Genomic DNA, 115,343 nt, shown 5'->3' with positions numbered 1-115,343 from the left:
AGATTTTGGGTGAGTAAAGTTATCAAAACTTGCCTTCCCGTGATACGCTTTTACCCCTGATGAACCAACACCGCCAAATGGTAAATGTAAATTCCCAACATGTGTAATCGTGTCATTAATACATCCGCCACCGAATGGTAATTCCTCTAAAAAGTACTGAATAGCTTTCTCATGCTCTGAGAAAAAATATGCCGCTAAAGGCTTTGGTAACTGACGAATTTGGTGAATAGCAAGCGGCAAATCATCATACAACATCACAGGTAAAATCGGACCAAATAGTTCATCCTGCATTGAAGGATTTGACCATTTCACATATTCAACAATTGTAGGCTCAATATATAAATCATCTCGATCTGTTCTACCACCAAACGTAATTGCATCACGTTCTTCCGTTATTATTTGCTGTAATCGATCAAATTGTCTTAAATTCACAATACGACCATAGTCAGGGCTTTTTAATGCATTTTTACCATAGAAGGCACGAAGCGTTTCTTTCAATAATTTCATAAATCGGTCATAGACATCTTTATGGACAAGGACATAATCTGGTGCCACACAAGTTTGTCCGGTATTTGAGAATTTACCCCAAGCAATTCTTTTCGCTGCTACTTCTAAATTGGCTGTTTGATCGACAATTGCCGGACTTTTCCCACCAAGTTCTAAGGCAATCGGTGTTAATCGTTCTGCAGCTGCCTTTGCAACAACCTTCCCAACTGCCACACTTCCTGTGAAAAATATATAGTCAAAGGATGCATGAATAAGTGCCGTCACTTCTTCTTTTTCTCCTTCTACAACACGCACATAGGAAGGACTAAACGTTTCTTCAATTATTTTTTTAACAATTACTGCTGTATGCACAGATGTTTCGGATGGTTTTACAATAGCCGTATTGCCACCAATAATTGCACCGATTAATGGCTCCATTACGAGCTGGAATGGATAATTGAATGGGCCAATAATTAATGTCACCCCATATGGCTCTCGAACAATAAAGCTTTTCCCCATCTGAAATTGAATTGGTGTTTTTACAACTTCTGGTTTCATCCATTCTTCAACATGCTTTACCATATAAGAAATACTATCTAAAACAATACCAACTTCTGTTGCATATGCCTCAAACTCACTCTTTCGTAAATCTAAATGTAAAGCATTCAAAATTTCTTTTTCATATTTTAAAATTGATTTCTTCAGATTTATTAATTGCTCTTTTCGAAATTTTGTACTCTTAGTCGCTCGTGAAAAATAAAATTGACGCTGTTCTGTAATCATATTCTCTACGTCTTGTGGCGTAAAATTCATCATAAAGCACCCCTTTTTTAAAAATGGCATACATAGTTTTTTCATTTTGAAACAAACTATCTTTGTCTATACGATACAACATTGAAAGCAAAAATTCCTCTTTCTTATATTAGTTATGAGGTGATGAGGTAATGAATGTAGCTAAGATGGTTTGTGATTTTTGGAAATTTACAACTACATATTGAAAAAGAAACGGGGGCGTAGATGAATGACAACAACAACAGGAACTTGGTGGGAGTCTATTTTTTCTGGACCATTAGCGCACGGTATTAGTGAAGAAAAATTATTGCTATTGCAAGATGAGGCTTTCTTATATCTCTCTACAACATCAGTTGAGAAAAACCAAGAACTTGATACAAATTAAAAATAGCGCATTATAGGCGGTTATTTCCTATAATGCGCTATTTTGTAGACTTGATACTTATTTCTCTTAAATGTATTTTTAGCCGTCAATTTTCTACTGTGCTCGCTCTATCGTCTCATTTGCGACAACGATTCCCAACTTTTAGTGATGGATCCTTTTTAGTTTACTAATACAATTTGCTGTAACTGCTTTAATTCTACGTCAAGTCGATTGATCGCTTCATCCTCGATGGCAAAGCTTCCATCTTCAAGCCGAATGATTTGTTTATCCACAATATATACCGAATGCGAAATAGTGGTAGCTCCTAGTACAGCTAAAATTGGTTTCAATGCATATTCTAACGCAAGTAAACGCCCGATAGAACCTCCTACAGCAATTGGTAAGATTATCTTTCGATGCAATGCTTTTTGTGGCAACAAATCTAAATAAGTTTTCAAAATCCCTGTATATGAAGCTTTATAAATGGGCGTTAATAGTACGATAATATCTGCTTCTTCCACCTGTTTATTTTCTAAAATGATGACTTCACTTGCAAAATTTGCTGTAATTAAATCTTCTGCAGGTAATTCATGCACATAATTTGTATGTACCTCTATTCCTTGTGTTTTGAAATAGTTCTCTACCTTTTCATGAATCGCCGTAACGCGTGAATTTCTCGAATTGCTGCCATTAATAATAACTGCTTTTGTCATATTAGCCACTCCCTTTAAGCTATCTATTTGCCTCTAAAAAATTAAAAAAGCCTCTATGTTTACAGACGGGTGCATATCCCGTTACGTAAAATAGAAGCCTCTAGATGTCTAGTCAACTCAAGTTTTAATACCAAGTAATCTTATGAATTTAATTTAACATACTAACTTGTAAAGTCAATAAATTTTAAACTTTTATTGATGAATGGCTTTGTCAAAAAAAGCTTTTGCAGCATCCCCAATATGCTCTGAAACTGTAGGGTGTGGGAAAATCATATTTGCGAGCGTATGGACAGTGCCTCCAGCATTTTTAGTAGCTAAAATAGCATTTAACATTTCTGTTGCCCCATCAGCAACAACACATGCTCCTAAAATACGTCCTTCCTTTTTCGTTGCAATAAGCTTAATAAAACCTCCTGTATTCCCTTCCATTAATGCTTTAGGATTTGTCTGTAAAGGCATTTGAGTCACCGTATAAGGTTCTTCAACCTGCTCTTCCAGTAAACCAAATGTTGCAATTTCAGGATGTGTATAAACACAACGAGGAATCAACGTTTGATCAATCAGTGCCGGCTTATTTCCTAAAATATGATCCACAACATGAATTCCCTCTGCACTCGCTGAGTGAGCTAGCTGGTAACCACCAACTAAGTCGCCAATGGCATATATGTGTGGCTGACTTGTTTCAAGATGCTCATTGACAGCAATCAATCGACCATCGAATGCTAGACCAAGCTGCTGAGCGATTTCTGTATTTGGACGTCGACCTGTTGCAAACAAAAGATTTTCATATGTATAAATGCCTTTAGATGTATGAATTTCGTTACCATTAAAATGCTCGAATTGAAAATCTGTTACAAGCTCAATACCCAGCTTTTCCATCTTTTCGCGAATAACCGGTCGTGCATCCGGTTCTTCTGTCTGTAAAATATCTTCACTATGATTTAGCATCGTCACCTTCGTTCCTAGTGGTGCCAGGCTAAATGCCATCTCCACAGCAATAACGCCACCACCAATTATTGTTAACTGCTTTGGCAACTCCTCAATATCAAAAAACGTATCCGTTGTAAAATATGAAGACGTCTCTAAACCTTTAAATGGCGGGACAAATGGTTTACTTCCTGTTGCTAAAATGATATCCGTTGCAGTAAAGGACTCACTTCCAGCAGTTACAGTTAAATCCTTAGCTACTGCTGCTTCTCCTCGATAAAAGGTAATTTGATTGCTCAAAATATAATTCTCAATATTCGTTAAAAGCTCATCAACAATAGCATCTTTACGTTTCATTAATCGCGGGAAATTCACATGTACTGTAGGAGTTTCAATTCCCCAGTCATTACCACGTTTTATTTCCTGAATAAGCTTGCTATGCTCCAATAAAATTTTCGAAGGAATACAGCCGACATTATAGCAGGCTCCCCCTACTTTATCGCGCTCCACTAAAGCGACCTTCTTGCCGCATTTTGCTGCATGAATGGCTGCCACGTATCCCCCTGGACCTGCGCCAACAATTGCAATATCAAATTTTTCCACGAAATTCACCTCATTTACCACCATATCATTTACAAAATTTGAATGCAATGCCATATAATTGGCTCATCACCATAACGTGTGGTTGATTTCCGTTCCGACTGGGCGCTTTGTTGCTGTCGCTTCGCTTTCGCACAGATAAAACATTTGCCGCTGACGCTTCGCTTTCGCGCAGAGCAGAGCTTCCTGGGGGCGTCCGATGAGCCGCTTCACTCGCGTTGCTCGCTCCAGGGTCTCGGGCCAACACGATGTTGGTCACGAAGGCGTTATCACAGGATGTGATGCTCTTAGCCTTCGTTCCTCTGACGCTGATCCCCAAGGAGTCGCCCAGTCTCCACTCCAATCAACTTATATACAAGGCATACGTCTTAACAAATGTCACCCACAACTTTTAGTGATGAGCCATATAATTTGCAGGAAATTTAGCAACATTTTATCTACTTCAAGCTGTTATCATAAAAGGAAAATTTGTATGGCCTCAGATATTTTTATTGTCAATCAATCATACCTCAGCATCATTGCGTCTGGAATCGGCTGAAGGCATGAGTCCAACAGATGTTTTTTGTTAAAACGTTAAGGTACAACATTCAAAAATCTCTCATTATTCTTTATTGAACAACGAGAGACTTAAATTTTCACCATGATGGATGAAGTATTTCATAGAAAATCTAAAGCAAAGGTTTTCGATAGGGTACCGTACCTTTACGCGGATATTTACTGTGCTTTCGCGGATATTCCCTTGCTCCGCGGGTTAATAAATATTTCGTTGCCAAAAGCGTTGCTGGGCAATGGCATCTACAAATTTTTTAGCGAAATCTTTGTTGCCAGTTGCCAACACAATTCCTGGTCCTACATTAGCATTGGACATATTAAAAAATATAGTACCAGATGTGGCAATGCCGATCGGTTTATAATGTCTATACGCTTCATTAATATAATTTACAATATACGAATTAAACTTTGCCTGATTGTTTGCCTTTACACCTACAACATATAATGAATCAAATAGTACCGCATCCGTCGTAATAAATGTGTCACTTGCTGTTAACTGTACGCCATCACTGCTAGTAACGACCCCTAATCTGTCAGAAATAATATTGTACCGAACACCTTGTCTTGTTAAATATTTCAGCACTTCTCCGACTTCATTTGCGTCAAATCCATCACCTATTAGTACACCTACTTTAAGTGTTTGTGGCACTTTTACTGTATTAGCTTGGCTAAGTGCAGGTGATGATAACGTGACATTTATTTGCTCCCCTTTTGGCCGATTAACACCAATATTATCAGCTACAGTTGTTGCCATTTCTTTATCCACTCGAACGAACATATCAACAACCTGTTGGCGTACTGACTTACTTTTCACCTTCCCTACCTCAAAGCTGAAGGCATCGATGATATGTTGTTTTTCAGGAGGTGACATACTATTCCAAAAAAGCCTTGCCTGTGAGAAATGATTATCAAAAGATTTACTGCGTGCTCGTGTAATCCGTCCTTCAACCTTTTCTTCATAATGGACATAGCCGCCCTCCCTTGCAGTAGAGGTAGAAGGTGTATTATTTGCGAGAGAATTTTTATGATAGCTTACTCTCCCAACATTAATAGTTTGTCGACTAAAGCCATTGCGTTGATTATTATGAATTGGACACACAGGTCGGTTAATTGGTATTTCACTAAAGTTTGGTCCACCTAATCGTATGAGCTGTGTATCTAAATAAGAAAATAGCCTTCCTTGTAGAAGTGGGTCATTCGTAAAATCTATGCCTGGCACAACATTGCCGGGATGGAAGGCGACTTGCTCTGTTTCAGCAAAAACATTATCTACATTGCGATTCAAGGTCATTTTCCCAATCTTTTTAACTGGCACTATCTCCTCCGGCCAAAGCTTCGTTGCATCCAATATATCAAAATCAAATTTAAATTCGTCCTCTGGCTCAAGCATCTGTATACCCAGCTCATATTCTGGATAATCGCCAATCTCAATTGATTCCCACAAATCACGTCGGTGAAAATCTGGATCCTTTCCAGCAATAATTTGCGCTTCATCCCAAACAAGCGAATGAACACCTAGCACAGGCTTCCAATGAAATTTCACAAATCTGGACTTTCCTTTATCATTGACGAAACGGAAAGCATGAACACCGAAGCCTTCTATCATTCGAAAACTTCTAGGTATTGTTCGATCAGACATATGCCACATAATCATATGTGCAATTTCCTGATTGTTCGCCACAAAATCCCAAAATGTATCGTGCGCTGAAGCTGCTTGTGGCATTTCATTGTGAGGCTCAGGCTTTACCGCATGAATTAAATCAGGAAATTTAATGGCGTCTTGAATAAAAAAGACAGGTATATTATTACCAACTAAATCATAATTGCCTTCATCCGTGTAGAATTTCGTCGCAAACCCACGAACATCTCGTGCAGTATCCATCGATCCTAAGCTGCCAACTACAGTCGAGAATCTGACAAAAACAGGTGTTTTCTTATTTGGATCCTGTAAAAAACCCGCCTTTGTATATTCTTTCATTGACTCATACAGCTCAAATTCCCCATGTGCAGCAAAGCCTCTCGCATGTACAACACGCTCTGGAATACGTTCATGGTCAAAATGTGTCATTTTTTCTCGAAAATGAAAATCCTCCATAATGGTTGGCCCACGAACTCCAGCCTTCAACGAATCCTCATCATTCGAAACTTTTAACCCCTGATTCGTTGTCATCTTTTTTCCTTCATTATCGACACGAAACGGCTCCAGCTGCTGATCCTTTACATTCTCATCTGAATTTTTGCGCTGATTCGAATTAGAATTATCCACGCAATCCCCTTTCATTCCAATACTCATAATTCTCAATATACACTATATGTTTTTTTGGAATAAACATGCTTCAAGATTGTTGCTATAGCAGAAATACGACCGGCACTAAGGGCATGCCGAAAAGTGGAGGTTTCAAAAAAAGTCCGCTAAACAGTGACTTAAAGTTACTATCGAAGTGGTTATAGAATAATTTCTATTAATAAATAAAACCTTGATTGGCAAATGAAGTAACCCCAAAAGTTAAATTGTTTGTCTAACAATCCGGGATCTGCCTCAAATTAGCCTATCAAGGTTTTTTATCACTATTCAGCTATCTTTTAAATCCAACCTATTAATCTAATTATTTAAACGCTTGAGCAGCTGTCACAGCTTTTTTCCAGCCTGCATAAATTTCCTCACGAAGTGATTCATCCATATCAGGTGTGAATTGACGTTCTAAATTCCAATACTCACTAATTTCATCTGTTGATTTCCAGAAGCCAACTGCTATCCCCGCTAAATATGCAGCACCTAAAGCAGTTGTTTCGTTAATAACCGGACGATCAACGGGAACATTTAATAAGTCTGCTTGGAATTGCATTAAGAAATTGTTTGCAACAGCGCCACCATCTACACGTAATTTTGTTAGTGGAATATTTGCATCTGCTTCCATTGCGCTAAGTACGTCTTTTGTTTGATAAGCTAATGATTCTAATGTTGCACGTACAAAATGTTCTTTAGATGTACCACGAGTTAAACCGAAGACAGCACCTCGTACATCAGAATCCCAATAAGGCGTTCCTAAACCAACGAATGCAGGAACTACATAAACGCCATCAGTCGACTCCACACGTTCAGCATATTGCTCAGAATCAGTAGCAGAGCGGAACATTCGTAAGCCATCGCGTAACCATTGAATAGCAGAGCCAGCTACGAAAATACTTCCTTCTAAAGCATAAGTAACCTTACCATCTAAGCCCCAAGCTAGCGTAGTTAATAAGCCATTCTCTGATTTTACTGCCTTTTCACCAGTGTTCATCAACATAAAGCAGCCTGTACCATAAGTGTTTTTTACCATGCCTTCTTCAAAGCAAGCCTGACCAAATAGAGCAGCTTGTTGATCACCCGCAGCCCCAGCAATCGGAACAGCAGAACCGAAGAACAGAGCTTCTTCTGTATAACCATATACTTCTGAAGAAGGGCGAACCTCTGGAAGCACGGAAGCAGGAACGCCTAAAATATTTAATAACTCCTCATCCCATTTTAAATCATAAATGTTATACATTAATGTACGAGAAGCATTTGAATAATCCGTTACATGTACTTTACCACCAGTCAACTTCCATATTAACCATGTATCAATTGTGCCGAATAGTAAGTCCCCTGCTTCTGCTTTTTCACGAGCACCTTCAACATTGTCTAAAATCCATTTTACTTTTGTGCCTGAGAAATATGCGTCGATTAATAAACCTGTTTTATCACGGAATAAGTCATTGTAACCATTTGCTTTCAATTCTTCACAAATAGCATTCGTTTGGCGTGATTGCCATACAATTGCATTATAGATTGGCTTCCCTGTAGTTTTATCCCAAACAACTGTTGTTTCGCGTTGGTTTGTAATACCGATCCCAGCAATTTGATTTGAATCAATATTTTTTGCAGAAAGCGCTGTAGCGATACAAGACAGAATGGATGACCAAATTTCTTCTGCATTATGTTCAACCCATCCAGATTGTGGGAAATGTTGTTGAAATTCTTGTTGTGCACTATGGAGAATGCTCCCTTTTTCATCAAACAAAATAGCACGTGAGCTTGTTGTACCTTGATCTAAAGCTAAAATATATTTTTTTTCTGACATCGGTCATACCTCCAAATATTTTTTAATTTCTTTCAGCAAGTGTTTTGGTAGCGAAAGCGAAGCGTCAGCTACAATTATTTTCTGTAGCGAAAGCGCGTCAGCTACAATTATTTTCTGTAGCGAAAGCGCGTCAGCTACAATTATTTTCTGTAGCGAAAGCAAAGCGTCAGCTACAAATATTTTCTGTAGCGAAAGCGAAGCGTCAGCTACAATTATTTTCTGTAGCGAAAGCGAAGCGTCAGCTACAATTATTTTCTGTAGCGAAAGCGAAGCGTCAGCTACAATTATTTTCTGTAGCGAAAGCGAAGCGTCAGCTACAAAAGTCCCCTACCTCTATAGGTGGTGAGATGAATGCGGATTTAAGCTACTTTTCAGCGGATGTCACGGAATCGGAAAGGAGTTCTTAAAGGATGTTAGCCTAAAATCATCGCATCCATGCGATAACGGCTAACTGACCTGCATCGGTAAAAACGCCACGTCCTGTGGCATTACCGAAATGACCGACATCGTGTCGGCCCTCGTGCAGGCCTAAGCACAAAGGCGATTTCGGACGCAATTATGCTGAGGCATAATGATTTACGCTTCACTTTTAACATTTTTCACTGTCATTTGAGCACCGATAAAAATAATAGCTACGATAATAGCAAGCAACCAGAATGCAATACTATTTTTCCCCTCAAAAATTTGTTGGAAAAATAGGGCACCGAATGTACCACCGATCATTGGACCAACAATTGGCACCCATGCATATGACCATCCCGAGTCACGTTTTCCTGGTATTGGTAAGAAAAAGTGAGCGATACGTGGACCTAAGTCACGTGCAGGGTTAATTGCATAACCAGTAGGCCCCCCTAATGCCATCCCAATAGCTACAATTAGCATACCAACTAGAAACGGGTTTAGCCCATCTGTAATTGTGTTTGTACCTAATGCTAGAATACCTAAAACAAGTATAAATGTACCAATCATTTCGGAAACTAAATTTGATAATGGATGTTTAATGGCAGGCATTGTAGAAAATACAGCCAGTTTTGCATCTGAATCTTTCGTACCTTTCCAATGTGGTAAATACATAAAATAAACAAGTACCCCACCTAAAAAACCACCAATCAATTGTGCAACAATATAAGCAGGTACGTCTTCCCACGGGAAATTACCAATTGTAGCAAGTGCGATTGTTAAAGCAGGGTTTAAATGAGCACCACTAATACCACCAACAGCATATGCAGCCATCGCCACACCTAGACCCCAAGCGAATGTAATCACCACCCATCCACCGCCAAAACCTTTCGATTTGTGCAGTGATACACCCGCAACAACACCACCACCGAATAAAATAAGAATCATCGTGCCGACAAGTTCCGCTGTTAATACAGACATATAAAAAACCCCCTTTGTTTTTAATACACCTAAAAAAACAAACCCACACTTAAACAAACTGCATACTAGCAGTTGAATAAATGTGGGTTCCTTTTCCTAACCACGCGCTTGAACTTACGTACATTCTAGAAAAAGTAACCCACATAATCAACTTATTGTTTAAAATTTTCCCATAAATCTTTGTTTGATGGCGTAATGGCCACTGCACCAGCTGATAGCGCCTCCTCTATACTTTCCACTGTGCGAACTAGTCCACCTGTAATAACAGGGATTTTTGTACGTTGATGAACTTCAGAAATCATTGAAAGGCTTTTTTCAAACGCAATCGTATCAATTAAAAAGACACGCTGAATAGCCATAATTCCACTAGATTTCGCCTTTATTAACATATTCGATTGAGTGGAAATAATGCCTGCCGGACGGATATCATTGCAAAAAAAATCAGCTGCAAAATTATCTGTTTTTAATTAAATCTGCATGAATAATTAACTTTGTAGCGTTACGATCTGCCTCGCGCCTGATTGACATAAGTAAACTAATATGCACTTCTAGTAGAACAATGTATTCGAATCGACTATTTAATACCTCCTCAAATTGCTTTACTGTACGTGCAGCGGGAATAATTTGTTGATTATTAAAATTCATTTGATTACCCCTCTGTATAAAAAGTCCGTCATAAAATATCTAGCCTATTTGTATACGGTAAAATCCTTCTTACTTTCCGCGGCAAGGCAAAAGCACATCGCTGTACTCCTGCCGCTACGTTTCTCTCATGCTTTGTCGCACATACAAAAGTCTACGTGGATTTCCACCAAAATATATCTACTTTTAGGACAGCTCCTCATTTTTTTATAATGCAGTTGTGGCTCTTGTTATTTCTGTATTTAAATCTTTTTCATATTGCTCACGTTGCTCAGTAGACCAATTTAATTGTTTTGCCATTTCATCTATTACTGCATCTTTGTACTTCTTCACAAGCGCGATATTAAAGAACATATAGGCTGTACGACGAATTATAAAATCGTTTGGATGAACAACCATTTCATGATGAATCCCATATAGTAACTGAGCATAGAGCATTTGAGGTAAAACAGCATGTTTTTCTTTTACATATTCAAAAACAATGTCAACATTTGACCCGTAATGATGTGCTAAATGTTTTGCTTCCGCTTCAGATAATCCCATATCAATGCCCATTTTTGTTCGTTTAGATGCGAATGCATGGAAGTTTTTGGAGCCACCAACATCTCCACCAGAAATATGAATATGCTTTGTATAACATGGTTTAGATGTAACCCCAAATTGTTGTTCTAAATCTTGCGTAATCTTATTTAAGACAATTTCAGCCATTTTACGATAACCTGTTAATTTACCGCCAGCGATTGTCACAAGTCCTGAAGAAGATTCCCATACTTCGTCCTTACGAGAAATTTCAGAAGGGTTTTTACCGTCCTCATGAATTAATGGACGAACACCTGCCCAGCTTGATTCGATATCTTCATCAGTAACTTTAACTTTTGGAAACATGTAATGAATTGCCTTCATCATATAATCACGATCTTCTTGATGAATATCCATTTTACGTGCATCGCCTTGATAAAATGTATCTGTCGTTCCAACATATGTTTTCCCATCACGAGGGATCGCAAATACCATGCGGCCATCAGACGTATCAAAATATACAGCTTGGTGTAATGGGAATTTGGATTTATCAAAAACGATATGCACACCTTTCGATAAAATTAAATGTTTACCATTTTGTTTTCCTTCGATATGACGAACATCGTCTACCCACGGACCAGCAGCATTAACTACCTTTTTAGCACGAATCGTAAACATGTTATAGGCAATCAAATCTTGTGCTACGATTCCATTAATTTTCTTCTGGTCATTGTATATAAAGTTTTCTGCCTTTGTATAGTTTACAAGTGTAGCTCCTTTTTCGATGGCTGCTTTGGCAACTTCGACTGTCAGACGCGCTTCATCTGTACGATATTCTACATATACTCCTCCGCCACGTAATTCCTCAGCTTTGACCAAAGGTTCTTTTTCAATGGTTTTTGCAGCATTTAACATATAACGACGTTCAGAACGTTTAACACCTGCTAAAAAATCATAGACACGTAAGCCAATATTCGTTGAGAATTTGCCAAATGTGCCTCCTTTATGGAACGGGAGTAGCATCCATACAGGAGTTGTTACATGAGGTCCATTTTCATAAACAATCGCACGCTCTTTTCCTAAATCTGCAACCTCTTTTATCTCAAATTGTTTTAAATAACGAAGCCCACCGTGTACTAATTTTGTCGAGCGACTAGAAGTACCAGCGGCGAAATCTTGCATTTCAACTAATGCTACAGATAAACCGCGGGCAACTGCATCAAGCGCAATACCACATCCTGTAATACCGCCACCGATGACCAATAAATCGTATTCTTTACTTTGTAATTCCTCAATCGATTGTTGACGTTGTATTGCTGAAGCTGTGCTCATAATGAATTTCCTCCTTATTAAGAACGAAAAAAGAGACCATTAAAAGCATATGCACGAAATGTACAAATGTTTTTAATGGTCTCTCAGTCGCTCAAAACTTTTATTAACTTGTAGTGTGTTTAAATAGGAAAGGCAAGTTAGATAATCGGAAGAATAACGACTAAAAAATATACTTTTCAATCATTTATGGGGGTCAAGATGTATCATATGTTCAGTTCAGTTGTCATAGCTTTCTGATCTTATTTATTCCCGAACACTAAAAATTCATGTTAAAAATTTCAGAGGTTGTTAATCTACAGGATGATCAATATTAGAGGACTATAAAAAGACTACCTCCAGCTTTTGATGAAAATCTACAACACGGCTGGTCCTCTATTAGATCCCCAGAAAATCTGCTGTTGACATTAAAATATGTATTGAATCATTTCATGTATGTTGCAATATGGGTTGTCACGGTTTTCTGTCTTGCGAAGTGCCATCATTTCCGTGCAGTTTTTTATAGCGACCTCATGCCGTAATGCGATGGGTGCAATAACTGACTCATCCGCTTTATGTCGGAAATAACGTGTTATCCCTAGATGTTGCTCCATCTTATCATTTAAAACAGCACGAGGATATTTTTCCGAAATATCGACCTCTTCAAAATGTAACAGTAACCATAATTCAAATGCCTCATTTGAGTAAGCAATATGAATATTTTTCTCCTCACAAAAGTCATTCACTTCTTCTAACTGCTTTTCAGTTAAATCATCCTTATCAAATACAATCCAAACTTCATCAAAATATTGATAGCTCGAATCTCGATAGGCATGCTGAGCTAGCTTAATAGCTGAGCGTTTCACGTTTTTAATTTTGACACTTACCAATTTTGAGCGCTTTAAAATACGCATTTGCTCAAAATAAATGCGCTCAGTTTCACCTTCACAATAAATTAAAATAGTTTTACGTAGTGTTCGGTTTCCTTGTTGACGTACTCTCACAGCTCAGATACCTCCACTTTATCTAAATATTGATTGGATAAGTATTCATTAATAACCGGTGTTGCACCAAACTCGCCCTTTAAGTAACGCTTGGCATAGGAAATATCTCCTCGTTTCTTCTGCAAATCTACAAAATCAAATAAGGAGTATAACTCGGATTCATTTTTAAAGCTTTTATTGACAAACCAAATTTGATCGGAACGTAATGGCTGATCCAATAAATCAATTTCATGACTTGTTACAACAAATTGATTACTGGCGTTACGTTTGCTGTTCATTATAGCCATTAAAAATTCACAAATCGATACATGAAATGCAGTATCAAATTCATCTATAAAGATCGTTTTTCCTTTATTATATGCATCTACCATAACACATGCTAAATGTAGCATCCGTACTGTTCCCTTTGAATCCATCGTCCAATTAATCGTCTCTGTACCGATTGGCGCACCTGCTTCATCGAACGATAAATAGTGCAAATCAATATCCACCTCTTGAATAACCTCCGAAGTGTCAAACTCATAAATAGTATTTTTCTCTCTGCGCTCAACATGTCTTGCTGTCACATTTTGAATAGAAAAGTCTGCAATTTTAAGTAGCTTAATGACTTCATTCTTAAAGGGTTCCTCTTCAAGTTTACGAATCAGTGGATGACTTGATAACCGGTTTGCTTCATCGAGGAACAGAATTTTATGTAAAAACCAATCAAATATTTTCGTAGCATCGGGGTCATTAAAGACATTTAATACTGATAAGAAAGCCGTATTATTACGCGTATATTTTGTCAGCTCTAACGCTGTGTTTTGGGCAGTTTCATACAAATATTCTGTCCCATCCCACTGTCTGATAAAGAGCTGTTCTTTCATGGACGTTGTCGTTTTAGCGAGGCATTCATAAAGAACCTGCGATGCATTATACTGTACCTCATAATCATACAGTACCCCATCTAGTAATAATGAAATCATAAATTCTGTCGGTTGCCCTTGCTGACCTCCTAGCTTAAACGGTTGGTAGGGCAAGCGCAGTTGTTTGACATTATTAAGGTTTTCAAAGTTAAACAACAAAGAACGTAACACTTTAATAGCTGTGAATAAGTTCGATTTTCCACTTCCATTTGGTCCAAAAATAAAAGCGCTTTTCACAAGACGAAACGATTCAAAATTCATTGTATGTGTGTCTTTTAGTTTTCGAATACGGTTTCCCGCGACCATAGAAAATAATGTTTCATCTTTATAACTTAAGCAATTTTTCACTCTAAAATCTACTAACATGTGTAAGCCCCCCGTTCAATTCCACAGCATTCCTTTAAAAATAATCAGGTGTGTTGAAAAATAATTATACTATAGACATAAGAAAACACTATTTTTAACCCGTGTAATACCAATTACAAAATATGTCAATTTACTAAATAGCAATGAAAGATCAAGCATGGTTTTGACGCTTGAACGAGGGTCTATATTTATTTGCTGATGAATGATTAGTTTCCCTCTCTCAATAAGTAATTGAAAATATAAAAAGAGGATTTTCTCCTTAAAGCAGGGTAAATCGTCTTAGATAGGCCTTTCAAACAATATATACTCATAAAACCTGTAAACGGCAAGGATTCGATGTGTCTTCCCTTTACGATGCAATTAGATTTTGTCATTTAAATAAAAGCGTTCGCCCATGCTGGGAATCAAAAGTTTTACTTAAATTCATTATTGTAAATATAAAAAGACGATTTTCCCTTTGGAGTAGGGTAAATCGTCAAATATTACACTTACAAATCTTCATCTTCATATTTAATGAACTAAGCGAGGTCCTGTACTTAAATTTCAACGATTTTTTCATTTTGTAATGCTTGCAATGTGCGCTCTATGCCTTCCGCAAAAGAAGTTTTTGGTCTCCACCCCATTGCTTTTGCCAACTTGGCATTATTTAAAAACGAATGCTCAATATCTCCCTCTCTTGCAGGAGCATATTGAATTTCTAAAGGATGATTTAAATGCTGTAATAATAAAATGACTTGATGAATCGACCACGCCTCATTCGTTGATACATTATAAATGCCTTGTAATTTAGCTTGCACACCGGCATAAATAGCATCTGCAATGTCATCTACATAAATGAAATCTCGTGTCTGTTCTCCATCTCCATAAATCGTAAAGGGCTTTCCTTCAATACTGCTTTTTAGCATGCTAGGAATAACCGCCACTTCCCCCTGCATACATTGTCTTGGGCCGAATACATTAGCAAATCTGTAAATTAATGTTGGTAAACGATAATCCTTTTGCCATTTTTCACAGTATGTTTCACCAATGCTTTTATTTAATCCATACATTGAAATGGGCTCACTAACATCCGTTTCTTCTAGTGGTGGATAGTGACTATCACCGTAAACAGCCGCAGACGAGGCAAAAACAAAATGCTTTACTTTATATTTTGACGATAAGAAGAGCATCTGACTTAGCCCTACAATATTCGTTAAAACGTCCTTCACTGGCTCTTGTATCGATTTTCGGACACTTGTTTGCGCAGCACAATGGACTACCACATCAAATGATATTTCCTTAAAGAGATGCTCACAAACCTCATCTTCTACATTCAAAAGATACGATTTATGCTCAAAGTCGACATTACGTAAATGGCCTGTGCTTAAATTATCAATAATATAAACATTTGCACCTTCCTTAAAGAAACGCCTTGCCACTGCACTGCCAATAAAACCATAACCACCTGTCACTAATACATTCATCCCATCGCCCCCAAAAACAATATGATGATTTATATGCAGTAATTACTAAAATTATGCAAGTAACTTAGTTATTGGGTTATTTTTATAAAATAACCCTAGTTTTGACTCATCACTATATCGTGTGGTTGATTTTTGTTCCGACTGGGCGCTTTGTTGCTGTCGCTTCGCTTTCGCACAGATAAAACATTTGTTGCTGTCGCTTCGCTTTCGCACAGATAAAACATTTGTTGCTGTCGCTTCGCTTTCGCACAGATAAAACATAAAAAACTGTGCCCGACTATATTCGAGCACAGTTTGCATGTTTAAGCTGGATTTACTTCTAGTTCAACTGTAATTTTAATGTCTTTACCAACAAGAACACCACCAGTTTCCAAAGCAGCATTCCAAGTCAAGCCAAATTCTTCACGATTGATTGTCGTTTCAGCTTCAAAGCCATAAACTTCTTGGCCCCATGGATTTGTCCCTTTCCCATTAAATTCAGTATCAAATGTTACTGATTTTGTTACGTCTTTAATTGTTAAATCACCTGTAATGGCAAATTCATTATCTAATTTTTTTGTAATGTTCGTTGATTTAAAAGTGATTGTTGGATATGTTTCGGCATCGAAGAAATCTGCTGCTTTTAAGTGATTGTCACGATCTTCGCTACGTGTGTTAATGCTTGCTGCATCGATTGTAAAGTCAATATTGGCTGTTGTTAAATCTCCAAGATCCGCCGCTTCTATATCTGCTGAATAAGTATCGAACACACCTTTTACCTTTGATACCATCATGTGTTTTACTTGAAAGTTAACTGCTGAATGTCCTAAATCAATGTTCCATTTTGCCATTTTAAATTCCTCCATTTACATTGTTGTTTATCTCGAATTCGAGATATATGTTAAAATATGAAGTAACTACATTAATTATGTTCAAGATAAAACATGAGTAGTTACTTTGAATACACTAGTTACCAAAAGTAATTGATTACTTTATGTAACTTACTATATATTAATAATTAATTTACGTCAAGTGATAAATTAAAACTTTGCTACCTTAGCAGTTTCCCCACACTGGCAGCCGAACTTTCTCGGTCTTTAAAATTACAATTTATATAAAACTCATTATTGTCCGTTTGCAAAATTGAATTATTAAGCTTTGTGCCATCGATTGAAACTCAACCAAATTCACCCTTAATATATTGAAATTTTCTATTAAAAAGGAATATCACGAAAAAATTCCTGATATCCCCTAAATCCTCTTAACAACGCCACTTATTTAACTAAACATTTCCAATATACCAATAATTAAAAGTAACAAACCAGATATAGCTGCAGAATATTTTCCAATAAATGTTTTAGTTAGTAAACTTCCAAAATGACTACCAACACCCACTGTTATAAATGAAAAAATGCCGATAGAGATTACTGTCCATAAGACTGATATACCGTTTGCGCCAATAGCAATACCTCCAGCTAGACAGTTGGCAGATAAGACAAAACCAAGTGTCATTGATTCTCTGAAAGAGATAATGTAATTTTTATCTTCATCAAATAATTCAGGTTTTTCTGCAATTCCTTGCTGAGAAAAACGATTTGACACTAAAGTCCACAATCCTATAGTAACTAACAGTAAACTACCTAACAAATTAGCTGTATGTGGAGAAATGAATTCATCAATCGTACTCCCGGCTGTAACTGCAACATATGTGACGATCATGGAAATGACCGCTATAGCCGCGTTCGATAAAACGGGGATCTTTACACGTTTTATCCCATAGGCAAGACCTATACCTAAATTATCTAAGTTTGCGGCTATACCTATAAGAATGATGGTTACCCAATGCATACTTTTCCTCCTCAAAATATTTGAAGCATTTGCACATATCATATGAGGAAAAAAATATTTTGTTCAGCCATCTTTGTATGGAATTGAATCGTGAAAAACTTGGGTTTTTTACGATTCAATGTCATTTACAAGCAAAGCACTGATGAATACTAATGTTATCACTTCAGTTATTAATGTATTAAAGTACTGGGCATCTTCTTCATATTGAATTCCACTTTTTTTGAAATAATTCATAATCAGGTGTTACTTTTATTTTTATAAAATTTCAATTTGCTCCTCCAAGTAAATTGAAATTTTTTGAATTATAAAATTCGTTTAGTAATCATCGTTAAGTAGTCTAAAATGAGGTTGTTTCAGTATTATTTCATATATTATTCAGCTGAATACTCGACATTTATTTTAGAATAATGCTATTTTCACCTATTACTTTTTCTATAAACACTTCTACTAAATTAGGATCAAACTTAGTGCCCTTCTGTTCTTTTAAATATGAAAGTGCCTCTTCTTTTGTCCAAGATTTTTTATAAGCTCTACTACTAACTAAAGCGTCATATACATCTACTATGGATATAACTCTCGCTTCAAATGGAATTTCTTCTCCTTTTAATCCCATGGGATATCCTGATCCATCCCAATTCTCATGATGAGATTTAATAATATTCCTTGCTATTTCTATATCTTCAAAGAGTTTATTGTTCATTTCATCAGATATTTTATTTAATACATCGATACCGATCAGAGGATGCATCTCCATGATTTTCCTTTCATGAATTGTTAATGTACCCGTTTTATACAGTATCGACTCTGGAATTCCGGATTTGCCAATGTCATGCAATACACTGTATTGAATAATTTTATTAATATACTCTACAGATAAATTATATGTTCTATCTTCAAAGAGGCTTAGCAAGAGTTTCTCTGATAGCTTTTGCACATTTAAAAGATGCCCTGCGATATCTACATCGCGCATTTCACTTGATAGAGCTAACAATTTAAATAATTCCTTTTGATCTATTTGTTTCTGATTCACTTCTTCTATCAATAGTTGTTCTGCCACGCGCATTACTCCTACATAATAAACAATTCCTTTTATTTCAATTGGAGTAATCGTTATAAATGAGTACCTTTGCTCTAATGATTTGTTAACATTAATCATCGTCCCAGACCATGTTTTACCATTTCTCAATGTATTTTCTATCGATTTATACATAACAAATGGTGTTGCACTCGATTTTAAACACCCTACTGGTAATCCAATTAGAAATTCTCTTTTATAGCCAGTGCTAATTTCATATTGTTGATTCACATCAATAATTAATTGATCTTCATCAACAATTACAACAGCATCACCCAGTTTTAAAAAATACGTTAATTCTTTTGGCATTTTTTTGCTCATTCGGAAAACTCCTCATCAATTGTTTAATTCATTAGCAAAACTAGCAGGTCGATCAGCCGACAATGCAACTTCATCAAATGCTTTACCCAATTCTTTCACGACATCAACAAAAATTTCCAATTCTTCTTGTGAATATTTATTATGTTCTTGTGTTTCCTTCATAGATTGTAAGATTTGTTCAAAAAATATGTCTGTTTGTTTCATAATTTCATGCCCGTCATGAACGGATTGGTTTATCATGTCAAGTGAAGATGATAACTTTTCCACATTAGTTACGGTGGATAAAATTAAATGAGCTACATTTGAGACTGATTTTTTCGTTACTTCTGATAGTTTCTTAACTTCTTCTGCTACAACTGCAAATCCTCTGCCATGTTCGCCAGCCCTCGCTGCTTCAATTGCTGCATTAAGAGATAATAAATTTGTTTGATCGGTTATTTCCTTTACAATATCTATAATGCCTTGGACTTCCTTTGTTATCTTTAACAATTCTTTTATATCATTGGAGATTATTCGGACTGCCTCATGAACTTTCATCATATTACTATTCTGTTTACTCATTTGAACTTTTCCATTTTCAGCCCGCTCTTCTGCTAAAGCAGATAACTCTTTTCCGGCATTGACGATCTCCATCATTTCTGTGCAAAGAATATGTAATTCCTTAAATGTCGCATTAGTTTGTTCTGAAATAAATACTAGATTTTCAGTTGAATTGACAACTTGAATTCCAGTTTTTGCTGCCTGTTTATTTGATTTTTCTTTAATTTTACTTGTCTCTTTATCGTATTCTTCAAGAACTATTTGTTCCTCTAAGTTAAATAATTTTGAAAGTGCTTTTACATTAGAATAATAAAGCTCTTTATCAGAAAAATTCTTTTCGATCATCTCAATAACTGTTATAAACAAATTTTGAAAGGCGCATAAATACCATTTTGTCTGTAGACCAATTTTTACATGCATTTGCGCTATTCTAGCTCTTTTTAAAAAATATTCATCATCAATTATTCCCGAAAACATTTCTAAAATATGTAATTTTAAAGTTCTCTTCAAAGCATCCACTGAACTATTTTTTTTAATAAGAGTCAATAATGAATCTTCCAATTCTAGATTATTGTAAAAGTGATCAACAATGTCATCTATTGCTTCTTCAATAAATGGTTGCAAGTTTTTAATTACTTGTAAGTCTTTTATTGAAAAATTAATCATTTTTATTTGCTTCTCTATTTCACTGCCATTTTGAATATCCATCATTATATTACTATCGAATAATATAATGCCGTTGTCTATCTGTATATTTTTATATTTCCAGCGCATGAATCAACCTCTATTCTTAAAAAAGCGAATATTTTTCTTTAAACATCACTTAGTAAAGTTTTCAATAGTAACTTATTTGGCTGTTGATACTTTTTAAAATAGATCTCCTGTAGCCTTTTTCCTAACCTTTCATAGTCTCCTCTCGAAGGAACTGAATTCCAAACAAATATATCTTCTGTTTTTTTTTGAATATTTAAGTATAAGCGGTCTGCTATGATTAACTCTGCTTCTTCATCTTCAGAACATAACTCAACATGGACAAAAACACGTTTTACTTGATTGAATAGATAAGGTATATCATTTATCATTGAAAATATTTTTATTTTAATGGTATCTCTATTAATAATACTTAATGTTTGTTTTAGTAATTTATGATATCGACCGATTAATACTTCTCTACGTTTAAATACGATAGCAAAGTCTTTATTTTCTAATAGCCGATCATAAAACTGATTCATGATTTCGATTTGAGCAGTTTCATGCATTTCTAATCGCTTCTTATAAAGATCTTCTTTAAATAAACTAGCTGGACCTGAAAACGTTAATATAAAATAATGAAGATGTAGTAAATTTATAAAAAGTGCCCCATATTCTTCTACATCTAAGGTAACGGAAAAATGTTCCATAAATATTTCCATCCAATATAAAGTTACTTGTATAAAGAGCTCCTGATTATGGTGCTGAGCAAAATTCATCAATAAACTTGCGTCATTATCTTTCTTCTGATAATGACGCATGCAGCAAGTTACGGAAAATGAAAACATTGTTTCTAATTCAATTTCTTCTTCTGATAAAGTTGTAAATTCTTCGAAGATATACTTGATTTTTTCCGATAATTGCTCATAGTTATGATGATGTTTTGTAAAGTTTGCATACATTGGATGATATTCAATTAAGCAACCTAATTTTGCACGTGTTAGGCAAATGGCAAGCCAGTATAAAACGGGTTCGGAGTATTCTATATTTACTTCCTTCATTCTTTCTAGAATTTCTTCTCTTGATACGAGAGTAAATGGCCATACTTCCCCCCAACACGAGTTCCAATAGAACAAGAAGTAGAAATAACGAATTTGTTTTTCCGCACCTTCAAAAATGACCGTTTCAAGGGATGTATACTTTAAATGAAATTTACTTAACAAAGGTTTAACTTTTTTTATACGTCGATATATGGAGGGTACACTGGTGAAATTTTCTAAGGCAAACATATTAATATCATTAAAATTATTGTAAAAAATCTGATCAAAAGCTCTATATGTTAATGACTTTTGTAAATAATATCTTTCTACCGTTTTAATAGAGAAATTGTCTTTGTAGTCCAATTGAAAATACTTATGCTCTACTTTTTGGATAACCGCAGATTCTGTAATAAATCCCAAATCATTCGAAATTCCCTCAATTATTTTTATAATTGTTCTTTCTGACAGAGACATCTTTTGAGCTAACTCTAAACTTGAATACAGTCTCTGTTCTTTATACATATGATGTAAAACCTTTATTTTTTGTAAAGCTAAACGATCTAAAAAATTATACATAAAAACACCTCAATGTCTTACGCTAACAATTTATAGCTGTGTCAATAATAAACTATTAAAATTAGATAAGTTTATATAGCTCTTATCATTAAATTCTATTCCCGTTTTTCACGACACTAAACATCAAAAAGCGTTTTAATCAATACTTTTTGACTATCACAGAGGATAAACTTTATAACAAAACATACGTTTGGTGTATATTTCACTCCCATCAAATACTCTTTCAAACAACAAAAAAATCTTATTTTAATCAAATTCACTCATTTTGAGCAACCATGAATAAAGTCTCTTATTTTTCAGGATATGTAAACTATAACAAGCAATTTAAAATATGCAAAATCACTATTTGTTCGATTTTATGCATGATTTGATAATCCTAATATCCTTTCAAAACAACTTTTTCTCGGACATTTTTAAAACGATAATACTTTTTCTATTTCCAGACAAATCATTTTTCCTATGTAATTTATTATCAATAATATCGGTGTGTTGATTGACCATTTTTTTCATCCTCATTTGAAAAAGAGATATATCAAATTACGATACATCTCTATCAATTAGTCGTGTGATTTTTTCTAGTAGGGATGACTTTCCAGGACATCCGAAATTGATGCAACTTGTCGCATTGGTGTTAGTTGTTATGCACGATCAATCATAATAATTACCACGAGCTGACGTTCAATCGTATCATTTGCATCGGAAAGTACCGTCAGGATAGCCTTTAACAATACATCTATGAGCAATTTCCTCAATCGTATCTTTTGCCCCGTTCATTTCAATATCTTTGAAAGTAAAGTTACAGCCATTACTCTCCTTCTTCCATTGGGCATACAATGTTATGTATTCTGTCACTTCACATTTCGCAAAATCCCATACTTTTGTGAAGTCATTATTTTTATATCAGCCACGATTGTGTAGTCTTCCTTTTCTGGATTTGTAGGGGCTTTCACAAAAGCTTTATGTACTACCGTAGAATCGATGTACAACTATAGCATTATCTACGAATTTTATAAAATCAATGTTTGTTAGTTTTCGAGCAAATATTGATAATCATTTTATAATTAAAGACGGTTCGTCCTAGGTTAAGGATATACTGGCTCTTACAATGAAGTGATTTAATGTTATTAACTGGCATTGAACCAGGAGCAAATATGACGGCAACAACCGAAAATGCTTATAAGGAATATAGTAACCTCAAAGGCTGGAATGTACCTACCTCTTCTGCAGGCGCAATGACAGCAGCACTTAGTCAAGCGATTGCCAAAAAAGAAGAAATCATTGTTACAGGTTGGTCTCCTCACTGGAAATTCAATGCTTTTGATTTAAAATATTTAGACGATCCTAAAGGTATATATGGAGCTGAAGAATATATTGGCACATTTGCACGTAAAGGATTGAAAGAAGATAATCCAGAAGCATATTGTGTTCTCGATAACTTTCACTGGACTGCAGGAGATATAGGAAGTGTGATGTTTGATATTATGGAAGGCACTAATCCTAAAGAAGCAGCTAAAAAATGGATTAAAGAAATTGATGATAAAGTTTCAGAGTAGACAAAGGATGTAAAATAATACAAAGTTACTTTACAAGCAAGTATAGCTATAAATTGGATACTAGAAGATAAACAAAACGTCAAAAACATACATTAAGCAGATTTAATCTAAAAAGTCGATTCCGAGTACAATAAGGAATCGACTTTTAAAATTTTTTTATGCCTCCATCGCATCCAATTGTTGGTTCTGTTTAAGACGCTTCGCACCTAGTATAACGAGTGATACAATGATGCCCCCAATAATCATCATACCGATAGAGATTAAGACACCAAGTCCAGGTACTGATTCATGGTAGATTATGATTGGCGGTACTCCATATTGATTTGGCGAGACGACAAACCTCATGATTTCTAAATATGCAAGGTGAAAACCTATTGTTGTCCAAAGACTACCGGTCCATAGACGGAGTAACTGCAAACATATTCCAAAACATAGAATTAACATGATATAAAAGATATTTATAGATACTCCGGGAGTAAGGCCAACAAGCGCTTGAATAAAGGCAACTGCAACAGTGACAGATACAAATAGTAAGGTTTGAAATAATACCGATAACCAAGCTGAGAATCTATGGCGTAATGCATCATATAACATACCTCGCAATCCAAATTCCTCTGGCAAAGCTTCATAAAAAATAGCAAATAAAATATTGATTAGTAGCGCACCAAACCACTGATCAGGGGTTTGCCAGTCTTCAATGACTATCCACCCTTGAAGACTGGCTATAATGAATCCCAATGAAGCCAGTGCAGTTGCCAAGAGAACCCCGGTAATAAAGTGATTTAGCCTTTTCCAAGAATACACCGGCACCTTAGGTTTAACTCCTGTCATCTGATAGACATGCTTATATAAGTACAAAATAATAGGAACAACTAGCCCGCTCATCACAAGACCCTGAATAAAATATTGAGAATATCTTGATGAGTCGAACAACTGTGCAGAAACTTCACCGGAAAGAGAAGCTAGGAACAAACTGGCGACTAATGTTGACCATCCAGCGAGCATAAGACTTATCCATTTCATATATTCATTTCCTCCCATAAACTTTTTAATTGAATCTTTAAGTGTGTCTTTAAACTTTTGACGTCATCGTACTGTTTTACGAACGATATCTCGCTAAAGAAAGTGATACTCTTTTATGAGTTAGCGAATAGAAGGAAGCAACTGACCTTCTTGTAATTCACCTATTAAGAGTAGCTTTCTAACTTGAGTTAAAATTGGCTCTTTTAAGCTATTGAAACAATAATTTGTATGTAAACACCTCCACATCCAATATTGTATATACACTTTATATACAATATATACAAGGAGCGTAAAATTTGCAAGCTCAACTATTATCGAAATTGAAATTTGCCACCTGCTTCCTTCAGATTTAGGTCACCGCGGACACCCTTGCACTTGGCTGCCATTACTTTTGTCTTAGTGGTTCGGGACTTGCCCTCTATAGATTACGTCCACGCTGGGCGCACACGAAAAAAATCCATTCACTGAGTAATGAGTAAGTGGATCTTTTCATGTTATTTTAAGACTTCCAGATGGAAATCCTCTTTTCGGAAGCGATTTTGAAGTGATTTTATCTGACCAATTATGTACTTTTGTTTTTCCCATCTTGCTGAATTTCTCTAAATTCAACCACAAATGAATCCATTATTAATGTTCGTACTTCCTTTCCCTACAATACTTTCTTTGTATTTAATATTACATTTCCATTCCCATTTATTGAAAAATACGTGCTTTTTTTGTATGTTCGATATAATATCAGTAGAAAATATTATTATTTTAGGAAAGAAGGGGCATTATGAATTATTCCTTATTATTAGTAGATGATGAAAGAGGCTTATTAGATGTACTAGAGTTAGCACTAAGAAAAGATGGGTTTCAAAATATACATACAGCTACAACTGGAATAGAAGCTCTAAATAAAATTAAAAAGCAATCTTTCGATCTTATTATTTTAGACATTATGCTACCCGATATAGACGGTTTAGAAGTATGTAGGCAAATGAGGACACAAATAAATACGCCTATTATATTTCTAACTGCTAAAGGAACTGACATGGATAAAATTTTGGGGTTAACTATTGGAGGCGATGATTACATAACAAAACCTTTCAATTCTTTAGAGGTCATTGCACGTGTAAAAGCAAACTTAAGAAGGCAAGAATTCATAGCTAATGAACCAAACAAGTTTGAAGAAAAAAGATTTCACCTAAACAATAACGTTCAAGTATTAGAAGAATCTGGTGAAATTTATGTTGATGAAAACCTTATTGAATGTCCTGCTAAAGAATTTGAGCTCCTAATTTTTTTATGTAAGCATCCTAATCGTATTTTTAGCGTTCGGCAATTATATCAAAAAGTTTGGGGAGATTTTTACCTTGGTGACGAGAAGACAGTGGCCATTCATATTTCTAGATTGAGAAAAAAGATTGAAGCAGATCCTAGAAAGCCCTCTACCATAGTAAATGTGCGGGGATTAGGCTATAAGTTAATTTTAAAAGACAAGGAGCAAAAAGATTGAAAATATTTTTGCGTTTTATTTTTCACTTCATAAGTGTCATTAGTTTATTAGCATTCTTTATGCTTTTTATCTATATTTTATTAGCGCAACTAATAACTAACTTTATGATATCACCACATTATTTCCATATTTACGCTGCTATAATATTTGGTATTTCATTCGTCATTTTTGCAGGTTTGTATAGTTGGTATGTAATTCAACCTATGATTTATTTAATTTCTTGGATTAAACATCTATCTCAAGGAAAGTTAGAAAAACCGTACAAAAAAACTTATTTGCCTTCCTTAAAAAAAGTCATACCCAAATGGCTGAGGAAGTCAACTCAATACTTTGAAGAGTTGGAAGATCATATGGAACAACTAACCTATACTTTAGAGCAGAACAAAAGGTTGCAAAAGCAATTAGATCAATCTAAAAGAGAATGGTTATCCGGTGTATCTCATGATTTAAAAACCCCCCTTTCTTATCTTAAAGCTTATTCTAGTTTATTATTATCATCTGATTACAAATGGTCAGAGGAAGAAAAGTCCAATTCTTTAAAAATTATTTATGAAAAATCTCTCAATATAGAATCACTTATTGAGGATATGAATCTTTTATTTCAATCTGAGAATGGGGATTTATTAGTTTCATTAAAGGATGTTAATATCATAGATTTTGTTGAAAATATTGTAATTGATATGGCCAACAGCCCCTTTGCAGATGGTTATAATCTAAGCTTTGAAACGAACATTTTTTCCTTACATATGAAGATAGATAAAAAACTGATGAATAGAGCATTATCTAACCTGATATTAAATGCAATAGTTCATAATCCCCCAGGTACAGATATATCAATTAGTATTTCTTACAATGAGGACATGAATATATATATAAAAGATAATGGAATCGGTATGGATGAAGATACTTTAGAACATTTATTTGAAAAGTATTATAGAAATTCTACATACAATCGTTCCCATAGCAGTGGTTTAGGCATGAGTATCGCTCAATCCTTCATAGTTTCTAATGGAGGTAAAATTAGTGTTATCAGTAAAATCAACGAAGGAACATCAATCAAAATTAATTTGCAGGATACTAATAATTATTAGTATCCTATTTATTTTGTGTTTACCTCCTGTTTACTTACGTTTAGTAGTATATACGCGAGGTGAAAGATATGGATGAATATATTATTAAAACAAGCAACTTAACAAAAAAGCATGGAAAAGTAAATTCAGTTAACAGCTTGAACTTAGAGGTACCTGAAAGAAGTATATACGGATTTCTAGGACCTAATGGAGCAGGTAAAACAACCACCATTAAAATGCTATTGGGTTTAATTAAACCTTCTAAAGGCAATATAGAGATTTTTAATAGGGATTTATTAAAGAATAGATCTTCTATTTTATCTAAAGTTGGATCTCTAGTTGAATCTCCTTCATACTATGGACACTTAAGTGGATACAAAAACCTAGAAGTAATAGCTACTATGTTGGACATAAAAAAAAGCAGAATTGATGAAGTGCTGAGATTAGTGCGCTTAACAAAGGAAGCACATAAACCTGTCAAACATTACTCTCTAGGTATGAAACAGCGATTAGGTATTGCCTCTGCATTAATTGGTGAACCAAAATTACTAATATTAGATGAACCAACTAATGGTCTAGATCCTTCAGGAATTCAGGAAATAAGAGAATTAATTATTGAAATGCCTAAGCAGTTTGGTATTACCGTGATGGTTTCTAGTCATTTATTAAGTGAAATTGATGCCATGGCTACACATGTTGGAATTATAAATGAAGGGAAATTAGTCTTTCAGGATAAATTAGATGTTTTACAAAATAAAAATAAATCTCAACTTTATCTTGAAGTCGGTAACTCTGAATCGGCTTATTCACAATTAAGAAATCAAGGGTGGGAAGTAGATCATAACTCTAATGGTCTGTTAGTAAATTCCATTTGTCGTGAAGATATCGCTAAAATTGTTGAATCTTTAGTAATGGAGAAGAATCTCATTTATAAAGTTAATGAACACAAAAGTTCATTAGAAGATATCTTTCTAAATTTAACTAAAAAGGGGCAAAGTTTATGATACTTCGCCTTTTATTAGCAGATTGGCAAAAACTAAAGAAGATACCTGTATTAGGAACTATATTAATAGGAATTATAGGCTTATGTGTTGTAATATCTGTTCAATCGTATTTTTGGAGCGATAAAGTAAGCGAATCAAAAGGCATTTTTATAATCGCCATTTTAAACTTATTCCTCCATTTTACTCTAATGGTTATAGCCACTCTTTTATCATCAATTATTGCAGGAAATGAACATGATTCTAATAATTGGAAAAAGATTTTCTCACTTCCAATATCTAAAATCCAACTATTTTTTAGTAAAGTCATTTTAGTAATTTCATTATTAGTGATTACAAGCCTCTTAATAGTAGTGGGTTCTATTGTTATCTGGTCAACCTTTGTAGGCTTCGATCAAATAATTTGGACTTTACTCTTGAAACAAATCGCTTTTTCATTTTTAGCTTCTCTACCTACTATTGCTATTCAATTATGGTTGTCACTAAGTATTAAAAATCAAGCCGTACCAATTTTAATCGGGATCATTGGTGCAGTTTCAAGTTTATTTTTAGCACGTTCTTCTTCAATTATGATTAATTTTTTACCTTGGTCATATCCTCCTTTATCCACTCCATTATTACCAAATTCTATAGATTGGGTTTGGAAAGGATTATTAGTAGGATTATTAATTTTTATTTTAGGAGCAGTAAAGTTTTCTAAACAAGAAACTCATTAAGAAAAAGGGAGTAAATAAATGTTTATACGCAGCCTTAATTCAGAAAAAATAAAAATTCAATGGTATTTTTTCTTTCTATTAATCATTTGTGAAACATTAATAAATAGCTTCTTGTCTTTTATTGCCGTAGGTCAAGACTTCGCATTAAATTGGAATAATTTCTATACTTATGCAGCTAATTTTCACTCAATGTTTTTCTTTCCTTTATTAGCTGGTTTATTCACGACATTGTTGTATCGTTATGAACATAACAATAGTAATTGGAAAAACATTCTAACAGGATCTATACCTAAACATTATATTTATTTATCAAAAATGATATGGGTCTTTTTATTTTTAATCATTACTCAATTGTTCTTCTTTCTATGTTATTTCCTAGTTGGCCAAATTTTAGGAGTAGAAGGAACGTTACCTTTATTTTCTATTTTTAAAAGTTTAGTTGGAGGTATTATAGCTATTATCCCCTTGTTAGCATTACAATCGTGGATTTCTATATATATTAAAAACTTTGGTGCATCCTTGGTAATTGTACTAGGTCTAATAATTCCAAATTTATTATTAACAGGAATGCACTCTAATTTAGGTAGCTGGTTTCCTTCTACAATACCTTTTTACACAATGATGCCACAAGGCACGCAATTTTCTCCTAGAGTCAACTTATCAAGCCTTTATACAATTGTTGCTATAACTTCAACTGTATATATATTAAGTGGCTCAATTTCTTTTCGGAAAAGGGAATGGTAATGATCGATTAAAGGAGTACAAACAAATGTTATAGAAAACTTTTTACATTAAATAATAGGTATTTTAAGAATGAACGTAATTATTTGAAATACCTATTATTCATATAATATGTGCAGTGAAAGATGTTTTTATTTTGTATCTTCGAACTTAATATTTTTCGAATTCTCCTTTTGAAGAATTAATCTAATGAAACATTATCTAGATAAAAAAGCCTGATTACAATACGCTCTCAAAGAGTTTATAAAATGGATCGTTGCATTTTTTCGTTCCCATCGATTTTTATAATTGGACTTGGCTTGGTCTCTCCCTCTAATTCTAAGTTCCACTTGAAGAATGTCAGAATAGGTTAAATCGAAGTCCTTGATTACTTCTTCACAAGCCAGTTCCTTTGACGTAATCTTTCCTGTTTTCAATGTATAATACACTCGACATAAGGTTAAGACAATGAACTCAATCCAAGAATCGAATAAAAACAAATAACTTCGGGAAGCTTTGTTCGCTATATAATGGTTAAGATTGTACTCCATCTCCTGCATAATATCCTGCCAATCTATTCTTGAGTAGTATGTAGAAAAGTTAGGGCCGTAAACAACATATGAATCGTGAACGAGCTGATAAACCGCAACTTTCATAAGCCTTCTTTCCCTCCTATACTTTGTCCCCTCAAAAAAAGGGAAAGATTTATCTAACTCCAATTGGTTTTGCTCATTCAAGGATAAGTACTCACATTCAAATTTTTTGACTAACGGATTTCTAGCTCTAACATTCTTATGAAGGTACGATAGTTTTTTTAACTCTTCGCCCGTCAATTCTCGACTAAAAACTGTCACAAAATCAATATCACTGCTCTCGGGATGAAAGGCATCTAAAACAGATGAGCCATATAAATAGACACCAAGAACTTGATTGGGAAACATTTCATTCAAGCTGCTACTATAGAGCATCATTACTTTCTTGACTTCATTATTGACCATGCTTCTTTAACCCCTTTATGTTTCGAGTACTTAACTCCTTGCTTTACGATTCCTTCCCATAATGGATATTTTTCAGGTTCAAGCATAATCATTGTAAATCCACTTAAGAAAGATAAATAAGCCCACGTTTTATCGCGAAGTTCTTGTTCGGTTTCATTTAAATTAGAGCGCTCCATCAACAATCCAGTCATTCTCTCCACAAACTCATATGTGATGGAAACGGCTTCTTGCTCTAGCTCTGGAAATCTCCCAGCTTTGGAAAACAGGTATTGTAAAATTCGTAGGTTTGTTGGATCTTCACGATACTGCCTCACGTGATGCCTCACCATCAGCTCTAATTGCTCTGATTGTTTTAAGCTATCTGGTAAATAAAGTTGTCCTTCTCTAGTTTCTTGAAATGCTTCTTTGACGGTATTCTCAAACAAATCCTCTTTGCTAGGAAAATAAAGTAAAATTGTAGCAGGATTAATACCGATTGCCTTCCCTATACTAGAAAGAGTAGTCTTAGAAAAACCCTCTCTTGGAAATTGCCTTTTTGCTTCTTTTAATATGGCATTTCGTTTTTCTAGTCTCTGTTGATTGTTGACTGTTCTTGCCATCATTATCCCTCACTATCAATTTCGCCTTGGCGTAATTGCGTCCGGATTTTGAATTGTGCACGCACAATTCATTCCTTTCAAAATCCGTGACATCAGCCGGGGCTTTATCTTCAGTAGGCGTTTGGACACCCACTGAAAAGAAACCACATCCGCTTCCATCTCACCGCCTCCAGAGGTAGGAGTCTTCTGTAGCTGACGCTTTGCTTTCGCTACAAAAACATTTGCTGAATGAAAATAAATAAATAAACGTTTATTTATTTTAAATGGATTGAACTTGGAAGTAAATACCTTTAAACACACAGATTTATTGTCTGCAATAATTAAATCATTTGAATCCATCCATTCATCTTAGTGTATTTTTATACTATGTCTAATCTCTAATATTAATAGCTGGACACTTCCCTTTGTAAAGTAATAGATCATTTAGGTATATCGGAAAATAATAATTCTCCCCCACGATTGGTAAGAAAAACCTAAAATTACTATTCTACTGTGGAATGAAAATGGTACATTAATTATTAAAAGTAATACTAGAAAGATATTGAGGTGCAATAAATGATACATAATATACCGGATCTTCATACAAAGAAAATTCTTATAGTAGATGATGAAGAAGAAATTTTGAATTTGCTGGAGGATGTTTTAAAGAAAGAGGGATTTCAACATATTTATACGTATACAACAGGAGAAGATGGCGTACGGATGTGTAGGCAAATACAGCCAGATCTTATTTTATTAGATATTATGCTTCCAGATATAGATGGATTTACTGTTTGTCAGCAAATTCGACAGTTTACATTCGTTCCAATATTTTTCTTATCGGCGAAAAATGAAGATTTAGATAAAATACTTGGATTAAGTATAGGTGGCGATGATTATATTACAAAACCTTTTAGTCCAAAAGAAGTAGCATATAAGATGAAAGCGTTTTTTAGACGTAATCAATATCAAGAAAAGGTTCAGTCTATATATCAGTTTGGAGACGTTACGATTGATGAAGCACAAGGGACAGTGTTGAAGGGGGATACATTACTAACTTTAACAGCAAAAGAATTTAACATCTTACTATTTTTAGTAAAGAATCCAAATCAAATTTTCAGTAAAGCCCGATTATACGAAGCTATCTGGGGGGAATCATACTTAGGCAATGATAATATTCTGATGGTGCATATGAGGCATTTAAGAGAAAAAATTGAAGATAATCCTTCCAAACCACTTTATCTTGTAACAGTAAGGGGACTAGGATATAAACTTCATACAAAAGGTGAATTTAGATGAAGTGGAAGGTTACAGGTCTCTATATCGCATCATTAATTGGATTAACTATGTTTATCCTAATCGCTCTATTTTTTGCTTTTAGTTATTTAGTATTTTCTTATAACCAAGAAGGAATGGACGATCCTGAAGGCTTAGTAGTAGCTTTTCAAAAAGAAATTATCGTAGAAGATAAAAGTGTTTCGATAACGAATAAAGGTAAAAAGTTTTTACAAGAGCACGGCGCATGGTTGCAAGTATTAAATCATAATAGCGATGAAGTATTTCAAATGTATAAACCAGAAAATACACCTACCCACTATTCCCCTAGTGAGCTGATTTTACGCTATAAATACGCCGTTGGGGATTATACAACGTTTGTGGCTAAGTTAGATAATAGTACACAAGCTGAAAGTTATATTATCGCTTTTCCGTCAAAACAAGCATTGCGAAAATCTGTCTATTTTAACTTTAATAATTTTACTAGTTTATATCCATATGGAATTTTAATGTTAATAGGAGTAACAATCCTTTGTATTTTATTATTTGCTTACATAGTAGCAAGGTATATGTCAAATCCTGTTGTTACGATAATTGAACATATTAACAGACTAAAACAAGGTCAATATAAACAAGTATCCAAAAAAAGAGGTATTTATGCAGATGTTTACGCAAATTTGAATCAGTTATCACATCAATTAGAGGATATTAATTTTCAAAGAAAAAAGCTAGATACGATGCGAGAAGAGTGGATTGTCAACATCTCTCATGATTTAAAGACACCACTTTCTTCTATTAAAGGATATAGTGAAGTTATAGCGAATCAAGATTATAAAATAACTGCACAAGAAATGTACAAATATGCAGAAGTAATTCAAAATAAAACAGTTTATATTGAAAAACTAGTTAATGATTTAAAACTAACCTATCAATTGAAAAATGCGTTGTTGCCTATTAAAAAAACTACAGTAGATATTATAGATCTTACTCGAGAATCGATTATTGAATTTATGAATATGCCTAATTATAAGGATCGATTGATAGAGTTTGAATGTTCTCAGGAACAACTACTTATAATAGCAGATCCGGGTTTAATTCAACGCGTGCTAGTAAATTTAATAAATAATGCGCTCATTCATACTGATATAGACACATACGTACAAGTTTATATTAAACAAACACCCACACACGCTGTTGTTACAATTATAGACAATGGTGACGGCATAAATAAGAAAGATTTACTACATATTTTTGATCGATATTACCGTGGTACAAATACTGATCCCAAAAATAGTTCAGGTTTAGGCATGGCGATTGTCAAGGAAATCATTGTAGCTCACGGTGGAGAAATTGTAGTTGAAAGCAGCAAAGGAGACGGTACTAAAATTACATTTCAGCTTCCATTAGAAGAAAATTAAGCGAAACTTAAGGTCATCTCAATTGAGGATTAAGCAAGAGCTTTCATAATAATTGATAGCTTAATCAAAAAAGAGGTGCCGATAATGGGAACTTATATTGTTGAAACAGAAAATCTGACAAAGTCATATGGAGCTGGAAATAGTGTGAGTCAGCTACATATGAGCGTCCGTGAAGGTGAAATTTATGGATTTCTAGGACCAAATGGAGCTGGAAAAACGACGACAATTAGAATGTTACTAGGATTAATAAAGCCGACTACCGGTAATATTAAAATATTCAATAAAGATTTGAAAACAAATCGATTAGATATTTTAAGAGATGTTGGTTCTCTTGTTGAATCACCATCTTATTATGGGCACTTAACAGGTTATGAAAACCTAGAAGTAATTCGGCAAATGTTACAAGTACCGAAAAAGAATATTGACGAGGTATTGCGTATCGTCCGATTAGAAAAACAAAAAGATAAACTAGTCAAACAATACTCACTTGGCATGAAGCAGCGCCTCGGCATAGCAATGGCATTACTCGGTAATCCCAAACTATTAATTTTAGATGAGCCCACAAACGGATTAGATCCTGCCGGAATTCAAGAAATTCGTGAACTCATTAAACAACTACCAAAGCAATATGGTATGAGCATTATTATTTCTAGTCACTTGTTAAATGAGATGGATCAAATTGCAACACAAGTGGGTATTATTAACAGTGGCCAGCTTATTTTTCAAGATAAAATTGAAGTATTACGTCAAAAAAGTCAGGCATTAATGAAGATACGTGTAAATGACGTAGTAAGAGCACATCAGCTTTTAGAACAGCATCAAATTCATCTTAGAATAGATGGTGATTATCTTATTACGCATCAACAAGAAGATCACTTTATTTCCCACATAAATCATTTATTAGTCCAGCAAAATTTATCAGTGTATCGGATTGAAGAAGAAAAACATACGTTGGAAGAAATATTTCTAAATTTAACGGAAAAAGGTGGTGTTCTATAAATGATCGCTACCTTAAAAAGTGAATTAATGAAATATAAAAGGAAGAAATTACTTTTAGTAGTATTTTTAATACAGTCTTTGGCATTACTTTGGTTATTTGCCATTGTGTCACAAGAAAAAAAGGAATTTCTAAATTGGGAATCGCTTCTTTCAAGAGTAAGTATGATAAATGCTTTATTTTTACCTATAATGATTGCAATCATTACTTCCCGAATAATTGATTTTGAAAACAAAGGGAATACATGGAAGCTATTGTGTGCAATTCCCACATCAAGACAGCAAGTATATATGTCTAAAATTATTTTTAGTATCGTTTTTCTTATCTATGCAGGTGTAATTTCTATTTCTGCACTTATAGTAATAGGAAAAATCTTTAATTTTGAAAGTGGAGTCCCAGTAATTTTATTGCTGAAATACGGTCTTTTTACCATTATAGGATGTATTCCTATGGTTATTTTGCAACTCTGGATATCTTTGATCGTGAAAAATCAAGTATTTGCTTTAACAGCAGGCGTAATAGGCTCATTTCTCGGATATTTCGGGCAGATGTTTCCTTGGAAAGCATGGATAATTTGGACTTATTCCTCAATGACAAATCCTATCTCTTGGGCGTTTTCCAATGGAAAAATAGTATTTTTCCCAAACCAAGAAGTCATGATGAGTCTTTCGTTAAGTTTAGGAGTTAGTTTATTACTTATCATTCTTAGCACTGTTCATTTTTCACACAAAGATATTCATTAGGAGGATGCAAATATGTTATTAAACTCATTTCGATGTGAACTATTAAAATTAAAACGTTCTAAAATATGGATTGTAATGACACTCCTTCCGCTTTTTTGTATTACGCTTGGACTCATAAACTTTCGAGTAAACTATGATGTCTTAATGGACAGCTCAACAAATGAGTGGGAGCAAGCTTGGACACAAGTTGGTTTAATCTATGGATTATTTTTATTTCCTGTCATCGTAAGCATTTATTGCGCATTTGTATGCCGCTTTGAACATAGTGAAGGGAATTGGAAAAAAATTATTTCTTTACCCGTTCCATTTCGAAACGTCTACCTTGCAAAGTTATTAGTCATCTTTTTGTTAACTTTCTTGACTCAAATATTTTTTTTATTTGCTTATATCGTAATTGGTACGCTACTAGGTATTACAAGTCCTATCCCTTGGTTTTCATTATTAAATTGGTCCTTTAATGGATGGATTGGTACATTTTCAATTGCTGCTCTACAATTATCTCTTTCGTCTTCAATAAAAAGTTTTGCTGTTCCAGTTGGAATGAGTTTTGGTTTTACGTGTATCGGAATGATATTTCATTACTTAAATATTCCGTATATATGGCCATTCGCGCAACCAGGATTTGCAATGGATCCAATTCATTTAGAAGGCTTGCAAACTTTCCTTCAGTTCAGTGGATTTTATTTGTTAAGTTTCTTATTTGTTATGATCTTTACTTTTGTTGGCGTTCGAAGATTTACCATAAAGGATATTATTTAAATATGAGGACATGAATAAAAAGAGCCGAATTTGGCTCTTTTTATCGTCGCTAACGCTATCACTTTAAATCGACTGGTTGTTGTTGTGTCACACAATGAATCATACCACCATCTTTATAAAGCTCCCTTACATCAATACCTATTACCTTACGATCAGGGTATAGTTTTTGGATGATATCGTTCGCTATTTTATCATTAGGATCATTATAATTCGGAACTAATACAACTGTATTCCCAATATAAAAATTCACATATGAACCTTTGTATTCCAAATTCTTTCCGTTATCTAAAATTACATTATTTTTACTGATTGGTAAATACACATACTGATAAGGTTCGTTGAAGGCATTCTTTGCATTCATTAATGTTTGAATATCCTTATTGGAGACACCCCATTCTTCTAAATCATCTTGTCTCAAAGTAATGATTGTAGACTTATCATAAAATTTTGCAAAGCCATCAATATGAAAATCGGTTATATCTAGATTCGGCACTCCATCTAACCAAATAAAGTTAGTAGCACCGAGATTTTCTTCTATATACTCCTCAATTTCTGATTTTGATAAATGAGGGTTTCGATTTTTATTGGTAACAGCACTATGTGTCGATAAAAAAGTGCCATTACCATCTAGTTCAAATGCTCCACCTTCAAGTACTACACTATTTAAATTAATTCTCTCCATACCTAACTGCTTACTAAGAACACTTGGTATTAATGCATCTTTTTTGTATGGCGTTTTCTTCCCCCATCCATTAAATCCCCAGTCCATGAGTTTCATATTGTTATTTTTATCGTATACAAAAATTGGTGCAGTATCTCTTGCCCATACATCGTCAGTAGGAACAATATAAAAATCAATTTTGTCCATATTTATGCCCTCAGCATACAGAAGATCATAAATATAGTTCTTTTCATATTCGTCATATGCGATAATATGAACATTTTCTCCTTCGCTAAGGGCAGCTGTCATCTCGATCCAAATTGGTTCAACCTTTTCTTCATAGTCTTTACCATATGTAAAGCTATGGGGCCATTGCAACCACGTACCTTCATGTTTGCTACTTTCATCAGGCATCGTGTATTTACCTACATATTGTTTTTCCAATTGACTCCCTTCAACTTCACTTGGGTTACATCCCCCCATAATGATTCCAGCCGTTAATACAGCGCCTGTGCAAAGTACAATGATCTTTTTCATATCCAAGATCTCCTTTTATTGTGATAGCTTTCTCTTGGAGTAGAATAAGCTTTGACATAGTGTCAAAGTCAAGCAATTATTGCGTTGCTTTTTTGATGATAGGAAAACTAATTTGCGTCACATACTCCTCTACATGACAGTCACATTCTGAACCCTTCAAGTAGGTTTCATAAGGCGGGCCATCCAAGCAGTAGCCGTTGTTTTCTGTCCACTCTTCAAGGGCCATATGTGCGTATCCGATATAGTCATAACTTCCGATATGCAAGGTAGTAGCAACCATCTTTTGTGGGAGTTTTTTTATTTGCCATTCCTTCGATATTTTTTCATCATTCCTATGAATAATCGGAATCATTATTTCAATATCGCAATGATCAGGGATAAACTCTTCATCAAAAAAAATGGCAGATGGAACACTAAGTAACTGAATATTATTTTCTTTCGACTTATCGTAAAAGGTATCAATGTACCTGTCCATGTCATCAATATTAATCTGTAATCTTTGACTTACGACACTGATCTCATTTCGCATTCCAAGCCATATATCATAAGATCTTCTTTCTGCTTGTATTAAATCTACTTCTTTTTCAATCAGTTCTTGCATTTCTTCAATGATCTGTCTATATCGACTCATCTCGTTTGATATTTCATTTATTTTCGCGTATATCATTTTGCTAAACAATGCGCTGTCTGACGACTGAAGAATTGTTCTAATTTCAGGAAGGGAAAATCTATATTCTTTCAGTTTGTTGATTAGTAATGCCGTTTCTAATTGGCTCTTTTCATAATATCTGTACCCGTTTGTCGTATCTACATGTACTGGTTTCAAAAGTTCTTCCTTGTCATAGTGTCGTAACATGCGAGTACTCATTTTGCAAAGCTGTGAAAATCTGCTGATCGTGTACATATGTCTCCCTCACTTATTGTGATGATATTCTTTAGGCAAAATCGGTAGTAGATCTTTTTGAAACTTATGATAGCGATACCCTCTCGCAAAAAGCAATGTATGCTTCAGGTAGTTCGAATCCTTCTTGGATTAGTGTTCCCCATTACTTCAATAGGATTGCAATATTTATCATCGGAACTTTCTTCAAAGCTACATAAAATAGGAAAAAGCCCTTTATTCATTAAGGGCTTTTTCCTGTTTACAAACGTATCAACTATCAATGTTTATTGAATAAGCAACATCTTCGAAACTCTCCAAGTTAAGAGATTTCTCATCGCCGTGTGTTTATACTACGGCTTTCGAGTCGATTTTCTGTTTCCGTATATTCTTATTCTTTTTCTTATACCACCACATATAGACACCTGTGAACATCAATATAGATGGCGTAAGACCACCGATTGCATACAAAATTTTAGTAAATAAACCACCAAAACTACCTGTATGTAATGGAAAGTGCCATGTTTGATACACAAGTCCACTATCAACATGTGGATCTAGCTTGCCCACTACTTTTCCGCTATACTTATCTAACCATACTTTTACATTTCCATTCCCTGGATCGAATGAATCGCTGAGACGAAATTCTACTGCGCCTTCGGGAGTTCCTTTTTCCGCCTCTCCGGGCATTCGAATTTGCATAACTGTTCCCTGAGGTACTTCTTTTTCAGCCATACTTATCAATTTATCAAGTGGAAGCTTACCACTAGGAAGGGCTGTTGAGATAAGCTGCTCTTCTGGAGGCATCACCTTTGCTTTTGCACCAAACCAACCAAAAATCACTTCATCATATACAAAAAGTGCTCCTGTTAACGAAACAACCAATAAAAACGGAATGGAAACTCCACCAATGACTTTATGTAAATCATATTGTCGTATAAAAGGGTTGGCATTTCGTCTTAAAGTAAACCCACGTGCCAATTTTTTTATCCCCGGCCACCATAAATATAATCCTGATAACGTAATGAAGAAGAAAATAAATCCAATCATACCGATGATTTGCTCACCATTGAAATCTTTTAATAGCAGCTTTTCGTGAAACTCCGCTATTAGACTAAATAATGCTTGATCCCCTAATGTTCCATTTATATTTCCTGTTCCTGGATCGACGAATATCTTTTTTTGTTCTTCGCCTTCTTTAAGACGGAATAGGTAAACTCCTCTAGCTTTAGGTTCACTTGGCGTGTATACACGGTCAATTTGACCATTTGGATATGCTTCTGATACAACTTCCAAGGCTTGCTGGTATGTAACTTTTTCTCCCTCTGTTACTTTATACAAATTAGGATGTAGCAAGTTGTTTAGTTCAGGTTCAAAGACTAGCAAACTTCCTGTTAAGCCAATCAGTACTATAAAAATTCCCGCTAGCATACTAAGCCATAAATGAATTTTTGAGATGATTCTACGTGTTTTAATAAAAATTGCCTTCTTTCCAAAAATAATATGAAATTATAACGTAGTTTACTATAAAGAGAATGATTATCATTGTCAATATAAAAATACTAAAATTATGTTAATATATTTATCGTCATTTACATTTAATAATTATAAATACCTAAATAAACAATTGACGAATCAGTAAAATAGTTTTATTTACCGTTTCATAAGGTTGGATATGCTTAGTCATGGAAATCGTTTTCTAAGTACATTTCTTTTTCTTCAAGTTATAGTTTATATAGATTGAGGGAGTTTGATCTTTTGTTAAGTGGTTATAAATGTGACACTGACCTTTCCAATTTTGATTAGCCATATCTATCTAATCGATTAAGTAAAGGTCAAATGCTTATGAAGGATTTTCATGTCAATAGCTACTGTTAGAAATGTGTGAGGATATAGTGAGGAATGCGAGAGAAGGTTATGTAGCGAGTGGATTAACACTAGGTATATCTTATAGCAAGCATGCCAAAGAAAGGCTTTAATGTTATGCCTTTTTCTTGGCTTAAGTTTAATGTGGCAATTAACTTCTTTATAAAAAAATTTGATTATTTTTGAAATCCTTGTTGCACTAAAGCCTCCGTTAGTTCAACAAGAAGTTCCTTTTAAACTCCAGTTTATAGCTTTTTTAACTAATTCGTTAACAAAAAATTCTTTACCTTCTTGATACTTATGAATATCATTTGGAAACTGTTTAGCTAATTTTATTTTTAAATTCCCGTAACTTCTTGCGTCCTCTGGGTTATTAATTAAGTATTCCTTGAAATATAAATGTATCCTAATATTTTCATTTCCCTCTTGATAGACATGTACGTGGTGGGTTCTTCTTTCCTTACCCTTTGGAAAATACCTTCTACCTGATATGCCATTTTCACCTCTAGGGTCATACCCTATTGAAGCCATTTTTTCGTTGTATAAATCAACTTTCTCAATATCATTTACAATAACCAAGATGTCTACAATCGGTTTAGCAAAACCAATGGTCGGTATAGATGTACTCCCTATATGATGAATTCCAAGCAATTCATCTTTAAAAGTATCTTTAAGTATAATTTCTTCTTTATAAAATTGTTTTACCCAATCCTCTGTCCAAGGAAGTATTTCAGTTTTTCTCATCGGCAGCCCTCATTAACTTAAAATTTGATTTTATTTTGGTGATTCCTTCTTTCACTAAACTGCGTCGTTAGCCATCCATGAAATGTAAAAATCAGCACTTCACCACAGAAAATGAAAGATGATTAAGTTCTTTCATGGGAGTTTTATAACATATTGTTGAGCTGACACAAACCGTGAATCGAAAAGTTATTTATCAGAAAAACAGGGTTAGAAATCCATTATTTATAATTAGTAAGCCAGTCAATTAATTGTTCAAAGTTACTTGAGAACATTACGTTGCCTTTAGTATTAGACTTTTCAAGATGAATTAGAATATCCCCTTCTTCTAATAAAAAAGCGACTGCAATAGAGTTCTCTAATATATTATTAGAGAATAATTTATCTTTCCACAATTTTTGTACAGAATAATGCTCTGGAGTATAACCTTTACGATTAACTAACAACTTAAACTTTTTGTCTTGTTTAATAAATGAATAGCACGTTTTTTCAAATGAATTAAACCATGTGTTTACATCAGCAAGAGTTATGTAACCTGTCAAATTAGTAATAATAATATCTTCAGAAATGGATGTACTTACATTTTTAACATTCAATAAAAAAACAACCCCTTTCCGTCATTATAAACCAAATAATGTAAGTTTGGTATGTATTTTAATATTGCATAGTTCGAAGACATTACGCTTGTTAAATTAACCTGCAGCGTTAGCACAAGAAGCGATTGCTCTATTGAACAATCGCACCCCGTTAGCCATTCATGAAGGCGCAATAAACAGCACTTCATCACAGAAAATGAAAGATGATTAAGTTCTTTCATGGGAGTTGAATATCACTATCTACTAATATTTGATAAAAGCTTAAAGTACATTGGGTATTCTAAAACAAAACCATCGTCTTTCACTAATATATCTGATTCAAAAGAACCGCTACTGTATTTGAATACATTTTTGGTTAAATCATCATTGATTAATGTATAAGTTTGTTTAGATTTCTTTACACTTAAATTGTTTGCATCTATATAGGCCATCTCAAAGTTTTTAGGTTCGTCTTTTGTCCAATTACACCTATTAATAGGAAGAGTATTTGTAAAAGGTGTACAGGTTAAATCAATATCAATTGCACCAGTCAAGTGATCTAACACTCTAGACTTGCCATCAATCCATTTGTTATTACTATCTCTACTTAATACGAGTTCATTTTCTAATTTATCATTTTTTAGCTTTAGCTGAAGAAAACTCCAAGTATTTGTTAAAGTAACTTCGTATTCAATCTTATTAGTTTCCAAAGTATCAATAATTGTACTTGTTACAATTATTTTATTAGAATATGTCTTAACCTTCAGATATTCAAACCCCTTATTCTCGATATTTTCCCATATATAAACTTGCACAAAATCCCTCCGATAATTGTTTATATTATATCATCACCTTATTTTACCATTCTGCTCCGTTAGTTTAAGTGAAAAGAATCACAAACTTCATCGCTTATTTTTTAAAAATTCAGTTTACACTGTAACATTTAATAAAGTAAGTCCTTTTACAACGAAATATCCCCTTAGACAAAAATCCAAAAGGAAAAAAATTTGCGACTTTGTTTTAAATATCGCCTACTTTTTATCAAACTTTAACTCTAGCTGAACAAAATAGAATATAGTAATATCAATGTATCAAGTTGTTCGTTATAAGTTGTTTAATTAAAGGAGTCGATACATAATGATTTTTGGTTATGCAAGGGTTAGTTCTTTTGATCAAAATTTAGATCGTCAGCTGAAGGAGCTTGAAGCTTTTGGATGTGAGAAAATATACACAGAAAAAAAGTCAGGAAAGGATTTTTCTCGTTCAGTTTATCGTGAAATGCGATCCAAAATGCGGTTCGGTGATGTGTTAGTAGTCCATGATTTAAGCCGTTTTGGCCGTAATTAACAAGAAATCCTTAATGAGTGGAAACAAATAATCGAAGATGAAATAGACATTGTTGTTTTAAATATGCCAATCCTTGATACACGGAAATATAAAGAATTAGAAGGAGTCGGACAGTTGGTGTCCGATTTAGTTTTGACACTTCTTTCATGGATGGTTGAGGAAGAACGTAATCGAATTAAAACGGCACAGCGAGAAGGTGTTGCTATTGCAAAAGAGCGTGGAGCTTTCAAAGGGAAGCCTAGAAAATATCATGCTGAAGCCAAAGCTAAAGATCGGCTTGTTTACAAGGAAGTTGTGCGCCTTTTAAAACAGAATGTGTCAGTCATGAATATTCACCGTGAAACAGGTCTTGCTAGAAACACAATTTATGCTATAAAAAGAGAAATAATGAAAGATGAATGTTCGGATTTAAAATGATTCAGGAATTTTGGCCAATTGTAGCTTTATAATAAAGTTTGATTAAAAACCACGATTTAAGCTTAATTTCATTACATATAAAAAGCTATCATTTTGAATATAGATTGATCAAAGTGATAGCTTTCTTTAGGCCCTTATTATACAGATAGGTAAGCCTTTGAAGTTATCGCCAGCTTTTCCCCCTGTTCACACCGTACGTGCGACTTTCACCGCATACGGCGTTCCAACTAATCCCATTCAATTAATCATCAACACTGCTGATATCAGAATACCTTCTATGTCTCAATTCTTCCGTTTCAATAAGTCGGTGCCTCCCTTGGGAGGTGAACCTCTTTTAGTCTCACGAGAACCTTATTAACCGATAAAGATTTGGCATGCATGATTAAGTGATTCTTCATTAGTCTAGTGGCTATCCCTCCACGTTCATTACACGCTTCAACGGTACTATACCACCACTTTCACTGATATAAAGAGAAGTTGTACACTCGCTAATTTCACGATTTTTTTTTTTTCCTTCTCAACGCTTCATCAAGAGTAAGCTCTCCACGTTATCAGCTTACCACGTTGAATATTATCTATTATCGAATAAACTTAGGTGCTTCCTATGGACCTGTTAGCGTTGCATATGCCTGTAACATAAGATGGACTTTCATATAGTTGATTCTTACTCATCCACAGCTAACCCTACATATAGTAGTTAATACATTTCTATATTATGTGCGTCTAGACCCGTACATTCGGAAGTTCGCCAGTAGTACACTAATCTTATGTGTCTTTCATACATTCTCACCATATCTATTCAACCCAAGCATTATGATTTACACCACCCCATCGGGTAGGCTTTCGTCAGCCGAACTGTTACGGTAAATTCTTACGCCTATTAACCGAGCTTATAACACGCTTTTCCTTACTAAATAGCGTGCTATTCGATGCAGGGGGAGCCTTTCTGAGCGTTACCTCATCATTCGACTCCTCGATAATATCCTTCAATTTAAATCATAGATTGCCTGACCTTTACCGAGATTGTGTTAACCACAACTCATTTGAGCCAGGAACGTGTCGCACGAACAATCGCCCCCGATAGTTTAAGTTCATTTATTCACAAACTATCTGCTTTTACATATATTAACTCTTTTTAGTTATTACAGGAATGCTGTCCCGTAGATTTCGATATTGCTCCAGTTACTAAAGTTTAAAGAATTACGCCTGATACATCTCCTTTCAATACTTCTTTTTCATTCTCATTTTTACATAAAAAGGATGCAACAAACACTGTTCTATTATTTTCTTGCCTTTCGTATTTCTCAATTTTAACTATACAAACTATTGTATCACCTGTAAAAACAGGTCTTAAAAACTCAAAACTCGTACTACGAGCCAGTACGTTATTATCTCCAGCTATTTTTGTTGGCAGAGTTGCCGTTAATAATCCTTGAATGACAAGTCTTCCTTGTTCATCTGGGGTTATGTGATGGATCCCTGCATCCCCTGAAATCTCAGTAAATAATTCAACATCCCTTACTGTAAAAGTTCGTTCAAACGTAATTATATCTCCTGCTTTTAATGACATTTTAAACTCCTCCCACTGTCTGGTTAATCACGATGTGAAGATTACATCAATACCAGACTTTTTAAGGTAATATATTCCACGAAAAGTCCAAAAACCCTTCTTCAACTAACCTTTCCCTTCATTTATGAAGAAAAAGGCTCTACCCATTATGAAGTAAAGCACTCCGTTAACCATCCATGAAGTGCTGCATCTGCAAAAATAGATTGAGAAGGACCTTTTGCAATAATCTCTTTCCAATCCCCACAAATAAATTCCGCTTGGTTATGTCTAATATGATCCGCAATAGCTTCAATTTTTTCTTTTGAATTATCCACCGTAATAAATTTTACTGTTGGAACAATGGAAGAAAGTATCCAAGAACTCCCTACACCAATACCAGTTCCAACCTCAAGAATTTCCCCTTGTGTTATTTGTCCAACGAGAACTGATAATAGTCTTCCAGCTTCATCTGAACAGGAATTTTTTACAAAACTACAAATTACAATAATTTGCTTAAATAAAAAATGGAGGAATTAAGCGAACTCAATTTCTCCATTTTTCTATTCGAAGTCAGCTATACACTAGTCTAATAAACCTACTTACAAATAATGCAGCTTTATTTTAATAATTCTTATATCATCTAAGAAAAAAATCACTTACTATTAAAAGGTCCATCCATCTTATCTTGTAGCTGGAATAAACCCAGCAGCTTCGGCTTCTTCTTCAGTACAGAACACTTCTTCTGCTACTGTATTGTCATAATCACGTTGTCCAGGCATATGGTAAATTTTATTACCTTTTGAATTAATATTACCTTTAATTACACAACTGTTTTTATTAGCCGTATTAGATTCGTCATTTTCTGTTTTAGAATTATCTTTTGTTGCAGCATAATATGCATCTTTATCATAACCACGATTTGTTACATAGTCTTCAACTGACCAAATACCAATAGCAGATTTTTGCGCAGTTTTTTGAATCGATTTAAACCAATCTACATGCTTCGTATTTGGATCATAAATATATGCCACGCGAGCTAATCCATTTTTCAATAGTTGCTCTTGAACGCTAATACCATCTTTAGTATAAACATATGCTAGTAACCTTTTATATTTATCACGATATGAAACGTCGAATTCTAAATAAACCGTATCTTGACCAGCTAGTAGCTGCTTTGTAAATTCTTTAGCTTCTGGCCCATAAGGTTGCTCTCCTAACGTTTCGTGATTAGTTTCAGGGGTATCTACAAGAAGAAAACGTACTTTTTCTGGGCTACCATTATATTTTATTCTTATTGTGTCGCCGTCAATTATATCTTGTAGTTCGTATTCTTCAAATTTACTCACATCGTGCTTTTCAGCAGTTTCCTTTGTTGAAGCTACAATTCCTTGTATATCTTCAGTTTCAATAATATCTGTGCTAGTTTCTTCCGTACATCCACTTATAAGCAATGTAGAAAAGAACAAAGCCAAATAGAATTTTTTCAAATCAGTATCCTACTTTCTTAAAGATAAAATATATTATTTATTTTCCTTATGTATCATTTTCTTGAATTTAAATTCTACGATGGCTCATCACCATAACGTGTGGTTGATTTCCGTTCCGACTGGGCGCTTTCCTGGGGGCGTCCGATGAGCCGCTTCACTCGCGTTGCTCGCTCCAGGGTCTCATTTGTGACGCTGATCCCCAAGGAGTCGCCCAGTCTCCACTCCAATCAACTTATATACAAGGCATACGTCTTAACAAATGTAACCCACAACTTTTGGTGATGAGCCTCTACGATTCCAAGTTAGACAATGGCTCCGTAATAAACCAATCTGATACCTTTAGTACTTCAAACATTTTAGTTTGCCACTTTCTGATCCTACCTTTTCATAAAATCAAAAATCCCCAGTTAAATGATAAACTGAAGACCTAAAAATTTATCTGAATATTAAATACAACACAACAGCAAAAATAATTGTTCCGCTAGTGATTAACGTCTTAATATCTTTGTCACTCATTTTCAGTACCTCTCTTCTTACTACTTTATTTAAATCTATTATCAATAAAGTCCACTAATATCACAATGAATTTGATTTGTTTTTTTCTGAAGAATTTTTCAATAGTGATTAGCGTATTACCCTAATCATAAAAAAAACTTCAGTTTCAAAAACCGAAGATCATAATAACTATATAATTAAGCTATATTTACACATCACAACTTGGTACATCATTATTCTACATTAGTTAAAATGTACACCTTCATACAAATATAATTAATCAAGATATGGCTAAAATAGTTCCCTTACAACTTTTCATCCTTATTACACTTTAAAGAAGCTTTCTAACAGTATTTTTAACTAATCAAAAGTCCTAAAGAGTTTCAAGATGTTTGTTTCTATTGTAAAATATCAGGCTACTACATTCAAGCTATGTAGGTGCAAACAACTCAATGATTTTTGGATACTTCAACTGGCTGACTATTTACTATCTCATAACGTGTTTGTATATTTGCTGCTTCCATATATTTTTGCTTTTCTATCATCGGATCTAATTTTAACGATTACGTATAAAGATTCCGTGTGTGAGTATACAAAACAATTGTCTAAGCATACTAAAAACAGAGCCACTAAAGTTAATGAGGAGGCTCTGTTTTATATAGTAAAGACTTTGTTAAATCTCATTATGTGATTTTGGTTTTGGTCCTAGCTCTTCTGGCTCAATATCAGCAAATGTCTCGCCCTCTTCTTCCAAGTCACGCATACGATGTGCAATACGTGATGCGGCAGAAGCTGCGATACTGCCAACTAAATCATCTAAAAACGTATTTACATGATGTCCAGGTTCTGTATCTAACTTTTTAATAATACCGATTTTTTGCTTGTCTAAGTGTCCGAAAGTTGTAACTGCTATGCTACCATATGTAAAAACAGATCCAAGTGCGATTGTTTCATCCACACCAAATAAACCCTCGTCAGATTCTATTATTTGCTGTAATGGTGCAGATAATAACTTTTTCTCTGCAAGTTCATCTAATTCAATACCTACTAATAAAGCATGTTGAACTTCACGCTTACGTAATACACGCTCGACAGAATGAACACAGTGTTCTAATGTTAAGCCTTCATTATAGGTTTTTTGCATTTCATAAACTATTTTAGCAATATCCTCTAGCGATACACCGCGACGAATGAGTGCAGCTTGGGCTGCCTTCGCTACTTCATCAGAATGTATGCGAGTACTTTTATTATGCATAACCAACCCTCATTTCGTTTTTTTTGCTAATAAAGTGCTAGCCTAACCTATTATACCTTTACTTTCGTATATGGTACAATTTTGTTACAAACACATGAAGGAGTGTCATCATTGGATAAGGGAACTGTACAGGATTTAAAGTTCTATAGTGAAGCGTTGCAGGAGGAATTACAGTTATATATTTATGTCCCTGCAAATTATTCCCCACTATATAAATATAATATTTTAATTGCATCAGATGGTAAGGATTATTTCCAACTTGGAGGAATCACAAAACTTGCTGATGAACTTATCGATGACTATGAAATCGAAAATTTAATTATCGCGTTCGTTCCATATAAAGATATAAAGGATCGACGTCACAAATATATCCCTAGTGGAGAGCAACATGAAGCTTATCTGCGTTTTTTAGCACATGAGCTTGTGCCATATTTAGATGCTGAATTTGCAACTTACCAAATGGGCATGAGCCGCGGAGTGATAGGTGACTCCATGGCTGCAACTGCTTCCTTAATGGCTGCTTTAAAATATCCAAGTATTTTTGGTAAAGCCATTTTACAGTCACCATATGTCGACGAAGATGTGCTTAAAGCTGTTGAAAATTTTAAAGATCCAGGAACAATTTCTATTTATCATATTGTCGGAAAAAAAGAAGACCAAGTGGTGACAATGGACAAAACAATAAAGGATTTTTTAACACCGAATCGTCAATTGCATAACCTTATGTTAAGCAAAGGATTTTCTACATTTTATGATGAGTTTGACGGCAATCATACATGGAAATATTGGAAACCTGATTTACGTCGCGCATTAATTGAAAATTTCAATTAATTTGGGCGATTCAAATTACGAAAAGAGAAATTTCTGTTATACTTTAATAGTAAATTTGTTTATTTTCGGGAGGTAATGGACTATGAAGTACGGTATTGTGGCATTTCCATCAAAAAAATTGCAAGATTTAGCTAACACTTATCGCAAACGTTATGATCCGCATTATGCGAAAATCACACCGCATATGACATTAAAAGACAGCTTTGAAGCAACAGATGAAGATATTAACTCTGTCGTAAAGCAATTAGATGAACTTGCTGCCAAATATGCACCCTTAAACATTCATGCATCACGCATAAGTTCGTTTTTCCCTACAACAAATGCAATCTATTTCCGCATTGATCCGACAGAACAATTAGAAGCATTTCAGTATGCACTAAAAGAAAAAATTCCGTTTGGGGAAACTAAACATGTTTTTGTCCCACATATTACAATTGCTCAAAAAATGACAGCCTCAGAGCACGATGACATCTTTGGGCAATTACGTATGACAGGCGTTGACGAAAAAGATACGATTGATCGCATCCATCTTTTATATCAATTAGAAGACGGCTCTTGGACAACTTTTGAAACATTCCGATTGACTGGGGCTGAGTAAAACTTGTATAAAGTTAAGATTGTTGAAACGACAAAAGAACATGATGATGCGATTACAGTCCGCAAAAAAGTTTTTGTAGAAGAGCAAGGTGTGCCGCTTCATCTAGAATGCGATGCTGAGGATGCATCCGCAACGCATTTCATTATGTATGAAGGTAATGAGCCAGTAGGTGCCGCACGTTTGCGTAGTATTGAAAACGATGCTGCAAAAATTGAACGTGTCTGTATTTTACAAGACCAGCGTGGCAAAAAACTAGGTGCTTTAATAATGAAGGAAATGGAGAAGCATGCCATTTCAATTCATAAGAAAAAACTAAAACTCCATGCACAAAGCTATGCTATTCCTTTTTATGAAAAGCTTGGCTATTCGGTAACATCTCCTGAGTTTATGGACGCAGGTATCCCACATCGTGCTATGGAAAAGAACATTTAACAAATGGGTGTTACGAAAATGCTGATGCATATCGTAACACCCTTTTTGTAAAAGTTGAATGATAAATGAACATCCATTTAACCAACCTTTTTGATATTGCTTTGCATAGTGGATATATCATACTATTTCATCATTTTAGTAATTTTATCGAAATCTAATGAATCACCATCTTGAATAATAGATTGTACTATTTTATCCTCAAGCTCTTGCGTAATTTGTCTTTTGGATATCTTACTTACACGTCGTACAATTTTTCTTACTTGTTTTTCATTTGTGAAATCTGCATGTTGAATTGCATTTGCTAATGCAAAGATTTCCTCCATTGATACCCCAGTTTTTTGTTCAATTGAATTAAAAAACCCGCGGTGCATGTTCCCCCTCCTATCAGTTAAAATTTTATTTTTTTCCACCGTTGTTTTCATACAAAACATTTAACAATGAGTGAAGGCTTTAAACTTTATTCAGATAATGGGAACTCTGAAGAAAAGCTAAAGCCTTTTATCTACTGTCACATTTAATCAATTATTGCGTCTGCGATGTTAAATTACATGAAAGTAGCGCCGACAATAATTAGAAGAATGAATAGGACAACAATTAGGACAAATGTTGAGCTATTGCCATGACCACAATAGCCGCCGTAGTAATCGCCTCCACAATAACTAGCGTTATAACTACCCATATTTCCTCCATACTGTTGTGCGCACCAGCCTTGATATCCCATAAAAATACCCCTCCCTTCTACAACCTATAATATGTTTCGTTGTAGAAATGGGTGGGGTATTCGTCTAGTCAATATTTCCTTTTGGTTTAAAAATTAAAGCTCCGATAAAGCCAAACACTATAGCAGCACTGATTCCTGCACTTGTTACTTCAAACATTCCACTCAACACGCCTACAAGACCGTGTTTCTCTGCCTCAGCCATTGCACCATGCGTTAATGAATTGCCAAAAGATGTAATAGGTACTGTTGCACCAGCACCTGCAAAATCAATTAGAGGTTCATACAAGCCCATCCCGTCTAAAATTGCTCCCACTACGACTAGCGTACTCAATGTATGTCCGGGTGTTAATTTACCAACATCCATTAATAATTGACCTATAACACAAATAATGCCTCCTACAATAAATGCAAATACAAATGACATAACCATAGCTTTTACCTCATTTCATTGTAATTTCAATTGCATGTGCCGTACATGGAATTGTTTCACCCTGTTGAAACGAAAGCGGGGACAGTAATGCTCCTGTTGCTACAAGAAGTACTCGCTTATAGGTACCTGCTCGCATTTGTTGGATCACATAACTAAAAAAAATTGCTGCCGAACAGCCTGCACCACTTGCACCAGATTGGAATGATTCATCCTGTCCATAAAATTCAGCACCTGCATCACGTAAAAGTGTTAACTCCTCATTCTTTACGCCACTTTCAACAAGCATTCCTTTTAGAAGTTTCAAGCCAAGTTGACCTAAATCACCGGTTAAAATTAAATCATAATTGTATATTTTTTGATTACGCTGCTCTAAATGTGATTGAATCGTTTGAAAAGCAGCTGGTGCCATTGCTGCACCCATATGAAACGGGTCATCCATACCATAATCAATTGATTTTCCAACTGTTGCTGCTTCAATAGAAGGATATTCCTCATGATGCTTCCCAATTAGCGCATAACCAGCAGCTGTTACCGTCCATTGAGCAGTTTGAGGTTTTTGCGAGCCATAATCGACTGGATAGCGGAATTGTCGTTCAACTGCATTGTGTTGACTAGATGCACCAGCTAGCGAGAAATTTGCGGCACCTACTTCTGTTAAAAGGCTCGCAACGATTACTGAAGAAACAGAGGTAGCACACGCAGAGAACAATCCAATAAAAGGAATAGCTAAATCTCTAGCTGCAAAATTGGTCGGTGTCATTTGATTGACTAAATCCCCACCCATAAAGTAATCAATGTCCGAATTTTTCACGCCAGCTTTTTTCATGGCAAATTCACAAGCCTCTTCAACCATTTTTCGATGACCCTGTTCATTTGTTTTCATTTCCCAACGCTCGTCATCATAAGTCGCATCAAAATATCGACTAAATATACTACGTTTCTCTAGCGGGCCTGCTACCACACCACCCGCTAGTAAGGACGGTTTCGATTGAAAGACAATTACCATGAAACCACTCCTATCGCCACAAGAATATATTTAATAAGGCCAACAAAAAAAGCAGATACAACACCAAATAATACAACTGACCCCGCTAATTTAAATAAATTTCCACCAACACCAAGCACTAATCCTTCAGATCTATGTTCAATGGCAGCTGAAATCACAGCATTCCCAAACCCTGTAACAGGTACAGCCGATCCAGCTCCAGCAAATTGACCGATTCTCTTATATAAACCAAAGCCCGTTAAAATCATGGCGAAAAACACCATTGTTGCAACTGTCGGATTTCCTGCTGTCGCTTCCGTAAAGTTAAAGAAAATCATATAAAAAAGTGAAACAGCTTGTCCGATTGTACAAATAAGACCTCCTACAAAAAAAGCCTTTGCAACATTCTTTAAGTAGGGTGGCTTCGGTGTGACATTTTGTTCTAGTTTTTTATATTGCTCTTTCTCCATTTATGACTCCTCCTTTGCAAGCTCTTTCAATTCCTTAATTTTATCGCTCAGTTTATTATCTTCAATTTTATCCTTTTTTATTTTATTGGCTTCATAAAATATTTTATAATCAGCTGAGACCAAAACGTCTTTGTTTGGATATTTTTCATCAAATTCCTTTTGCAACTTTTTCTCAAATTTAGCCTTTTTCCACTTATCCCATGGTTTAATTTGAACTGCTACAAGCATACTATCGTCATATTGGATAACCGTTGTTTTATCAACAAAGTCATGTTCTTTTAAAATGGCTTCAACTTCCTCTTCATTTTCCGGTGAACCGTAGACAATAAATTTTTCTTTCTCATTGCAACCACTTAAAAGCGACATACTAACTAATAGAGGTAACATTATTCCTAATAGCCTCAAGGTTTTACCCTCCTTTTCTTTACAGTTTCTCCTTAGATAAAAAAACTATTCACCTAACAAGATATACGAAAGGCGAAAGCCCGTGTCCATTTTTCATGGGTACATATTGTATAAGTAGTAACGAGGAAAGGAGGTGACAATATGGGTTGTGGCAAGCCAACAAATCCTATTGGACCAATCCATTCAGCAGGCTGCGTTTGTGACGTAGTACGCGCTATTTTAGACATTCAAAATCAAGCGGTGAGAGAAGAATGTCAACCATGTACAGCTAACTGTTTCTTAGAACCACTTGGAGGCATTGTAAGTCCTTCACGCTCTCATGCAGATACACGTGTATTCATGTTAATTACCAAAGATGGTACTCCTTTCAAAGCATTCTTTAATTCTCCAACAGCAGATCCATGTATATGTACATCAGTATTTTTCCGTGTAGAAGATATGTTTGATGAGTGCTGCGCTACTTTGCGTGTTTTAGAGCCTTTATGTTCATTTGACTCTAGTGAAAGTACAGTAGACCTATTAAGTCGTGATGGTTGCTGTGTCAACATGAAAAAAATATGTAAAGTAGATGATTGGAATCCAACTGAGAGCTGTATCACTGTAGATTTATCATGTTTCTGCGCTGTACAATGTATTGCTGATGTTGACTTAGGGATTTGTAACTAATCTTTTCTCCTTTGACACACTACACATAAAAAAAGTGTACAGCATCCTCTGCTGTACACTTTTTTCATAAGGTAGGTAATTGTTTGCCTCGCCATAATATGTGCGCTATATCCTCAAAATAGATAATCTCTTGTGTCTTTAATTCTAAAGAAGTAAGCATCAATGAATCAGTCTGTACATCCGATGCATTACCGTGTAATTTCCTACCATCTTTCAAAGATATTACTAACGGTTGATAGGCTTTTTGTCGAAACGGCTTTTCTAAAAATTGAAGTTGCTTTAGTAAATACGGATCTATTAGTAATTCCTCTACCACTTCTTCTTTTTCTTCCATTTTTTGTTCATTGAAATAGCCGTCCTTTACATACACTGATGTACTTTCACTCAAATCAAGTTCATGTAGCACCTTAGAGATATTTAGAAAATATTGTGGTGATTTTATAAACAAGCGTGGCTCTCGATCCACATTACTCACTTCCCTTTTTTCTTACAATATGCAAAAGAAAGGGATTTGGTTCTTAGCCTATCTGACTTAAAAAAACTGTCGCTAAACCTAAATAAATTAAAATACTTGTAATATCATTTAATGTTGTAATAAATGGACCTGATGCAACAGCCGGATCAATTTTCAAGCGATGCATAAGCAGTGGGATAAAAGAACCTGCAACTGTAGCCACTAAAATAGAACCACATAGCGCTGCACCTACCAGCATTCCAAGAATAAGCTCTTGTTTCCAAATATAGACGATGCCGATAACAATCAGCCCACAAACAATTCCAGACATTAAGCCTGTTCCTGCTTCACGTAGTAGTAATTTGAGCTTACTATGATCCTCGACGTCTCCTGTCGCAATTCCTCGAATAGCTACCGCTAGTGCCTGAGTTCCACTATTCCCAGAAGTACCTGAAATAAGAGGGATAAACACCGCAAGTAACGCTACTTGTTCTAACGTTGCTTCAAACTGCCCCATCAAATTTGCTGTTAACATTCCTAAAAATAGTAATATGACAAGCCATGGTAAGCGTTTTTTAGCTGCTTGTAACGAAGTCGTATCAAATTTATCCATATCGGAAATACCCGCTAATTTAGAGTAATCCTCCGATGCTTCCTCATCAATAACATCAATAATATCGTCGACTGTGATAATCCCTAGTAATTCTCCCTTATCGTCGATAACTGGAGTTGCTAAGAAATTATAGTCCTTCATAATTTGAGCAACCTCTTCTTGGTCATCCCCTGCATGCACCATCACAACACGTTCATTCATAATTGAACGTATAAGTGTATCTTCATCAGCAATAATTAAATCGCGAAGTGAAATAACGCCTGTTAATCGATGTGCTTCGTCAACGACAAAAATATAATAAATTGTTTCGGCATCCGGCGCCTCTTTTCGTAAAATCGCCATTGCTGAACGCACAGTAGAATTTTCTGGGATCGCTACATATTCTGTCGTCATGATGGAACCGGCAGTATATTCATCGTAGCTTAATAGTTCATTAATTTCTTCAGCTGTTTCCTCATCCATCATGCCTAAATAGCTTTCACGTTGCTCTGTATCCAACTCATTTAAAACGTCTGCTGCATCATCTGCATACATATGAGAAAGCATTTCTGCACCATATGACGGAGCCATCTCAGCTAGGTACGCTGTGTACTCATCATCATCTATTTCGATTGCCTCAAAAATATCAGCCATTTCCGTCGGAGACAAGAACGAATAGATGATCTTCCTTATATCAGGTTCCACCTTCTCATAAAACGTTGCCTGATCATACGGATGAAGCTCTAAAAACTCATCGCGGAATGCGTCAATATCATGTGCTTCGAGCATTTCTCGCAAACGTGCCTCGTCGAATTGCACATCATCCTTTTCATTTCTTTCCTCTATCATGCTTGTCCCCTCCTTTCGAGAATCAATGCTTTCGGTACAGAAAACATTTGCTGAAATAAGTTAAATCATTGATACGGACAATGCCGTAAATCTACCTTTTATATAATAGAGTGTATTGTACCTTTTCTGCAAACCCTTTTTTTAATTCCTAATAACCTGCGACATTGCCACAATCTAATTGGATAAATCTGCGTATGAATATTTCTATTTTCCACCTTTGCTGAATAAAAAATGGCTAATAACCAAAAGTTGGAGAAGAAATTTATTATAACGTATGCCATGTAAATGAGTTGATTGGAGTGGAGACTGGGCGACTCCTTGGGGATCAGCGCAAGAGGAACGAAGGCTAAGAGCATCACGTCCTGTGATAACGCCTTCGTGACCAACATCGTGTAGGCCCGAGACCCTGCAGCGAAGCGAAGCGGCTCATCGGACGCCCCCAGGAAGCTCTGCTCTGCGCGAAAGCGAAGCGTCAGCGGCAAAGCGCCCAGTCGGAACGGAAATCAACCCCACGTTATGGTAATGTACCTAAAAAACCCTCTACTTTACTATACCCTACAATCACTTTCTTTTCTGTTACCGTGCTGCTAAGAAAACTTTCTTACTAGAGATAAAAAATGATAGAAGGAGATGCCCGTTTGTGCGAACATCTCCTTAAATATATAAATTAGTTTTCACAATTAGTGAACTAAAGACTGTTTAGATAGTCTTCGTCATAGTATAGTTTTTAAAAAATAAAATCTATACTTTAAGCTAAGGAGTCATTCAGTAATTGCTGCATATCTTCGTTTAAGTCACTTGTGAAGTGTAAACACTCACCTGTTAAGGGGTGGAGCATCTTTAAAGATACACAATGTAGGGCTTGTCTATTGATATGGTCGCGACTTCCACCATAAAGTGCATCTCCAACAAGTGGATGTCCCACATAAGCCATATGCACACGAATTTGATGTGTACGCCCTGTGTGTAACTTTAGTTGTATATGTGTCATCGGTTCATCATGTAAATAAAAGTGTCTTAAAACTGTCACATCGGTATGCGCAAATTGACCGTCTTCACGTACCTCTCGCTCAATAATACTCGTCTCTTTGCGTCCAATAGGAGCAATGATTGATTGTATATCTTGAGCTACATGTCCATGCACAATTGCTTCATATTGTCGAGAAATTTCTCCATTACGCTGTGCAAGCCCCGTTAAATGGTGGATATGAGCATGTTTAGCGATGCATAATAAGCCAGAAGTATCACGATCAAGTCTCGTGACGATATGGGCAGTAGACGCTAGACCTTGCTTCTGAAAATGACCACACACTAGATTAGCTACGCTAAGTGTTGGATGCTCTCTCGAAGGGATCGTACTCTGATGCGCTGGCTTATTAAGCACTAAAATAGCTTCATCTTCAAAAGTAATAGCGAGTTCACCATGTTCAACAGCAAGTCCTTCACTTTTTTCTTCTGGAGGGAATTTCACTTCAACTCGATCCCCAACGTGAAGAGGATGTCTAACATTGCGTTCGACATCATTCACTGTCAATAAACCTCCATCAAATTTAATAGCTGTTAAAGCTCGCTTGGAGATTCGCCATTCAGTTAAGGCTTCCCTTAGTAGTTGACCTTCCTTTTCTGCTATAAAATGCAGTGTAAACCTTGTATCCATCTTACTCATTTGCCACGAACGATTCATGGACTCGTTCCCAGAATGGGAATGGGCGGAAACGAGCAAAACGTACTCTTTCATTTGCTACATTAAAAGCAATCGACTTCACATCGCCTTGCGTAACTTGTAAATGATCAACCGTCATATTAAAGTTTTGATCATTAACTGGACGTAAAATACAGTGATGGTGGGCTGGTAAAATGAGTGGTGAACCAACTGTACGGAAGACACGGTTATTGATAGATGCTATTTCTGTAATTTGGAATGCAGCTAAAGTCGGGTGAATAATCGCTCCACCGAGGGCTTTATTATACGCTGTGCTACCCGAAGGAGTCGACACACAAAGTCCATCTCCACGGAAACGTTCAAACTGATTGCCATTTAACTCCACATCCATAACAAGCGTGACATCAGGTGATTTCACAGTCGCTTCATTTAACGCTAAATACGTATTGGACTCCGCATTATGATGCTCCACCTTCACCTCTAGTAATGGATACTCCACAACGTTAAAGTCTTTCTTAGCAATCGACAAAACAAGCTTTTCTAATTCAGATGGCTTCCAGTCCGCATAAAATCCTAAATGTCCCGTATGGATACCTACGAAGGCAACCTGATCTAGCAAATGAGAATATCGATGAAAGGCATGTAATAATGTTCCATCTCCTCCAATAGAGACTACGATTTCAGGCGATTCTTCATCATAAGTTAGCCCAAAATCCTGCAAATATGTTCTTGCTAGCTCCATTAATTCGTTCGATTGTGCATCTCTACGTGATTGAATGGAAAATTTCATTTTATGTCACGCTCCTTCTCTGATAGTAAATTAGGATTCGATGCTTCTTTGTACTCGCTAAAATAAGCTTGTGCTTCTTGAATCTCACTGCGAATGGACGACATTTCCTCATCCAATCGGAAGGCCGCCTCTGCAGCACTTTGAAGGCGGTTTTTTATTTCCTCTGGGAACATGCCTTTATATTTATAATTTAATGAATGCTCAATAGATGCCCAGAAATTCATAGCTAGTGTTCTTATTTGAATTTCAGCTAATACCAATTTTTTCCCTTGAATCGTCTCAACGGGATATTCAACAATCATGTGATATGAGCGATATCCACTTGGTTTATTATGTGTAATATAGTCTCGTTCTTCTACTACGCGCATATCTTTTCGTTGACGGATTAGCTCCGTAACTGTTGAAATATCATCTACAAATTGACACATAATACGAAGGCCAGCAATATCACCTAGCTCATCACCCAGTTGTTTAGAAGGCTCAAAGGAAAGTCCTTTTTCTAATGTTTTATCGTATATACTTGCTAAAGGTTTTACACGCCCTGTAACAAACTCGATTGGTGAATTTGCATTAACAATACCAAACTGCGAACGCATACCCTTTAATTTTACTTTTAACTCATCTACTGCTTGTTTATAAGGACTTAAAAATATTTCCCATTGTCCCATCACAAAAACCTCCCGACATTCGGTATCGAACAAAACCAACACCGTCTGTTCGTTTTGTCTTTTTATTCAGCGAGAATTGTCTTGAAGTGTTGTTCCACTGCTTGGACAAATTCCGCCCCGTAATTGTAATTTCCTTCAATATTATACACGAGCATTTCTAATTCATCGTAAAAATTGGTAAGTTCAATAACTTCTTCACCTAGTAGCAGCTTTGGATTTTTCTTTTTTTGTAAAATATGTACAAGTTGATCCCAACTACTCGGTGGAAAACGCAAGTAATGATAATTTTCTCCTGCATCAAGTAAATAAATAAACGCAAAGTCATCAGAATCTGCAATTAGTTGTGCAGCAGGTTTTAACTGTAAATTTTCATCAATGTCGTTTAAACTAAAATGAAGTTGCTCGTTTTCAAAATTCAATGTTTCTATTATATAAATTTTACGCACAGGCCGTTCCCCTTTTTTTCATACTCTTCCTCTTATTTTAGCATACAGGGTAAATAGTTGCAGTGTGTAAATATTAACGAATTAAACTTTTCTTTCTTCTAATCAACACATTTGAAAAAATTTAAACTAAACAGGTGATCATATATGGCACAACAACTTGAAATAGAATTTAAAAACCTCTTAACAAAACAACAATACGAGCATTTATTGCAAGAGTTCAACATTCCCGAAAATGCTATTCATCGTCAAACAAATCATTATTTCGACACACCTTCCCAAGCTATTCGGAAATTACAAAGCGGGCTCCGTATTAGACAAATCGACAAATATTATGAATGTACATTAAAAGAAAAAAGTGCAGAGCATGCACATTTAGAAACAACAGATGAAATAACTGCTGAGCAGGCAAACAAAATGCTTGTAGGAGAAGGTTTTTATGCCAAAGAGGTAGCAAAAAGACTAGCACTATTTCACATTCCTTTAGAAAATTTGGAAGTTTTCGGTTCACTGACAACGGATCGTGTCGAAATACCTTATAGAGATGGTCTTCTAGTATTTGACCACTCTTTCTATTTGCAGTGCGACGATTATGAGGTAGAATATGAATCAAAAGATGCAATAAAAGGAAATGCAATCTTCGACGAATTTCTACAGCAATATGGTATTGAAAAACGGTCTGCAGATAAAAAAATCGCACGTTTTATGCAAGCATTACAAATGGATAAAAAATAATACTAATAGCTTAAGAAAGGGTGACCAACTCCTTGGATATCCAATCAATCAGAACTTTACTTGAAATTCAAGCATTGCAAACACTAGGCTCTACAGAAAATTCATCGTCTAACAATCTTACAGACAGTAATTCTATGTTTTCAGACATGATTAGCGAATTGCTTGGCGGTGTAACAACTGCTAATAGTGCAAAATTGTCCAGTTTACTCGGAAGTGCATCAAGCGTCTCTTCATCGATCAACCAATTTAGTAGTTCAAATGAGTTGTTTGAAAACATGCAAAATAGTGGGTACCAATCATTGCTCTATAATGGTTCTAATGCCGTCTATATCCCTGATTCTGTACAGGCAGCATTAGCAAACACACAATCTAGTACAAAACTAGACACCTATGTTTCAGATAATGTCATTGGTTCAACAGCGTATGCTAATGCATTAACAGGAGCGAACCAATATGCTTCGATTATTGAAAAGGCAGCAGCTACATATAATGTACCCGAGAAACTTATCGCTGCCGTAATCAAGCAAGAGTCTAATTTTAATCCAACAGTGGTTAGTCACGCTGGAGCACAAGGTTTAATGCAATTAATGCCAAAAACAGCACAGTATTTAGGGGTTACTAACGCTTTTGATCCTGAGCAAAATATTATGGCTGGGGCAAAATATTTACGCCAAATGCTAGATAAATTCGATAATGATCCAACGTTAGCATTAGCTGCCTATAACGCAGGAGCTTCTCGCGTTACAAAGTATGGTGGCGTTCCTCCTTTCAAAGAAACACAGAATTATGTCAAAAAAGTGATGAATTACTATACTGCTTAATCGCATAATCACTGTTATTACAATCTTTTTCAGCAAATTTCACCCTCTGTGGTGAAATTTGTTCTTTTCTAGCGAAAAACAATTCCAAAGAGCGGTTTGTTTGTGTTAACGAAAAGACGTTGATAGAATGAAGGTAGTCACAAGAAATTCACATTTTTGAAGATGACCGAGTATAAAATTGTACTTTACGATATAAAGACTTGAAGGAGCATTTAACTTATGAGTAGAAAATACACTGTTCCTTATGAGGAGCTGGGAGCTGAAAAACTTTCAGAGCTAATTCATGCATTCTATAAAAGAGTTGCTCAGCATCCTGATCTTATTCCAATCTTTCCTGAAGATTTGACAGAGACAGCCCGCAAGCAAATTCAATTTCAAACACAGTATTTAGGTGGACCAAATCTTTTTACTGAGGAACATGGACATCCAATGATGCGTGCACGTCATATGAATTTTCCAATTACACCCGATCGTGCTCAAGCATGGCTCGAATGTATGTCCGAAGCAATGGATGAAGTTGGTTTAGAAGGGAAGTTCCGTGAAACTTATTATCAACGTTTAGTATTAACAGCTCATCACATGATTAATACACCAAATGACGATGAGGGGGAATTGTTACGTGAATAATATTCAAATGTTGCAAGCACCAACTCCTGAGATTTCTACTGCTAATAAGCCAATTGAATTGTATATTTTCGTAGATCCACTTTGTCCTGAAGCTTTTAATATACAAGCCATTCTTCGTAAATTACAGCTAGAGTATAATCATTACTTTACATGGCGCCTTGTGCTAAGCACAGAGCTTACCTCTTTAAATTGTTTAAGTAAGCGCGTAAAGGGGTGTGTATCAGGCATTGAACTCGACATAAATCACCCTGTTTTACCATCTATCGCTATTAAAGCAGCAGAGTTACAGGGCAAACGTGCCGGAGCGCGCTATTTGTCGAAACTACAAGAATATGTATTACTAAACCATCAAGATGTTAATTCCTATGCTACGCTGTTAAAAATTGCAGAGGATGTTCAATTAGACATGAATGAATTTTCTGTAGACTTTGGGTCGAAGGAAACAGCACGTGCCTTCCAATGTGATTTATATATGAAACGTGAAATGGAAGTTGATGAAGTGCCTAGCATTGTATTTTTCAATGAATGTATTGAAGATGAGGGACTTAAAGTTAGTGGTAGCTATTCCTATGACGTATATGAACATATTTTACAAGAAATGATGGATGAACAGCTTGTGCGTCAACCATTACCAACAATGGAAGAGCTATTTATAAGATTCCATACACTTTCAACACATGAAGTAGCTTTTATCTATTCTTTAACAGAACAAACAGCAGAACGCGAATTAAAAAAACGTATGCTACAACAAAAGATTGAACGAATTCAGACAGATGACGCTACATTATGGCGTATTAAATAATGCAATTATACTCTTATTCTAAAAAATAGAGAGCTTATCCGATAAGTCCCTAAAAATAAAGCAAGTGAAGAAAACTACTCGTTTCCTTCACTTGCTTTTGTTTGTTGTCCTAATAATTAACTTTCTCTCGGATTATTCAAACTCAACGAAAATAAATAAACAACCTCATCTATCATCTCATCAATATCCGGATTAATATCTCATTTAGATCTGGTAATGTCAATTGGAAAACTAAAATTGGCGAAAGCAATGAATAGAAAAAATTCGCTGTATATTTAAAGTTCCCTTTTTATACCTGTATTGTCTTTTCCACGGCTTATCACCATAACGTGTGGTTGATTTCCGTTCCGACTGGGCGCTTTCCTGGGGGCGTCCGATGAGCCGCTTCACTCGCGTTGCTCGCTCCAGGGTCTCGGGCCAACACGATGTTGGTCACGAAGGCGTTATCACAGGATGTGATGCTCTTAGCCTTCGTTCCTCTGACACTGATCCCCAAGGAGTCGCCCAGTCTCCACTCCAATCAACTTATATACAAGGCATACGTCTTAACAAATGTCACCCACAACTTTTGGTGATGAGCCTTTTCCACCCTCATTTATAAGCTGCTATTACAGTCCACTGGTATTTTAATTCCTTATCACTAACATTAGCAAATTCTAATAAACCTAACAAATATTTTTTATTAATAGCATTCTTCCCTTTTCTGTTACCATCTATGAGCCGGCTATTTTTTCTCCCTTAGGCTGGCTGCTGTTGGCGTCCGGTTCGACAGTGATACCGATTTGATCAAAAATCTGCCCTTCAGCGAGCTGGTAGGTCAGTATGCCGGATCCGTTTTCATCTGGCTTGAATATGCCGCTATTTTCCCTTGTGCCATTTTTCAGCAGCCAAACCTGGTAAACCTGTGAGCCTTCGACGCCTGGTAATTCGTGAACCTGCACCACCAAATTTTTCTCAGATCCCTGCTGGACAATATATGCCATGCCGTTTGTTCCCGTGTGGCTTTGATTCGCTGCTTTTAAGGGAATGGTCGTTAAAATCTCAATGGGTATATTTTCAGCATGGCGATTTTCCCCCTGTACATTCGCTATTCCAAGGCCAATAATAGCGAACAACAAGACGACCAAGATACTGGTTGAAACTGGAGTGAAATGGCTTTTGAGCTTCATCGCAAGCTTACTCATCTTAGCCATGAATGTTTCCGTATCGCTTTTCGTTTTTTGATCAAAAACAAACCCCAGCACCTCGCCTTTTAGCGATTCAGGCACCGCGATTTCGGTATAATCAAACGGCAAAGCATGCCAGGCCTGGGACAATTCCTGATATTCTTTCTTACATTTCGTACAATTCTTTAAATGTTCAACAAAGGCTATGCGTTCGCTCTCCTTGAGCTCATTTGCTATATATGGAATTAAATGATCACAATCCCTTCTCATTTTATATCCTCCAGTTCCAGATGCTTCCTCAAACCTTTAAGTGCTTGGTGCAACCTGCTTTTAATCGTGCCGAGCGGCTCTTGTTCCAGCTTGGCGATCTCTGAAAGAGAATAGCCTTTCCAATAAAGCAAATCGATTAATTTTCTTTGCGCCGTCGGCAATTTGTTTTTCGCCATCTCAATATCATTCGTATTTACTCGTTGCTCGATTACATTGGCAAAGTCGGCGATTTCTTCATGTTCCTCTTGATAGTGTTGCGTATGCCTCTTCTCTTTGCGGTGGTAGTCAATGCAAATATTGCGAGTAATCGTGAGGAGCCAATTGACAAAGCTGCCTTGAGCGGGATCGTATTGGCTGTTTGTTGTCCATAGCCTCAAAAAGACCAACTGAATAATCTCTTTCGTCTTATCCTCATTCCCATTACAAAACTTCATTACAAAGCCGTAAACAAGCTTTATATATCGATCATACAGCTCCTCTAATGCGTGACCGTGTTTTTCGTTTACCAATATCATTAATTCCGCATCGTAATTTTCTTTCATGTGGCACTCCCTGCTATTGGATAAAAATATATTCTTTCGGTACAAAAGACACTTGCTGAAAGAAGTTAAAAGTAAAGATGGGAACGACCGCGATCGATCGTTCCCTGGGCAGGCTTACTTAAATTCTGTTTTGCTATTTACGATAAACCATACATCTTTTACTCCTTGTCCATTTACATCCCCTTTTTGCTGGTCTTTAGCAAAATAATACAGAGGAAAGCCTTTGTAAGTGACTTGCTTCTTACCGTCGTCTGCTCTTGTGATTGTACCGAAATCCTTTTTGTCAAAACCTTCTGGGACACCGAAATCTTCCTGAGTAAATGCCGGCCAAGTTGCTATGCAGTCTCCATTACAATTGCTTTTTCCTGCTTCATCCTTCTTAAAGTAATACAGCGTCTTTCCCTGTGAATCTGCTAGGTATTCTCCAACTTTGTCATTCTTCAAAAGCTGAAGGCTGTCAGCCGGGGCTTGTTCCGATTTAGTTTGTTCCGTTTGGGCTTGATCGGGTTGATCCGTCTCTGTTTTTTCCTCAGTGCTTTTTCCGCAGGCAGCCAAAACAAAAATAATCGATAGTAATGTAAGGGTAAAAATTCCTTTTTTCATGTATGTTCCTCCTAGTTTTTTAGATTTCAGGATCTTCACCATAACGTGTGGTTGATTTCCGTTGCGACTGGGCGCTTTGCCGCTGACGCTTCGCTTTCGCGCAGAGCAGAGCTTCCTGGGGGCGTCCGATGAGCCGCTTCACTCGCTTTGCTCGCTCCAGGGTCTCGGGGCAACAGGATGTTGGTCACGAAGGCGTTATCACAGGACGTGATGGTTTTAGCCTTCGTTCCTCTATCGCTAATCCCCAAGGAGTCGCCCATTCTCCACTCCAATCAACTTATAGACAAGACATACGATTTAAAATGTCATCCACAACTTTTGATGATGAGCCAGATTCCGGTATTTCCCTTATTTCCATCCCCATTTTTGAAAGATTTGATGACCTTCTTCCGTTTTTAAATACTCAATAAATTGCTGTGCCTCTTTTTTCTGATCGGTGATTTTCGTCAAGGCGATCGGCGTTCCACGATAGAGCTTCTCTTCTTCGGGAAGTTCAACTAGGTCGGTCACATCCTTAAGTCGGTAATGCCATGATTCATAAGTAATCCAGGCGTCTAGGCTAGAATTCGATTTCCATAGTTCAATGGCTTCAGCACTCGACTTTACAGAAAGGTTAATATTTTGAGAAATACCTTCGATTATCCCTTTTCTTCCTGCCATGTCTTCCCACAAGCCGAGCTGACCAGCTCCATTCACATCGAGTATTTTGACTCCATCTTTCGTTAAATCCTCCAGGCTTTCAATCTTCTTTGGATTTCCTTTCCTCACCAATATTCCTGCAGCACGCGGGTAAAGCTCCGTTCGTGATTTAGTGTCAATCATTTCGGGATGGTTAAAGATGAAGTCCTGCAGCATATATTCGGAGCCACCGAAAATAATATCTGCATCTTGCTTTGCCTGGCTGATCCATTTGCCCTCTGGTCCGGCTGTTACTTCCACCTTTATTCCCGTTTCAATTGAAAAATGTTCAGCAGCTTCCTTGATTGGTCCAAGTGGTCCGCCTGGTCCGTACACCCGGATAACATGATCACTTTGAACGGAATTTGGTGTCGCCTGGGACGCCTGCTTACTGTCCATTTTTGCATTGGCTGACAATCCGGTAGTCGCAATAACAAAGAGCAGTAAAGCTGATAGAAACAAGGTCTTCTTCATGATGATTCCTCCATTTTATATATGTTTTTGAACGGTACTATCAAAGGAAACGAAGGGAGGCTGCAATCGGTTTGATTATAATTTCAAATTAGTTAGAAAGTTTCATAAATAAGATCAATTATACTTCGGCATATTTCGTCTGGAATCGGCCTTGTGCTTTTTTAAATCATCGCGGCACTTACAGCGTATGATACTGCCTCTAGATGGCTAACAGGGCAGAATAGTTGAAGAAGGATTTATCTATTCTTAGGAGAACTTATATATTTAATAGTAAAATTATTTAGCCAAAGATGGCTCTTCACCGAAAGTTGTGGATGACATTTGTTAAGATATATGCCTTGTATATAAGTTGATTGGAGTGGAGGCTGGGCGACTCCTTGGGGATCAGCGTCACAGATGAGACCCTGGAGCGAGCAACGCGAGTGAAGCGGCTCATCGGACGCCCCCAGGAAAGCGCTCAGCCGGAACGGAAATCAACCACACGTTATGGTGATGAACCCCAAAGATGGTATTACTATCAAATCTTGTATACGTTACCAGTTTTCATTCCCAATCTTACACACTATATTTTGATAAGCCTTTTTTAATAGACAAGGAGAAAAACTATGAACTTTGAACAGTTACTATATATTGTTGAAGTGACAAAACACAATTCACTCTCTATAGCAGCTCAGAATCTTTATGTGACTCAATCAGCTATTAGCCAATCCATTACTAGTTTAGAAAAGGAATTGGGACTAAAAATTTTACATCGCTCAAGGGGACACGGTGCTGTGCCAACCGATGAAGGTAGAATCATTCTGAAACAAGCCTACGAAGTGTTAAGAAAATTGGAGGAAATCAAAGAGACCGCCCACTCATTTAATTCCATGGTAGAAGGAGAACTAAAAGTATCTTCAATACCAGGATTGACAACGATTCTAGTAAAGGCTTTGGCTGCTTTTAAACAAGATTACCCTCAAGTAAATGTAGAAATAAACGAAAAAAGCAGCTCTTCCGTGATTGAAGATGTTCGCCAGCATCAGATCGATATCGGACTGATTGCCTATTCACCAGACTGGAACATAAACATGGAAGGAATAGCTTTTGAATCACTATTTGAAGGAAAACAGAAAATCTATGTTTCTAAACATTCTCCTTTAGCGTTTACAGGCGCCATATCTTCACATGAGATACTAGATCAAACGCTCGTTACATATTATGGTGAATTTATGCAACACTTTGTTCATGATTTTTTTAACAAATACCAGCCCATGAAAATCCTATTTACATCAAACAATTTGGACGGCATTCTCCAAGCTATCAATGAAAGTTTGGCTATTACATTCGCTCCTGATTTCATCATGAAAAATTATCCCCCCGTCATAAACGGAGAGATAATCCCCGTTGATTTGGTAAATCATAGAGGTCTCAATATTTCTTTTGGATTAGTTCTATCTGAAGATAAACATATATCCATTTTACTAAACAAGTATATTCATTATCTAAAATCTGAAATTACGAAAATATAAGAGAAAAAGAGTTGCCACTTCGTCTTATGGAAGGGCTTCTCTTTTTTTATCAATCTAACTAATCAATTATGCCTCGGCATAATTGCGTCTGGAATCGGCTTTGTAGCTGACGCTTTGCTTTCGCTACAAAAGACACAAAATACATTTGCTGAAAGAAGTTAAAATTGAGTCACATCTATAGGTGTAATTCCCTCAGCTTCACAATGATCATGGTATTTTTCCAATAATGACTTCCAATTATCTCTAGCAATAATTTCTCCATTTTCATTCACATAGTCTAATGTTGCCTCAACAATATTTAACGTAATAACCTCTTCATCTCCTAGAGATTCAGGTGTGTGTTGGGATCCAGCAGGCTCATAAACTACATCCCCAGCGTTAGAAACCCAATCATTCTCCATATATCTCCAAGAACCACTAATGGTATACACAATAACCGTTCCAGGATGGAAATGTGTAGGAAGCTGTACCCCCGCAGGAACTTTTAACAGAGTAATAGTTTGTCCTGTTACTGGATTAACTTTTAGTAACTTAAAATGAGCCACCCCAAAATAAGAAACCCACGGTAAATCATCTGGGCAAATATTACCTGCATCATATACTTCTACAGCTTTTACATTACTCATTTAAAATCCCCCTCGTCCAATGTAAGTTATAAAATTCGCACATTGATAATGTTTACACTAGGAAGCTCACTAACTATTGCGAATTCGTAATTTTTAGTATATTTATAATTATCAATTTATTCAAATTATGATTTTTAATGTGCAGTTTAATTACATTAATATATACATGCAATTCCCTTACGATTATCATAATGGCTTTTTGATTTGGGCATTTCCTAATTTGAATGTATACCAATACCGATTGCTATAGTTGAACCGGCAATTGAAACTTACGCTGAAGCGTTGTGGTGGGGTTTGATTACAATAACTACAGTTGGATATGGAGATATTGCGCCTGTTACCGTATTAGGTAGATTAATGGCTACTGTATTTCTAATGGTAGGAATTGGGATGATCGATATATTATGATTTGCAATAATAGCGTCTAGCTGGAACGGAAATCAATCCCTCGTTTTGCCGAAGAGCCATACTTTATTTAATACGACACCTTAAATCGACATAAAAAAACAAAAAAATAAAAGAAGCGCCACTATCCTCGACAGATAGTGACGCCTCTCTTTCACAAAGGGGATGGGAGAAATGTTCACGTTCAAACAAAGGGGTGTATGTTTGTTTTGTGATTTATTTCACAAGAACCACTTTATCACGGAATAATTAATATAGCAATGATACTGATGCTAGATTCACAAATTTGTCAAATAGAAAGCGATTACAGACAGTATTTTTCCAAGATGAGCGCTTTTAAACTTATAGAAATCAAAAAAAATCATTATCCATTATTTTTTTAACGCGCCACTTATCATAGAAAAAAGGCTGTAGTAAAATTCCTACAGCCTCGCTAATTAATTATTCAACAATAATTTTTCTAACTCATTTAGGCGTTCTTCAAATACTTTACATGCATCATCAATCGGTTTTGCCACGTTCATGTCAACACCTGCCGCCTTTAATACATCAATTGGGAAATTAGAGCAACCTGCTTTTAAGAAGTTATTAATATAACGTTCTACAGCTGGTGTACCCTCTTCTAAAATCTGTTGACTTAATGCGGTTGCCGCTGATTTACCTGTAGCATATTGATACACATAGTAATTATAGTAGAAGTGTGGAATACGAGCCCATTCTAAGCCGATTTCCTGATCAACGACGATATCCTCACCAAAGTACTTTTTATTTAAATCATAGTAAACCTCTGTTAAACGTTCTGCTGTTAAAGATTCACCATTCTTATCCATTTGGTGGATAAGGTGTTCAAATTCAGCAAACATTGTTTGTCTGAAAACTGTACTTCTGAAACCGTCTAACCAATGATTCAATAAATAAATTTTCTGTTGAGGGTCTTCAATTGTTTTCAGTAAATAATCATTTAACAGTTCTTCATTACATGTTGAAGCCACTTCAGCCACAAAAATAGAATAATCGCCATAAACAAACGGCTGGTTTTTACGTGAATAATAACTGTGTACACTATGACCAAATTCATGAGCTAGTGTAAACAGGTTGTTAACATTGTCTTGCCAATTCATTAAGATGTATGGATTTGTCCCATAGGCGCCTGAAGAGTACGCACCACTGCGTTTCCCTTTGTTTTCTAAGACATCTACCCAACGGTTATCAAGACCACTTTGCACAATATCTTGGTATTCCTCACCAAGTGGCGCTAAAGACTTTACTAAAATATCCTTCGCTTCGTCGTAAGTGACTTTCATATCGACTTCCTTAACGAGCGGAGCAAATAAATCCCACATATGCAGTTCGTCCACACCTAAAAGTTTCTTTCGTAATGAAATATAGCGCTGCATAGCTGGTAAATGCTTATGGATTGTTTCCACTAATTGATCATAAACATTTTCTGGAATAGAATTATTAGACATGGCAGCATGGCGAGCAGAATCATAATTACGAATACGTGCGCTGACATTATGTTTTTTTACATTGCCCGTTAATGTAGCAGCAAATGTATTTTTAAAGTTGCCATAAGTTTCGTACATAGCTTTAAAGGCATTTTCACGAACAGTGCGATCTTTGCTTTCTAAGAACTTAATATAGTTACCGTGTGTTAGCTGCACTTCTTCCCCCTCTGCATTTTTCACCTTAGGGAATACCATATCAGCGTTATTTAACATACTAAATGTATTTGAAGCGGTACCTGTAACCTCAGTCATTTGGGCAAGTAATGCTTCCTGCTCAGCCGGTAATACATGCGGACGTGCCATTGTTATTTCTTTTAAAGATTGCTTATACAGTTGTAAATCTTTATTTTCTTCTAAGTAACTTTCTATTGTTTCTTCATTCAATGATAAAATCTCTGGTGTTAAAAACGATAGGGCAGCTGAGATACTAGTCGCCAATGTTTGAATACGACTATTCATATCCTGGTAAGAGCTATTTGTCGTATCTTGGTCATTACGCATATGGGCATACGTGTAAAGCTTCATTGTGCGTTCATAAATATCATCGTGATAAGTAAGAACCGCTAATAAAGCATTTGCACCATTTTTTAATGTACCTGCATAGCTAGATGCCTTTTTGGAAATTTCCGCTACTTCCTTGTACTCCTCTTCCCATAGAGCGTCCGTTGCAAATATATCCTCCAAGCGCCAAGTTAATTCTTCTGGAACTTCATTTCTTAATAAAACTTTATTGCTGTTACTAGCCATATGCCAGCCCCCTTTATATGTGAGTTTTTCCTATACTCTCATATTTTCTCAGTATATTGTGGCAATTGCAAATAAATGTGCGTACACTTGCTCACAAATATCCGGAAAACAATCATTTTTTTGATAACTTTTCGCTATCACTATTCCATAATTTTTAATGGCCTGTACTGCACGATCTGTAATCTCTACATTTTGTTGGCGTAAAAATAATCGAATATCTCTCTCATCCATCTCATGAGGTAGTAATTGCAAACCTCGACAAAAATAATGTAAAATCGTTTGCCACTCAATAGGAAATAATGGAATCGCTTCCGCATCTTTCACAGGAACACCTACGTAATCAGGCATTGCCGTTAAAGACAAGCGCAACTCGTAACTACATCGTAAAAATGAATCTCGCGCCCCTTTTTTACTATGTATTAATCGCTGATACACGAATTGCTTACAATGCTTTTTATAAAGCTGCCAATAAAGACGAAATTCCTCTTTCGTTATTGATGTAGGCTGATAAAATGGAAAATGTTGCTTGTGAATAGCTAATTCCTGTACTTTGCCTATAAAAGTATGCCCATGAACATGAAGAAGATTCGTCCAATAAATAAATCTCGATGTCTTTGCATCATAGCTCACTAAATAAGATAAGCCTTGCGCTGTAGTAGTAATCATTTTTTGCATAATGGGAGAAATAAAAATCTTTTGTATACCTTGTGTGGATTGTCTTTGAGGTGTTTGAAAAAGCCACAATGGCTGTATAGAATTTTTCTCATATCCGGATGTACGTAATAGCCACTTTTCATGAGAAATTGCACTACATTGAAATTCAATAGCAATTTGCTGTTGCTCTTTTATCAAAAGCAAATCTGGTCGCTGTGAAAGCTTCGGTAAATAAGGCTCCAACTTTACTGTATGCCCGAGTTTTCTCAGCCATTCAAATAATTGAATTTTTCCTTGATAATGCAGTTTTGATTCACCCTCTGAAAATAACTGTACACAGCTCTTATTAGCAATATGAGCAAAATGAGGAATATTATATTTACCTATCTTTAATTGGACAGGCTGTAGGCATTGGGGACAATAAAATTTCATCTGTTGCCTAGACTGTTGTAAAGCTTCCCTTGAATATTGATATGGGAGAAAAAGCTGCTGTTGCTCATTATAAGCACTAAGCATAAAATCATCTCCTTTTTGACTAATTGTAAAGGAGTGTTTTTATAGCAACAAATAAATAACGGCTTTTTCTTGAAATTTTAAAAATGCCACCTTATCAATCATGCCTCGGCATAATGGCGTCCGGAATCGGCCAGAGCTATTAGGCCAGCAGATGTTTTTGCGCGAAAGCGAAGCGGCCGCGGCAGATGTTTTTGCGCGAAAGCGAAGCGGCAGCGGCAGATGTTTTTGCGCGAAAGCGCAGTGCCAACGTAGCGTCAGCAACAACACGGTTTTGTCTGTGCGAAAGCGTAGTGTTAACGTAGCGACAGCAACATGGTTTTATCTGCGCAAAAGCGAAGCGGCCGCGGCAGATGTTTTTTGTGCGAAAGCGCAGTGCCAACGTAGCGTCAGCGGCAACAACACGCCGTTGGTCACTCAGGCGTTTTCATAGGATGTGAAGCTCTTAGCCTGAGTTCTTCTATTTCAGCAGGAGTATCGGAGCTTCATCATAAATTGTATTGTTATCTAAACAAATATTAAAATAAAAAGACTGTAAACAATCTTGAATCTCATCAAGTTTGTTTACAGTCTATGCCTCTGAATCAGAGGGAAATTGGTTTAAATAAAATATTTTCGTACTGTTTCAAAGCAATTAAACTCCATAATTTTTTCGCCATATTCCTCTAGGCGATGGATTGTGAAATTCGATGGTATTAAAAATTCTTTAATGACTGCATTTCTATCGTGGCGATTTAAGTCATCATCTGCGTTCGCAAAGTCTACTACTAAGTAGTACCAACCTTCATATTTAAATAATGAGGAATCCACTAATTCATCTGTCATGCGTTTCGCTACAGGGATTAACTCATCAATGTCTTTAAATTTATAAACATAAATGTCTGTATCCATAAATAATTCTGACTCATCTATGTCACCAAATTGAGTTAGTTGACTGAGAAGATCCTCTCCAACGTCGTCGAATGGGCCAAACATATCTTTGTGTTCATCAAAATGTGACTGACCATCTAAGGATTCACCGTCTTTTAAAATATGTGCACGTGTGACAATGATTTCCAAGCCTACTTCAGACGCATTGATATGAATCCAAATCGGACCCTCTACATCAAAATAATCCTCCGTGTTTACTTCATCAATCATATCCCAAAAAAGTTGTTCACCCTTTGCTCGATTGTACCAAATTTCTTCACGACTATAGCCGCGATCCTCTATATCATTGTACGTAATAAAGAGCTTGAGTGTATTTTCGTTTACACGTTCGATGTCCACTAGACCTCATCTCCCTTCACTGTCATTTGTCGAAAAACAGTTTTGTTCCATTAGTATGCTATTATTCATTGTTTTTAACCTCATACTCCATTTTGTTTTTCAACCTTTGACCACACTACAGTAAAACCATAGAGCAACCGAAATCAAAAATAATTGTCCACAGTTGCCTCTAATTCTATTGTATGCTGTTCTGTCATAAAATGAAAAGGATATACACCGTTTCACAGAAGATATTTGAATTATTGAAATTGTAGTAAACTATTAAATTTAAATCAAGTTTAACATACTTTTACGGAAATATATGACTTTTCCCTACTAATTATTATACTTTATATAGATGGTTTTACATAAGTAAAACATAAAAAAATAGATGTCACAATATGCTTGTTGCATTTGTAACACCTAATATTTATATTATGCAGAATACGGAATTATTAGTTCACCATGCGCTGTGCTTCTTGTAATTGATAAGCCCGAACCTTACGAGGTAGGAAACGACGAATTTCATCCTCGTTGTAACCAACCTGTAGTCGTTTCTCATCTAAAATAATTGGACGACGTAATAAACCTGGATACTCTTGAATTAATTCATACAAGCGTTGTAATGGTAAACTTTCAACATCAACATTTAATTTTTGGAAAATCTTCGAGCGAGTTGAAATAATTTCATCCGTACCATCCTCTGTCATACGTAAAATTTCTTTTATTTCACGAATGCTTAACGGTTCGGAAAATATATTACGTTCTGTATATGGGATTTCATGTTCCTCTAACCATGCTTTCGCTTTTCGGCAAGACGTACAACTTGGTGATGTAAATAAAGTTACTATCATACTGACACATCCTTTCCATTTAATCATTATCTATAGACCAGTGTGTTAAATTAGAATTAATGTAATGTAAATCTACATACCCATTATACAGTACTCCATTGTATTTGAATATAGTCCCAATAAAAAAAAGAATAACTTTATCACTAAATATTCTGTCTATATTTACACATCATGCAAAGTAGTTCCTTCATTGCATGGCTAATGTGCTACTACTAATATTCCCATTCTCAGCGCATTTTAAACACCCTTTAATGAATGGCTCTTGTTCTCATTTAAAAATCTTAAACGAGAATAATGTCAATTCAGTGTGTACAAATCTAGACATATATTTACTAAAATTGGTTGCTTTTCTAACACAAAAGAACAGTAAAAATAGCATATAAGCTTTTTTCGAAAAAAAACACCGCCAAAAGTCTGACTTTACACACTTGCAATCCACCGAGCCTTTATAATATAATTCTTTGCAACAAATCAATAATGTCTTTTGCGAATTCACTTCGCTATCTAGACAGTTATTGTATTAGATAAAAAACGCTGACGAAGAGTAGTACATATGCAATTTGCACGTTTAGAGAGTCTGTGGTTGCTGCAAACAGATCGTGTAAGCATATGGAATGGACTTCTGAGTTAGCTTTGTGAACGACTAAGTATCCTTACTTGCGTCTATTAGCAAAGCTCGTCCCTTCACGTTACGAAGCAAAGTGGCCGTTTTAGGCAAGCTGGGTGGTACCGCGGATTCAAACATCATTCGTCCCTTCATTAGAAAAACTAATGAGGACGCATGATGTTTTTTATTTTGGATATCGAATATGCCTCGGATGGGTACTTATGTAACAGACAAATGACTGCCACTGAGGTGACAAATTCAAGGAGGAAATGACAATGACAACTATTTTTTCAGGCGTACAGCCAACGGGTATTGTAACTTTAGGGAACTATTTAGGTGCTTTTAAGCAATTCCCTGCCTTACAAGATGAAGGAGATGCTGTGTATTGTATCGTCGATCAGCATGCAATAACAGTGGCTCAAGATCCAAAAGAATTACGTCAAAATATTCGCAACCTAGCAGCTACGTATATTGCTACTGGCATCGACCCTAAAAAATCTACATTATTTATTCAATCAGAAGTGCCAGCTCATGCACAGGCAGGCTGGATGTTACAATGTGTAGCATCGATTGGTGAGCTTGAACGTATGACACAGTTCAAGGATAAATCTCATGGTAAAGAAAGTGTTTCTGCAGCTCTTTTAACCTATCCACCACTAATGGCAGCAGATATCCTTTTGTATAACACAAACATTGTTCCTGTTGGTGATGACCAGAAACAGCATATTGAGCTTACTCGTGATCTTGCAGAACGCTTCAACAAACGTTATGGTGATGTATTAACGATTCCTGAAATTCAATTACCAAAAGCAGGAGCTCGTATTAAATCACTTCAAGAGCCAACAAAGAAAATGAGTAAATCAGATCCAAATACAAAAGCTACAATTAAGCTTTTAGATTCAGCGAAAGATATTGAGAAAAAAATTAAATCAGCGGTTACTGACTCTGATGGTATTGTGGCATTTGATGTGGAAAATAAACCTGGTGTTTCTAATTTACTAACAATCGAGTCTGCCATTTCAGGCGTATCTATTGACGATCTTGTTAAAAAATACGAAGGCGTTGGCTATGGTGGTTTCAAGCAAGGTGTTGCAGCAGCAGTTATTGATCACCTTACACCAATTCAAGAGAAGTTCTACAATTTAGTAGAATCCTCAGAATTAGATACTATTTTAGATGAAGGTGCTGAAAAGGCAAACGCTATTGCTAGCGCTACATTAAAACGCATGGAAGAAGCAATGGGCCTTGGTCGTGCACGTCGCTAAAAGAAAACGGAATTGATCCCTCCAAATGTTGTAGCTTTGGCGAAATTGATTGTAAGAGCTTGGCCAAAAAGAGAGTAAGAGAAGAGTCACATTTTATCTTTTATGTCTAGCGTTTTTTCAAAACCAAGATCAAAAACAATAGCACATAACACAATGGCTGATCCAATTGCCATATAAAATTCTGTTGTATGCACCATGAATTTAAAAACAACTATCCAGGAATATCCGAGTGTCCGATAATTCAAATACAATATGAGATTCCCTAATGAGAGAATCAATAGGCCGTAGCATATTAAAAATAAAAAGAGTCGGAACATGTTAAGGGCATCCTTTCTATTTCTTCTTACTTATCATCTATTCACAAAACTATAAAAAAAGACGTCAGCCACGTAAAAATTGGGCTGACGTTTTTTATGTTGTTGAAAAACTAAGTCAATAAAATTACTGTCCGTTAATGCGAAATAAATTTTACCATTAATAAAGTGAATGCTATGTCTACTTACCATACTCAAACAGAATTGACTTATTGCAGTCAAGCAATTGTACATCTTTTGTTACCGTATGTTTTCGCATATAAAGGCATTTTGCTACAGAGCGGTTGATTGGAGTGGAGACTGGGTGACTCCTTGGGGATTAGCAATAGAGGAACGAAGGCTAAGAGCATCACGTCCTGTGATAACGCCTTCGTGACCTACATCGTGTAGGCCCGAGACCCTGGAGCGAGCCCCGCCGAGTGAAGCGGCTCATCGGACGCCCCCAGGAAGCTCTGCTCTGCGCGAAAGCGAAGCGTCAGCGGCAAATGTTTTATCTGTGCGAAAGCGAAGCGACAGCAACAAATGTTTTCTGTAGCGAAAGCAAAGCGACAGCTAAAAAGCGCCCAGTCGGAACGGAAATCAACCCCTCATTTTGCAGAAGAGACTTACTTTATTTAATATGATGACACTTTAATTAACTGCCCCGATTGGTGAAGACAAATAAACAGTGGGAGATGAAGATCCCCCACTGTTTAAAGTGTTATTTTATTTATTCCTCGATTTTTTTGAATAGAAGACTAGCATTGTGTCCACCAAAACCAAGCGAGTTACTCATAGCATATTTAATATCTGCCTCACGAGCTTCATTTGGTACATAATCTAAATCACATTCTGGATCTGGATCTGTTAAATTCATTGTTGGTGGTAAAATGCCTTCTTTCAGTGCTAGAGCTGTGAAAATAGCTTCAACCCCACCAGCTGCACCTAATAAATGACCTGTCATTGATTTTGTAGAACTCATTGCAAGTTTATAAGCATGTTCACCAAAGGCAGTTTTTACAGCTTGTGTTTCAAAAAGATCATTATATGGCGTACTTGTTCCATGTGCATTAATATAGTCAACTTGTGAAGGCTCTAGACCGCCATCAGCTAATGCTTGTAACATTGCGCGTGCAGCACCTTCTCCTTCTGGAGCTGGAGCTGTAATATGATGAGCATCACCTGTTGAACCATAGCCAAGAACTTCTGCATAGATTTTTGCCCCACGTGCTTTTGCGTGCTCATACTCTTCTAGAACGACAATACCTGCACCCTCCCCGATAATAAAACCATCGCGATTTTTATCGAATGGACGACAAGCTGTTTGTGGATCTGTATTTAAAGATAAAGCAGTATTTGCACAGAAGCCTGCCACTGCCATTGTAACGATTGGTGACTCAGCACCGCCAGTAATCATGACATCTGCATCACCACGTTCAACTACTTTAAAAGCATCACCAATTGAATTTGTACCTGAAGCACAAGCAGTTACCGAGCAAGAGTTAATGCCTTTTGCACCAAGGTGAATTGATACTTGGCCTGAAGCCATATCAGGAATCATCATTGGAATGAAGAATGGACTGACACGTCTTGCGCCACGTTCTTGGAATGTTTTAAATTGTTGTTCATATGTTTCCATACCACCGATACCCGAACCAATCCATACACCTGCGCGTGGTGCTAGCTCTTCATCGATAGTTAGTTGTGCGTCTTCCATCGCCATGATGGACGCTGCTAAGGCATAATGTGTAAAGCGATCCATTTTGCGAGCTTCTTTACGTTCGATATACTTTTCAATATCAAAGTCTTTTACTTCAGCGGCAATTTTTGCTGCGAATTGATCTTTATCTAAACGTGTTAACTCGCCAATACCAGATTTTCCAGCTTTAATATTAGCCCATGTTTCTTCGATGCTATTTCCTAGTGGTGTAACTGCGCCAATTCCTGTAATTACTACTCGTCGTTTACTCATTGTATTACTCCCCTCAAGCATTTTTAGTTATTATTTTCCCCATCTCATTGCAACAGCGCCCCATGTTAAGCCACCGCCAAATCCAACAAGTACTAATAAATCATCATCTTTTATCTTACCTGCTTCAAGCTCATCTACCAAGGAAATACCAATAGACGCTGCTGACGTATTACCATATTTGTGAATCGTTTTTGACATTTTTTCTGGTGGCAGCTCTAGACGCTCACGAGCTGATTCCATAATTCGAATATTCGCCTGATGCGGCACTAAAAAATCTACGTCATCTTTTGTTAAACCTGCTTTATCTAACACAGTTACTGCAGATTCACCCATTTGACGTACTGCAAACTTAAATACTTCACGGCCATTCATAGCGATTGTGTCCTGCTGTGTTAAAGACAAATGCTTCCCACCTGTACCATCAGCTCCAAGCTCAAATGATAAAATACCTCTACCTTCTGATACTGGACCAACAATTGCTGCACTTGCACCGTCACCGAATAACACTGCCGTATTGCGATCTTCCCAATCAAGTACCTTCGACAGCTTTTCAACACCTACTACTAAGACATATTTATAAGCATTTGCTTCTACAAATTGCTTTGCTGTCACTAAACTATATATAAATCCTGCACAAGCAGCTGCTTGGTCCATCGCAGCTGCATTAACTGCTCCAATTTGTTCCTGAACCATACATGCTACACTTGGAAAGTTTTGATCTTGTGTTACAGTTGCTACAAGAATTAAGCCTATTTCCTCTGGCGTAATACCCGCATTTGCAATAGCCTCTTTTGCTGCAGCTACTGCTAAATCTGAAGTTTCTTGGTCATCTGCAGCAAAATGACGCTCTTCAATCCCCGTACGAGTTCGAATCCATTCATCCGAAGTGTCCATAATTTTTTCTAAATCAAAATTTGTAACGACCTTCTCCGGAACGTATTTGCCTATTCCTATAATACCAGCGTTCATAAAGCAACCCCTCCGCTTTCTTACTATCAATTATTAGTAACTGGTCATAATTATAACTCATAATGAAGGAATGGTGCAAGATGATTTGAAATAACCGTCTTAAAGCTAGCAATATCAAGGATTTTAGTGATATATACAATTTTGGCTCATCACCATAACGTGAGGCTGAAAAATTTAATAATGGCGGATAATAAAAAAAAGCTGCACATAAATCTGCAGCTTTTACCAACATTGCTAACATATATGATCAACAACGCAAAAGTCGATATCGTAAAAAGATGGAAGGTGGCTCTCGCATTGGTCGGCCTACATCCAATCTATTCTCTAACAGGTTGTTAAGGATTGCGTTTTCTTTGGAACTCTTAGTGCTCTGAAGAAATCGCTTAATAGGTTGTAGCACAGAAGGCTTCAAACGACGTGTTGTACGTTTCTTTTTGTTAGGTGTGCTACCGTAGTTGTGCCAACGTAATGGCTGAAGCTTTAATCGTCTGGTGTTGCGGTGGTGTTTTTGGTTCAATAAACAACGTTGAATAATACGCATCCGCAATGGTAATCATGTAAATCACAAAAAGTAATTGTTTCGTTCAATAGTTCAAAATTTATTTCTCCCTTTTTTCAGTTCTATCAATTCGAATTGTCTAGTTATAATACGAATAATACGTAATAAAAGTTTCATATTAAATCAGGCGTGTTAATTAGGAAAAAATAGGATTATTATTGAGCGATAAAAAGATTTTTTTGTTGCTATTTTGCTAATATATTCCCATTTTAACTGATTGTAGCGTAGGGCTACTCGACTCCCGCGGGAAAGCGAGACAGACGAGACCCTGCACGGAGCGGATGTTTTCTGCGCGAAAGCGAAGCGGCAGCAACAAATGTTTTATCTGTGCGAAAGCGAAGCGGCAGCAACAAAGCGAGTAGCCCGTAGCGGAAATCAGAGCCTTCTAATTAGGATAAATAAAAATGGTTAATCAACACACTTGATATTAAATATCAAAACGGGTTAACGTTGTGACAAAATCGACATGTTTCACAGAAAAGGTTCTTTTATTTTCGATTTATGTTATGATATGATAATGAATATGTAGTAAAACTTATGATAAAAAGTTCGGTTGAGGTGAAATTAATGCAATATATCGTAACATTCATATGGTCATTCCTACTAGTTTCAATGTTAAACTACGTAGTAAGCTCTGTACTTGGCGTACCATTTGATTTCCAAACGGGTGCAATCTTATCAGTTGCATTCTCAATTCTTATTTTCATTATTGGTGCAGTCATTCCAAACGAGCCAACTCCAGAAGCTGCAGATCATCATTAATTCAAACAAGAAAAAACCTGTTCCGCATCGTGCGAAACAGGTTTTTTCTTGTTATTTTTCAACAACACATTGACCGTCATGCATTCTAATATGCAATGTTTCTCCTGGTAATACTTCACCACGTAGCAATTCCTTTGCAACTGCCGTTTCAATATAACGTTGTACGAAGCGTTTTAATGGTCTTGCGCCAAACTGAGCATCCGCTCCTTGTTCTACAACCCAATCAATTACATCTTGTTCTACTTGTAAAGTAATATCTTGCTCTGCAACTCGTTTTATAAGCTGTTCGACATATTTCCAAGCAATCGCTGTAAAGTGCTCACCTGATAATGCATGGAACATAATAATATCATCCATACGATTTAACAGCTCTGGTTTAAAGTGCTGTCGCAGTGCAGCCATCACTAAATCCTCAACTGCTCCATCGTCTTCTTTTGCTTCCATCAAATAGCTTGAGCCAATGTTAGAGGTTAAAATAACCACTGTGTTCGTGAAATTGACCATACGACCTTGACTATCGGTAATGCGTCCATCATCTAAAATTTGTAGTAAAATATTCGCGACATCTGGGTGTGCCTTTTCAATTTCATCTAGTAATACAACTGAATATGGATTACGGCGAACAGCTTCCGTTAATTGTCCACCTTCCTCATAACCAACATAACCTGGAGGTGCCCCTACAAGACGTGATACGCTATGTTTCTCCATATATTCACTCATATCAATGCGAATAAAATGATCCTCGGAGTCAAACAGCTGTGCCGCTAATGCCTTGGCAAGCTCTGTTTTACCAACACCAGTTGGTCCTAAGAATAAAAAGCTACCAATTGGTCGATGCGGATCTTTAATACCAGCTCGAGCGCGCCATACTGCTTCAGTGACAAGTTGTACAGCATTATCTTGTCCAACTACTCGCTCATGCAATGTATCTTTTAAGCGCAATAATTTTTCACGCTCTCCCTCCACTAATTTTGTTACAGGTATTCCTGTCCAACGTGAAACAATAGATGCGATTTCATCAGCTGTTACCTCTTCACGTAAAATACGTGATTCTATGCCATTCTCTAATTGTTTCTCCATCTCTTGTATATCCTTTTCAAGAGTAGGAATTTTCCCATGACGTAGTTCGGCTGCTTTATTTAAATCATATTTACTTTCTGCTTCATCTAAGTCACGACGATATTTATTAAGCGTTTCTCGTTTTTTCTGAATGCCGTGTAACGCTGCTTTTTCGCTTTCCCATTGTTTCCGCATGCCTTCTGAGGAATCTTTTAACTTTGTTAATTCCTCACTTAATTGCTCGAGACGCTTTTTACTTGCCTCATCCTTTTCTTTACGCAATGCTTGTTCCTCAATTTCGAGCTGCATAATACGGCGTGTTACTGCATCCAATTCCTGTGGCATAGAATCAATCTCTGTTCGAATCATGGCACATGCTTCATCGATTAAATCAATGGCTTTATCAGGCAAGAAGCGCTCTGTAATATAGCGGTTCGAAAGCTCTGCTGCCGCTACGATAGCACGGTCATGAATACGTACTGCATGATGTAATTCAAAGCGCTCTTTTAAGCCACGTAAAATAGAAACTGTATCCTCAATAGATGGCTCCCGCACAAGCACTTGTTGAAAACGACGCTCTAAAGCAGGATCTTTTTCAATATACATACGGTATTCATCTAATGTTGTAGCACCGATACAATGTAACTCACCTCGTGCAAGCATTGGCTTTAACATATTCCCAGCATCCATTGCACCATCCGTTTTACCTGCACCAACAATTGTATGAATTTCATCAATAAATAAAATGATACGCCCTTCAGATTCCTTCACTTCTTTAAGTACACCTTTTAAGCGTTCTTCAAATTGACCTCGATAACTTGCACCTGCTATTAAAGCACTCATATCAAGCTCGTATAATACGCAATCTTTTAATCCCTCGGGTACATCCCCTTTTACAATACGTTGAGCTAACCCTTCTACAATTGCTGTTTTACCGACGCCTGGCTCACCGATTAAGACAGGATTATTTTTCGTTTTACGCGTTAAAATACGAATAACATTACGAATTTCTTCATCACGACCGATAACCGGGTCCATTTTTCCGTTTTTAACTTCTTCAATTAAATTACGTCCAAATTGCTCTAATGGTTTTTTATTATCTGTTTGTTGAAATTGCATAATTAGCACTCCTTTTCAATAATGTTAGCGGAATCCCGTTTACCATTCTTGTTCACGAAAAATGTTTGACCTTTTTTGACTAACTTTATTTTACAACATACGACAAACCTAAGCAAAGAATAAGCTCTAAAATTCCTTCACTTCTAACTGAAAAGTTAAGCTATAATAAAAGTATGTTTCTTAGATTTAGTATCGAAATTATTCACCATCCTTTTGTAGTAAACAGCCATTTATTACAAAAAGAAAGCGATGTGTTGGAGATATGGTTATAATGGATAAAATACAAGAGCAATTTCACGATCTTTTCCAAAAGCACGGTGTTTTTACGAAAGTGAATAAGGATCATAAAATTTTTTTAGAAGGCGAACGTGCGAAAGAAATATATTATATTAAAACTGGAGCTATCTCGATTAGTCAGGAAACTGAGAACGGGAAGGAATTAACAATTCGAATTTGTGGTCCGAATAGTATTATTGGTGAAGGCTCTTTGTTTTGTAACTTGACGTATCATTCCATGACCGCTAAAATATTAGAACCCTCTAGTTTATATGTTCTAAGCCGTAAATCATTGGAACTTTTATTAGTAGAACAACCTAATTTAATGGTGGAATATATGAAGTGGTTGCAAATAGAAAATTTAAAGCATCAAAGTCGTTTGCGTGATTTAGTTTTAAACGGTAAAAAAGGTGCTTTATTTTCAACGCTTATCCGTCTTACAAATACTTATGGTAAGCCTTTAGAAAATGGCAATATTTTTATTGATTTCCCGTTAACAAATACTGAAATCGCTAATTTATGTGCGACGAGTAGAGAGATGATCAATCGCATGCTCAATGATTTAAAGAAGCAAAATATTCTTTCCTTTGAAAAAGGTTATATAACAGTTCACGACGTCCAAATTTTAAAGGATGAAATTGCTTGTGAAAATTGTCCGTTACAAATATGTCGTATCGATTAATACGCTACACAAAAAATCCCTGCTTATGAGTTATAAGCGGGGATTTCATATAATGGTCAAGTAAATCATTGTGAATATTATAATCTTTAAATGTGGGGGATTTCCGTTCCAGGCTACTCGCTTTCCTGTGGGCGAGCGTCGAGCCGCTTCCTCCGCTAAAGGAACGAAGGCTAAGTGCGTCACGTCCTGTGACAATGCCTTCGTGACCAACATCGTGTTGGCCCCAGGGTCTCGCCTGTCTCGCTTTCCCACGGGAGTCGAGTAGCCTTCCACTCCAATCAGCAATAGTGTAGAACTTTTATAAATTTTTGTATTTCAAAAGTGAACGCTATGGAAACTTATCCATAATCAAACAGAAGAATCTTATAACAGTAATGCTATTGTACACCTAATCTTACTGACGCTCCGCTTTCGCACATAAAAACATTACTGAAGTTTCGTTTTATAGCTATAAATTAAAAGTAACATGCCAGAAGATACATACTAAGAGAAGTTGTTGAGTGGAGGCTGGGCGACTCCTTGGGGATTAGCGATAGAGGAACGAAGGCTAAGAGCATCACGTCCTGTGATAACGCCTTCGTGACCTACATCGTGTAGGCCCGAGACCCTGGAGCGAGCAACGCGAGTGAAGCGGCTCATCGGACGCCCCCAGGAAGCTCTGCTCTGTGCGAAAGCGAAGCGTCAGCAACAAAGCGCCCAGTCGGAACGGAAATCAACCTCTCGTTTTGCAGAAGAGCCATACTTTTAATATGACATCTTAATTTCATTGACATAATAGTTTTTCGACAGCACAAATCCCCGCTCACTGTTGCGAGCGGGGATTTTTTGTTGTGCTTTAAGCAGACTTATCGTACACCTAATGCCATTTTTGCATAGCGTGACATTCTATCTTTTGACCACGGTGGATTCCATACAATATTAACATTTGAACTTTTTACTTCTGGAAGCTCACCTAATGCTGTATTTACTTGATCAACAATAACAGGTCCAAGTGGGCAGCCCATTGAAGTTAGTGTCATAGTAACCGTTGCAACACCTTCTTCATCTAAATCTACATCATATACTAAACCTAAGTTGACGATATCAATACCAAGCTCAGGGTCAATTACATTTTCTAATGCACCGAACATGCTGTCTTTCATATCTTGATCCATCTGTATTTCTCCTTCCATCACAGTGTTAACTTAATCATAGCAGATGCATCTTATTATGCCAAATGCTCTGCAAGCCATTCAGTTGCAACTAACATACCGTCGCGTGATACAGCATGACCTGCTTTTTTATTAGCTAAAAATTTCAAGTCTTCCGGATTTGCTTCATAGTATTGGCATAAAGTTAAATAAAAATGATAGGTATCTTTAAAAGGTACAGTTTTATCTAATTCCCCATGCCAAAATAGTACAGGCCGTCCTGCAAATTTTTCTGGTGTTAGACTGATATCATATTTAGCTAGAAGCTCATTTATTTGCTGTACCTCTTCTTCGGACATTGACCAGTTAACACCATCATTCGCGAGTTGCTGTAATTGATATTCACCTAATTTAATAAAACCTGGTGCACCCATACATACTGCTGCTGTTTTAATCCAATCATAAAGCTTTAAGCAGCCCGACGTCACAATTCCGCCCATTGATGTACCAGCTACGCCAATTTTATCATTCACTAATAATTGTTTATTCTTTAATTCATTATATAATTGTTCAACTTCATGAATAGAATTTAAAACAATATCCCAAAATTGCAAATTCATTTGCATCTCAGATAGGTCTTCACTACGGTCACCATGTAATTTTGCATCTGGTAATAGGACACGCACCCCTTTACCTACTAATTGATATGCATAATGTAAGTTATGTTCTTTTGCACTCATAAAGCCATGTAAGAAAATTACTACTGGGGTTTCTTCATTCATATTTTCAGTATGTATATGTAATAAAGGAATATCCCCCCACATTTCTTTCTCAACAATCATCTTTGTCACTCCCTACTTGTGTCTCAACTTAATGTTAGCAAACTTTTTCCATTGTGACAAAATTTTGACGAATGATGGGCAAAGAGATACTATTCAAACTATAGGAAAGGGGCAATGAGTTATGAAACCACATTTAATCGTTTTAGACTTAGATGGTACATTATTAACGGACCAACAACAAATTTCAACAAAAACTAAAAATACATTATTGCAGGCAAAGGAACAAGGTCATCAAGTGATGATTGCAACAGGTCGTCCTTATCGTGCAAGCGATATATACTACAAGGAGCTTGACCTGACAACACCCATTGTAAATTTCAATGGAGCATATGTGCATCACCCTAAAAATGCTTCTTGGCACCATAAGCACACACCTATAGATTTAAGTATTGTGCATGATGTCGTCGATTCCATTAATAGCTATGAATACGAAAATATTATTGCGGAGGTTAAGGATGATATTTACGTGCATACAGAGGATGAACGGATATTAAATATATTTAATATGGGAAATCCAAAAATTACCTCAGGGGATCTATATGTCCATTTATTAGACAACCCAACTAGTTTACTGATTCAAGCGAATGAAATGAATTCAATGATTATTCGTGATCATTTACATGCTGTTCATGCAGAGGTCATTGAACATCGTCGCTGGGGTGCGCCATTTCACATTATTGAGATTGTTCGCCGTGGCTTAAATAAAGCAGTGGGAATCGCTCATGTAGCAAAGGATTTAGGTATCCCACGGGAACGTATCATTGCATTTGGTGATGAGGACAATGATTTAGAAATGATTGAATATGCTGGATTAGGTGTTGCAATGGGTAACGGTATTCCTACTTTAAAAAATATTGCCAATGAGATTACCACAACAAATAATGACGATGGAATCGCTAAAATACTCATCGATCGCTTGAAATTATCCTAGTTAAGTAGTAAGTTCAAATTAACATTCCATTTTTTACATTTAACTTTATTCAGTAGTACCCTTTATCCTGAGTACTTACTGAATAAAGTTATAAATTTCTACTGTTGCAACGATACTGAAACTCGATAGGATTATTTATCTATATAACATTATTTTAAAGAAACATAGAATGGAAAGCTCGACACTCGTTTACTTGTTATGTTGTATAGGTATTTAAAAACTCCTTATACAGAGTTAAAAGAATGTTAAATTAGGGGGACAAATGATGAAGATTTTTACTGATAGTGGATGTGATCTACCGAAGTCTTACTACGAAGAACACAATATTGAGCTTCTTCCACTACGAGTGGAATTGAACAATAATGACTATGATGATGTCATTGCAATTGATTCCAAAGAAATTTACGATGCTATTCGTCAAGGTGCTCGCCCAAAAACATCCCAAGTATCACCAGAGCTTTTTCTCAAGCATTTTGAAAATCTAGCAAAAAATGAAGAGGAAGGCATCTATATTGCCCTTTCATCGGAATTATCAGGTACCTATAATACTGCGGTCATGATTCGCAATCAAGTACAAGAGCAATATCCATCACTAAAATTAGCGATCATCGATTCTAAATGTATTTCATTAGGTTTTGGTCTAGTAGTCGAGGAAGCAGTCCGACTTCGAAGTACAGGTACTTCGTTAGAGGAAATCGCAACAACAATTACTGCCCTTGCCCTACAAATGGAGCACATATTTACAGTTGAGGATTTAGATTACCTCGCTAAAGGCGGACGTTTATCAAAAACAAGCGCATTTCTTGGTGGGCTTCTAAGTATAAAACCTATTTTAAATGTAGAAGATGGTAAGCTTGTGCCCATCGAAAAGTCACGTGGACGTAAAAAAGCCATCGCTCGCATGTTAGAATTGATGCAGGAGCGCGGTGGTAACTTCTCAGAGAAAATTGTAGGTATTAGCCATAGCGATGATGTGGACCTTGCCAACGATGTAAAGGCTTCTATTCAAGAAAGATTTTCTCCAAAAGCCATCCAAGTAACAATGATTGGCTCTGCGATTGGCTCCCACGTTGGACCAGGTACAATTGCCATCTTTTTTACGAATAAAAGCGATCAAGCTTAACAAAAACCCCCTCCACACTTAAATTCAAGTGTAGAGGGGGCTTTATCATTTATTTTAAGCATCTTGCTCCTGGCGTCGTACTCTACCTCGTTTAATAATAACAACTACAAATCCTATGAATATTAACCATACTAATCCTAATGCGACCATATATGGAACATTGAAGCCTTCATCATTTTTAACTTGGTAAATTTCTACCATTTCGCGGTTTAAAATAACTGGATAAACGTCTTTTTCATTAATACGAACTTTTTCTTCTACTAAAATACCATTTAGCATTTTATCTTCACCAATCTGTTCTGGTGTTAAATCAAAGCGTTGTGTTTTACTAGTATTGTTAATCATGATGACCCATTTTTCTTCATCGGATGTACGTGTAAATACAAGTAGGCCATCTTCATTTTTGAGAACTTCAAAATCACCTTTACGTAATGTAGCAGATTGATTACGTAAAGATTGGACATGTTTAATATAGTTGATTAATTCTTCATCTGTTTTAAAGTTGAAGAGTTGATGTGTATCTGGCTTTGCCTCTCCGTTCATCGCAATTTCTGTACCATATTGCACAACTGGAATTCCCGGCATCATGAATAATGCACCCATCGCCATTTTTATACGTGTCGGTGGGAACATATTTTCAGTTGCAGAATCAAATGTAAAACGACGCGTTTCTAACGAATCCACCATAATCTGAGTTGGTTTCTCATCTGTAAATGGCTCCATCAATTTTGAAGAATCCTTATCAACAGTTTTAAATATATTACGGTAAATATCAGCTGTCGCTGGTGAGAAGCTTGCATCAAAATCGGCATCACTTTCTTCATTAGAAATGACATAGAGTGACTTTTTCGTATCCTTTAATGCCGCGATCATTGCATTAATAAACTCTGTATCGGCATCCGCAATATTTGTTAGACGAACCCCACCAATATCATATGTAGAGACAAAGTCCGTTGCTGATTTAATAAGTGCTTCTTGTACATCTTTGTTTTTTAAATCCCACTGTACTTGTCCATTTTTGCTTGAAGCAATCCAATCCTTTTTCGCTGGATCCTTTGCCCACTCATGATTTGGACTTACATTGTTAAGTGGAAAATCCACCATGATCGACATATTTTTTGCTTTATAAGCCTCAACAACACTTTGAAACTCTTTACTTGTCCCAAAATGACGCTCGATCGTAGAGTAGCTAGTTGGCATCGAGCCATCATATTTCTCAGTAGCAAAAACCGGTCCAATGGAAACAATTGTAAAGCCCATCTCTCCGATATATTTCAGTTTATCTTTTAGACCTGCAAAATCGCCTCCAGCAAATTTCGTAGGGTCTTGCGTATTTGTATCAAAATCGTTAGTGCCCGAACTATTAAAGAAACGGTCAACTAGTAAATCATAGATGCTTTCTTCTGCAATTGTTCTTGTTGATGCTTCATCAGCATGTGCAACTGGTATAGTGCTCACCAATGAAGTTGCTAGTAAAAGCGATGCAGCCGTCGCACTTATCCACTTCTTGAATTTCACTTTTATTCCCTCTCTTTCAAACCAATCCTTCGTCATTTTACCAAATAAAACAGTGACGTCGCTATTATTTAAAAATATTTTCCGAAAATGCAAAATAAATTACGGCAAAAAGGTGTCAACTTCTCCTTTTGATCGATTCATCGGCTACGTGAAGCGGTTGAACTCAGCGCCTGGGCAGTCATGTGCTTTGCATGAGTCGATTTTCCGGATACCTGAGTTGTTCTCCTAACTACCCGAGCGTTATCCGCCTTTCTAAAAAATAAAAGTCGTGAAGCGAAATCTTCACGACCTTTACGAGCAATTATGCTAAGAAATTAATAAACATTGGCAGTTTGAAGCCCAAGAACATTGTGATGAAAAGGAATACAGCAAATAACGCCCAAAACATGCCTGTTGGTTTGTTTTTCTTTTGACGAACTAATACCATTTCCATCATACCAATAACTAAAATACCAAATAAGAATTTCATACCGTACATCATTGGATCTCCAGCTTGATACTTGAAGAAGAGTGCTCCACCAGTGATGATAATTAAAACGTAGAATAAACGTAATGTCATATGTAAGCCTTTTGAATTCTTGCCCATTAATGCTGCAATCAAAAAGATTACGATAGCTACTACCCAAGTAGTAATATGCAAATGCGTTTGGCTAGTTAAAAAACTCATTATTGTCCCACCTCATATTCTTTTTCTATCAAACTCTATCCTACCATGTGTTGGAAAGGGTTTCAAACATTACAATAGTGTTCACAGAATAAACTTAAAAATCCGCGGAGTATTGACTTAGGGCACTGAAAAAGTCGATTTGCCACAAAAATTGTGATGCAAATCGACTTTTTTGAGTTTATAATTCCAACAAAAGTCAGATTTATAATTAAGAAAATGTATTTCTTTAGCTTTCCGTGCCCCCGTGTTGACTCACGCGGATTTGAAAAAATTATTCAAAATGATTCACTAATGTACCGATGCCTTGAATGGATACTTTCACAGTATCTCCAGCTTTTAAAAATTGTGGTGGATTCATGCCTTTTCCAACACCTGATGGAGTACCCGTTAAAATAACATCACCTGGCTCTAATGTTACGTGCTGAGATAAAATCGATACTAATGATTCTACAGAGAACATCATATCTTTTGTGGAGCCGTTTTGACGTACTTCATCATTCACTTTTGTAACCACTGTTAAATCTTGTGGATTCGGAATTTCATCCTTTGTTACAAGATAAGGCCCTAGTGGACAAGTTCCTTCTAAGCTTTTACCTAAGAAGAATTGCTTATGTTTTTCTTGTAAATCACGAGCTGTTATATCATTAGCAATTGTGTAACCAAATACATAATCGTATGCTAAGTTTTTCGGAATATTTTTACCACGCTTACCAATGACAATTGCTAATTCGCCTTCATAATCCATTTTAGATGAAAGATCAGCATGGATCGATAGTGTTTGTCCATCAGCAGCAATAGCAGTCGGAGATTTTGTAAATACCATTAATTCTGTTGGTGCTGCTTCTGCACCCATTTCTTTTGCATGCTCATCATAGTTTTTACCAATACACATAATATTTTTTGGTGTACGTGGAATTGGTGATAACCATTCAATCACTGTAAATTCACGTTTGAAGCTTTCAGCACGATCTGATTTTTCAGCGGCTTCTACTAATTTACGAATCTGTTCAACAAAATCAAAGCCTAAAGCAATGCCATCTACGATTGAACTTGAAAAAGAAGGGAGAACTTGAAGTTCATTCTGAATAGCGAGTACATCCCATACCGCTTCTTCTTTTTTTACTTTTGGTCCAAAGCTTACATGTCCACCTAATTTAAACGATAAAATTTTCATGATTTTCAGAGCTCCTTCTTTTTTCTACATGATACAACAAAATAATAGAAATTGCCTTACTTTTGCGACAATAATTTTTATTCCTAATCAACCGCGGGGCCATTCACCATAATGTGGGGTTGATTTACGTCAGCTGGGCGCTTTCCTGGGGGCGTCGGGGCAACAGGAAGTTGGTCACGAAGGCGTTATCACAGGACGTGATGCTCTTAGCCTTCGTTCCTCTTCTATTGCTAATCCCCAAGGAGTCGCCCAGCCTCCACTCCAATCAACTTATATACATGACATATGTTTTAACAAATGTCATTACCAACTTTTTATAATGAGCCAAATCGCAATAAATTATTCTTATAATACAAGACGTGATTATTAACTATATGTTTCCATCACATTAAAGATGAAGGCTGATTTCCGCCGTCGATTGCTAGATTGCACGAGATTCGAATACCTTATATTGATAAAACATTAACCTACTTTAGCATTCGCCTTATATGTTAATTTACGCCATAAAGCCTCTAACGGACCTTGTTTCCATTTAGCTAGCCAAATCTCCGCCACAATCATTTGTACAACAATAATACCTACTGCAATTAACACGCCTGTTGCGACGCTCACTTTTCCATACCAACCAAATCCAAATTGATAAAATAAACATGTTCCAATGATCGATTGAAGTATGTACATCGTTAACGACATGCGCCCCATTTTTGCAAAAGGACTGAGTAACTTTGGTACAACTGGCAGTAAGCAAAGTAATACAATAACCCCAATATAACCAACTGATAAAATTGGACCACCTATGTATACTTTCAAATAATCTAAGAAATACGTACGAGTAAACATGATAGGTAAGCTCTTGATAAAAATACCAATTGTCAATCCAGCTATTGCTAACGTCAGCCATAGCCATTTTAACTCCTTCGCTCGTTCCACTAAACGCCATTTAGAAGCTGCAGCACCAATTAACATGTATGGCAAAACTGTAAATAATGCCGCAAACCACATGCCTATCCCCGCTTGGACAGATAAATCGGTTAAACGTTGCATAAAAGCATCTAGCCAACTTCCCGTTCCATAAGCAGTGATTGCTTGCTCTACTGAAGTAATATCTAAATACTCATCAACTGCTGAATTAAAGTTAACAAACCCTACAATAAATACCATGAAAACTTGCATAACACTGTTAATCATAATACCGATTGATAATAACCAAATAGGATGTAGTCGTAGTAATAGCAATAAAAAAATGCCACAAAATGCATAAGTCATCAAAATGTCGCCCCACCAAATGAGCACAGCATGTAAAAAACCAAATACAAATAATACAGAAAGTCTTCGCAGTCCTATCGTATAGAAATTTTGTTCACGACTTTGCGCTTTCTTCCATTGCATTGCAAGTCCATAACCAAATAACATGGCAAACAGTGGATAAAAGCTACTTTGTACATAAATATCTAAATTTTGCTGCCACACCATATCTGATGGTGTTGTAAACCATGATGCCAAATCAATATATGGCATTGGCAAATAAAAGGCGAACATATTAACGAGTAAAATACCTAGTAAGCTTATACCACGTAATATATCTAATGTTGCAATGCGTTCCTGCAACATTGTCGGTTTTAACTCCACAAAATAGCCTCCTCTATATAATCAATTTCGCCTTAGCGTAATTGTAGCTGTCGCTTCTTTCGCTATAGAAAACATTTGTAGCTGTCGCTTTGCTTTCGCTACTAAAATAATTGTAGCTGACGCTTTGCTTTCGCTACTAAAACATTTGTAGCTGTCGCTTTGCTTTCGCTACAGAAAACATTTGTAGCTGCCGCTTTGCTTTCGCTACTAAAACATTTGTAGCTGTCGCTTTGCTTTCGCTACTAAAACATTTGTAGCTGACGCTTCGCTTTCGCTACAGAAAACATTTGCTGAATGAAGATAACGCTTTAGTGAAAACAGGGCGTGGTAAGCTACAAGATTTTGCAATACTTACTAATAGTAATAAAGACATCCCCGTTAACACAGTGCGTTTACTTACCCATGTATAGCCTGTTCAATATCGAATAAATATAGAACTTTATCACTCACTTTGATTTGAAGTATAGCTTCAATTGCCTCACTATAAACTCTGAGTTGAACACCATATCGTCCTAATAGTTCCTTCGAGAGTGCTGGCTCCTCAGCAAAATGTGATTGGATGCGATCTGTCTTATAATCAAGCAAGATCCATTCACCATATTCATCCTCAAATAAACAGTCAATAATCCCTTGTACAATTTGAGCATCGCCATCTTCATCTACTCTACTAATCGTAAAAGGCATTTCTCTACGTATTTGCTTTGCTTTTTTAAAGCGAAGTCCAACGTCTGTTGTAAAGAAATTATATATTTTTTTCCATGGAACGACCGTCCCCTCAGCCTCTGTCAGTAGCTGTCTTGCCACTAAATCGGCGACAAACTCCTTTACCTCCTGTACGTTCGTAAAGCCATTTTGAGGTACATGCTGCATAACTGTGTGGACAGCTGTTCCAATTTCTGCGCCTGTTAGCTGTTTGTCCTGTAAAAAGGTTGGACGTGGCGCAATGGTTGTCGTTTTTTGCTTAGAAGGTATTGAAAAGTAATATTCAGGCTCCTCCTGTCGCTGAAGATTTTCTAAACGCTTAATTTCACTAACTGATGTTTTTGAGCGTTTTCGTGTCGATTGTTGAAATGGATACTGTGCTTGAAAGCGCGTCGTAATTTCTGCCAGCAATGCTTCGTCCTCTGGCGTTTCTAGCATTTGCTGTATCTCATCCTCTAACGTCTGTATGTCATACGCATAATGGCTTGTTTCAACAGCACGTACCCACCAATGCGATACGTCTTCAGGTGCCTTATAGGAGGAAGAAGCAAGTGATGCAAAATCTGCGTGTCTTGCAACTGCAGGCCCAAGCCAATCAAAATAGCTATTAGCTCTCGCGCGTAAATACTCCTGAAGCGGGGCATCTACCGGTAAACTTTGTGCATCCAGCCAATTATCGAGCGTTTTACTCCAATTTTTCACAGACCCTATTAAAATAAGTCGCTCCTTTGCACGTGTCATTGCTACGTATAATACACGCATTTCCTCAGCACGCATTTCGAGCTCCTTTTTCTCCTTCAGTGCTAAAAATGGTAGGGATGTATAGGTAATACGATTTTCTGGATCAATCGCCTTTACTGCAAGACCAAAATCTTGATCGAATAAATATGGATTGTGGAAATCCATTTTATTAAATGGTCTCCCCATCCCTGCAACAAAGACAACAGGGTATTCCAATCCTTTTGAAGAGTGAATCGTCACAAGACGCACAACATCATCTTTTTCTCCAATCGATTTAGCAGTTCCTAAATCATCACCACGCGTACGCATACGATCGATAAAACGTAAAAAGCGGAACAGTCCACGAAAGGCCGTTTTCTCATACATTAAAGCACGATCATGCAAAATGCGTAAGTTGGCCTGACGTTGCTTACCATTTGGCATTGCCCCAACCATCTCATAATAATGCGTATCTAAGTAAATCTTCCAAATTAAATCTGACAATGAACCACGTCGTGCTAAATCTCGCCAGTTTTCAAATGCCAGCATAAAACGTTGAAGCTTCGCAAACGTGTCAGATTGTACACCATGCCCATCACTTCGAATAAATTGCCTTAGTGCATCATAAAACGGCGCTTTTGAATCTGCTAGCCGTATTTTTGCTAGCTCATTTTCAGTTAACCCAACAAATGGAGCACGTAGCACTGAGGCTAAAGGAATATCTTGATATGGGTTATCGACAACCTTCAGTACATTCAGCATAATCATGACCTCTAACGCATCGAAATAGCCTTTCGAGGACTCTGCATAGAGAGGGATTCCCGCAAGCTTAAATTCTTCCACTAAATCAGTTGACCATGTCATTGAACGCATTAAAATCACAATATCACTATATTTTAATGGACGTTCAGTCTTCGTTTTTGTATCAAATACAGTTGTCCCATCCTCTATCATCTGCCGGATACGCTCAATGATAAAACGTGCCTCATACTGTGATTTTTTTAATTCCTCTAGTTCAGCTGCTTCACTTGCAACATCTTCTGCCTCTTCTTCCTGCTCCTCTGTTTCGGGAGGATGCATAATGACTAGCTCTACCGGAACTTCTTTATCATCATACGGCGCTGCTGGCTTTAATGAAGCATTTTCATCATAAAGAATTTCTCCAACACGCTCTCCCATAATTTGTGCAAATACATAGTTCGTAGCGTTCAACACTTCTTTCCGACTACGGAAGTTAGCGTTTAAATCGATACGCATTCCCGTTAAATCTGGCGTCTCTAGAAACTCACTATATTTTCGCATAAAAAGCTTTGGTTCTGCTAAACGGAAACGGTAGTAGAGTAGGAACCCAGCGCCTTGCTACATTTCTGTAGTAGGTTTCCAGTCAACCCCTCCCCGAACCGTACGTACTCCTCTCAGAGTATACGGCTCTCCACTTATAACAAATCTATCGTTGTTTATGAATTTCTTTATGACATTTATCACACACGACTAGCGTTTTTCTTTGCTTAGCGAGCATTGTCCATTCCCAATATTCTTTTCCTTTTAAATTCTTCACTTTATTTATGTGATGAATTTCGAATTTTGTATCGGGGTGATTATCTCCACATAATTCGCATTGACTTGCACTTAGTCGTTTTTCTAAATCATTTCTGCCCTGATATACATAAAGATTAGGTAGTTCGTCTATTGTTGCTCTGACGCTTTCTTTCTTCTTTTCAAAACCATCTTTATAGAAATATGCTATTCTTTCGCCTTGTTTTGTTTCGTATTTTACTCCCCAATACTTACCTTGTTTAAACTTAACCTTCATTTTTGCTACTGAGGATTTGTATTTATTCGCAAGTGTTTTTAAACAGCTATATTCCATTACATAACGTAATTGCCACATTTTTCGGTTTACATTTTCCGCTAGAGCATAATAATTATATAAACCACGTAGCTCTGCGTTATACGTTTCGATGATTTCTAGTTCAGAAAGTCCAACTAATCTTGGTCGATGCAACATATCCCATTGTTTCGCATCAATGTCTTTGACCATTTTATTTTTTACAATTACTTTTTCAATTGTTCCTTTAGGTATTCGTAATTGTACATATCCTCTATATTTACGTTTAATAACACCGTTTTTATCTTTCGCTGTACTTAAATCATTGCTAATTGATATATCGTAGCTTAAAAAGTTCGCAAACTTTGTACTATGCGTAATGAGCGTCTTATCTTCTGACAATTCAAGTTGTAAATAATTTTGTAAGAAGTCTTTCATTGCTTGCTTAAGCATTTCACAATCTTCTTTACTACCATTAACGCCAACAATAAAATCATCTGCGTAACGTACATATTTTATTGCTTTATATGTGTCCGTGTTCGACTCATAGTACGGTAAATTAAGCAATATTTTCTTATTCGCCTTATATTCTTCAATCATTTCTTTTCGCAAGACTTCATCTTCTGTTGCATTAATCTTTTTATGCAAACGTTGGTTACGCATATCATATTTTCGATATTCAGTATTACGTTTACGTTTTTTTGGTTCACCTAAATCAAAAGAAGGCTTTAATTCTTTTTCAATATAATCGTCAAATTCATTTAGATAAATATTCGCTAGTAACGGACTAATAATACCGCCCTGTGGAGTTCCACTATACGTCTTTTGGAATCGCCAATTTTCAACGAATCCTGCTTTTAAGAACTTCCACATTAAACGAATGAATTTTTCATCTTTGATACGTTTTCTTAAAATAGTAATTAATATTTGATGATTGATGTTATCGAAAAATCCTTTTATATCGCCTTCAATGAACCAGTTTACCCCTGTAAAGGTTTTCTTCATTTCGATTAATGCTGTATGACAACTTCTTTTTGGTCTGAAACCATGCGAATGATTTGAAAATTTAGGCTCATAAATTGCTTCTAATATCATACGACAAACTTCTTGTACGATACGGTCTGTAAACGTAGGGATACCAAGTGGTCGTGTATCACCATTTTTCTTTGGGATATGAAGACGACGAATTGGCTTCGGTTGATAGCTTTCATTTTTCAACGTATCAATGATTGCTTGAATATTTTCTTCCCCGAATCCATCCGCTGTTTCTTCATCAATACCTTTTGTTGCACTACCTTTATTTTTGTATATCTTCGTATAGGCTTTTATATAAAAATCTTCATTGTATAAATGTCTGTATAGACGGTCAAATGTATATCCGTCTTTCATTGATTGTTTCGATAGATTGTATAAGACAATTTCTGAATTTTGCATAGAGCATTTCGCTCCTTTCCTCATTGTTTATACATTATAAGCTGCTCCCCTTCGCCATGTAATAGGCTTTCCCTATCTCCGACTACTACGAGAGCTCCGTTACCATATTGGATTTTCAGTACCCGTGTACATAGCCTCGTGGCATTCCAACTTAGGTAATCCCCATTTAGTATATTGTATACAGGCTCGATTCATTGTCGGAAGGAACGTTCATCCTTTTCTTCAATCTTGAAGAGTGTCTATTCTTTCGTCAATCAGAAACTAGGATTGTGCATCCCATGTTCAGTCGCAAGCATTTAATACGCTGAACAGAATAGATTCTAGGTTTCAAACGGTTTCCTAGACGGTTAAACATGACCCCACTCGGACTATTCTTCAAGCAGTTTAGCCTTCTTCCTTATATAAATCTTTTATATCTTGCCATTCAGTCGTAGCCTTTCCGTTTAGGCTAACTTATGACTTTAACCGACATGCTACACTCCCTCTTTGGTTTCCCATCAAGATAAGTCGGTTGATATATAAACCGTTTCTATAGTTTATTCACCGCCAAATGGTGAAATATACAATACCCTTATGGGCGCACAATACTTTGCTTTACGTCCCCAACCATAAAAAGATTTCCGTCCTGCTCATCACCTGTTTTAACAAGCTGTAATATTGTTTCTTGTAGCATATTTGTATCTTGGTATTCGTCAACAAGTACTTCTTTAAAATGATGTTTTAAATCTAGAGCAACAGGTGAAGGCTGTAATTCTCCTTCAACTTCTACAGTTAAAATTTGCAATGCGAAATGCTCTAAATCCGAGAAATCAATAATTCCTCGTTCTAATTTTGCCATGCGGAACTGTTCGCTAAAAACATTTGTCAATTCGACTAATGTTCCAATCGTCGGACTCATTAATCGAATTTCTTCAAGTAAACGCGCAGGAGTCCTAACAAAAAAGGTCTCTTTAAGCTTATTCACAATTTTCTTAGCTGACTCTCGCTTTTTCTTGGCAAGCTCCTGTAGCTCCACATCTACTAAAGCATCCTTTGATACACGCTTTAAAGTTGACCATTTCACAGTAGCAAAATAATCAAAGAGTTCCTGCCACGTTCCCTCACGACTAATACGAATTCCTTCCTGAATCATAGCAAAATCCATCTCTGCGGTTTCAGCATATGGTCCAGGTCCCGCAGGCTGTAGCGTAATGGCACGCATTTCAGAAATTAAAACGAATGCCTCTTCAAGACTATGCTTGACTGTTAATTTCACATATTTCGACAGCTCTAAATCATCAATTGTCACGTCTACCGCTATGTCATATGTCTTTGGTAAACTACGAAGCCATTTTTGAGGCTCTGCATGAACACGAGACGTATCATAAAGCTTGCTTATTAAAGTTTCTATAGCCTGATCATCACGATCCGATGTAAAGCTATCAACTAGCCTATAGATTGCTTGAACCTCAGCCTCATCCTCAGAATCGTAAGCATTTTCTAGCACATCTGCTAATATATCATCTCTTAACAAAGCAACCTCTGCCTCATTCGCTATACGAAAGCCTGGGTCAATATCTAGCATATAGGCGTATTGTTTGACAATGGCTAAACAGAAGGAATGCAATGTTGAAATTTGTGCTTTATTGACAAGGCTTAGCTGGCGTCTCAAATGATTGGAGGTTGGATTTTCTGCAATAGCTTTTTCTAGTGCCTCAGCCATACGATGACGCATTTCAGCAGCAGATGCATTTGTAAAGGTTACAACAAGTAACTCATCCACATTAATGGGATTCTCTGTTGCAACTACCTTCTCAATCATGCGATTAATAAGGACTGCCGTTTTACCAGAGCCTGCCGCAGCCGATACAAGTGTATCCTGACCAGTTGCATAAATTGCCTTCCACTGGTCGTCTGTCCATGTGACTTCCGCTGGCTTTTCAGGTATTTTTTGTACCAACTTACTTCATCTCCTTCCGAATTTTCTCAACGATATCATTCGGTTTTGCTTGCTGTAACTGACGATAGTTTTGTTTACCATCAGATGGGTCAAATTGACAAACAGCTGTAAATTGACAGTAGTCACATGCTGTTTTTGTTTTTAGTTTATAAGGACTTATGGAGGTATCCCCCGCTAAAATTCCATTGCCAGCTTCTTGATGCTTGCGCCGTACAAAATGTTGTAGATTTTTCATATCATTAACAGGTACAATGCGTGACTGAGATTCTGACGGTGTCCCATCTTTTTTCATATAGACAGGAATAATTTTCGAATGCCCACTCGATTCCTCTAACTGCTCGTCCATCGATATAATGGCCTCCGCATTTTCTGACAAAAGACCTTTCATTTTGTATTGTTTTAAACGGTCTTCCTCAATTTCGCTGTCGCTTAAATCCTTATCAAGCTTTAGCATCGGATTGTGGACATGTACATAAAGAACCCCAGCTGGCTCCGCTTCACCAGGTAGCCAGTAAGAGGCATTTTCCATCGCTACATCTAAATACGTTAGCACCTGAAGAGACAACCCGTGGTAGACCTCATTCAAATCTAAATCACGAGCGGATGATTTATAATCGACAATCCGTAAATATGAACGATCGTCAATAGCCGCACTATCCACCCTATCAATACGACCACGCATAAACATTTTCTTACCACCTGTTAAATCAATTTCAAGTGGAGGTAGCTGTTCATGTTGCCCTGGCCCAAAAGATGCCTCAATAGCAATTGGCTTAAAGTGAGACACATTCGCATGCTGTGTAAGTGCCGTCATTGTTCGCTCGACAATACGAATAAGTTTTCGCTGAATATAGCGATAGCGTGCGCTTGACAGTAAAATTTGATGTGAAAATACCGGAACAATTTGCTCAACGGCTTGTCTTGCTAATTGTTTAATTTGCTGCTTTGTTAAACGTATCCATGATAGCTGCTGACGGTGTGTCTCTTCAGTAATCCATTTCAATGCCTCATGGAATAAATCGCCCATTGCAAATGTTTCTAGTCTATACTCTTCCCGCTCTTCTAGACGAAGCCCATACGTTGTAAAATGCGAAAATGGACAACGGAAATATTTCTCAATACGAGACACACTAGATGTTAGCTTTTGACCATATAATTCCTGTGTAATGTAGTTTTCCAATGGCTCTGCTTCATTCTTATGTGTAATTGGATGTAAAACTCGTTCAAAAATGAGTGCCCAATAAGGGTCCTGCGTATAAAATTTTTGCAAGGCAAGCCACTCTGGCGCAAGCTCACGACTGTGCTCAGCTTGGCGTTTTTGAACCATTAAATGTGCTAAAGCTGTACGTGGATGACGTAAATACGGTAAAGCACTTTCTTCAAGTAATTCAATTGGATCAATCACAACTCGCTCAACCTTGACACCACTCAAAAGCCCAGTCGTTCTATCATTGCCGATAATTTTCTTTATATAGAGTGAGGACAATAGCGCCTTGCCCTCTTCATCAGCTGTTGGATAGGACATATATAATTTATCAGATGGTGTCGTTAAAGCACGGTATAGTAAGAAATTTTCTTGCAGTAAACGATTTTTAGATGTTGGCGCAAGCTCATAGCCAATTTGACTAAACCATTCACGTTCTGTATCTGACAGCAATCCTTCATACTCCATACGAGTTGGATAAACTCCATCATTCATCCCTAAGACGAAAGCGACTTTTATATTCGATAAACGAGCTAAATCAACCGTCGCTACCATGACTTCATCTAATGTAGGAGGGATACGAGAAAATTCTAATGTATCAAAGCCCTCATCTAAAATTTTCGCCGCTTCTTCTACAGACAGCTCCTGCTCACCAAACATATATACAAACTGATCAAGCACTTCAATCCATTCTTTCCACGCTTGGTCATGCTCGCTTGCAGCTAATGCATCCCCTCGATCAAGCTCACGTTCTTTCATTGCTTGAAGCTTTTCATAAACTTGTAAACTCTCAATCAGCTCAAACAATGCTGTCGCTACATCTCTGCCAGTTGTCGCTGTTTCTAGCTTGTCCTGTAACAATTTTAATGGCATACGAATTTCATCACGAATGGCCTCGATTTCTGCCTGCATCGCACGTTCTTCATCCGTTTGCACGCGTGAATGGAATTCAAGACCACGATACTTTTTGAAAAACCACCTAGCTTCCTCAAACCAGCGCTCACCATAGACGCCCTGTGCTAAACAGTAGTTTTCTAAACGATCCGCACGCTCTCGCCAAACATTTAGCTCAGCATGTAACGGGAAAAATAAATCTGTTTTCACGCTACGAAAAACCGGTTCATATTTCCAGTTAGAAGTGATAACCTCTAAAGCAGATCGGCTTAGCTCAATTAAAGGATGATGTAGCATCGTCTTTTTAGAGTTGGTAAAAATAGGGATTTGATATTGTTGAAAAATAGTTGTGATCAATGGGTCATAAACATCTGCTTGTCTATAAAGTAGAACTATATCCTGATAACGATAGCCATCTTCCTTTGTCAGCTTTGTTATTTCCCGGGCAATGGCATGTATCTCTGCACGACGATTGGAAGCCTCTAGTACCTTTACATCACCTGTAGTTTCTTTCGTTTGAGGCACCAGATGTGCAAACCCTTCTTCCAAATGTTGTAAATCTTTAGATTGAAAACGGTATGCATGATAGAAATGGATCGGTGCATCGACTTCAATACCCTCCTCATAGGCAATATCGTGTAAACGTTGGTTCGTAGATGCAGCTTCATAGAATAAAGACTGTTCATCATAAACTTCGTCGATATGGTCAAAGGGAAGAACGACGGTTACTTGTCTCGTCACTTTTAATAACTCTTTTACAAGCTCTAATTCTCTTACAGTGAATGCTGTGAAACCATCTATATAAACTGTCGCTCTCTTCATCGTATCAGAGTATTTCAGTTGCTCCGTTAAAATTGGATAATAGCCCTCGCTATCCACATAAGTAGTGCCAAGTCTTTCTTCCAAAGCGTGTAAAACGACTTGTAAATCATTCGTTTTAGCTTGCAATGTATTAGGCGCGTCGACAGCCATTAAAGATGCTGTCACTTCAGCTAACACTGAACTATTTACGCTATATCGACTAAATTCTCGTAATAGCGTCTCAATTTCCTCCGTAAAGCCTCGTTTCCCGGCGGCTTGGCGAAATAACGAAAACTCACTTTTTTGTTCCTCTAAAAGTTTGCGGATCAGCATTCGATAGCCATAGCCATTTACTTCTTTTCGAGCAATCCCGCCCGTTTCCTGTAACACTAGCCATGCCAATCGTTTAAATGTCATGACTTGCGCACGGATTAAGCCTTGCAAGCCATGTTTATTCGTTAGCTCATACTCCGTTGAGTAAGACATTTGGTCAGGAACAATTATAAAAATTGGATGACCTAACGGATCTGATTTTAGTTGCTCGACAATCTCATGATGAATAAATGTTGATTTACCTGTTCCTGAACGTCCTGATACAACACGCAATGTCATGTACTTTTCCCTCCTGTTAATATTCTATTTAATAAAAAATGCTAGTCGTATATACCCAACGCTTTGCTACCCAACCTGTGCGTTTGTTGATATACCCAAGCACTTTACGACTTTACCTGAGCGGTTATCATATAGACCTGATCACTTTCTTGTTCTACCTGAGCAGTTATTGCATGGGCCTGATCACTTTGCTGTTCTTCCTGAGCATCGCTTACCTTTATTGAAAGATAAAAGCCCCTTCTCTCATTCTACATGATACAAGGGGCTAGATGTGTATATTCAACTTTCATCGTTGATGATTTTTCGTCAATTTTCGCGCTTGTTTTAAATCTCGCTCCACACGCGCATTTAATCGTTTCTCTAAAAGCTTGCCAACCCACCAAAGCACAACAATTGCCACAGCCGCAATAATTAGTTTTTTAGGGCTTGTTAGTAACGCTCTTAAATCATAACCAAGCACGCTCATTCCTAAAATCATAACGAACTTCCCTGCCAATAACACAATTAAATAAAACTTTTTGTAAATATGAGATAACCCCGCTACAACGTTTACAATGACTGAGGGGGTAAAAGGAAAACAAAGTAACACGAATAGTGGACTAATCCCATTCATATCTACCCATTTTATTAGCTTCTCTACTCTTTTACTGCCTGTTATAAATCGAAGCTTTGGATGCTTGCCAAAATGGCGGACAAGCAAAAATACTGCATATGAACCCGCTACAGATCCTAGCCATGATAATAAAAAACCAAACCATAAACCATATGCACTTGCATTAACAACAACGAACACGACCAAAGGTAAAAACGGTAAAAATGCCTCTATAAAAGGTAATAAAAAACCAATAATTGGACCAAGTGCTTGATATTGTTCCGTTAAATGCTCAATATTTTCTACAGTAAACCATTCACTCAAAATTGACACCTCTATTTATACTGCAAAATTAAATGTAAAATCGTTAGCGTTTCCGTAGTATTTTTATACTCATGGGGCTGATGTCCTGAGAATACTAGTGTATCCCCTTCTTCTAGTTTTTCATGCATATCTCCAGCAGAAATGATGGCTTGTCCTTGGATAACGGTCACAGTTTCTTCCACCCCTTCTGTGTGGGCTTCGCTCCTGCTAGAGGCACCGGGCTCCATTTCAATCTTATAAAGCTCCCAGCCACGTTCTGGATTATAAGGAATAATGGAATACACACGATATCGTCCCTCGTCTTCATCTACATGTGGCGCATCCTTACTACTATATTTCATGAAATGCGCTGTCGGCGGCTGCAATAAGCTAGAAAATGACGTGCGCATACCTGCAGCAATTTTCCAAATCGTCGATACGGTAGGGTTTGCCTCCCCCTTTTCAATTTGTGCTAGTTGCGCTTTACTTACTCCTGTAGCTTTGGCAACATCGTCTAAGCTTAAATGACGTTGCTGACGAATCTTTTTTAGTTGAAATGCTAAATTTCGGCTCATTTGTTCCATTTTTATTCACCAATCTCTATTGTTTATTTTATAAGACATATGTATACTTTAATAAACATTAAGAAATATCAAACTATTCCATCATTAGTATACATAGAAATTTTTCAGAAAGGATGATCTATTTATGACAAGTACGACAGAGCTGCGGAATGAAGCAGCAACTAACACACCCAATGACAACTTTGTACAAGGCGTAAAAGATTGTGTTCCAACCTTACTCGGCTATATTAGTATAGGACTTGCTTTCGGTGTTGTAGGTTCCGCTTCTGGCTTATCGGTACTTGAAATTGCACTTTTAACTATACTCGTCTATGCAGGCTCCGCACAATTTATCTTTTGTGCACTTGTTTTAACAAATAGTCCTGCCTCTGCTATTATTGTAACCATTTTTGTCGTAAATCTACGCCATTTATTAATGAGTTTAACATTAGCTCCTCATTTTACACGCTATTCCATGCTCAGAAATATTGGTTTCGGTACATTATTAACGGATGAAACATTTGGTGTAGCTGTTACAAAGCAAATGCAGACTGGTAAGCTATATGGCAAATGGATGGATGGACTGAATATCACGGCTTACTCATGTTGGATTCTTTCTTGTGTAGCTGGGGCATATTTGGGGAAATGGGTAGCAGACCCTGAAAAATGGGGCTTAGATTTTGCATTGATTGCTATGTTTGTGGCACTTCTTGTACTTCAACTTAGCAGTGTAGGTAAAAGTAAAGTAATGCATTATCTTATGTTAATCGGCTATATGATTGTTACTATGTATGGCCTTTCTTATATCGTACCTTCGCATGTAGCTGTTCTACTTGCAACAGTTATTGTAGCAACAATAGGGGTGGTGACAGATAAATGACGACAACCGCTTCTATGGTCTGGCTGATCATTGGCTGTGCACTTGTAACTTGGCTACCACGTATTATTCCTTTTATATTCGTACGAAGTGTAAAACTACCAGATGTTGTAATGAAATGGTTAAGCTTTATCCCTGTCTGCATTTTAAGTGCTCTTGTTATTGAAAATTTACTGGATACAGAAAGTGGAAAAATTGTGACACTCGATTGGCCTGTATTTATTACATTTGTGCCAACGCTTATTATTGCACTCGTAACAAAAAGCTTATCTATTACAGTTGTAGCCGGTGTTATCATTATGGCAGCCGTACGATTTTTCATGTGAAAAGGTCAGTCCTAAAAGTGAGAAAACTTCACTTTGGACTGACCTTTTAATTTAAAGGGTATCTTTATTTTTTTTCATTTTACTTGCTAACCAAAAGCCTACTGTTAACGAAAATGCATCAATCACAAATAAAGTAGGTGTGGAAGTGTAACCTGCATATACAGATGCCGCAATTAGAGCAATCGCTAATATTAGTGCAACATAACGATTAAACGTAATTCTCGTAAACAATAACACGAGTAATGCTGGTAAAAATAACGCTAACATCATTTTCCCGAAAACATCCATTAGAAATCCCTCGGCTCGGCTAGTAATAATCCTATACGATAATGATCATTGCTATATATAACATGCTGTGTTAGACGTATTTCATTATTACAGTCTAATACTTCTAGACGACAATGTGCCGCATTTAATTGCAAAGCTTCATATAAATCATTTTCAGTAAAAATGGAACAACCATTTACTTTACGAATACATTCCCCCGCAAGTAAGCCCATCTTTTCAGCTGGAGAATCAGGAAGCACAGCCGCAATAATAGCACCTTTCGAGCTCGGTGCAACTGCATAAATATCCGTTTTATCTTGCATTGCATAGAAGATTGAAATAACAAGACGAAGTACTACACCTACTGCCAACGTAATAAAACCGATGAACGGCTCAAAAACTGCTATCAGTCCACCTATTAAAATAAGCTGTCCAAGTAGTAACACGGATCGCCCCATTTTAGGAAATTTAACAACCGGCAGTTCTTTTCTAGTAAGCTTTGAAAATCCTATAACGATTGGGAATAATACGAGTGCAAAGCTACTCTCTCCTAATGTAAATTGTGGCCAATACGGTAAGTCTACCGGAATAATATCTCCAGGTATTACAAAGAAAATTGGCAGTACCCATACATTTCTTGAACGATAGACAATTGCCTGCATACCCCGCTTCGTTTTTTCAACTCGTGGTGTCGTTACCTTCATTGCTGTTTGACGAATTAACATGCCCTCAGCAATCACACTTAGACCTGCTAAAATCGTAATAGTTACAATAGCGCCATCTAATACATTGGTACCTTCTAAAGAGATTTTCCACCAAGAAAATGTCCAATTGTATTGATCCATCAACCATATTACTAGTGTTGCGAGCCCCATCGTATAAATAGGTGAGAGTGCATTAATGCAGAACAATAATAGTGCCAACACAGAAATAACTATTAAAATCATTAAGAAAGCTTTAGGTAATGTTAAACCTAAACCAACGCTTACTAGTGAAATAAAGAGGGCATATAGCCACCCATATTTCCATTGCCCAATTAGCTCTGTCCAACCCCAAATAATCCGTCTATTAAAAAATTTACGCTCCTGTTTTACACGACTATAACCTAATAAAATCGCAAATAAAATCGCAATATACATTAATGGGTTGAGTAAAAAGCGGCCAATCGCTGTTACAATTTCTATTAATATATCACTAACCATACGAACACCCGCCATTCTGTCTTGAATACTATGAATTTATTGTATCAAACGACTACACTCTTGCGTAGTACAAACTAATAGAAAGCTTTCTATTCTTATTATTTATCTTCATTGAGCGGATGTTACAACTTATCAATTATGCCGTTGTAAGCCTATATTATTTATTGTTCAATATTGTGCAATAAAAAGCTTGTGGCCATTTGGAACTGTAAATCATTTTGACGATCCTCTTTATATTTTTTCAACGTATCATTTAAGCTGTTAAAGAAGGTACTATCCATATAAATATTTTCTTCTACTTGTTTCAATTCCTTATCTTTACGATAAAGCTTAACAGCCTCCTCCGTCGTGTCATCAAAATAACCATCTAAACGAGCAATTTTATACCCTAACTTTTTTAAAGCATTTTGCGTATAAGAGATTTCCTCACTCATATCGCCCACTTTAAACTTCCCAGATAATGGATGCATTTGAAAAGCAACTAATTCATTTTGTTCAATGACTAAATTAGCCTCAATACCTTGCCCGTGAATCCATTCGCGTTTCGGTGTCAGCCATTTATTTGTGGACAGTTTAAGCTCTCCGCCATTTGACAGTGACCATGATTCCTGCACTGTTCCCTTCCCAAAGCTCTTGACACCAACAAGGGAGGCACGTCCCCAGCCTTTTAAAGCTCCACTAAGTACTTCACTAGCCGATGCACTGCCTTGATTTTGCAACACAACAATCGGTATTTTATTCATTGTCTGCAAATATTTTTCATCAAAGCTTTTTGATTCCGTTTTTAATGGTTCCATAGCACCTTCAGCATTTTGCATATACGCAAACACTTTACCATTCTCCAATACCGTGCTCAATAGTGCTGCGACGCTATGTAAATAACCGCCTGGATTATCTCGCACATCGATCACTAACCCTTTGATATCTTTTCGGAGTAATTTACTCGTTTCGGCAACCCACTCATTAGCTGTTTTCTCACCAAAAAGCGAAATTGTTACATAGCCTATCGGGGTATCTTCTACATTCACTACTTCGCTTGTTACTGTTTTATTGGAAATTGCTGCTCGTTCCATCGTCATTTTAATATGCTTATCTTCACTTGGACGATAAACAACAATCGTCACTTTTGTTCCCTTTTCTCCTTGAATTAAATGCATCAATTCACTCATCGATTTACCATCTACTCGAACACCATCAACTTGTACAATTTCATCGAGAGAGCGCATTCCTGCTTTCTCTGCCGGGGACGAACGGACAGGAGACACAATAATAAATTTTCCGTTATTTTCCGTTAACTCAATCCCAATGCCCACTCTTTCTTCGGCTAACATTTGTCGGTGTTGTTCTGCCTCTTCCTTCGAATAATAAGTACTGTAAGGGTCCTTAATAGCATCTGCCATACCGCGAAGTGCCCCTTCTACTAACACATCTTTTTTCGTACTGTATACAGATTTTTTCTCAATTAAATTCAACGCTTCATTAATCGATTCGGCCTCTGTGACGACCGGCTCCTCTTTATCCCCTAATTTAAACCAATCAAAATAAATTCCACTACCTAGCAATAAACTACTAGCAAGTACGCCGACACCCGCCATTATTTTGCGCAAACCTTCCCTCCTCCGTCTCTACTACTGTATGACTTTTATTTTTCAAACATACAAGATTCAGCTTCAAAATAATTTGTTGAATACTATGCTTTTGGTTTGGCGAGTATTCTATGAGTGCTTCGCGGATATTTGCCTTACTTGCGCGGATATTCCGGCGCCAATCGCGGATATTTATTTCCCTCCTCGCGCGGATAAAATGCTTACACAAAAAAATAAAAAAATCTGCTTCGTTTCTTTAACAAAAACGAGCAGACTCTTTACATTTATCTTTTTAATCTAATTCATCAACATAACTTTTTAGCATATCCGTATCCATCGGCCCTGAAATGGCACGTTGAATGTATCCCTTTGAATCAATAAAATAAGTGGTAGGAATTGTCATGACGTTATATTGTGGAGAAACTTCTCTTTCTTGGTCAAGAAGGATAGGAAAAGTTAGTTCGAAGCTATCTCTGAATGTCATAACGGTATCTATTTTTTCGTCAACTGTAAAATCATGTTCATCCTTTGTTAAATTAACAGCTATAATTTCTACATTATCTTCTTTTGCGTACTGTTCATAATACTTTTGCATATGTGGCATTTCAGCCTTACACGGTGGACACCATGTCGCCCAGAAATTTAACACGACTTTCTTTCCGCGAAGGTCGCTCAGTGTTACCTCGTCACCATCCAAGCTTGTTAACGTAAAATCTGGTGGTATATCTCCCTTTTTTAAGCCAATCTTTTGTTCATCCATTTCTTTCCCAAGAGAAGCTGTTTCAATTTCACGATCCTTATCAATCTGCTGTTTAACATATGTACCAATCATCGCAACTACTAATAACACGACGATAAGCAGCCCAATATTTTTTTTCATTTCTTACCTCCCAGTAATCAAGTGCTTTGTGAGAATTTTTTTGAGCAGTCGTATATTGTTATACCCAGTATAAGTAATACGACGCTCACCCATACAGCCGGTTGCCATAAACCATGCGGCTGAAAGAAGGCTACAATTATTAGCCCAATCGTATATAAAAATAATGCACGATTAATAGCTGTCAATTTCCATAATATGAGGATCGTCAGTATACTTAGTACACTTAAAGTAATGACTTCGCTCTTGATTTGATTATCATTTAGTAACACCACAAACCATTGATAGATTGATTGCGTTAAAATGATTGCCCAGCTACAAGCAACAACTCCAGTTGCATCAAACTGCAATTTTTTTCGCTTCCACCAAAGCTGAAGCGATGCGACCATTACCCCTAAAATGACACCAATTGTTCCACCATTGAAATAAAGGAGAGTAAACGGTTGAGCAATAACAGCTTTAAAATCAGTGACAATTATGCTAAATTTCCAAACAAGAATAAAGGTAAAAACTGCGTCTCCATAGACCCCCGACCATTTTTTCGGGAATTGTACCCGTAAAACTAGCCATACAACGAAAAATGCTGCAAGGAGAGCGACAGCCGTTGCTGGTAATGTTAGTGTCCGAATAGAGAACCATTCTGTATTATTCACCAAATACATCCTCCACTAGTAAAGATAGTTTCAGCATAGCATACAATCGTTATGTGAACTGTCATTTCACACTGTGTTCAAAAAATCTTCCTAAAACATGCTCTTCGAAGTATACGAACTACTTGCACTAACATAAAATGTGGCACAACCAGAAATTGACTTCTAATTATCTTTTACAATTATCTACCAAAATAACGCTGAGTTCAAGATACTACTATATAAATGTCTCCCCAAAACGTTCCGCCGACTGAGCTCTTCCTCAAGGTTATTTTTTTCGTCACTCTGCTGCTTCCATCCATCGAATAGATGATTCTTTCCGCCGTTTTGCTGTTTCTATCCATCACTTTGATAATTCTATCCGTCACTTTGATAATTCTATCCGTCGTTCTGCTGCTTCTATCCATCGCTTTGATAATTCTATCCGTCGTTCTGCTGCTTCTATCCATCGCTTTGATAATTCTATCCGTCGTTCTGCTGCTTCTATCCATCATTTCGATGCTTCTATCCCTCGCTTTATGTTCTATTCATCACTACTAATAAGAAAAAAGCTATACATTAGATTCACATCACATCTAATGTATAGCTTTTACTATTTTTACAACGGAATATATTTTAAAGGATTAACACTACCGACTGATTGTCCTTGCCAAGGGCCATTGTGCACTTCAAAGTGTAAGTGTGGTCCTGTTGAACGTCCAGTACTACCCATTGTTGCAATTTGCTGACCTTGGGATACCTCTGCACCAACACTAACATTGATGGAATTTAAGTGTGCATACACTGTTGCATAAATTTGACCATCAATTGAATGTGTGATAATGACAGCATTACCATATGAACTAAGTGGTGCAGCATAAGATACAACACCGTCAGCAGCTGCCCAAATTGGCGTACCTGTACTATTTGCAAGATCGACTCCATAATGGAATTCTGGACCTGCGCCAATATTACGCCAGCCATATGGCGATGTTAGACGACCATTTGTTGGCTTGATCCACGTACCATTTGATTGCGGAGCATGGACGACATTTGAAGATCCACCACCATTATTATTTTTAGCTGCATTTGCTGCGGCAGCAGCTGCTGCTGCCTTACGTTTTTCTTCCTGTTGACGGGCAATTTCTGCTAATCGTTTTTGCTCATCAATAATCTTTTGTTGTAATTCGTCACTAATTTCAAGTGCCTCAGAGTATTCTTTTTCAAGTAAAACTTTCTCTGACTTTAGTTTTTCTTGTTCTTTTTCTAATTGATCAACTAATTTGTTTTTCTCAGCTTTCTGTCCATCCAATGATGCTTTTAAACGATCAAGCTCAGCTTTTTTATCTTCAAGCTTTTGGCGTTTGCTTTCTAAGACTTGCTTTTGTTCCTCTAATTTTTGCTTGTCCTCTTTTTGTTCATGGATAATTTGACGGTCCGCTTCCATTAATGAATTAACAGCAGAGAATCGATCGATAAAATCTACGAAGCTACTAGAACTAAGTAGTACGTCTAAATAGCTAACGGTACCACTCGCCTGAATGGCACGAGCACGTTCCTCTAACAATACATCACGCTCTTCAATTTTGCGCAGAAGCTCTGCTATAGAATCTTCTAAAGTTTTTATTTCTTCATTTGCAGAATGAATTTCTGCCATTACATTTTTAATATTATTATTAGTTTTTTCAATTTCAGCGTTTAATGATTGAATTTGATCTAATATTTGTTGTTGCTTTTCTTCATTTGCAGTAATAGCATTTGATTTATTATTGATGGATGAATTTAAGCCATCTTTCTTTGATTCAATTTGATTTTTTTGATCTTTTAAATCCGATAAATTAGTTGCATATGCTGATGGAGTTTGGATAAAAAGAAATAGTGCAGATGCTGCTGCAAGTGTTTTTAAAGAGTTTTTCGCCATACTTTTCACCGATTGAACTCCCTTTCGACTATTATTTTGGTTGATCACCTATTGGGTTGATTTCTGCTTCGGACGGCACTTTTCAAGATACTACTGATGGCTTCTTTACTCGGTCCATATCCTTAAAGCTAGATTTTTAAAAACTTACGTACTGACATGAAACTTCCCCAAATACCGATTAGTACACCAATTAGTAATAGAAGCGCACTTACTTGGTATACAAGTGGTGAGAAATCAAGTACTTGAATAAGCTCACCTTTTAATCGAGGCGCAATAATTCTATATACATTGTGGTAAAGAGTTGCAATCACCGCAATCGGAATAATAGAACCTAAAAGTCCGAGCCACATTCCTTCTAATAAAAACGGTATGCGTACGAATGAATTCGTTGCCCCTACAAGTTTCATAATTTCTATTTCATCACGACGTGCAATAATCGTAATCCGAATCGTATTAGAAATTAAGAAAATGGCTGTAAATAATAATCCTAAAATGAGCACTACACCTACGTTACGGCTAGTATTTAAGAAGTTGAAAAGCTTTTCTACTTTGCCTTCACCATACATAACATCATATGTATACTCAAATTTATCAATTTTCTTGGCTACAGCAGCTGTTTGCTGAGGATCTGAAGCCTTCACATAAATAACATTACGTAATGGGTTACTTTGCTCAAATAGTTTAAAATCGTCCCCAAAATCTTTTACTAATTTAGTTAACTCATTTTCCTTTGTCGAATAACTCATCTCTTCGACACCTGGCAATTTCTTTATTTTTTCCATGAGTGCTTTTTCAGCAGCTTGATCAGCTGTTTCATCAATTAACACTTTAATTTCAACATCATTCTCTAAATCATTTGCTACTTTATTTAAATTCATCATAATAAGCGCAAATACGCCTACTAATATTAATGTAACTGTAACCGCACTCACTGAGGCAATGGTCATCCAGCTGTTACGACCAAGTGACTTTATACTTTCTCGGAAATGACGTTTCAACGTACTAAATTTCATAGCCGTAATCACCTCCGTGCTCATCACGTACAATCATGCCGCCTTCAATGGCAATTACCCGACGACGAATCGTATTCACGATTTCTCGGTTATGCGTTGCCATTACAATCGTTGTACCTCGTGCATTAATTTCCTCAAATAAATTCATAATGTCCCACGATGTCTCAGGATCAAGATTCCCAGTAGGTTCATCTGCAATAACGACCTTTGGCACATTAACAACAGAACGTGCAATCGAAACACGCTGCTGTTCGCCACCTGAAAGTTCATTAGGGAACATTCTTGCCTTATTCTTTAGCCCCACTAACTCCAAAACCTCCATTACTCGGCGACGGATTTCCACTGGGTCCTCCTCAATTACCTCAAGTGCAAACGCTACGTTTTCATAAACATTCAAACGAGGGAGTAGTTTAAAATCCTGGAACACAACGCCAAGCTGGCGACGTAAAAAAGGTACCTTTTTATTTTTCAATGTAGCTAAATCTATGCCATTAACAATAATCTCGCCCGAAGTAGCTTTTTCCTCGCGGTACATTAATTTAATGAATGTCGATTTACCTGCACCACTTGGACCTACAACGTAGACAAATTCACCTTGCTTTATGTTAACGGAAATCCCATTTGTCGCAACAACGCCATTAGGATACTTCTTTGTCACATTTTTCATTTCTATCATATTTAAACCACCTAAATCTCTTACTTATATAAGAGGTATTTCATTTACTATTATAGCACTCTATTTCTATTTTTTTATTACAGTTTCATTTCATTCCGTGGCAGTTCCTTCTATTTCGTTCTTTCATTGCCATTAGAAAAAAACGAAAATGATATAAAAATCGACATAAAAAGACAGAAATCGATTTCAATGAAGAGAAGTCGATTCCTGTTCGAAAATAAAAAAAACATTCAAGCTATGCTTTTTTACATAGCCCGAATGCATGAATACTTAAATATGCTGCTCGTCAGTTGTTGTATAACGTACTAAAACTGCCCCTGTTTTGGATTCACCTTCAATAAATAGTCGGTTGGCATTCTCTACTTCTTTATCAAAACGTACTACCTTTGATAAGAATTGATCCTGTGATTCAATCTTTGAGGCATCTTGAATACCAACATCTACTTTACCAAAATTCGTAACAATTTTACCGCTGATCGATATTGTACGTGGCACATACAATTCAACAGCTCCTGCAACTGTTTGCGCTTTGATTTTTGATGAATTCGTAGAGCAAGTTGTGACAACAACATGTCCATTGACCGATTTTGCTTCAACTTCATCCAATGCGCCATCTAAATATACACGACCATTCAATGTTTCAGCTTCTAAATCTTTACCACGGACATTTGTTAATTCAATTGAACCATTAGAAGAATCCACTTCTGCCTTCCCAAAATTAAACTTAGAGCCTTTAATTGCACCGTTTAACGTCTTTACTTTTAATTGCTCAAAATCCGTATCTTGTAAAGTAACACTACCGTTCATTAAACGTACCGATAATTTGTCCAATTTATCCTTTGGTACTAGTACTTTAACATTTACTTGAACAAGTTTTAGTTGACTTAAAATTCGTAGTGAACCTTCATTCTCCTTCACAACGAATTGCTCTAAGAAATGAGCGCGTGTTTCTTCTTCACTGTCATTAACTAGTGGTGCCTTCACCTTGCAAATGACTTGGAAGCTATCACCTTCAGTAGATTCCACTGCAAAATTGCCATTCGGTAATTCAGCAACTATATTTTCTACCTGTTCTGCCGCAACTTCTTCTGTATGTGTAAACTCTACTTTATCACCAAACGGAGAGGATACATCAAATTCTTTTACCTTTTTCACTGCTGTATTCATCATATCCATAAAGAGTGAACCAATTTGTGTTAAATCTTTACGAAAATCTCGCATTTCTTCTTCGAAATATTTAGTGAAATCCTCGTCTTTTTTCTTGTGTTCATCTTTGTGACTTTCATTTTTAAATAATGACTCATTCTCTGTTGAGGAATGCTGGCCCTCATTTGACACATTATTCATAACATGTTGAGTGGACTTGCTAGGTTGCTCTAATGCTTCTAATAATGTAATCGCCTCTTGCGCTGTAATTGTTCCTTTTTCCACAAGTTCTAAAATTCGTTGACGTTCATTTTGCATAACTAAAATAGCCTCCCTCAGTTCGTTATACTATTTATACGAATCATTTTATGAAAAGTTTCACCAAAAGAATGAAAATATTGGGGATATATCTTTTTTTAGGCTCAACACCATAACGTGTGGTTGATTTCCGTTCCGACTGGGCGCTTTGCCGCTGACGCTTCGCTTTCGCGCAGAGCAGAGCTTCCTGGGGGCGTCCGATG

At 36.5% G+C, this 115,343-nt stretch carries 116 protein-coding genes, 4 pseudogenes and 1 other annotated feature (1 of these 121 running past the window's edge); of the genes and pseudogenes, 36 read left to right on the top strand and 84 right to left on the bottom strand.

The window, feature by feature from the left end; genetic code table 11:
- Positions 1-1,299, bottom strand: the 5' portion of a protein-coding gene (locus tag ACVWXS_RS03345) for an aldehyde dehydrogenase (protein ID WP_456956041.1). It extends 90 nt beyond the left edge of the window; only the first 1,299 of its 1,389 coding nucleotides appear in the window; its start codon is at positions 1,297-1,299; its stop codon lies off the left edge, out of view.
- 208 nt (positions 1,300-1,507) lie between these two features.
- Here ACVWXS_RS03345 and ACVWXS_RS03340 point away from each other — a divergent pair, with 208 nt between their 5' ends.
- Positions 1,508-1,663 (top strand): hypothetical protein, encoded by a 156-nt coding sequence (locus ACVWXS_RS03340; RefSeq protein ID WP_456956039.1) that lies wholly within the window; start codon positions 1,508-1,510, stop codon positions 1,661-1,663.
- Positions 1,664-1,821: 158 nt separating this feature from the next.
- Here the strand turns inward: ACVWXS_RS03340 and ssuE are convergent, their stop codons facing one another.
- The 5 genes from ssuE to glpK form a co-directional block, all read right to left on the bottom strand.
- Entirely contained in the window at positions 1,822-2,355 is a 534-nt protein-coding gene (gene ssuE, locus ACVWXS_RS03335; protein WP_456956037.1) for an NADPH-dependent FMN reductase, read from the bottom strand.
- Positions 2,356-2,547: 192 nt separating this feature from the next.
- Positions 2,548-3,885: a dihydrolipoyl dehydrogenase gene (gene lpdA, locus ACVWXS_RS03330; protein ID WP_456956035.1), complete on the bottom strand. Its 1,338-nt coding sequence runs from the start codon at positions 3,883-3,885 to the stop codon at positions 2,548-2,550.
- A gap of 25 nt (positions 3,886-3,910) precedes the next feature.
- Positions 3,911-4,225 (bottom strand): hypothetical protein, encoded by a 315-nt coding sequence (locus tag ACVWXS_RS03325; protein WP_456956033.1) that lies wholly within the window; start codon positions 4,223-4,225, stop codon positions 3,911-3,913.
- 408 nt (positions 4,226-4,633) lie between these two features.
- On the bottom strand, positions 4,634-6,715 hold the full coding sequence (locus ACVWXS_RS03320; protein ID WP_456956162.1) for a catalase: 2,082 nt from the start codon (positions 6,713-6,715) through the stop codon (positions 4,634-4,636).
- A gap of 325 nt (positions 6,716-7,040) precedes the next feature.
- Positions 7,041-8,537: a glycerol kinase GlpK gene (glpK, locus tag ACVWXS_RS03315; RefSeq protein ID WP_456956031.1), complete on the bottom strand. Its 1,497-nt coding sequence runs from the start codon at positions 8,535-8,537 to the stop codon at positions 7,041-7,043.
- Positions 8,538-8,581: 44 nt separating this feature from the next.
- Here glpK and ACVWXS_RS03310 point away from each other — a divergent pair, with 44 nt between their 5' ends.
- Entirely contained in the window at positions 8,582-8,944 is a 363-nt protein-coding gene (locus tag ACVWXS_RS03310; protein ID WP_456956029.1) for a hypothetical protein, read from the top strand.
- A 169-nt stretch (positions 8,945-9,113) separates the two neighbouring features.
- Here ACVWXS_RS03310 and ACVWXS_RS03305 read toward each other — a convergent pair whose 3' ends face one another.
- The 13 genes and pseudogenes from ACVWXS_RS03305 to ACVWXS_RS03245 all read right to left on the bottom strand — a co-directional run bounded on the left by ACVWXS_RS03305 (position 9,114) and on the right by ACVWXS_RS03245 (position 22,967).
- Complete coding sequence (locus tag ACVWXS_RS03305; protein WP_456956027.1) at positions 9,114-9,917, bottom strand: MIP/aquaporin family protein; 804 nt, start codon at positions 9,915-9,917, stop codon at positions 9,114-9,116.
- A 152-nt stretch (positions 9,918-10,069) separates the two neighbouring features.
- A pseudogene (locus ACVWXS_RS03300) lies at positions 10,070-10,562 on the bottom strand (glycerol-3-phosphate responsive antiterminator).
- Between the two features lie 204 nt (positions 10,563-10,766).
- Positions 10,767-12,410 (bottom strand): glycerol-3-phosphate dehydrogenase/oxidase, encoded by a 1,644-nt coding sequence (locus ACVWXS_RS03295; protein ID WP_456956025.1) that lies wholly within the window; start codon positions 12,408-12,410, stop codon positions 10,767-10,769.
- A gap of 404 nt (positions 12,411-12,814) precedes the next feature.
- The gene (locus ACVWXS_RS03290) at positions 12,815-13,390 is read right to left on the bottom strand and encodes an RloB family protein (RefSeq protein ID WP_068983381.1); all 576 of its coding nucleotides are present in this window, start codon (positions 13,388-13,390) and stop codon (positions 12,815-12,817) included.
- Positions 13,387-14,661, bottom strand: a complete 1,275-nt coding sequence (locus tag ACVWXS_RS03285; protein ID WP_456956022.1) for an AAA family ATPase — start codon at positions 14,659-14,661, stop codon at positions 13,387-13,389. The genes ACVWXS_RS03290 and ACVWXS_RS03285 overlap by 4 nt, the downstream gene beginning before the upstream one ends.
- Before the next feature lie 536 nt (positions 14,662-15,197).
- Positions 15,198-16,124, bottom strand: coding sequence for an NAD-dependent epimerase/dehydratase family protein (locus ACVWXS_RS03280; RefSeq protein ID WP_456956020.1), 927 nt, complete (start codon positions 16,122-16,124; stop codon positions 15,198-15,200).
- 51 nt (positions 16,125-16,175) lie between these two features.
- Complete coding sequence (locus tag ACVWXS_RS03275) at positions 16,176-16,424, bottom strand: hypothetical protein (protein ID WP_456956018.1); 249 nt, start codon at positions 16,422-16,424, stop codon at positions 16,176-16,178.
- A gap of 2 nt (positions 16,425-16,426) precedes the next feature.
- Positions 16,427-16,954, bottom strand: coding sequence for a YceI family protein (locus ACVWXS_RS03270; RefSeq protein WP_456956016.1), 528 nt, complete (start codon positions 16,952-16,954; stop codon positions 16,427-16,429).
- A gap of 427 nt (positions 16,955-17,381) precedes the next feature.
- On the bottom strand, positions 17,382-17,951 hold the full coding sequence (locus tag ACVWXS_RS03265; protein WP_456956014.1) for a manganese efflux pump: 570 nt from the start codon (positions 17,949-17,951) through the stop codon (positions 17,382-17,384).
- Positions 17,952-18,345: 394 nt separating this feature from the next.
- On the bottom strand, positions 18,346-19,347 hold the full coding sequence (locus ACVWXS_RS03260; RefSeq protein ID WP_456956012.1) for an HD domain-containing phosphohydrolase: 1,002 nt from the start codon (positions 19,345-19,347) through the stop codon (positions 18,346-18,348).
- A 15-nt stretch (positions 19,348-19,362) separates the two neighbouring features.
- Complete coding sequence (locus ACVWXS_RS03255) at positions 19,363-20,661, bottom strand: protoglobin domain-containing protein (protein ID WP_456956010.1); 1,299 nt, start codon at positions 20,659-20,661, stop codon at positions 19,363-19,365.
- Between the two features lie 38 nt (positions 20,662-20,699).
- Positions 20,700-22,193 carry a helix-turn-helix domain-containing protein gene (locus tag ACVWXS_RS03250; RefSeq protein WP_456956008.1) on the bottom strand — a complete coding sequence of 498 codons (1,494 nt, stop codon included), beginning with the start codon at positions 22,191-22,193 and terminating at the stop codon, positions 20,700-20,702.
- Positions 22,194-22,880: 687 nt separating this feature from the next.
- Positions 22,881-22,967 (bottom strand): hypothetical protein, encoded by an 87-nt coding sequence (locus ACVWXS_RS03245; RefSeq protein ID WP_456956160.1) that lies wholly within the window; start codon positions 22,965-22,967, stop codon positions 22,881-22,883.
- Between the two features lie 350 nt (positions 22,968-23,317).
- Here ACVWXS_RS03245 and ACVWXS_RS03240 point away from each other — a divergent pair.
- Positions 23,318-23,746, top strand: a pseudogene (locus tag ACVWXS_RS03240) (glycine betaine ABC transporter substrate-binding protein); the annotation flags it as partial.
- A gap of 156 nt (positions 23,747-23,902) precedes the next feature.
- On the opposite strand, the gene ACVWXS_RS03235 reads toward ACVWXS_RS03240, so the two are convergent.
- Entirely contained in the window at positions 23,903-24,769 is an 867-nt protein-coding gene (locus ACVWXS_RS03235) for a CPBP family intramembrane glutamic endopeptidase (protein ID WP_456956006.1), read from the bottom strand.
- 772 nt (positions 24,770-25,541) lie between these two features.
- Between ACVWXS_RS03235 and ACVWXS_RS03230 the strand changes: the two genes are divergently transcribed.
- From ACVWXS_RS03230 to ACVWXS_RS03210, 5 genes are all read left to right on the top strand, one after another.
- The gene (locus tag ACVWXS_RS03230; protein WP_456956158.1) at positions 25,542-26,267 is read left to right on the top strand and encodes a response regulator transcription factor; all 726 of its coding nucleotides are present in this window, start codon (positions 25,542-25,544) and stop codon (positions 26,265-26,267) included.
- Positions 26,264-27,358: an ATP-binding protein gene (locus ACVWXS_RS03225; RefSeq protein WP_456956004.1), complete on the top strand. Its 1,095-nt coding sequence runs from the start codon at positions 26,264-26,266 to the stop codon at positions 27,356-27,358. The genes ACVWXS_RS03230 and ACVWXS_RS03225 overlap by 4 nt, the downstream gene beginning before the upstream one ends.
- 68 nt (positions 27,359-27,426) lie before the next feature.
- Positions 27,427-28,341, top strand: a complete 915-nt coding sequence (locus tag ACVWXS_RS03220) for an ABC transporter ATP-binding protein (RefSeq protein WP_456956002.1) — start codon at positions 27,427-27,429, stop codon at positions 28,339-28,341.
- On the top strand, positions 28,338-29,054 hold the full coding sequence (locus tag ACVWXS_RS03215; RefSeq protein ID WP_456956000.1) for an ABC transporter permease: 717 nt from the start codon (positions 28,338-28,340) through the stop codon (positions 29,052-29,054). The genes ACVWXS_RS03220 and ACVWXS_RS03215 overlap by 4 nt, the downstream gene beginning before the upstream one ends.
- Positions 29,055-29,072: 18 nt before the next feature.
- On the top strand, positions 29,073-29,798 hold the full coding sequence (locus tag ACVWXS_RS03210; RefSeq protein WP_456955998.1) for an ABC transporter permease: 726 nt from the start codon (positions 29,073-29,075) through the stop codon (positions 29,796-29,798).
- A gap of 194 nt (positions 29,799-29,992) precedes the next feature.
- On the opposite strand, the gene ACVWXS_RS03205 is transcribed toward ACVWXS_RS03210, so the two are convergent.
- Genes ACVWXS_RS03205 through ACVWXS_RS03195 form a run of 3 tightly spaced genes read right to left on the bottom strand, consistent with a single transcriptional unit; the run spans position 29,993 to position 31,710 of the window.
- Positions 29,993-30,772: a nucleotidyltransferase domain-containing protein gene (locus ACVWXS_RS03205; RefSeq protein ID WP_456955996.1), complete on the bottom strand. Its 780-nt coding sequence runs from the start codon at positions 30,770-30,772 to the stop codon at positions 29,993-29,995.
- Positions 30,745-31,371: a TetR/AcrR family transcriptional regulator gene (locus ACVWXS_RS03200; protein WP_456956156.1), complete on the bottom strand. Its 627-nt coding sequence runs from the start codon at positions 31,369-31,371 to the stop codon at positions 30,745-30,747. The genes ACVWXS_RS03205 and ACVWXS_RS03200 overlap by 28 nt, the downstream gene beginning before the upstream one ends.
- A gap of 15 nt (positions 31,372-31,386) precedes the next feature.
- A complete protein-coding gene (locus ACVWXS_RS03195) occupies positions 31,387-31,710 on the bottom strand; it encodes a hypothetical protein (RefSeq protein ID WP_456955994.1) in 324 nt (107 codons plus the stop codon).
- Between the two features lie 216 nt (positions 31,711-31,926).
- Between ACVWXS_RS03195 and ACVWXS_RS03190 the strand changes: the two genes are divergently transcribed.
- From ACVWXS_RS03190 to ACVWXS_RS03170, 5 genes are all read left to right on the top strand, one after another.
- Positions 31,927-32,649: a response regulator transcription factor gene (locus ACVWXS_RS03190; RefSeq protein ID WP_456955992.1), complete on the top strand. Its 723-nt coding sequence runs from the start codon at positions 31,927-31,929 to the stop codon at positions 32,647-32,649.
- The gene (locus ACVWXS_RS03185; RefSeq protein ID WP_456955990.1) at positions 32,646-34,043 is read left to right on the top strand and encodes a sensor histidine kinase; all 1,398 of its coding nucleotides are present in this window, start codon (positions 32,646-32,648) and stop codon (positions 34,041-34,043) included. Before ACVWXS_RS03190 ends, ACVWXS_RS03185 begins: the two co-directional genes overlap by 4 nt.
- An 84-nt stretch (positions 34,044-34,127) precedes the next feature.
- A complete protein-coding gene (locus ACVWXS_RS03180) occupies positions 34,128-35,042 on the top strand; it encodes an ABC transporter ATP-binding protein (RefSeq protein ID WP_456955988.1) in 915 nt (304 codons plus the stop codon).
- Entirely contained in the window at positions 35,043-35,783 is a 741-nt protein-coding gene (locus ACVWXS_RS03175; protein ID WP_456955986.1) for an ABC transporter permease, read from the top strand.
- Positions 35,784-35,795: 12 nt separating this feature from the next.
- Entirely contained in the window at positions 35,796-36,542 is a 747-nt protein-coding gene (locus ACVWXS_RS03170) for an ABC transporter permease (protein WP_456955983.1), read from the top strand.
- 58 nt (positions 36,543-36,600) lie between these two features.
- Here ACVWXS_RS03170 and ACVWXS_RS03165 read toward each other — a convergent pair whose 3' ends face one another.
- The 6 genes from ACVWXS_RS03165 to ACVWXS_RS03140 all read right to left on the bottom strand — a co-directional run bounded on the left by ACVWXS_RS03165 (position 36,601) and on the right by ACVWXS_RS03140 (position 42,617).
- A complete protein-coding gene (locus tag ACVWXS_RS03165; RefSeq protein WP_456955981.1) occupies positions 36,601-37,740 on the bottom strand; it encodes an agmatine deiminase family protein in 1,140 nt (379 codons plus the stop codon).
- A gap of 76 nt (positions 37,741-37,816) precedes the next feature.
- Positions 37,817-38,644, bottom strand: coding sequence for a MerR family transcriptional regulator (locus ACVWXS_RS03160; protein ID WP_456955979.1), 828 nt, complete (start codon positions 38,642-38,644; stop codon positions 37,817-37,819).
- A 324-nt stretch (positions 38,645-38,968) separates the two neighbouring features.
- On the bottom strand, positions 38,969-40,069 hold the full coding sequence (locus ACVWXS_RS03155) for a PepSY-associated TM helix domain-containing protein (RefSeq protein WP_456956154.1): 1,101 nt from the start codon (positions 40,067-40,069) through the stop codon (positions 38,969-38,971).
- A 633-nt stretch (positions 40,070-40,702) separates the two neighbouring features.
- On the bottom strand, positions 40,703-41,230 hold the full coding sequence (locus ACVWXS_RS03150; RefSeq protein ID WP_354470969.1) for a GrpB family protein: 528 nt from the start codon (positions 41,228-41,230) through the stop codon (positions 40,703-40,705).
- 218 nt (positions 41,231-41,448) lie between these two features.
- A complete protein-coding gene (locus tag ACVWXS_RS03145) occupies positions 41,449-41,823 on the bottom strand; it encodes an STAS/SEC14 domain-containing protein (protein WP_456955977.1) in 375 nt (124 codons plus the stop codon).
- 236 nt (positions 41,824-42,059) lie between these two features.
- A complete protein-coding gene (locus tag ACVWXS_RS03140) occupies positions 42,060-42,617 on the bottom strand; it encodes a putative glycolipid-binding domain-containing protein (protein WP_456955975.1) in 558 nt (185 codons plus the stop codon).
- A gap of 322 nt (positions 42,618-42,939) precedes the next feature.
- Here ACVWXS_RS03140 and ACVWXS_RS03135 point away from each other — a divergent pair, with 322 nt between their 5' ends.
- On the top strand, positions 42,940-43,149 hold the full coding sequence (locus tag ACVWXS_RS03135) for a recombinase family protein (RefSeq protein ID WP_456955973.1): 210 nt from the start codon (positions 42,940-42,942) through the stop codon (positions 43,147-43,149).
- A gap of 63 nt (positions 43,150-43,212) precedes the next feature.
- Positions 43,213-43,566, top strand: a complete 354-nt coding sequence (locus ACVWXS_RS03130; protein WP_456955971.1) for a helix-turn-helix domain-containing protein — start codon at positions 43,213-43,215, stop codon at positions 43,564-43,566.
- 1,192 nt (positions 43,567-44,758) lie between these two features.
- Here the strand turns inward: ACVWXS_RS03130 and ACVWXS_RS03125 are convergent.
- The 5 genes from ACVWXS_RS03125 to ACVWXS_RS03105 all read right to left on the bottom strand — a co-directional run bounded on the left by ACVWXS_RS03125 (position 44,759) and on the right by ACVWXS_RS03105 (position 48,352).
- Positions 44,759-45,136 (bottom strand): enoyl-CoA hydratase, encoded by a 378-nt coding sequence (locus ACVWXS_RS03125; RefSeq protein ID WP_456955969.1) that lies wholly within the window; start codon positions 45,134-45,136, stop codon positions 44,759-44,761.
- A gap of 146 nt (positions 45,137-45,282) precedes the next feature.
- A complete protein-coding gene (locus ACVWXS_RS03120; protein ID WP_456955967.1) occupies positions 45,283-45,450 on the bottom strand; it encodes a hypothetical protein in 168 nt (55 codons plus the stop codon).
- Between the two features lie 345 nt (positions 45,451-45,795).
- Entirely contained in the window at positions 45,796-46,602 is an 807-nt protein-coding gene (locus tag ACVWXS_RS03115) for a thermonuclease family protein (RefSeq protein WP_456955965.1), read from the bottom strand.
- Between the two features lie 74 nt (positions 46,603-46,676).
- Positions 46,677-46,829: a hypothetical protein gene (locus ACVWXS_RS03110; RefSeq protein ID WP_456955963.1), complete on the bottom strand. Its 153-nt coding sequence runs from the start codon at positions 46,827-46,829 to the stop codon at positions 46,677-46,679.
- A gap of 941 nt (positions 46,830-47,770) precedes the next feature.
- Positions 47,771-48,352, bottom strand: coding sequence for a phosphatidylglycerophosphatase A family protein (locus tag ACVWXS_RS03105; protein WP_068983429.1), 582 nt, complete (start codon positions 48,350-48,352; stop codon positions 47,771-47,773).
- Between the two features lie 111 nt (positions 48,353-48,463).
- On the opposite strand from ACVWXS_RS03105, the gene ACVWXS_RS03100 reads away from it, so the two are divergent.
- From ACVWXS_RS03100 to ACVWXS_RS03090, 3 genes are all read left to right on the top strand, one after another.
- Positions 48,464-49,183 carry an alpha/beta hydrolase gene (locus tag ACVWXS_RS03100; protein WP_427497386.1) on the top strand — a complete coding sequence of 240 codons (720 nt, stop codon included), beginning with the start codon at positions 48,464-48,466 and terminating at the stop codon, positions 49,181-49,183.
- 82 nt (positions 49,184-49,265) lie between these two features.
- Complete coding sequence (locus ACVWXS_RS03095; RefSeq protein WP_456955960.1) at positions 49,266-49,781, top strand: YjcG family protein; 516 nt, start codon at positions 49,266-49,268, stop codon at positions 49,779-49,781.
- A gap of 3 nt (positions 49,782-49,784) precedes the next feature.
- Complete coding sequence (locus ACVWXS_RS03090) at positions 49,785-50,213, top strand: GNAT family N-acetyltransferase (protein ID WP_456955958.1); 429 nt, start codon at positions 49,785-49,787, stop codon at positions 50,211-50,213.
- A gap of 122 nt (positions 50,214-50,335) precedes the next feature.
- Here the strand turns inward: ACVWXS_RS03090 and ACVWXS_RS03085 are convergent, their stop codons facing one another.
- From ACVWXS_RS03085 to ACVWXS_RS03060, 6 genes are all read right to left on the bottom strand, one after another.
- Positions 50,336-50,584: a stage VI sporulation protein F gene (locus ACVWXS_RS03085; protein WP_374963722.1), complete on the bottom strand. Its 249-nt coding sequence runs from the start codon at positions 50,582-50,584 to the stop codon at positions 50,336-50,338.
- A 173-nt stretch (positions 50,585-50,757) separates the two neighbouring features.
- Positions 50,758-50,934, bottom strand: a complete 177-nt coding sequence (locus ACVWXS_RS03080; RefSeq protein ID WP_423470713.1) for a YjcZ family sporulation protein — start codon at positions 50,932-50,934, stop codon at positions 50,758-50,760.
- A gap of 64 nt (positions 50,935-50,998) precedes the next feature.
- Positions 50,999-51,358, bottom strand: a complete 360-nt coding sequence (gene spoVAE / locus ACVWXS_RS03075) for a stage V sporulation protein AE (RefSeq protein ID WP_374967608.1) — start codon at positions 51,356-51,358, stop codon at positions 50,999-51,001.
- Positions 51,359-51,374: 16 nt separating this feature from the next.
- Positions 51,375-52,370: a stage V sporulation protein AD gene (locus ACVWXS_RS03070; RefSeq protein WP_456955955.1), complete on the bottom strand. Its 996-nt coding sequence runs from the start codon at positions 52,368-52,370 to the stop codon at positions 51,375-51,377.
- Complete coding sequence (gene spoVAC, locus ACVWXS_RS03065) at positions 52,364-52,819, bottom strand: stage V sporulation protein AC (RefSeq protein WP_368636966.1); 456 nt, start codon at positions 52,817-52,819, stop codon at positions 52,364-52,366. Before spoVAC ends, ACVWXS_RS03070 begins: the two co-directional genes overlap by 7 nt.
- Positions 52,820-53,224 (bottom strand): hypothetical protein, encoded by a 405-nt coding sequence (locus ACVWXS_RS03060; RefSeq protein ID WP_368636967.1) that lies wholly within the window; start codon positions 53,222-53,224, stop codon positions 52,820-52,822. It lies immediately after the preceding gene.
- A 141-nt stretch (positions 53,225-53,365) separates the two neighbouring features.
- On the opposite strand from ACVWXS_RS03060, the gene ACVWXS_RS03055 reads away from it, so the two are divergent.
- Entirely contained in the window at positions 53,366-53,890 is a 525-nt protein-coding gene (locus ACVWXS_RS03055) for a CotY/CotZ family spore coat protein (protein ID WP_368636968.1), read from the top strand.
- 64 nt (positions 53,891-53,954) lie between these two features.
- Here the strand turns inward: ACVWXS_RS03055 and ACVWXS_RS03050 are convergent, their stop codons facing one another.
- The 6 genes from ACVWXS_RS03050 to ACVWXS_RS03025 all read right to left on the bottom strand — a co-directional run bounded on the left by ACVWXS_RS03050 (position 53,955) and on the right by ACVWXS_RS03025 (position 59,352).
- The gene (locus tag ACVWXS_RS03050; RefSeq protein ID WP_456955952.1) at positions 53,955-54,356 is read right to left on the bottom strand and encodes a hypothetical protein; all 402 of its coding nucleotides are present in this window, start codon (positions 54,354-54,356) and stop codon (positions 53,955-53,957) included.
- A 52-nt stretch (positions 54,357-54,408) separates the two neighbouring features.
- Positions 54,409-55,785 (bottom strand): magnesium transporter, encoded by a 1,377-nt coding sequence (mgtE, locus tag ACVWXS_RS03045; protein WP_223552874.1) that lies wholly within the window; start codon positions 55,783-55,785, stop codon positions 54,409-54,411.
- Positions 55,786-56,533: 748 nt separating this feature from the next.
- On the bottom strand, positions 56,534-57,442 hold the full coding sequence (locus tag ACVWXS_RS03040; protein WP_456955950.1) for an RluA family pseudouridine synthase: 909 nt from the start codon (positions 57,440-57,442) through the stop codon (positions 56,534-56,536).
- Between the two features lies 1 nt (position 57,443).
- A complete protein-coding gene (locus ACVWXS_RS03035) occupies positions 57,444-58,238 on the bottom strand; it encodes an NAD kinase (protein WP_068983440.1) in 795 nt (264 codons plus the stop codon).
- Positions 58,235-58,906, bottom strand: coding sequence for a GTP pyrophosphokinase (locus ACVWXS_RS03030; RefSeq protein WP_368636971.1), 672 nt, complete (start codon positions 58,904-58,906; stop codon positions 58,235-58,237). Before ACVWXS_RS03030 ends, ACVWXS_RS03035 begins: the two co-directional genes overlap by 4 nt.
- 62 nt (positions 58,907-58,968) lie before the next feature.
- Complete coding sequence (locus ACVWXS_RS03025) at positions 58,969-59,352, bottom strand: UPF0738 family protein (protein WP_368636972.1); 384 nt, start codon at positions 59,350-59,352, stop codon at positions 58,969-58,971.
- Positions 59,353-59,496: 144 nt separating this feature from the next.
- Between ACVWXS_RS03025 and ACVWXS_RS03020 the strand changes: the two genes are divergently transcribed.
- The 4 genes from ACVWXS_RS03020 to ACVWXS_RS03005 all read left to right on the top strand — a co-directional run bounded on the left by ACVWXS_RS03020 (position 59,497) and on the right by ACVWXS_RS03005 (position 62,334).
- Positions 59,497-60,084: a CYTH domain-containing protein gene (locus ACVWXS_RS03020; protein ID WP_368636973.1), complete on the top strand. Its 588-nt coding sequence runs from the start codon at positions 59,497-59,499 to the stop codon at positions 60,082-60,084.
- A 32-nt stretch (positions 60,085-60,116) separates the two neighbouring features.
- Positions 60,117-60,905: a lytic transglycosylase domain-containing protein gene (locus ACVWXS_RS03015; RefSeq protein ID WP_456955946.1), complete on the top strand. Its 789-nt coding sequence runs from the start codon at positions 60,117-60,119 to the stop codon at positions 60,903-60,905.
- A gap of 219 nt (positions 60,906-61,124) precedes the next feature.
- Positions 61,125-61,532: a globin domain-containing protein gene (locus ACVWXS_RS03010; protein WP_068983445.1), complete on the top strand. Its 408-nt coding sequence runs from the start codon at positions 61,125-61,127 to the stop codon at positions 61,530-61,532.
- On the top strand, positions 61,525-62,334 hold the full coding sequence (locus ACVWXS_RS03005; RefSeq protein ID WP_456955944.1) for a DsbA family protein: 810 nt from the start codon (positions 61,525-61,527) through the stop codon (positions 62,332-62,334). The genes ACVWXS_RS03010 and ACVWXS_RS03005 overlap by 8 nt, the downstream gene beginning before the upstream one ends.
- Before the next feature lie 319 nt (positions 62,335-62,653).
- Here ACVWXS_RS03005 and ACVWXS_RS03000 read toward each other — a convergent pair whose 3' ends face one another.
- The 6 genes from ACVWXS_RS03000 to ACVWXS_RS02975 all read right to left on the bottom strand — a co-directional run bounded on the left by ACVWXS_RS03000 (position 62,654) and on the right by ACVWXS_RS02975 (position 66,067).
- Positions 62,654-62,854 (bottom strand): hypothetical protein, encoded by a 201-nt coding sequence (locus ACVWXS_RS03000; RefSeq protein ID WP_456955942.1) that lies wholly within the window; start codon positions 62,852-62,854, stop codon positions 62,654-62,656.
- 193 nt (positions 62,855-63,047) lie between these two features.
- Positions 63,048-63,770 carry an anti-sigma factor gene (locus ACVWXS_RS02995; RefSeq protein WP_456955940.1) on the bottom strand — a complete coding sequence of 241 codons (723 nt, stop codon included), beginning with the start codon at positions 63,768-63,770 and terminating at the stop codon, positions 63,048-63,050.
- Positions 63,767-64,312 carry an RNA polymerase sigma factor gene (locus tag ACVWXS_RS02990; protein ID WP_374963732.1) on the bottom strand — a complete coding sequence of 182 codons (546 nt, stop codon included), beginning with the start codon at positions 64,310-64,312 and terminating at the stop codon, positions 63,767-63,769. The genes ACVWXS_RS02995 and ACVWXS_RS02990 overlap by 4 nt, the downstream gene beginning before the upstream one ends.
- A 114-nt stretch (positions 64,313-64,426) precedes the next feature.
- Positions 64,427-64,915 carry a hypothetical protein gene (locus ACVWXS_RS02985; RefSeq protein ID WP_402983701.1) on the bottom strand — a complete coding sequence of 163 codons (489 nt, stop codon included), beginning with the start codon at positions 64,913-64,915 and terminating at the stop codon, positions 64,427-64,429.
- Positions 64,916-64,950: 35 nt separating this feature from the next.
- Positions 64,951-65,187: a hypothetical protein gene (locus tag ACVWXS_RS02980; RefSeq protein WP_456955937.1), complete on the bottom strand. Its 237-nt coding sequence runs from the start codon at positions 65,185-65,187 to the stop codon at positions 64,951-64,953.
- Between the two features lie 76 nt (positions 65,188-65,263).
- Positions 65,264-66,067, bottom strand: a complete 804-nt coding sequence (locus ACVWXS_RS02975) for an extracellular solute-binding protein (protein ID WP_456955935.1) — start codon at positions 66,065-66,067, stop codon at positions 65,264-65,266.
- Between the two features lie 353 nt (positions 66,068-66,420).
- Here ACVWXS_RS02975 and ACVWXS_RS02970 point away from each other — a divergent pair, with 353 nt between their 5' ends.
- Both ACVWXS_RS02970 and ACVWXS_RS02965 read left to right on the top strand, forming a co-directional pair.
- Positions 66,421-66,654 carry a hypothetical protein gene (locus ACVWXS_RS02970; protein WP_456955933.1) on the top strand — a complete coding sequence of 78 codons (234 nt, stop codon included), beginning with the start codon at positions 66,421-66,423 and terminating at the stop codon, positions 66,652-66,654.
- Positions 66,655-66,672: 18 nt separating this feature from the next.
- Positions 66,673-67,578: a LysR family transcriptional regulator gene (locus ACVWXS_RS02965; protein WP_456955931.1), complete on the top strand. Its 906-nt coding sequence runs from the start codon at positions 66,673-66,675 to the stop codon at positions 67,576-67,578.
- A 158-nt stretch (positions 67,579-67,736) separates the two neighbouring features.
- On the opposite strand, the gene ACVWXS_RS02960 is transcribed toward ACVWXS_RS02965, so the two are convergent.
- Entirely contained in the window at positions 67,737-68,204 is a 468-nt protein-coding gene (locus ACVWXS_RS02960; protein ID WP_402983694.1) for a 2,4'-dihydroxyacetophenone dioxygenase family protein, read from the bottom strand.
- A gap of 228 nt (positions 68,205-68,432) precedes the next feature.
- On the opposite strand from ACVWXS_RS02960, the gene ACVWXS_RS02955 reads away from it, so the two are divergent.
- Positions 68,433-68,612, top strand: a complete 180-nt coding sequence (locus ACVWXS_RS02955) for a potassium channel family protein (RefSeq protein ID WP_456956152.1) — start codon at positions 68,433-68,435, stop codon at positions 68,610-68,612.
- A 434-nt stretch (positions 68,613-69,046) separates the two neighbouring features.
- On the opposite strand, the gene pepF is transcribed toward ACVWXS_RS02955, so the two are convergent.
- Entirely contained in the window at positions 69,047-70,864 is a 1,818-nt protein-coding gene (gene pepF, locus ACVWXS_RS02950; protein ID WP_456955929.1) for an oligoendopeptidase F, read from the bottom strand.
- Positions 70,865-70,912: 48 nt separating this feature from the next.
- Complete coding sequence (locus ACVWXS_RS02945) at positions 70,913-72,034, bottom strand: competence protein CoiA (RefSeq protein WP_368636982.1); 1,122 nt, start codon at positions 72,032-72,034, stop codon at positions 70,913-70,915.
- 277 nt (positions 72,035-72,311) lie between these two features.
- Between ACVWXS_RS02945 and ACVWXS_RS02940 the strand changes: the two genes are divergently transcribed.
- Complete coding sequence (locus tag ACVWXS_RS02940; protein WP_456955926.1) at positions 72,312-72,464, top strand: hypothetical protein; 153 nt, start codon at positions 72,312-72,314, stop codon at positions 72,462-72,464.
- A gap of 167 nt (positions 72,465-72,631) precedes the next feature.
- Here the strand turns inward: ACVWXS_RS02940 and mecA are convergent, their stop codons facing one another.
- Both mecA and spxA read right to left on the bottom strand, forming a co-directional pair.
- Complete coding sequence (gene mecA, locus ACVWXS_RS02935) at positions 72,632-73,300, bottom strand: adaptor protein MecA (protein WP_368636983.1); 669 nt, start codon at positions 73,298-73,300, stop codon at positions 72,632-72,634.
- A gap of 434 nt (positions 73,301-73,734) precedes the next feature.
- Complete coding sequence (spxA, locus tag ACVWXS_RS02930) at positions 73,735-74,130, bottom strand: transcriptional regulator SpxA (protein WP_068983509.1); 396 nt, start codon at positions 74,128-74,130, stop codon at positions 73,735-73,737.
- Between the two features lie 528 nt (positions 74,131-74,658).
- Positions 74,659-74,892, top strand: a binding site (T-box leader).
- Positions 74,893-75,015: 123 nt separating this feature from the next.
- Between spxA and trpS the strand changes: the two genes are divergently transcribed.
- Both trpS and ACVWXS_RS02920 read left to right on the top strand, forming a co-directional pair.
- Positions 75,016-76,005 carry a tryptophan--tRNA ligase gene (gene trpS / locus ACVWXS_RS02925; protein WP_402983688.1) on the top strand — a complete coding sequence of 330 codons (990 nt, stop codon included), beginning with the start codon at positions 75,016-75,018 and terminating at the stop codon, positions 76,003-76,005.
- Positions 76,006-76,738: 733 nt separating this feature from the next.
- Positions 76,739-76,942 (top strand): hypothetical protein, encoded by a 204-nt coding sequence (locus ACVWXS_RS02920; RefSeq protein ID WP_456955924.1) that lies wholly within the window; start codon positions 76,739-76,741, stop codon positions 76,940-76,942.
- 86 nt (positions 76,943-77,028) lie between these two features.
- On the opposite strand, the gene fabF is transcribed toward ACVWXS_RS02920, so the two are convergent.
- On the bottom strand, positions 77,029-78,270 hold the full coding sequence (gene fabF / locus ACVWXS_RS02915; protein ID WP_423470727.1) for a beta-ketoacyl-ACP synthase II: 1,242 nt from the start codon (positions 78,268-78,270) through the stop codon (positions 77,029-77,031).
- Between the two features lie 30 nt (positions 78,271-78,300).
- On the bottom strand, positions 78,301-79,239 hold the full coding sequence (locus ACVWXS_RS02910) for a beta-ketoacyl-ACP synthase III (protein ID WP_402983686.1): 939 nt from the start codon (positions 79,237-79,239) through the stop codon (positions 78,301-78,303).
- A 1,126-nt stretch (positions 79,240-80,365) separates the two neighbouring features.
- On the opposite strand from ACVWXS_RS02910, the gene ACVWXS_RS02905 reads away from it, so the two are divergent.
- A complete protein-coding gene (locus ACVWXS_RS02905) occupies positions 80,366-80,560 on the top strand; it encodes a YjzD family protein (protein ID WP_068983461.1) in 195 nt (64 codons plus the stop codon).
- Positions 80,561-80,611: 51 nt separating this feature from the next.
- Here the strand turns inward: ACVWXS_RS02905 and ACVWXS_RS02900 are convergent, their stop codons facing one another.
- Positions 80,612-82,738, bottom strand: a complete 2,127-nt coding sequence (locus ACVWXS_RS02900) for an ATP-dependent Clp protease ATP-binding subunit (RefSeq protein ID WP_456955921.1) — start codon at positions 82,736-82,738, stop codon at positions 80,612-80,614.
- Positions 82,739-83,009: 271 nt separating this feature from the next.
- Between ACVWXS_RS02900 and ACVWXS_RS02895 the strand changes: the two genes are divergently transcribed.
- Positions 83,010-83,696 (top strand): Crp/Fnr family transcriptional regulator, encoded by a 687-nt coding sequence (locus ACVWXS_RS02895; RefSeq protein ID WP_456955919.1) that lies wholly within the window; start codon positions 83,010-83,012, stop codon positions 83,694-83,696.
- A gap of 45 nt (positions 83,697-83,741) precedes the next feature.
- On the opposite strand, the gene ACVWXS_RS02890 is transcribed toward ACVWXS_RS02895, so the two are convergent.
- Positions 83,742-83,909 (bottom strand): hypothetical protein, encoded by a 168-nt coding sequence (locus ACVWXS_RS02890; RefSeq protein WP_456955917.1) that lies wholly within the window; start codon positions 83,907-83,909, stop codon positions 83,742-83,744.
- Positions 83,910-84,321: 412 nt separating this feature from the next.
- Between ACVWXS_RS02890 and ACVWXS_RS02885 the strand changes: the two genes are divergently transcribed.
- A complete protein-coding gene (locus tag ACVWXS_RS02885) occupies positions 84,322-84,444 on the top strand; it encodes a hypothetical protein (RefSeq protein ID WP_456955915.1) in 123 nt (40 codons plus the stop codon).
- Positions 84,445-84,541: 97 nt separating this feature from the next.
- On the opposite strand, the gene ACVWXS_RS02880 is transcribed toward ACVWXS_RS02885, so the two are convergent.
- Together ACVWXS_RS02880 and ACVWXS_RS02875 are read right to left on the bottom strand one after the other, a co-directional pair.
- On the bottom strand, positions 84,542-84,850 hold the full coding sequence (locus ACVWXS_RS02880) for a metal-sulfur cluster assembly factor (RefSeq protein ID WP_374963746.1): 309 nt from the start codon (positions 84,848-84,850) through the stop codon (positions 84,542-84,544).
- 53 nt (positions 84,851-84,903) lie between these two features.
- Positions 84,904-85,668: a prolyl oligopeptidase family serine peptidase gene (locus ACVWXS_RS02875; protein ID WP_456955913.1), complete on the bottom strand. Its 765-nt coding sequence runs from the start codon at positions 85,666-85,668 to the stop codon at positions 84,904-84,906.
- Positions 85,669-85,789: 121 nt separating this feature from the next.
- On the opposite strand from ACVWXS_RS02875, the gene ACVWXS_RS02870 reads away from it, so the two are divergent.
- A complete protein-coding gene (locus ACVWXS_RS02870; protein WP_456955911.1) occupies positions 85,790-86,599 on the top strand; it encodes a Cof-type HAD-IIB family hydrolase in 810 nt (269 codons plus the stop codon).
- Positions 86,600-86,864: 265 nt separating this feature from the next.
- The gene (locus ACVWXS_RS02865; protein WP_456955909.1) at positions 86,865-87,722 is read left to right on the top strand and encodes a DegV family protein; all 858 of its coding nucleotides are present in this window, start codon (positions 86,865-86,867) and stop codon (positions 87,720-87,722) included.
- Between the two features lie 54 nt (positions 87,723-87,776).
- Here the strand turns inward: ACVWXS_RS02865 and ACVWXS_RS02860 are convergent, their stop codons facing one another.
- The 12 genes and pseudogenes from ACVWXS_RS02860 to ACVWXS_RS02805 form a co-directional block, all read right to left on the bottom strand.
- Positions 87,777-89,276, bottom strand: a complete 1,500-nt coding sequence (locus ACVWXS_RS02860; protein ID WP_456955907.1) for an alpha-amylase family glycosyl hydrolase — start codon at positions 89,274-89,276, stop codon at positions 87,777-87,779.
- A gap of 265 nt (positions 89,277-89,541) precedes the next feature.
- Complete coding sequence (locus ACVWXS_RS02855; RefSeq protein ID WP_402983663.1) at positions 89,542-89,907, bottom strand: YisL family protein; 366 nt, start codon at positions 89,905-89,907, stop codon at positions 89,542-89,544.
- A gap of 271 nt (positions 89,908-90,178) precedes the next feature.
- Positions 90,179-91,081 carry a fumarylacetoacetate hydrolase family protein gene (locus ACVWXS_RS02850; protein ID WP_068986914.1) on the bottom strand — a complete coding sequence of 301 codons (903 nt, stop codon included), beginning with the start codon at positions 91,079-91,081 and terminating at the stop codon, positions 90,179-90,181.
- 124 nt (positions 91,082-91,205) lie between these two features.
- Entirely contained in the window at positions 91,206-91,346 is a 141-nt protein-coding gene (locus ACVWXS_RS02845; RefSeq protein ID WP_456955905.1) for a hypothetical protein, read from the bottom strand.
- A gap of 197 nt (positions 91,347-91,543) precedes the next feature.
- Positions 91,544-92,710 carry a DUF418 domain-containing protein gene (locus tag ACVWXS_RS02840; protein WP_456955903.1) on the bottom strand — a complete coding sequence of 389 codons (1,167 nt, stop codon included), beginning with the start codon at positions 92,708-92,710 and terminating at the stop codon, positions 91,544-91,546.
- A gap of 207 nt (positions 92,711-92,917) precedes the next feature.
- Entirely contained in the window at positions 92,918-93,058 is a 141-nt protein-coding gene (locus ACVWXS_RS02835; protein WP_456955901.1) for a hypothetical protein, read from the bottom strand.
- Positions 93,059-93,106: 48 nt separating this feature from the next.
- Positions 93,107-95,467 (bottom strand): annotated as a pseudogene (addA, locus tag ACVWXS_RS02830) (helicase-exonuclease AddAB subunit AddA); the annotation flags it as partial.
- 112 nt (positions 95,468-95,579) lie between these two features.
- The gene (ltrA, locus tag ACVWXS_RS02825; protein ID WP_456955899.1) at positions 95,580-97,394 is read right to left on the bottom strand and encodes a group II intron reverse transcriptase/maturase; all 1,815 of its coding nucleotides are present in this window, start codon (positions 97,392-97,394) and stop codon (positions 95,580-95,582) included.
- Between the two features lie 577 nt (positions 97,395-97,971).
- Positions 97,972-99,333: pseudogene (locus ACVWXS_RS02820) on the bottom strand (UvrD-helicase domain-containing protein); the annotation flags it as partial.
- Between the two features lies 1 nt (position 99,334).
- On the bottom strand, positions 99,335-102,844 hold the full coding sequence (gene addB, locus ACVWXS_RS02815) for a helicase-exonuclease AddAB subunit AddB (protein ID WP_456955897.1): 3,510 nt from the start codon (positions 102,842-102,844) through the stop codon (positions 99,335-99,337).
- Positions 102,845-103,130: 286 nt separating this feature from the next.
- On the bottom strand, positions 103,131-103,760 hold the full coding sequence (locus ACVWXS_RS02810) for a TVP38/TMEM64 family protein (RefSeq protein ID WP_423470748.1): 630 nt from the start codon (positions 103,758-103,760) through the stop codon (positions 103,131-103,133).
- 11 nt (positions 103,761-103,771) lie between these two features.
- The gene (locus ACVWXS_RS02805) at positions 103,772-104,323 is read right to left on the bottom strand and encodes a helix-turn-helix domain-containing protein (RefSeq protein WP_368637003.1); all 552 of its coding nucleotides are present in this window, start codon (positions 104,321-104,323) and stop codon (positions 103,772-103,774) included.
- A gap of 124 nt (positions 104,324-104,447) precedes the next feature.
- Here ACVWXS_RS02805 and ACVWXS_RS02800 point away from each other — a divergent pair, with 124 nt between their 5' ends.
- Both ACVWXS_RS02800 and ACVWXS_RS02795 read left to right on the top strand, forming a co-directional pair.
- Positions 104,448-105,182 carry an AzlC family ABC transporter permease gene (locus ACVWXS_RS02800; RefSeq protein ID WP_456955894.1) on the top strand — a complete coding sequence of 245 codons (735 nt, stop codon included), beginning with the start codon at positions 104,448-104,450 and terminating at the stop codon, positions 105,180-105,182.
- Entirely contained in the window at positions 105,179-105,505 is a 327-nt protein-coding gene (locus tag ACVWXS_RS02795) for an AzlD domain-containing protein (protein ID WP_368637005.1), read from the top strand. The genes ACVWXS_RS02800 and ACVWXS_RS02795 overlap by 4 nt, the downstream gene beginning before the upstream one ends.
- A gap of 51 nt (positions 105,506-105,556) precedes the next feature.
- On the opposite strand, the gene ACVWXS_RS02790 is transcribed toward ACVWXS_RS02795, so the two are convergent.
- The 9 genes from ACVWXS_RS02790 to ACVWXS_RS02750 form a co-directional block, all read right to left on the bottom strand.
- Positions 105,557-105,793 (bottom strand): DUF2198 family protein, encoded by a 237-nt coding sequence (locus ACVWXS_RS02790; protein ID WP_402983642.1) that lies wholly within the window; start codon positions 105,791-105,793, stop codon positions 105,557-105,559.
- Positions 105,793-106,974: a PDZ domain-containing protein gene (locus ACVWXS_RS02785; protein WP_456955892.1), complete on the bottom strand. Its 1,182-nt coding sequence runs from the start codon at positions 106,972-106,974 to the stop codon at positions 105,793-105,795. The genes ACVWXS_RS02790 and ACVWXS_RS02785 overlap by 1 nt, the downstream gene beginning before the upstream one ends.
- A gap of 161 nt (positions 106,975-107,135) precedes the next feature.
- A complete protein-coding gene (locus ACVWXS_RS02780; protein ID WP_456955890.1) occupies positions 107,136-108,581 on the bottom strand; it encodes a S41 family peptidase in 1,446 nt (481 codons plus the stop codon).
- Positions 108,582-108,852: 271 nt separating this feature from the next.
- Positions 108,853-109,440, bottom strand: a complete 588-nt coding sequence (locus ACVWXS_RS02775; RefSeq protein ID WP_456955888.1) for a redoxin domain-containing protein — start codon at positions 109,438-109,440, stop codon at positions 108,853-108,855.
- Positions 109,441-109,457: 17 nt separating this feature from the next.
- Positions 109,458-110,099 carry a hypothetical protein gene (locus ACVWXS_RS02770; protein WP_456955886.1) on the bottom strand — a complete coding sequence of 214 codons (642 nt, stop codon included), beginning with the start codon at positions 110,097-110,099 and terminating at the stop codon, positions 109,458-109,460.
- Between the two features lie 586 nt (positions 110,100-110,685).
- Positions 110,686-111,996: a murein hydrolase activator EnvC family protein gene (locus ACVWXS_RS02765; protein ID WP_456955884.1), complete on the bottom strand. Its 1,311-nt coding sequence runs from the start codon at positions 111,994-111,996 to the stop codon at positions 110,686-110,688.
- A 119-nt stretch (positions 111,997-112,115) separates the two neighbouring features.
- Complete coding sequence (gene ftsX, locus ACVWXS_RS02760) at positions 112,116-113,000, bottom strand: permease-like cell division protein FtsX (RefSeq protein WP_402983625.1); 885 nt, start codon at positions 112,998-113,000, stop codon at positions 112,116-112,118.
- On the bottom strand, positions 112,990-113,676 hold the full coding sequence (gene ftsE, locus ACVWXS_RS02755) for a cell division ATP-binding protein FtsE (protein ID WP_068986475.1): 687 nt from the start codon (positions 113,674-113,676) through the stop codon (positions 112,990-112,992). The genes ftsX and ftsE overlap by 11 nt, the downstream gene beginning before the upstream one ends.
- Before the next feature lie 270 nt (positions 113,677-113,946).
- Entirely contained in the window at positions 113,947-115,140 is a 1,194-nt protein-coding gene (locus tag ACVWXS_RS02750; protein WP_456955881.1) for a DUF4097 family beta strand repeat-containing protein, read from the bottom strand.
- Positions 115,141-115,343: the final 203 nt, after the last annotated feature.

This window comes from Lysinibacillus sp. TE18511, from assembly GCF_054062295.1.
The sequence above is the reverse complement of the archived record's forward strand: the minus strand, read 5'-3'. Positions and strand labels throughout refer to the sequence as shown.

Excerpts from the sequence above, each read along its gene's own strand:
- ACVWXS_RS03340 (WP_456956039.1), top strand. The coding sequence starts at position 1,508 with ATGACAACAACAACAGGAACTTGGTGGGAGTCTATTTTTTCTGGACCA.
- ssuE (WP_456956037.1), bottom strand. The coding sequence starts at position 2,355 with ATGACAAAAGCAGTTATTATTAATGGCAGCAATTCGAGAAATTCACGC.
- ACVWXS_RS03320 (WP_456956162.1), bottom strand. The coding sequence starts at position 6,715 with ATGAAAGGGGATTGCGTGGATAATTCTAATTCGAATCAGCGCAAAAAT.
- glpK (WP_456956031.1), bottom strand. The coding sequence starts at position 8,537 with ATGTCAGAAAAAAAATATATTTTAGCTTTAGATCAAGGTACAACAAGC.
- ACVWXS_RS03305 (WP_456956027.1), bottom strand. The coding sequence starts at position 9,917 with ATGTCTGTATTAACAGCGGAACTTGTCGGCACGATGATTCTTATTTTA.
- ACVWXS_RS03295 (WP_456956025.1), bottom strand. The coding sequence starts at position 12,410 with ATGAGCACAGCTTCAGCAATACAACGTCAACAATCGATTGAGGAATTA.
- ACVWXS_RS03285 (WP_456956022.1), bottom strand. The coding sequence starts at position 14,661 with ATGTTAGTAGATTTTAGAGTGAAAAATTGCTTAAGTTATAAAGATGAA.
- ACVWXS_RS03280 (WP_456956020.1), bottom strand. The coding sequence starts at position 16,124 with ATGAATGTATTAGTGACAGGTGGTTATGGTTTTATTGGCAGTGCAGTG.
- ACVWXS_RS03275 (WP_456956018.1), bottom strand. The coding sequence starts at position 16,424 with ATGCAAACTGTGCTCGAATATAGTCGGGCACAGTTTTTTATGTTTTAT.
- ACVWXS_RS03270 (WP_456956016.1), bottom strand. The coding sequence starts at position 16,954 with ATGGCAAAATGGAACATTGATTTAGGACATTCAGCAGTTAACTTTCAA.
- ACVWXS_RS03265 (WP_456956014.1), bottom strand. The coding sequence starts at position 17,951 with ATGCATTGGGTAACCATCATTCTTATAGGTATAGCCGCAAACTTAGAT.
- ACVWXS_RS03260 (WP_456956012.1), bottom strand. The coding sequence starts at position 19,347 with ATGAGCAAAAAAATGCCAAAAGAATTAACGTATTTTTTAAAACTGGGT.
- ACVWXS_RS03255 (WP_456956010.1), bottom strand. The coding sequence starts at position 20,661 with ATGCGCTGGAAATATAAAAATATACAGATAGACAACGGCATTATATTA.
- ACVWXS_RS03250 (WP_456956008.1), bottom strand. The coding sequence starts at position 22,193 with ATGTATAATTTTTTAGATCGTTTAGCTTTACAAAAAATAAAGGTTTTA.
- ACVWXS_RS03245 (WP_456956160.1), bottom strand. The coding sequence starts at position 22,967 with ATGAACGGGGCAAAAGATACGATTGAGGAAATTGCTCATAGATGTATT.
- ACVWXS_RS03235 (WP_456956006.1), bottom strand. The coding sequence starts at position 24,769 with ATGAAATGGATAAGTCTTATGCTCGCTGGATGGTCAACATTAGTCGCC.
- ACVWXS_RS03220 (WP_456956002.1), top strand. The coding sequence starts at position 27,427 with ATGGATGAATATATTATTAAAACAAGCAACTTAACAAAAAAGCATGGA.
- ACVWXS_RS03215 (WP_456956000.1), top strand. The coding sequence starts at position 28,338 with ATGATACTTCGCCTTTTATTAGCAGATTGGCAAAAACTAAAGAAGATA.
- ACVWXS_RS03210 (WP_456955998.1), top strand. The coding sequence starts at position 29,073 with ATGTTTATACGCAGCCTTAATTCAGAAAAAATAAAAATTCAATGGTAT.
- ACVWXS_RS03205 (WP_456955996.1), bottom strand. The coding sequence starts at position 30,772 with ATGGTCAATAATGAAGTCAAGAAAGTAATGATGCTCTATAGTAGCAGC.
- ACVWXS_RS03200 (WP_456956156.1), bottom strand. The coding sequence starts at position 31,371 with ATGGCAAGAACAGTCAACAATCAACAGAGACTAGAAAAACGAAATGCC.
- ACVWXS_RS03195 (WP_456955994.1), bottom strand. The coding sequence starts at position 31,710 with ATGGATTCAAATGATTTAATTATTGCAGACAATAAATCTGTGTGTTTA.
- ACVWXS_RS03190 (WP_456955992.1), top strand. The coding sequence starts at position 31,927 with ATGATACATAATATACCGGATCTTCATACAAAGAAAATTCTTATAGTA.
- ACVWXS_RS03185 (WP_456955990.1), top strand. The coding sequence starts at position 32,646 with ATGAAGTGGAAGGTTACAGGTCTCTATATCGCATCATTAATTGGATTA.
- ACVWXS_RS03180 (WP_456955988.1), top strand. The coding sequence starts at position 34,128 with ATGGGAACTTATATTGTTGAAACAGAAAATCTGACAAAGTCATATGGA.
- ACVWXS_RS03175 (WP_456955986.1), top strand. The coding sequence starts at position 35,043 with ATGATCGCTACCTTAAAAAGTGAATTAATGAAATATAAAAGGAAGAAA.
- ACVWXS_RS03170 (WP_456955983.1), top strand. The coding sequence starts at position 35,796 with ATGTTATTAAACTCATTTCGATGTGAACTATTAAAATTAAAACGTTCT.
- ACVWXS_RS03165 (WP_456955981.1), bottom strand. The coding sequence starts at position 37,740 with ATGAAAAAGATCATTGTACTTTGCACAGGCGCTGTATTAACGGCTGGA.
- ACVWXS_RS03160 (WP_456955979.1), bottom strand. The coding sequence starts at position 38,644 with ATGTACACGATCAGCAGATTTTCACAGCTTTGCAAAATGAGTACTCGC.
- ACVWXS_RS03150 (WP_354470969.1), bottom strand. The coding sequence starts at position 41,230 with ATGAGAAAAACTGAAATACTTCCTTGGACAGAGGATTGGGTAAAACAA.
- ACVWXS_RS03135 (WP_456955973.1), top strand. The coding sequence starts at position 42,940 with ATGATTTTTGGTTATGCAAGGGTTAGTTCTTTTGATCAAAATTTAGAT.
- ACVWXS_RS03130 (WP_456955971.1), top strand. The coding sequence starts at position 43,213 with ATGCCAATCCTTGATACACGGAAATATAAAGAATTAGAAGGAGTCGGA.
- ACVWXS_RS03125 (WP_456955969.1), bottom strand. The coding sequence starts at position 45,136 with ATGTCATTAAAAGCAGGAGATATAATTACGTTTGAACGAACTTTTACA.
- ACVWXS_RS03105 (WP_068983429.1), bottom strand. The coding sequence starts at position 48,352 with ATGCATAATAAAAGTACTCGCATACATTCTGATGAAGTAGCGAAGGCA.
- ACVWXS_RS03095 (WP_456955960.1), top strand. The coding sequence starts at position 49,266 with ATGAAGTACGGTATTGTGGCATTTCCATCAAAAAAATTGCAAGATTTA.
- ACVWXS_RS03085 (WP_374963722.1), bottom strand. The coding sequence starts at position 50,584 with ATGCACCGCGGGTTTTTTAATTCAATTGAACAAAAAACTGGGGTATCA.
- ACVWXS_RS03080 (WP_423470713.1), bottom strand. The coding sequence starts at position 50,934 with ATGGGATATCAAGGCTGGTGCGCACAACAGTATGGAGGAAATATGGGT.
- spoVAE (WP_374967608.1), bottom strand. The coding sequence starts at position 51,358 with ATGTCATTTGTATTTGCATTTATTGTAGGAGGCATTATTTGTGTTATA.
- ACVWXS_RS03070 (WP_456955955.1), bottom strand. The coding sequence starts at position 52,370 with ATGGTAATTGTCTTTCAATCGAAACCGTCCTTACTAGCGGGTGGTGTG.
- spoVAC (WP_368636966.1), bottom strand. The coding sequence starts at position 52,819 with ATGGAGAAAGAGCAATATAAAAAACTAGAACAAAATGTCACACCGAAG.
- ACVWXS_RS03055 (WP_368636968.1), top strand. The coding sequence starts at position 53,366 with ATGGGTTGTGGCAAGCCAACAAATCCTATTGGACCAATCCATTCAGCA.
- mgtE (WP_223552874.1), bottom strand. The coding sequence starts at position 55,785 with ATGATAGAGGAAAGAAATGAAAAGGATGATGTGCAATTCGACGAGGCA.
- ACVWXS_RS03040 (WP_456955950.1), bottom strand. The coding sequence starts at position 57,442 with ATGGATACAAGGTTTACACTGCATTTTATAGCAGAAAAGGAAGGTCAA.
- ACVWXS_RS03035 (WP_068983440.1), bottom strand. The coding sequence starts at position 58,238 with ATGAAATTTTCCATTCAATCACGTAGAGATGCACAATCGAACGAATTA.
- ACVWXS_RS03030 (WP_368636971.1), bottom strand. The coding sequence starts at position 58,906 with ATGGGACAATGGGAAATATTTTTAAGTCCTTATAAACAAGCAGTAGAT.
- ACVWXS_RS03020 (WP_368636973.1), top strand. The coding sequence starts at position 59,497 with ATGGCACAACAACTTGAAATAGAATTTAAAAACCTCTTAACAAAACAA.
- ACVWXS_RS03010 (WP_068983445.1), top strand. The coding sequence starts at position 61,125 with ATGAGTAGAAAATACACTGTTCCTTATGAGGAGCTGGGAGCTGAAAAA.
- ACVWXS_RS02995 (WP_456955940.1), bottom strand. The coding sequence starts at position 63,770 with ATGAGAAGGGATTGTGATCATTTAATTCCATATATAGCAAATGAGCTC.
- ACVWXS_RS02990 (WP_374963732.1), bottom strand. The coding sequence starts at position 64,312 with ATGAAAGAAAATTACGATGCGGAATTAATGATATTGGTAAACGAAAAA.
- ACVWXS_RS02985 (WP_402983701.1), bottom strand. The coding sequence starts at position 64,915 with ATGAAAAAAGGAATTTTTACCCTTACATTACTATCGATTATTTTTGTT.
- ACVWXS_RS02975 (WP_456955935.1), bottom strand. The coding sequence starts at position 66,067 with ATGAAGAAGACCTTGTTTCTATCAGCTTTACTGCTCTTTGTTATTGCG.
- ACVWXS_RS02965 (WP_456955931.1), top strand. The coding sequence starts at position 66,673 with ATGAACTTTGAACAGTTACTATATATTGTTGAAGTGACAAAACACAAT.
- ACVWXS_RS02960 (WP_402983694.1), bottom strand. The coding sequence starts at position 68,204 with ATGAGTAATGTAAAAGCTGTAGAAGTATATGATGCAGGTAATATTTGC.
- pepF (WP_456955929.1), bottom strand. The coding sequence starts at position 70,864 with ATGGCTAGTAACAGCAATAAAGTTTTATTAAGAAATGAAGTTCCAGAA.
- ACVWXS_RS02945 (WP_368636982.1), bottom strand. The coding sequence starts at position 72,034 with ATGCTTAGTGCTTATAATGAGCAACAGCAGCTTTTTCTCCCATATCAA.
- trpS (WP_402983688.1), top strand. The coding sequence starts at position 75,016 with ATGACAACTATTTTTTCAGGCGTACAGCCAACGGGTATTGTAACTTTA.
- fabF (WP_423470727.1), bottom strand. The coding sequence starts at position 78,270 with ATGAGTAAACGACGAGTAGTAATTACAGGAATTGGCGCAGTTACACCA.
- ACVWXS_RS02910 (WP_402983686.1), bottom strand. The coding sequence starts at position 79,239 with ATGAACGCTGGTATTATAGGAATAGGCAAATACGTTCCGGAGAAGGTC.
- ACVWXS_RS02905 (WP_068983461.1), top strand. The coding sequence starts at position 80,366 with ATGCAATATATCGTAACATTCATATGGTCATTCCTACTAGTTTCAATG.
- ACVWXS_RS02900 (WP_456955921.1), bottom strand. The coding sequence starts at position 82,738 with ATGCAATTTCAACAAACAGATAATAAAAAACCATTAGAGCAATTTGGA.
- ACVWXS_RS02895 (WP_456955919.1), top strand. The coding sequence starts at position 83,010 with ATGGATAAAATACAAGAGCAATTTCACGATCTTTTCCAAAAGCACGGT.
- ACVWXS_RS02890 (WP_456955917.1), bottom strand. The coding sequence starts at position 83,909 with ATGTTGGTCACGAAGGCATTGTCACAGGACGTGACGCACTTAGCCTTC.
- ACVWXS_RS02880 (WP_374963746.1), bottom strand. The coding sequence starts at position 84,850 with ATGGATCAAGATATGAAAGACAGCATGTTCGGTGCATTAGAAAATGTA.
- ACVWXS_RS02875 (WP_456955913.1), bottom strand. The coding sequence starts at position 85,668 with ATGATTGTTGAGAAAGAAATGTGGGGGGATATTCCTTTATTACATATA.
- ACVWXS_RS02870 (WP_456955911.1), top strand. The coding sequence starts at position 85,790 with ATGAAACCACATTTAATCGTTTTAGACTTAGATGGTACATTATTAACG.
- ACVWXS_RS02865 (WP_456955909.1), top strand. The coding sequence starts at position 86,865 with ATGAAGATTTTTACTGATAGTGGATGTGATCTACCGAAGTCTTACTAC.
- ACVWXS_RS02860 (WP_456955907.1), bottom strand. The coding sequence starts at position 89,276 with ATGACGAAGGATTGGTTTGAAAGAGAGGGAATAAAAGTGAAATTCAAG.
- ACVWXS_RS02855 (WP_402983663.1), bottom strand. The coding sequence starts at position 89,907 with ATGAGTTTTTTAACTAGCCAAACGCATTTGCATATTACTACTTGGGTA.
- ACVWXS_RS02850 (WP_068986914.1), bottom strand. The coding sequence starts at position 91,081 with ATGAAAATTTTATCGTTTAAATTAGGTGGACATGTAAGCTTTGGACCA.
- ltrA (WP_456955899.1), bottom strand. The coding sequence starts at position 97,394 with ATGCAAAATTCAGAAATTGTCTTATACAATCTATCGAAACAATCAATG.
- addB (WP_456955897.1), bottom strand. The coding sequence starts at position 102,844 with ATGACATTGCGTGTTGTATCAGGACGTTCAGGAACAGGTAAATCAACA.
- ACVWXS_RS02805 (WP_368637003.1), bottom strand. The coding sequence starts at position 104,323 with ATGGAACAAATGAGCCGAAATTTAGCATTTCAACTAAAAAAGATTCGT.
- ACVWXS_RS02800 (WP_456955894.1), top strand. The coding sequence starts at position 104,448 with ATGACAAGTACGACAGAGCTGCGGAATGAAGCAGCAACTAACACACCC.
- ACVWXS_RS02795 (WP_368637005.1), top strand. The coding sequence starts at position 105,179 with ATGACGACAACCGCTTCTATGGTCTGGCTGATCATTGGCTGTGCACTT.
- ACVWXS_RS02790 (WP_402983642.1), bottom strand. The coding sequence starts at position 105,793 with ATGGATGTTTTCGGGAAAATGATGTTAGCGTTATTTTTACCAGCATTA.
- ACVWXS_RS02785 (WP_456955892.1), bottom strand. The coding sequence starts at position 106,974 with ATGGTTAGTGATATATTAATAGAAATTGTAACAGCGATTGGCCGCTTT.
- ACVWXS_RS02775 (WP_456955888.1), bottom strand. The coding sequence starts at position 109,440 with ATGAAAAAAAATATTGGGCTGCTTATCGTCGTGTTATTAGTAGTTGCG.
- ACVWXS_RS02770 (WP_456955886.1), bottom strand. The coding sequence starts at position 110,099 with ATGTATTTGGTGAATAATACAGAATGGTTCTCTATTCGGACACTAACA.
- ftsX (WP_402983625.1), bottom strand. The coding sequence starts at position 113,000 with ATGAAATTTAGTACGTTGAAACGTCATTTCCGAGAAAGTATAAAGTCA.
- ftsE (WP_068986475.1), bottom strand. The coding sequence starts at position 113,676 with ATGATAGAAATGAAAAATGTGACAAAGAAGTATCCTAATGGCGTTGTT.
- ACVWXS_RS02750 (WP_456955881.1), bottom strand. The coding sequence starts at position 115,140 with ATGCAAAATGAACGTCAACGAATTTTAGAACTTGTGGAAAAAGGAACA.